General features: G+C 70.4%; 155 protein-coding genes, 1 tRNA gene and 1 pseudogene (2 of these 157 only partly in view). 109 read left to right on the forward strand and 48 right to left on the reverse strand.

Annotation, left to right across the window (positions count from 1 at the left end; all coding sequences use genetic code 11):
• Positions 1–552, reverse strand: partial view of an ATP-dependent DNA ligase gene (locus RLT57_RS28615; RefSeq protein WP_311300138.1) — the 5' portion only. 513 nt of this gene lie to the left of the window's left edge; 552 of the gene's 1,065 nt are visible here — the first part of the coding sequence; it begins with the start codon at positions 550–552; its stop codon lies beyond the left edge, outside the window.
• 104 nt (positions 553–656) lie between these two features.
• Between RLT57_RS28615 and ligD the strand changes: the two genes are divergently transcribed.
• Positions 657–1,667 (forward strand): non-homologous end-joining DNA ligase, encoded by a 1,011-nt coding sequence (gene ligD, locus RLT57_RS28620; protein ID WP_311300139.1) that lies wholly within the window; start codon positions 657–659, stop codon positions 1,665–1,667.
• 268 nt (positions 1,668–1,935) lie between these two features.
• Here the strand turns inward: ligD and RLT57_RS28625 are convergent, their stop codons facing one another.
• Positions 1,936–2,439: an Lrp/AsnC family transcriptional regulator gene (locus tag RLT57_RS28625; RefSeq protein WP_311300140.1), complete on the reverse strand. Its 504-nt coding sequence runs from the start codon at positions 2,437–2,439 to the stop codon at positions 1,936–1,938.
• A 909-nt stretch (positions 2,440–3,348) separates the two neighbouring features.
• Here RLT57_RS28625 and RLT57_RS28630 point away from each other — a divergent pair.
• A complete protein-coding gene (locus RLT57_RS28630) occupies positions 3,349–4,389 on the forward strand; it encodes a lactonase family protein (RefSeq protein ID WP_311300141.1) in 1,041 nt (346 codons plus the stop codon).
• 111 nt (positions 4,390–4,500) lie between these two features.
• Here RLT57_RS28630 and RLT57_RS28635 read toward each other — a convergent pair whose 3' ends face one another.
• From RLT57_RS28635 to RLT57_RS28675, 9 genes are all read right to left on the reverse strand, one after another.
• Entirely contained in the window at positions 4,501–5,385 is an 885-nt protein-coding gene (locus tag RLT57_RS28635; protein WP_311300142.1) for a sirohydrochlorin chelatase, read from the reverse strand.
• A 56-nt stretch (positions 5,386–5,441) separates the two neighbouring features.
• Positions 5,442–6,482, reverse strand: coding sequence for an N-acetylglucosamine kinase (locus tag RLT57_RS28640; RefSeq protein WP_311300143.1), 1,041 nt, complete (start codon positions 6,480–6,482; stop codon positions 5,442–5,444).
• A gap of 3 nt (positions 6,483–6,485) precedes the next feature.
• Positions 6,486–7,334: a phospholipid scramblase-related protein gene (locus RLT57_RS28645; RefSeq protein ID WP_311300144.1), complete on the reverse strand. Its 849-nt coding sequence runs from the start codon at positions 7,332–7,334 to the stop codon at positions 6,486–6,488.
• A gap of 26 nt (positions 7,335–7,360) precedes the next feature.
• Entirely contained in the window at positions 7,361–8,038 is a 678-nt protein-coding gene (locus tag RLT57_RS28650) for a uracil-DNA glycosylase (protein ID WP_311300145.1), read from the reverse strand.
• Positions 8,039–8,161: 123 nt separating this feature from the next.
• A complete protein-coding gene (locus RLT57_RS28655) occupies positions 8,162–9,262 on the reverse strand; it encodes an NADH:flavin oxidoreductase/NADH oxidase (RefSeq protein WP_311300146.1) in 1,101 nt (366 codons plus the stop codon).
• A 25-nt stretch (positions 9,263–9,287) separates the two neighbouring features.
• Positions 9,288–10,001 carry a TetR/AcrR family transcriptional regulator gene (locus RLT57_RS28660; protein WP_311300147.1) on the reverse strand — a complete coding sequence of 238 codons (714 nt, stop codon included), beginning with the start codon at positions 9,999–10,001 and terminating at the stop codon, positions 9,288–9,290.
• A gap of 288 nt (positions 10,002–10,289) precedes the next feature.
• The gene (locus RLT57_RS28665) at positions 10,290–11,552 is read right to left on the reverse strand and encodes a tyrosine-type recombinase/integrase (RefSeq protein WP_311300148.1); all 1,263 of its coding nucleotides are present in this window, start codon (positions 11,550–11,552) and stop codon (positions 10,290–10,292) included.
• 77 nt (positions 11,553–11,629) lie between these two features.
• Positions 11,630–11,803, reverse strand: coding sequence for a hypothetical protein (locus RLT57_RS28670; protein ID WP_311300149.1), 174 nt, complete (start codon positions 11,801–11,803; stop codon positions 11,630–11,632).
• Positions 11,804–11,948: 145 nt separating this feature from the next.
• Positions 11,949–12,482: a helix-turn-helix domain-containing protein gene (locus RLT57_RS28675; RefSeq protein ID WP_311300150.1), complete on the reverse strand. Its 534-nt coding sequence runs from the start codon at positions 12,480–12,482 to the stop codon at positions 11,949–11,951.
• A gap of 211 nt (positions 12,483–12,693) precedes the next feature.
• Between RLT57_RS28675 and RLT57_RS33600 the strand changes: the two genes are divergently transcribed.
• The 26 genes from RLT57_RS33600 (at position 12,694) to RLT57_RS28800 (ending at position 25,657) form a co-directional block, all read left to right on the forward strand.
• Positions 12,694–12,930: a helix-turn-helix domain-containing protein gene (locus RLT57_RS33600; RefSeq protein ID WP_399129601.1), complete on the forward strand. Its 237-nt coding sequence runs from the start codon at positions 12,694–12,696 to the stop codon at positions 12,928–12,930.
• The gene (locus tag RLT57_RS28680) at positions 12,896–13,234 is read left to right on the forward strand and encodes a hypothetical protein (protein ID WP_311300151.1); all 339 of its coding nucleotides are present in this window, start codon (positions 12,896–12,898) and stop codon (positions 13,232–13,234) included. The genes RLT57_RS33600 and RLT57_RS28680 overlap by 35 nt, the downstream gene beginning before the upstream one ends.
• Positions 13,235–13,335: 101 nt before the next feature.
• Positions 13,336–13,809 (forward strand): hypothetical protein, encoded by a 474-nt coding sequence (locus RLT57_RS28685; RefSeq protein ID WP_311300152.1) that lies wholly within the window; start codon positions 13,336–13,338, stop codon positions 13,807–13,809.
• Positions 13,806–14,105: a hypothetical protein gene (locus RLT57_RS28690; protein WP_311300153.1), complete on the forward strand. Its 300-nt coding sequence runs from the start codon at positions 13,806–13,808 to the stop codon at positions 14,103–14,105. Before RLT57_RS28685 ends, RLT57_RS28690 begins: the two co-directional genes overlap by 4 nt.
• A complete protein-coding gene (locus tag RLT57_RS28695) occupies positions 14,102–14,773 on the forward strand; it encodes a hypothetical protein (protein ID WP_311300154.1) in 672 nt (223 codons plus the stop codon). Before RLT57_RS28690 ends, RLT57_RS28695 begins: the two co-directional genes overlap by 4 nt.
• Before the next feature lie 103 nt (positions 14,774–14,876).
• A complete protein-coding gene (locus RLT57_RS28700; protein WP_311300155.1) occupies positions 14,877–15,137 on the forward strand; it encodes a hypothetical protein in 261 nt (86 codons plus the stop codon).
• Complete coding sequence (locus RLT57_RS28705; RefSeq protein WP_311300156.1) at positions 15,134–15,478, forward strand: hypothetical protein; 345 nt, start codon at positions 15,134–15,136, stop codon at positions 15,476–15,478. The genes RLT57_RS28700 and RLT57_RS28705 overlap by 4 nt, the downstream gene beginning before the upstream one ends.
• On the forward strand, positions 15,475–15,669 hold the full coding sequence (locus tag RLT57_RS28710) for a hypothetical protein (protein ID WP_311300157.1): 195 nt from the start codon (positions 15,475–15,477) through the stop codon (positions 15,667–15,669). Before RLT57_RS28705 ends, RLT57_RS28710 begins: the two co-directional genes overlap by 4 nt.
• Positions 15,669–16,457, forward strand: a complete 789-nt coding sequence (locus tag RLT57_RS28715; protein WP_311300158.1) for a hypothetical protein — start codon at positions 15,669–15,671, stop codon at positions 16,455–16,457. The genes RLT57_RS28710 and RLT57_RS28715 overlap by 1 nt, the downstream gene beginning before the upstream one ends.
• On the forward strand, positions 16,454–16,903 hold the full coding sequence (locus RLT57_RS28720) for a hypothetical protein (protein WP_311300159.1): 450 nt from the start codon (positions 16,454–16,456) through the stop codon (positions 16,901–16,903). Before RLT57_RS28715 ends, RLT57_RS28720 begins: the two co-directional genes overlap by 4 nt.
• Positions 16,904–17,233: 330 nt before the next feature.
• A complete protein-coding gene (locus RLT57_RS28725; RefSeq protein WP_311300160.1) occupies positions 17,234–17,719 on the forward strand; it encodes a hypothetical protein in 486 nt (161 codons plus the stop codon).
• A complete protein-coding gene (locus RLT57_RS28730) occupies positions 17,716–17,943 on the forward strand; it encodes a hypothetical protein (RefSeq protein WP_311300161.1) in 228 nt (75 codons plus the stop codon). Before RLT57_RS28725 ends, RLT57_RS28730 begins: the two co-directional genes overlap by 4 nt.
• A 115-nt stretch (positions 17,944–18,058) precedes the next feature.
• A complete protein-coding gene (locus RLT57_RS28735; protein WP_311300162.1) occupies positions 18,059–19,186 on the forward strand; it encodes a recombinase RecT in 1,128 nt (375 codons plus the stop codon).
• Positions 19,187–19,249: 63 nt separating this feature from the next.
• Positions 19,250–19,774 (forward strand): hypothetical protein, encoded by a 525-nt coding sequence (locus RLT57_RS28740; protein ID WP_311300163.1) that lies wholly within the window; start codon positions 19,250–19,252, stop codon positions 19,772–19,774.
• On the forward strand, positions 19,771–20,490 hold the full coding sequence (locus RLT57_RS28745; RefSeq protein WP_311300164.1) for an exonuclease domain-containing protein: 720 nt from the start codon (positions 19,771–19,773) through the stop codon (positions 20,488–20,490). The genes RLT57_RS28740 and RLT57_RS28745 overlap by 4 nt, the downstream gene beginning before the upstream one ends.
• The gene (locus RLT57_RS28750) at positions 20,490–20,735 is read left to right on the forward strand and encodes a hypothetical protein (protein ID WP_311300165.1); all 246 of its coding nucleotides are present in this window, start codon (positions 20,490–20,492) and stop codon (positions 20,733–20,735) included. Before RLT57_RS28745 ends, RLT57_RS28750 begins: the two co-directional genes overlap by 1 nt.
• Positions 20,732–21,085 carry a hypothetical protein gene (locus RLT57_RS28755; protein ID WP_311300166.1) on the forward strand — a complete coding sequence of 118 codons (354 nt, stop codon included), beginning with the start codon at positions 20,732–20,734 and terminating at the stop codon, positions 21,083–21,085. The genes RLT57_RS28750 and RLT57_RS28755 overlap by 4 nt, the downstream gene beginning before the upstream one ends.
• Positions 21,082–21,636, forward strand: a complete 555-nt coding sequence (locus RLT57_RS28760) for a hypothetical protein (protein ID WP_311300167.1) — start codon at positions 21,082–21,084, stop codon at positions 21,634–21,636. The genes RLT57_RS28755 and RLT57_RS28760 overlap by 4 nt, the downstream gene beginning before the upstream one ends.
• Positions 21,633–21,848 carry a hypothetical protein gene (locus RLT57_RS28765; protein ID WP_311300168.1) on the forward strand — a complete coding sequence of 72 codons (216 nt, stop codon included), beginning with the start codon at positions 21,633–21,635 and terminating at the stop codon, positions 21,846–21,848. Before RLT57_RS28760 ends, RLT57_RS28765 begins: the two co-directional genes overlap by 4 nt.
• The gene (locus tag RLT57_RS28770; protein ID WP_311300169.1) at positions 21,845–22,120 is read left to right on the forward strand and encodes a hypothetical protein; all 276 of its coding nucleotides are present in this window, start codon (positions 21,845–21,847) and stop codon (positions 22,118–22,120) included. Before RLT57_RS28765 ends, RLT57_RS28770 begins: the two co-directional genes overlap by 4 nt.
• Positions 22,117–22,920 (forward strand): hypothetical protein, encoded by an 804-nt coding sequence (locus tag RLT57_RS28775; protein WP_311300170.1) that lies wholly within the window; start codon positions 22,117–22,119, stop codon positions 22,918–22,920. The genes RLT57_RS28770 and RLT57_RS28775 overlap by 4 nt, the downstream gene beginning before the upstream one ends.
• Positions 22,917–23,546, forward strand: a complete 630-nt coding sequence (locus RLT57_RS28780; RefSeq protein WP_311300171.1) for a helix-turn-helix domain-containing protein — start codon at positions 22,917–22,919, stop codon at positions 23,544–23,546. Before RLT57_RS28775 ends, RLT57_RS28780 begins: the two co-directional genes overlap by 4 nt.
• A 259-nt stretch (positions 23,547–23,805) precedes the next feature.
• Complete coding sequence (locus RLT57_RS28785; protein ID WP_311300172.1) at positions 23,806–24,315, forward strand: hypothetical protein; 510 nt, start codon at positions 23,806–23,808, stop codon at positions 24,313–24,315.
• 72 nt (positions 24,316–24,387) lie between these two features.
• Positions 24,388–24,765 (forward strand): hypothetical protein, encoded by a 378-nt coding sequence (locus RLT57_RS28790; RefSeq protein ID WP_311300173.1) that lies wholly within the window; start codon positions 24,388–24,390, stop codon positions 24,763–24,765.
• Positions 24,766–24,921: 156 nt separating this feature from the next.
• The gene (locus tag RLT57_RS28795; RefSeq protein WP_311300174.1) at positions 24,922–25,566 is read left to right on the forward strand and encodes a hypothetical protein; all 645 of its coding nucleotides are present in this window, start codon (positions 24,922–24,924) and stop codon (positions 25,564–25,566) included.
• 8 nt (positions 25,567–25,574) lie between these two features.
• Positions 25,575–25,657, forward strand: a tRNA-Leu gene (locus tag RLT57_RS28800).
• Positions 25,658–25,907: 250 nt separating this feature from the next.
• On the opposite strand, the gene RLT57_RS28805 is transcribed toward RLT57_RS28800, so the two are convergent.
• Positions 25,908–26,120, reverse strand: a complete 213-nt coding sequence (locus RLT57_RS28805) for a hypothetical protein (RefSeq protein WP_311300175.1) — start codon at positions 26,118–26,120, stop codon at positions 25,908–25,910.
• A 770-nt stretch (positions 26,121–26,890) separates the two neighbouring features.
• Here RLT57_RS28805 and RLT57_RS28810 point away from each other — a divergent pair.
• The 12 genes from RLT57_RS28810 (at position 26,891) to RLT57_RS28865 (ending at position 33,394) form a co-directional block, all read left to right on the forward strand.
• Entirely contained in the window at positions 26,891–27,214 is a 324-nt protein-coding gene (locus tag RLT57_RS28810; protein ID WP_311300176.1) for a hypothetical protein, read from the forward strand.
• Positions 27,215–27,217: 3 nt separating this feature from the next.
• Entirely contained in the window at positions 27,218–28,969 is a 1,752-nt protein-coding gene (locus RLT57_RS28815) for an LAGLIDADG family homing endonuclease (RefSeq protein WP_311300177.1), read from the forward strand.
• Positions 28,966–29,661 carry a hypothetical protein gene (locus RLT57_RS28820; protein ID WP_311300178.1) on the forward strand — a complete coding sequence of 232 codons (696 nt, stop codon included), beginning with the start codon at positions 28,966–28,968 and terminating at the stop codon, positions 29,659–29,661. The genes RLT57_RS28815 and RLT57_RS28820 overlap by 4 nt, the downstream gene beginning before the upstream one ends.
• Before the next feature lie 74 nt (positions 29,662–29,735).
• Positions 29,736–29,891: a hypothetical protein gene (locus RLT57_RS28825; protein ID WP_311300179.1), complete on the forward strand. Its 156-nt coding sequence runs from the start codon at positions 29,736–29,738 to the stop codon at positions 29,889–29,891.
• A complete protein-coding gene (locus tag RLT57_RS28830) occupies positions 29,888–30,199 on the forward strand; it encodes a zinc finger domain-containing protein (RefSeq protein WP_311300180.1) in 312 nt (103 codons plus the stop codon). Before RLT57_RS28825 ends, RLT57_RS28830 begins: the two co-directional genes overlap by 4 nt.
• A complete protein-coding gene (locus RLT57_RS28835) occupies positions 30,196–30,477 on the forward strand; it encodes a hypothetical protein (RefSeq protein WP_311300181.1) in 282 nt (93 codons plus the stop codon). Before RLT57_RS28830 ends, RLT57_RS28835 begins: the two co-directional genes overlap by 4 nt.
• A complete protein-coding gene (locus RLT57_RS28840; protein WP_311300182.1) occupies positions 30,474–30,680 on the forward strand; it encodes a hypothetical protein in 207 nt (68 codons plus the stop codon). Before RLT57_RS28835 ends, RLT57_RS28840 begins: the two co-directional genes overlap by 4 nt.
• Before the next feature lie 16 nt (positions 30,681–30,696).
• Complete coding sequence (locus tag RLT57_RS28845) at positions 30,697–31,455, forward strand: hypothetical protein (RefSeq protein ID WP_311300183.1); 759 nt, start codon at positions 30,697–30,699, stop codon at positions 31,453–31,455.
• 14 nt (positions 31,456–31,469) lie between these two features.
• Positions 31,470–31,874: a DUF4326 domain-containing protein gene (locus tag RLT57_RS28850; protein ID WP_311300184.1), complete on the forward strand. Its 405-nt coding sequence runs from the start codon at positions 31,470–31,472 to the stop codon at positions 31,872–31,874.
• A 45-nt stretch (positions 31,875–31,919) separates the two neighbouring features.
• Positions 31,920–32,189, forward strand: coding sequence for a hypothetical protein (locus RLT57_RS28855; RefSeq protein ID WP_311300185.1), 270 nt, complete (start codon positions 31,920–31,922; stop codon positions 32,187–32,189).
• A gap of 544 nt (positions 32,190–32,733) precedes the next feature.
• Positions 32,734–33,096, forward strand: a complete 363-nt coding sequence (locus RLT57_RS28860) for a hypothetical protein (protein ID WP_311300186.1) — start codon at positions 32,734–32,736, stop codon at positions 33,094–33,096.
• Complete coding sequence (locus RLT57_RS28865) at positions 33,089–33,394, forward strand: DUF6011 domain-containing protein (RefSeq protein WP_311300187.1); 306 nt, start codon at positions 33,089–33,091, stop codon at positions 33,392–33,394. Before RLT57_RS28860 ends, RLT57_RS28865 begins: the two co-directional genes overlap by 8 nt.
• Before the next feature lie 6 nt (positions 33,395–33,400).
• Here the strand turns inward: RLT57_RS28865 and RLT57_RS28870 are convergent, their stop codons facing one another.
• The 3 genes and pseudogenes from RLT57_RS28870 to RLT57_RS28875 all read right to left on the reverse strand — a co-directional run bounded on the left by RLT57_RS28870 (position 33,401) and on the right by RLT57_RS28875 (position 34,549).
• On the reverse strand, positions 33,401–33,889 hold the full coding sequence (locus tag RLT57_RS28870) for a hypothetical protein (protein ID WP_311300188.1): 489 nt from the start codon (positions 33,887–33,889) through the stop codon (positions 33,401–33,403).
• Positions 33,890–33,995: 106 nt separating this feature from the next.
• Positions 33,996–34,310, reverse strand: a pseudogene (locus tag RLT57_RS33605) (DUF6221 family protein); the annotation flags it as partial.
• Entirely contained in the window at positions 34,307–34,549 is a 243-nt protein-coding gene (locus tag RLT57_RS28875) for a hypothetical protein (protein ID WP_311300189.1), read from the reverse strand. The gene RLT57_RS28875 and the pseudogene RLT57_RS33605, both read right to left, overlap by 4 nt.
• Before the next feature lie 223 nt (positions 34,550–34,772).
• On the opposite strand from RLT57_RS28875, the gene RLT57_RS28880 reads away from it, so the two are divergent.
• From RLT57_RS28880 to RLT57_RS29030, 31 genes are all read left to right on the forward strand, one after another.
• The gene (locus RLT57_RS28880) at positions 34,773–35,132 is read left to right on the forward strand and encodes a hypothetical protein (RefSeq protein ID WP_311300190.1); all 360 of its coding nucleotides are present in this window, start codon (positions 34,773–34,775) and stop codon (positions 35,130–35,132) included.
• A complete protein-coding gene (locus RLT57_RS28885) occupies positions 35,129–35,590 on the forward strand; it encodes a hypothetical protein (RefSeq protein ID WP_311300191.1) in 462 nt (153 codons plus the stop codon). Before RLT57_RS28880 ends, RLT57_RS28885 begins: the two co-directional genes overlap by 4 nt.
• A gap of 290 nt (positions 35,591–35,880) precedes the next feature.
• Entirely contained in the window at positions 35,881–36,576 is a 696-nt protein-coding gene (locus RLT57_RS28890) for a hypothetical protein (RefSeq protein ID WP_311300192.1), read from the forward strand.
• A gap of 271 nt (positions 36,577–36,847) precedes the next feature.
• Positions 36,848–37,390 carry a hypothetical protein gene (locus RLT57_RS28895; RefSeq protein ID WP_311300193.1) on the forward strand — a complete coding sequence of 181 codons (543 nt, stop codon included), beginning with the start codon at positions 36,848–36,850 and terminating at the stop codon, positions 37,388–37,390.
• Positions 37,387–37,602 (forward strand): hypothetical protein, encoded by a 216-nt coding sequence (locus RLT57_RS28900; protein WP_311300194.1) that lies wholly within the window; start codon positions 37,387–37,389, stop codon positions 37,600–37,602. The genes RLT57_RS28895 and RLT57_RS28900 overlap by 4 nt, the downstream gene beginning before the upstream one ends.
• Positions 37,599–39,011 carry a phage terminase large subunit gene (locus tag RLT57_RS28905; protein ID WP_311300195.1) on the forward strand — a complete coding sequence of 471 codons (1,413 nt, stop codon included), beginning with the start codon at positions 37,599–37,601 and terminating at the stop codon, positions 39,009–39,011. Before RLT57_RS28900 ends, RLT57_RS28905 begins: the two co-directional genes overlap by 4 nt.
• Before the next feature lie 221 nt (positions 39,012–39,232).
• Complete coding sequence (locus RLT57_RS28910) at positions 39,233–40,687, forward strand: phage portal protein (RefSeq protein WP_311300196.1); 1,455 nt, start codon at positions 39,233–39,235, stop codon at positions 40,685–40,687.
• Positions 40,687–41,859, forward strand: a complete 1,173-nt coding sequence (locus tag RLT57_RS28915) for a head maturation protease, ClpP-related (RefSeq protein ID WP_311300197.1) — start codon at positions 40,687–40,689, stop codon at positions 41,857–41,859. The genes RLT57_RS28910 and RLT57_RS28915 overlap by 1 nt, the downstream gene beginning before the upstream one ends.
• 10 nt (positions 41,860–41,869) lie before the next feature.
• Positions 41,870–43,228: a phage major capsid protein gene (locus RLT57_RS28920; protein WP_311300198.1), complete on the forward strand. Its 1,359-nt coding sequence runs from the start codon at positions 41,870–41,872 to the stop codon at positions 43,226–43,228.
• 83 nt (positions 43,229–43,311) lie between these two features.
• Entirely contained in the window at positions 43,312–43,731 is a 420-nt protein-coding gene (locus RLT57_RS28925; protein WP_311300199.1) for a hypothetical protein, read from the forward strand.
• A gap of 2 nt (positions 43,732–43,733) precedes the next feature.
• Complete coding sequence (locus RLT57_RS28930; RefSeq protein WP_311300200.1) at positions 43,734–44,216, forward strand: hypothetical protein; 483 nt, start codon at positions 43,734–43,736, stop codon at positions 44,214–44,216.
• A 115-nt stretch (positions 44,217–44,331) separates the two neighbouring features.
• Positions 44,332–44,631, forward strand: coding sequence for a hypothetical protein (locus RLT57_RS28935; protein WP_311300201.1), 300 nt, complete (start codon positions 44,332–44,334; stop codon positions 44,629–44,631).
• Positions 44,632–44,642: 11 nt separating this feature from the next.
• Positions 44,643–45,701: a hypothetical protein gene (locus RLT57_RS28940; RefSeq protein WP_311300202.1), complete on the forward strand. Its 1,059-nt coding sequence runs from the start codon at positions 44,643–44,645 to the stop codon at positions 45,699–45,701.
• 2 nt (positions 45,702–45,703) lie between these two features.
• Positions 45,704–46,102, forward strand: a complete 399-nt coding sequence (locus RLT57_RS28945; RefSeq protein ID WP_311300203.1) for a hypothetical protein — start codon at positions 45,704–45,706, stop codon at positions 46,100–46,102.
• Positions 46,102–46,563, forward strand: a complete 462-nt coding sequence (locus RLT57_RS28950) for a hypothetical protein (protein ID WP_311300204.1) — start codon at positions 46,102–46,104, stop codon at positions 46,561–46,563. Before RLT57_RS28945 ends, RLT57_RS28950 begins: the two co-directional genes overlap by 1 nt.
• On the forward strand, positions 46,564–47,316 hold the full coding sequence (locus RLT57_RS28955) for a hypothetical protein (protein WP_311300205.1): 753 nt from the start codon (positions 46,564–46,566) through the stop codon (positions 47,314–47,316).
• Complete coding sequence (locus tag RLT57_RS28960) at positions 47,316–47,750, forward strand: hypothetical protein (RefSeq protein ID WP_311300206.1); 435 nt, start codon at positions 47,316–47,318, stop codon at positions 47,748–47,750. Before RLT57_RS28955 ends, RLT57_RS28960 begins: the two co-directional genes overlap by 1 nt.
• 72 nt (positions 47,751–47,822) lie before the next feature.
• Positions 47,823–48,443: an endonuclease VII domain-containing protein gene (locus RLT57_RS28965; protein ID WP_311300207.1), complete on the forward strand. Its 621-nt coding sequence runs from the start codon at positions 47,823–47,825 to the stop codon at positions 48,441–48,443.
• Between the two features lie 5 nt (positions 48,444–48,448).
• Entirely contained in the window at positions 48,449–48,850 is a 402-nt protein-coding gene (locus RLT57_RS28970) for a hypothetical protein (RefSeq protein ID WP_311300208.1), read from the forward strand.
• A 2-nt stretch (positions 48,851–48,852) separates the two neighbouring features.
• Positions 48,853–49,260 (forward strand): hypothetical protein, encoded by a 408-nt coding sequence (locus tag RLT57_RS28975; protein WP_311300209.1) that lies wholly within the window; start codon positions 48,853–48,855, stop codon positions 49,258–49,260.
• Between the two features lie 120 nt (positions 49,261–49,380).
• A complete protein-coding gene (locus tag RLT57_RS28980) occupies positions 49,381–53,124 on the forward strand; it encodes a phage tail tape measure protein (RefSeq protein ID WP_311300210.1) in 3,744 nt (1,247 codons plus the stop codon).
• Complete coding sequence (locus RLT57_RS28985) at positions 53,124–55,889, forward strand: hypothetical protein (protein ID WP_311300211.1); 2,766 nt, start codon at positions 53,124–53,126, stop codon at positions 55,887–55,889. The genes RLT57_RS28980 and RLT57_RS28985 overlap by 1 nt, the downstream gene beginning before the upstream one ends.
• Before the next feature lie 15 nt (positions 55,890–55,904).
• Positions 55,905–56,372 carry a hypothetical protein gene (locus tag RLT57_RS28990; protein WP_311300212.1) on the forward strand — a complete coding sequence of 156 codons (468 nt, stop codon included), beginning with the start codon at positions 55,905–55,907 and terminating at the stop codon, positions 56,370–56,372.
• A gap of 26 nt (positions 56,373–56,398) precedes the next feature.
• Positions 56,399–57,238 carry a C1 family peptidase gene (locus RLT57_RS28995; RefSeq protein ID WP_311300213.1) on the forward strand — a complete coding sequence of 280 codons (840 nt, stop codon included), beginning with the start codon at positions 56,399–56,401 and terminating at the stop codon, positions 57,236–57,238.
• 2 nt (positions 57,239–57,240) lie between these two features.
• Positions 57,241–57,456, forward strand: a complete 216-nt coding sequence (locus RLT57_RS29000) for a hypothetical protein (RefSeq protein ID WP_311300214.1) — start codon at positions 57,241–57,243, stop codon at positions 57,454–57,456.
• Complete coding sequence (locus RLT57_RS29005; protein WP_311300215.1) at positions 57,453–58,379, forward strand: GH25 family lysozyme; 927 nt, start codon at positions 57,453–57,455, stop codon at positions 58,377–58,379. Before RLT57_RS29000 ends, RLT57_RS29005 begins: the two co-directional genes overlap by 4 nt.
• Before the next feature lie 21 nt (positions 58,380–58,400).
• On the forward strand, positions 58,401–58,769 hold the full coding sequence (locus RLT57_RS29010) for a hypothetical protein (RefSeq protein ID WP_311300216.1): 369 nt from the start codon (positions 58,401–58,403) through the stop codon (positions 58,767–58,769).
• A 1-nt stretch (position 58,770) separates the two neighbouring features.
• Positions 58,771–59,214, forward strand: coding sequence for a hypothetical protein (locus RLT57_RS29015; RefSeq protein WP_311300217.1), 444 nt, complete (start codon positions 58,771–58,773; stop codon positions 59,212–59,214).
• Positions 59,211–59,540, forward strand: a complete 330-nt coding sequence (locus tag RLT57_RS29020) for a hypothetical protein (protein ID WP_311300218.1) — start codon at positions 59,211–59,213, stop codon at positions 59,538–59,540. The genes RLT57_RS29015 and RLT57_RS29020 overlap by 4 nt, the downstream gene beginning before the upstream one ends.
• A 2-nt stretch (positions 59,541–59,542) precedes the next feature.
• Positions 59,543–61,015 carry a hypothetical protein gene (locus tag RLT57_RS29025; protein WP_311300219.1) on the forward strand — a complete coding sequence of 491 codons (1,473 nt, stop codon included), beginning with the start codon at positions 59,543–59,545 and terminating at the stop codon, positions 61,013–61,015.
• A 103-nt stretch (positions 61,016–61,118) separates the two neighbouring features.
• Positions 61,119–61,847 carry a hypothetical protein gene (locus RLT57_RS29030; RefSeq protein ID WP_311300220.1) on the forward strand — a complete coding sequence of 243 codons (729 nt, stop codon included), beginning with the start codon at positions 61,119–61,121 and terminating at the stop codon, positions 61,845–61,847.
• Positions 61,848–61,909: 62 nt separating this feature from the next.
• Here the strand turns inward: RLT57_RS29030 and RLT57_RS29035 are convergent, their stop codons facing one another.
• Entirely contained in the window at positions 61,910–62,518 is a 609-nt protein-coding gene (locus RLT57_RS29035; RefSeq protein WP_311300221.1) for a hypothetical protein, read from the reverse strand.
• 93 nt (positions 62,519–62,611) lie between these two features.
• Here RLT57_RS29035 and RLT57_RS29040 point away from each other — a divergent pair, with 93 nt between their 5' ends.
• Positions 62,612–63,265, forward strand: a complete 654-nt coding sequence (locus RLT57_RS29040) for an HNH endonuclease family protein (protein WP_311300222.1) — start codon at positions 62,612–62,614, stop codon at positions 63,263–63,265.
• Between the two features lie 83 nt (positions 63,266–63,348).
• Here RLT57_RS29040 and RLT57_RS29045 read toward each other — a convergent pair whose 3' ends face one another.
• The 9 genes from RLT57_RS29045 to RLT57_RS29085 form a co-directional block, all read right to left on the reverse strand.
• Entirely contained in the window at positions 63,349–63,582 is a 234-nt protein-coding gene (locus RLT57_RS29045; protein ID WP_311300223.1) for a hypothetical protein, read from the reverse strand.
• A gap of 85 nt (positions 63,583–63,667) precedes the next feature.
• Positions 63,668–64,483, reverse strand: coding sequence for a hypothetical protein (locus tag RLT57_RS29050; RefSeq protein WP_311300224.1), 816 nt, complete (start codon positions 64,481–64,483; stop codon positions 63,668–63,670).
• Positions 64,483–64,971 (reverse strand): hypothetical protein, encoded by a 489-nt coding sequence (locus RLT57_RS29055; RefSeq protein WP_311300225.1) that lies wholly within the window; start codon positions 64,969–64,971, stop codon positions 64,483–64,485. Before RLT57_RS29055 ends, RLT57_RS29050 begins: the two co-directional genes overlap by 1 nt.
• Positions 64,968–65,645 carry a hypothetical protein gene (locus tag RLT57_RS29060; RefSeq protein ID WP_311300226.1) on the reverse strand — a complete coding sequence of 226 codons (678 nt, stop codon included), beginning with the start codon at positions 65,643–65,645 and terminating at the stop codon, positions 64,968–64,970. Before RLT57_RS29060 ends, RLT57_RS29055 begins: the two co-directional genes overlap by 4 nt.
• A 168-nt stretch (positions 65,646–65,813) precedes the next feature.
• Positions 65,814–67,043, reverse strand: a complete 1,230-nt coding sequence (locus RLT57_RS29065; protein WP_311300227.1) for a hypothetical protein — start codon at positions 67,041–67,043, stop codon at positions 65,814–65,816.
• An 11-nt stretch (positions 67,044–67,054) separates the two neighbouring features.
• Complete coding sequence (locus tag RLT57_RS29070) at positions 67,055–67,237, reverse strand: hypothetical protein (protein ID WP_311300228.1); 183 nt, start codon at positions 67,235–67,237, stop codon at positions 67,055–67,057.
• A gap of 8 nt (positions 67,238–67,245) precedes the next feature.
• The gene (locus RLT57_RS29075) at positions 67,246–67,401 is read right to left on the reverse strand and encodes a hypothetical protein (protein WP_311300229.1); all 156 of its coding nucleotides are present in this window, start codon (positions 67,399–67,401) and stop codon (positions 67,246–67,248) included.
• A complete protein-coding gene (locus RLT57_RS29080; RefSeq protein ID WP_311300230.1) occupies positions 67,401–67,592 on the reverse strand; it encodes a hypothetical protein in 192 nt (63 codons plus the stop codon). The genes RLT57_RS29075 and RLT57_RS29080 overlap by 1 nt, the downstream gene beginning before the upstream one ends.
• Positions 67,589–67,801, reverse strand: coding sequence for a hypothetical protein (locus RLT57_RS29085; protein ID WP_311300231.1), 213 nt, complete (start codon positions 67,799–67,801; stop codon positions 67,589–67,591). The genes RLT57_RS29080 and RLT57_RS29085 overlap by 4 nt, the downstream gene beginning before the upstream one ends.
• 144 nt (positions 67,802–67,945) lie before the next feature.
• On the opposite strand from RLT57_RS29085, the gene RLT57_RS29090 reads away from it, so the two are divergent.
• The 3 genes from RLT57_RS29090 to RLT57_RS29100 all read left to right on the forward strand — a co-directional run bounded on the left by RLT57_RS29090 (position 67,946) and on the right by RLT57_RS29100 (position 70,030).
• The gene (locus RLT57_RS29090) at positions 67,946–68,281 is read left to right on the forward strand and encodes a hypothetical protein (protein WP_311300232.1); all 336 of its coding nucleotides are present in this window, start codon (positions 67,946–67,948) and stop codon (positions 68,279–68,281) included.
• Positions 68,238–68,804 carry a hypothetical protein gene (locus RLT57_RS29095; RefSeq protein ID WP_311300233.1) on the forward strand — a complete coding sequence of 189 codons (567 nt, stop codon included), beginning with the start codon at positions 68,238–68,240 and terminating at the stop codon, positions 68,802–68,804. The genes RLT57_RS29090 and RLT57_RS29095 overlap by 44 nt, the downstream gene beginning before the upstream one ends.
• Before the next feature lie 173 nt (positions 68,805–68,977).
• Positions 68,978–70,030: a helix-turn-helix domain-containing protein gene (locus RLT57_RS29100; RefSeq protein WP_311300234.1), complete on the forward strand. Its 1,053-nt coding sequence runs from the start codon at positions 68,978–68,980 to the stop codon at positions 70,028–70,030.
• 6 nt (positions 70,031–70,036) lie between these two features.
• On the opposite strand, the gene RLT57_RS29105 is transcribed toward RLT57_RS29100, so the two are convergent.
• Positions 70,037–70,240 carry a hypothetical protein gene (locus RLT57_RS29105; RefSeq protein ID WP_311300235.1) on the reverse strand — a complete coding sequence of 68 codons (204 nt, stop codon included), beginning with the start codon at positions 70,238–70,240 and terminating at the stop codon, positions 70,037–70,039.
• 115 nt (positions 70,241–70,355) lie between these two features.
• Here RLT57_RS29105 and RLT57_RS29110 point away from each other — a divergent pair, with 115 nt between their 5' ends.
• From RLT57_RS29110 to RLT57_RS29190, 17 genes are all read left to right on the forward strand, one after another.
• On the forward strand, positions 70,356–70,736 hold the full coding sequence (locus RLT57_RS29110; protein WP_311300236.1) for a hypothetical protein: 381 nt from the start codon (positions 70,356–70,358) through the stop codon (positions 70,734–70,736).
• A 58-nt stretch (positions 70,737–70,794) separates the two neighbouring features.
• Positions 70,795–71,292, forward strand: a complete 498-nt coding sequence (locus RLT57_RS29115) for a hypothetical protein (RefSeq protein WP_311300237.1) — start codon at positions 70,795–70,797, stop codon at positions 71,290–71,292.
• Between the two features lie 111 nt (positions 71,293–71,403).
• A complete protein-coding gene (locus RLT57_RS29120) occupies positions 71,404–71,877 on the forward strand; it encodes a hypothetical protein (protein ID WP_311300238.1) in 474 nt (157 codons plus the stop codon).
• 244 nt (positions 71,878–72,121) lie between these two features.
• Positions 72,122–72,442, forward strand: a complete 321-nt coding sequence (locus RLT57_RS29125) for a hypothetical protein (RefSeq protein WP_311300239.1) — start codon at positions 72,122–72,124, stop codon at positions 72,440–72,442.
• Positions 72,439–72,624 carry a hypothetical protein gene (locus RLT57_RS29130; protein ID WP_311300240.1) on the forward strand — a complete coding sequence of 62 codons (186 nt, stop codon included), beginning with the start codon at positions 72,439–72,441 and terminating at the stop codon, positions 72,622–72,624. The genes RLT57_RS29125 and RLT57_RS29130 overlap by 4 nt, the downstream gene beginning before the upstream one ends.
• Positions 72,621–72,761 carry a hypothetical protein gene (locus tag RLT57_RS29135; protein WP_311300241.1) on the forward strand — a complete coding sequence of 47 codons (141 nt, stop codon included), beginning with the start codon at positions 72,621–72,623 and terminating at the stop codon, positions 72,759–72,761. Before RLT57_RS29130 ends, RLT57_RS29135 begins: the two co-directional genes overlap by 4 nt.
• 7 nt (positions 72,762–72,768) lie before the next feature.
• Positions 72,769–73,185: a hypothetical protein gene (locus RLT57_RS29140; RefSeq protein ID WP_311300242.1), complete on the forward strand. Its 417-nt coding sequence runs from the start codon at positions 72,769–72,771 to the stop codon at positions 73,183–73,185.
• Entirely contained in the window at positions 73,182–73,382 is a 201-nt protein-coding gene (locus RLT57_RS29145) for a hypothetical protein (protein ID WP_311300243.1), read from the forward strand. Before RLT57_RS29140 ends, RLT57_RS29145 begins: the two co-directional genes overlap by 4 nt.
• Positions 73,379–73,708: a hypothetical protein gene (locus RLT57_RS29150; protein ID WP_311300244.1), complete on the forward strand. Its 330-nt coding sequence runs from the start codon at positions 73,379–73,381 to the stop codon at positions 73,706–73,708. Before RLT57_RS29145 ends, RLT57_RS29150 begins: the two co-directional genes overlap by 4 nt.
• A complete protein-coding gene (locus RLT57_RS29155; RefSeq protein ID WP_311300245.1) occupies positions 73,705–74,187 on the forward strand; it encodes a hypothetical protein in 483 nt (160 codons plus the stop codon). The genes RLT57_RS29150 and RLT57_RS29155 overlap by 4 nt, the downstream gene beginning before the upstream one ends.
• Entirely contained in the window at positions 74,184–74,579 is a 396-nt protein-coding gene (locus RLT57_RS29160) for a hypothetical protein (RefSeq protein WP_311300246.1), read from the forward strand. The genes RLT57_RS29155 and RLT57_RS29160 overlap by 4 nt, the downstream gene beginning before the upstream one ends.
• A complete protein-coding gene (locus RLT57_RS29165) occupies positions 74,576–74,884 on the forward strand; it encodes a hypothetical protein (protein WP_311300247.1) in 309 nt (102 codons plus the stop codon). The genes RLT57_RS29160 and RLT57_RS29165 overlap by 4 nt, the downstream gene beginning before the upstream one ends.
• Positions 74,881–75,435, forward strand: coding sequence for a hypothetical protein (locus RLT57_RS29170; protein WP_311300248.1), 555 nt, complete (start codon positions 74,881–74,883; stop codon positions 75,433–75,435). The genes RLT57_RS29165 and RLT57_RS29170 overlap by 4 nt, the downstream gene beginning before the upstream one ends.
• On the forward strand, positions 75,432–75,677 hold the full coding sequence (locus tag RLT57_RS29175) for a hypothetical protein (RefSeq protein WP_311300249.1): 246 nt from the start codon (positions 75,432–75,434) through the stop codon (positions 75,675–75,677). The genes RLT57_RS29170 and RLT57_RS29175 overlap by 4 nt, the downstream gene beginning before the upstream one ends.
• On the forward strand, positions 75,677–75,961 hold the full coding sequence (locus tag RLT57_RS29180; protein ID WP_311300250.1) for a hypothetical protein: 285 nt from the start codon (positions 75,677–75,679) through the stop codon (positions 75,959–75,961). The genes RLT57_RS29175 and RLT57_RS29180 overlap by 1 nt, the downstream gene beginning before the upstream one ends.
• A gap of 348 nt (positions 75,962–76,309) precedes the next feature.
• Positions 76,310–77,269 (forward strand): DNA-processing protein DprA, encoded by a 960-nt coding sequence (locus tag RLT57_RS29185; protein ID WP_311300251.1) that lies wholly within the window; start codon positions 76,310–76,312, stop codon positions 77,267–77,269.
• Between the two features lie 359 nt (positions 77,270–77,628).
• On the forward strand, positions 77,629–78,015 hold the full coding sequence (locus RLT57_RS29190; protein ID WP_311300252.1) for a ComF family protein: 387 nt from the start codon (positions 77,629–77,631) through the stop codon (positions 78,013–78,015).
• A gap of 7 nt (positions 78,016–78,022) precedes the next feature.
• On the opposite strand, the gene RLT57_RS29195 is transcribed toward RLT57_RS29190, so the two are convergent.
• From RLT57_RS29195 to RLT57_RS29240, 10 genes are all read right to left on the reverse strand, one after another.
• Positions 78,023–78,904 carry a Ku protein gene (locus tag RLT57_RS29195; protein ID WP_311300253.1) on the reverse strand — a complete coding sequence of 294 codons (882 nt, stop codon included), beginning with the start codon at positions 78,902–78,904 and terminating at the stop codon, positions 78,023–78,025.
• Positions 78,905–78,980: 76 nt separating this feature from the next.
• The gene (locus RLT57_RS29200; RefSeq protein ID WP_311300254.1) at positions 78,981–79,895 is read right to left on the reverse strand and encodes an AAA family ATPase; all 915 of its coding nucleotides are present in this window, start codon (positions 79,893–79,895) and stop codon (positions 78,981–78,983) included.
• A 3-nt stretch (positions 79,896–79,898) separates the two neighbouring features.
• On the reverse strand, positions 79,899–81,023 hold the full coding sequence (locus tag RLT57_RS29205) for an RNA ligase (RefSeq protein ID WP_311300255.1): 1,125 nt from the start codon (positions 81,021–81,023) through the stop codon (positions 79,899–79,901).
• Between the two features lie 20 nt (positions 81,024–81,043).
• On the reverse strand, positions 81,044–81,727 hold the full coding sequence (locus RLT57_RS29210; RefSeq protein ID WP_311300256.1) for an HNH endonuclease: 684 nt from the start codon (positions 81,725–81,727) through the stop codon (positions 81,044–81,046).
• A 363-nt stretch (positions 81,728–82,090) separates the two neighbouring features.
• On the reverse strand, positions 82,091–82,636 hold the full coding sequence (locus RLT57_RS29215) for a hypothetical protein (protein ID WP_311300257.1): 546 nt from the start codon (positions 82,634–82,636) through the stop codon (positions 82,091–82,093).
• On the reverse strand, positions 82,633–82,836 hold the full coding sequence (locus RLT57_RS29220; RefSeq protein WP_311300258.1) for a hypothetical protein: 204 nt from the start codon (positions 82,834–82,836) through the stop codon (positions 82,633–82,635). Before RLT57_RS29220 ends, RLT57_RS29215 begins: the two co-directional genes overlap by 4 nt.
• A gap of 337 nt (positions 82,837–83,173) precedes the next feature.
• On the reverse strand, positions 83,174–83,683 hold the full coding sequence (locus tag RLT57_RS29225; RefSeq protein WP_311300259.1) for a hypothetical protein: 510 nt from the start codon (positions 83,681–83,683) through the stop codon (positions 83,174–83,176).
• 19 nt (positions 83,684–83,702) lie between these two features.
• Positions 83,703–83,912: a hypothetical protein gene (locus RLT57_RS29230; RefSeq protein ID WP_311300260.1), complete on the reverse strand. Its 210-nt coding sequence runs from the start codon at positions 83,910–83,912 to the stop codon at positions 83,703–83,705.
• A gap of 24 nt (positions 83,913–83,936) precedes the next feature.
• Positions 83,937–84,245, reverse strand: a complete 309-nt coding sequence (locus RLT57_RS29235) for a WYL domain-containing protein (RefSeq protein WP_311300261.1) — start codon at positions 84,243–84,245, stop codon at positions 83,937–83,939.
• A 68-nt stretch (positions 84,246–84,313) separates the two neighbouring features.
• Complete coding sequence (locus tag RLT57_RS29240; RefSeq protein WP_311300262.1) at positions 84,314–84,706, reverse strand: hypothetical protein; 393 nt, start codon at positions 84,704–84,706, stop codon at positions 84,314–84,316.
• Positions 84,707–84,749: 43 nt separating this feature from the next.
• On the opposite strand from RLT57_RS29240, the gene RLT57_RS29245 reads away from it, so the two are divergent.
• The 4 genes from RLT57_RS29245 to RLT57_RS29255 are packed head-to-tail and all read left to right on the forward strand — an operon-like array spanning position 84,750 to position 85,912.
• Positions 84,750–84,971 carry a prevent-host-death family protein gene (locus tag RLT57_RS29245; RefSeq protein WP_311300263.1) on the forward strand — a complete coding sequence of 74 codons (222 nt, stop codon included), beginning with the start codon at positions 84,750–84,752 and terminating at the stop codon, positions 84,969–84,971.
• Entirely contained in the window at positions 84,968–85,513 is a 546-nt protein-coding gene (locus tag RLT57_RS33610) for a GIY-YIG nuclease family protein (protein WP_399129634.1), read from the forward strand. Before RLT57_RS29245 ends, RLT57_RS33610 begins: the two co-directional genes overlap by 4 nt.
• Before the next feature lie 3 nt (positions 85,514–85,516).
• Complete coding sequence (locus RLT57_RS29250; protein ID WP_311300264.1) at positions 85,517–85,654, forward strand: hypothetical protein; 138 nt, start codon at positions 85,517–85,519, stop codon at positions 85,652–85,654.
• Between the two features lie 3 nt (positions 85,655–85,657).
• Positions 85,658–85,912 carry a DUF6221 family protein gene (locus tag RLT57_RS29255; RefSeq protein ID WP_311300265.1) on the forward strand — a complete coding sequence of 85 codons (255 nt, stop codon included), beginning with the start codon at positions 85,658–85,660 and terminating at the stop codon, positions 85,910–85,912.
• A 378-nt stretch (positions 85,913–86,290) separates the two neighbouring features.
• Here the strand turns inward: RLT57_RS29255 and RLT57_RS29260 are convergent, their stop codons facing one another.
• From RLT57_RS29260 to RLT57_RS29270, 3 genes are all read right to left on the reverse strand, one after another.
• Complete coding sequence (locus tag RLT57_RS29260; protein WP_311300266.1) at positions 86,291–87,109, reverse strand: hypothetical protein; 819 nt, start codon at positions 87,107–87,109, stop codon at positions 86,291–86,293.
• A 37-nt stretch (positions 87,110–87,146) separates the two neighbouring features.
• The gene (locus RLT57_RS29265; RefSeq protein ID WP_311300267.1) at positions 87,147–87,713 is read right to left on the reverse strand and encodes a helix-turn-helix domain-containing protein; all 567 of its coding nucleotides are present in this window, start codon (positions 87,711–87,713) and stop codon (positions 87,147–87,149) included.
• Between the two features lie 322 nt (positions 87,714–88,035).
• The gene (locus tag RLT57_RS29270; protein WP_311300268.1) at positions 88,036–88,344 is read right to left on the reverse strand and encodes a hypothetical protein; all 309 of its coding nucleotides are present in this window, start codon (positions 88,342–88,344) and stop codon (positions 88,036–88,038) included.
• A gap of 160 nt (positions 88,345–88,504) precedes the next feature.
• Between RLT57_RS29270 and RLT57_RS29275 the strand changes: the two genes are divergently transcribed.
• From RLT57_RS29275 to RLT57_RS29290, 4 genes are all read left to right on the forward strand, one after another.
• Positions 88,505–88,813, forward strand: a complete 309-nt coding sequence (locus tag RLT57_RS29275; RefSeq protein ID WP_311300269.1) for a hypothetical protein — start codon at positions 88,505–88,507, stop codon at positions 88,811–88,813.
• Between the two features lie 76 nt (positions 88,814–88,889).
• The gene (locus RLT57_RS29280; protein WP_311300270.1) at positions 88,890–89,165 is read left to right on the forward strand and encodes a hypothetical protein; all 276 of its coding nucleotides are present in this window, start codon (positions 88,890–88,892) and stop codon (positions 89,163–89,165) included.
• A 275-nt stretch (positions 89,166–89,440) separates the two neighbouring features.
• Positions 89,441–89,650 carry a hypothetical protein gene (locus RLT57_RS29285; protein WP_311300271.1) on the forward strand — a complete coding sequence of 70 codons (210 nt, stop codon included), beginning with the start codon at positions 89,441–89,443 and terminating at the stop codon, positions 89,648–89,650.
• A complete protein-coding gene (locus RLT57_RS29290; protein ID WP_311300272.1) occupies positions 89,640–90,299 on the forward strand; it encodes a hypothetical protein in 660 nt (219 codons plus the stop codon). The genes RLT57_RS29285 and RLT57_RS29290 overlap by 11 nt, the downstream gene beginning before the upstream one ends.
• Before the next feature lie 138 nt (positions 90,300–90,437).
• On the opposite strand, the gene RLT57_RS29295 is transcribed toward RLT57_RS29290, so the two are convergent.
• Positions 90,438–90,560 (reverse strand): hypothetical protein, encoded by a 123-nt coding sequence (locus tag RLT57_RS29295; protein ID WP_311300273.1) that lies wholly within the window; start codon positions 90,558–90,560, stop codon positions 90,438–90,440.
• A 165-nt stretch (positions 90,561–90,725) separates the two neighbouring features.
• On the opposite strand from RLT57_RS29295, the gene RLT57_RS29300 reads away from it, so the two are divergent.
• Both RLT57_RS29300 and RLT57_RS29305 read left to right on the forward strand, forming a co-directional pair.
• Positions 90,726–91,994, forward strand: a complete 1,269-nt coding sequence (locus RLT57_RS29300) for a helix-turn-helix transcriptional regulator (protein WP_311300274.1) — start codon at positions 90,726–90,728, stop codon at positions 91,992–91,994.
• A 79-nt stretch (positions 91,995–92,073) separates the two neighbouring features.
• The gene (locus tag RLT57_RS29305; protein ID WP_311300275.1) at positions 92,074–92,238 is read left to right on the forward strand and encodes a hypothetical protein; all 165 of its coding nucleotides are present in this window, start codon (positions 92,074–92,076) and stop codon (positions 92,236–92,238) included.
• A gap of 174 nt (positions 92,239–92,412) precedes the next feature.
• Here RLT57_RS29305 and RLT57_RS29310 read toward each other — a convergent pair whose 3' ends face one another.
• Positions 92,413–92,682 (reverse strand): winged helix-turn-helix domain-containing protein, encoded by a 270-nt coding sequence (locus RLT57_RS29310; RefSeq protein ID WP_311300276.1) that lies wholly within the window; start codon positions 92,680–92,682, stop codon positions 92,413–92,415.
• Positions 92,683–92,826: 144 nt separating this feature from the next.
• Here RLT57_RS29310 and RLT57_RS29315 point away from each other — a divergent pair, with 144 nt between their 5' ends.
• On the forward strand, positions 92,827–93,039 hold the full coding sequence (locus tag RLT57_RS29315) for a hypothetical protein (RefSeq protein WP_311300277.1): 213 nt from the start codon (positions 92,827–92,829) through the stop codon (positions 93,037–93,039).
• Positions 93,036–93,464, forward strand: a complete 429-nt coding sequence (locus RLT57_RS29320; protein ID WP_311300278.1) for a hypothetical protein — start codon at positions 93,036–93,038, stop codon at positions 93,462–93,464. The genes RLT57_RS29315 and RLT57_RS29320 overlap by 4 nt, the downstream gene beginning before the upstream one ends.
• Positions 93,465–94,142: 678 nt before the next feature.
• Here RLT57_RS29320 and RLT57_RS29325 read toward each other — a convergent pair.
• From RLT57_RS29325 to RLT57_RS29335, 3 genes are all read right to left on the reverse strand, one after another.
• Positions 94,143–95,081, reverse strand: a complete 939-nt coding sequence (locus RLT57_RS29325) for a M56 family metallopeptidase (RefSeq protein ID WP_311300279.1) — start codon at positions 95,079–95,081, stop codon at positions 94,143–94,145.
• A gap of 138 nt (positions 95,082–95,219) precedes the next feature.
• A complete protein-coding gene (locus RLT57_RS29330) occupies positions 95,220–95,747 on the reverse strand; it encodes a DUF5134 domain-containing protein (RefSeq protein ID WP_311300280.1) in 528 nt (175 codons plus the stop codon).
• Positions 95,748–95,849: 102 nt separating this feature from the next.
• On the reverse strand, positions 95,850–96,833 hold the full coding sequence (locus tag RLT57_RS29335; protein ID WP_311300281.1) for a DMT family transporter: 984 nt from the start codon (positions 96,831–96,833) through the stop codon (positions 95,850–95,852).
• On the opposite strand from RLT57_RS29335, the gene RLT57_RS29340 reads away from it, so the two are divergent.
• On the forward strand, positions 96,832–98,265 hold the full coding sequence (locus RLT57_RS29340) for a PLP-dependent aminotransferase family protein (RefSeq protein WP_311300282.1): 1,434 nt from the start codon (positions 96,832–96,834) through the stop codon (positions 98,263–98,265). The two genes, RLT57_RS29335 and RLT57_RS29340, sit on opposite strands and share 2 nt — an antisense overlap.
• A 195-nt stretch (positions 98,266–98,460) precedes the next feature.
• Complete coding sequence (locus tag RLT57_RS29345) at positions 98,461–98,994, forward strand: GNAT family N-acetyltransferase (protein WP_311300283.1); 534 nt, start codon at positions 98,461–98,463, stop codon at positions 98,992–98,994.
• A gap of 100 nt (positions 98,995–99,094) precedes the next feature.
• Here the strand turns inward: RLT57_RS29345 and RLT57_RS29350 are convergent, their stop codons facing one another.
• The 4 genes from RLT57_RS29350 to RLT57_RS29365 all read right to left on the reverse strand — a co-directional run bounded on the left by RLT57_RS29350 (position 99,095) and on the right by RLT57_RS29365 (position 102,520).
• Positions 99,095–99,916, reverse strand: a complete 822-nt coding sequence (locus tag RLT57_RS29350; protein ID WP_311300284.1) for an amino acid ABC transporter ATP-binding protein — start codon at positions 99,914–99,916, stop codon at positions 99,095–99,097.
• Positions 99,913–100,797 carry an amino acid ABC transporter permease gene (locus RLT57_RS29355; RefSeq protein ID WP_311300285.1) on the reverse strand — a complete coding sequence of 295 codons (885 nt, stop codon included), beginning with the start codon at positions 100,795–100,797 and terminating at the stop codon, positions 99,913–99,915. The genes RLT57_RS29350 and RLT57_RS29355 overlap by 4 nt, the downstream gene beginning before the upstream one ends.
• Complete coding sequence (locus RLT57_RS29360; RefSeq protein ID WP_311300286.1) at positions 100,794–101,714, reverse strand: ABC transporter substrate-binding protein; 921 nt, start codon at positions 101,712–101,714, stop codon at positions 100,794–100,796. Before RLT57_RS29360 ends, RLT57_RS29355 begins: the two co-directional genes overlap by 4 nt.
• 137 nt (positions 101,715–101,851) lie before the next feature.
• Positions 101,852–102,520, reverse strand: a complete 669-nt coding sequence (locus RLT57_RS29365; RefSeq protein WP_311300287.1) for a glycerophosphodiester phosphodiesterase — start codon at positions 102,518–102,520, stop codon at positions 101,852–101,854.
• Between the two features lie 274 nt (positions 102,521–102,794).
• Between RLT57_RS29365 and RLT57_RS29370 the strand changes: the two genes are divergently transcribed.
• The 3 genes in view from RLT57_RS29370 to RLT57_RS29380 are tightly spaced (at most 23 nt apart) and all read left to right on the forward strand, a layout consistent with a single transcriptional unit that may run on beyond the window.
• A complete protein-coding gene (locus RLT57_RS29370) occupies positions 102,795–104,192 on the forward strand; it encodes a DUF6421 family protein (protein WP_399129644.1) in 1,398 nt (465 codons plus the stop codon).
• A gap of 23 nt (positions 104,193–104,215) precedes the next feature.
• The gene (locus tag RLT57_RS29375) at positions 104,216–104,974 is read left to right on the forward strand and encodes an SDR family NAD(P)-dependent oxidoreductase (RefSeq protein ID WP_311300288.1); all 759 of its coding nucleotides are present in this window, start codon (positions 104,216–104,218) and stop codon (positions 104,972–104,974) included.
• Positions 104,953–105,201, forward strand: the beginning of a protein-coding gene (locus tag RLT57_RS29380) for a threonine aldolase family protein (protein ID WP_311300289.1). It continues 885 nt past the right edge of the window; 249 of the gene's 1,134 nt are visible here — the first part of the coding sequence; it begins with the start codon at positions 104,953–104,955; its stop codon lies beyond the right edge, outside the window. The genes RLT57_RS29375 and RLT57_RS29380 overlap by 22 nt, the downstream gene beginning before the upstream one ends.

Here is a 105,201-nt window from a genome sequence, read left to right on the forward strand (position 1 = left end):
CAGCGCCGGCGGTTTGGCGACCACGCCGTCCAGCCCCGCGCCCTCGAAGCGCTCGAACCAGTCGCGGGCCACCTCCAGGTCGTCGGTGGCGGGAGCGGTGAAGACCGGCGCCGAGGCGTCCCGCAGCACCCCGGTCAGCTCCTCGCGCCGCTCCCGCTGGGGCACGTCCATCAGTGACACGTCACCGAGCGCCAGCAGGTCGAAGGCGACGAAGCCGGCGGGTGTGGCGCCGGCCAGGAGGCGTACCCGGGAGTCCGCCGGATGGATCCGCTCCAGCAGGGCGTCGAAGTCCAGCCGCCCGTCACGGGCGATCACGATCTCCCCGTCCAGCACGCAGCGCGCCGGGACCCGGTCCCGCAGCGCGGCCACCACCTCGGGAAAGTACCGGGTCAGCGGCTTGCCGGAGCGGCTGCCCAGCTCGATCTCGTCGCCGTCGCGGAAGACGACCGCCCGGAAGCCGTCCCACTTGGCCTCGTACAGCATGCCCGCCGGGATGGCCTTGGCGGCCTTCGCCAGCATCGGCCGGACCGGGGGCATCACGGGAAGGTCCATGAGGACGATTGTGCTGGCGCGCGGGGGCCCGCGCCCGTCGGCGCGGGCCGGCGGACGCGCCCGCCGACGCGCGCCGCCCCGGCCGGCGGTCTAGCGTGTGGGGCATGCCGGAGTCGCTGGAACTCACCGTCGGCGGGCGGACCGTCCGGGTGTCCCATCCGGACAAGGTGTACTTCCCGCAGCGCGGGCTCACCAAGGGCGACATCGCCCGCTACTACGCGAGCGTCGGCGAGGGCGTGCTGCGCGCGCTGCGGGACCGGCCGACCACGCTGCAGCGCTTCCCCGACGGTGTGGAGGGCGAGTACTTCTTCCAGAAGCGCGCCCCCAAGAACCTCCCGGAATGGATCCCGACCGGCCGGATCGCCTTCCCCAGCGGCCGGTTCGCCGACGAGATGTGCCCCACCGAGCCCGCAGCGGTGCTCTGGGCGGCCAACCTCGGCTGCCTGACCTTCCACCCCTGGCCGGTGCGGCGCGCCGACACCGAGCACCCCGACGAGCTGCGCATCGACCTCGACCCGCAGCCCGGCACGGGCTACGCCGACGCCGTACGCGCCGCTCTGGAGCTGCGGGACGTGCTCGAAGGGCTCGGCCTGACCGGCTGGCCCAAGACCTCCGGCGGGCGCGGCCTGCACGTCTTCGTGCCCATTGCCGCCGAATGGACCTTCACCCAGGTGCGCCGGTCGGCGATCGCGGTGGCCAGGGAACTGGAGCGGCGCGCCCCGGAGCGGATCACCACCGCCTGGTGGAAGGAGGAGCGCGGCAGCAGGATCTTCGTGGACTACAACCAGACCGCCCGTGACCGTACGATCGCCGGCGCCTACTCGGTACGGCCCTTCCCGCACGCCCCGGTGTCCGCGCCGCTGCGCTGGGAGGAAGTGCCGGAGGCGGTGCCGGAGGACTTCGACCTGGTGACGATGCCGGGCCGGTTCGCCGAGCTCGGGGACGTGCACGCCGCCATGGACGAGCAGGCGTCCCGGCTGGACGCGGCACTCGAACTGGCCGCCCGCGACGAGGCCGAACACGGTCTCGCCGATCTCCCGTACCCGCCGGAGCACCCCAAGATGGACGGCGAGCCCAAGCGGGTGCAGCCCAGCCGGGCCAGGAAGCGGCCGTGACCGGGGCCCGCGGGCGCCGGCAGGGGCAGCCGGCGGGAGTCCGGCCCGCCGCCGCGGCGACGGCGGCGGGCCGACCGGTACGATCCCGCCCGCGCGGTCGTGGAGCACCGCCACCCGTGGCGCCGGGTTCGGCGCGGTGCCGATCGCGGCGTCCCGGCCCGGCGTGAACAGCGCGTTCACCGGCCGGGCGCCGTGCGGGTCCCGGCGGCGGGCGCCGCCGGCAGGCCCGGTACGGAGCCCGGCCGGTGAACGCCCGGCCGATCCGCGCTCAGGACGGCCCGGGTCCGCGCCCAACCTGCCGCGCGGCGGTCCGGCCCACCGCCTCCACCAGCGGCAGCACCCGGTGCGGCACCCGCTCGCGCAGCGCTATCTCCGTGCCGGTGCGGACCACCCCCGGCAGCTGGATCAGCCGCTGGATGATGTCCTCCAGATGCGCGTTGTCCCTGGCGACCACCCGGGTCAGCAGGTCGCCGCCGCCGGTGATGGAGAACGCCTCGATGATCTCCGGGACGGCTGCCAGCGCCGCCCCGACCTCGTCCAGCCGCCCCTGGGTGACCTCGATCCGTACGAACGCCAGCACCGGATGGCCGAGCGCCGCCGGTGATATCCGCGGTCCGGCGACCGCGATCACCCCGTCGCGCTCCAGCCGGTCGAGCCGGGCCTGGAGCGTGCCGCGGGCCACCCCGAGAATGCGGGCGTACTCGCGGACGCTGGTGCGCGGCTGCTCCAGCAGCAGGCGCAGGATGCGCGCGTCCAAGGCATCGACTGACATCGGCCAACGGTCCCCTCGTGGTCAGGTCTGAAGCGTGTTCACCATACCAATGGCCTAATGTGGAGCGATCGGTTTGAGCCATCGCGTGATCAGGTGCGGTCGTGGTGGTCACCATGGCGTGTCGGGTCTCCCGCGGCGCCTTCGCGGTGCCCGCCCGGGGGCCCGCCGGAGCGCTGACGGAGCAGGCGGACAGGAGCGGGACCACCCGTGTGATGACCGTGTTCAGCGCACCGCACCCCGGGTGCGCGCGGCCGCGCGCCGCCACTCGCGCCCCTGCCCGGCGTCAGCGCCCGCGTCGCCCTCACGACGCTCGCCGGACCGCCGCGGCCCGCTGCTCGCGGCCTGCTGCTGCGGCCTCGCCACCCCGCCGGCCCTGTCCACCGCCGCCGACCCCTCGTTCCCCCGCGCCCCCCCGGCGGGCCGCCACCGCCGCGCTGACGCCCGTCGCGGGCCTGCCCGTGCCCACCGCCGCGGCCCGGCTGCCCCCCATCCCCCCGCCCGGGACGCCGCCCGAGTCGCGGTCGTGCTCGCCACCGCCCTCCTCCGCGGCGCCACCGCACGCACCGGACCCCGCCTCTCCGTCCACGGGGATCCACACGACAGGCCCTGGCCGGTCTTCGCGTCCTCGGGCCGGGCGAGCCGCTGGGGGACGGGGTCCGCGCGCCCGCGTCCGCGCCCCCGCGCGCGGTGGCTGAAACCGGCTCCCGCCCGCGGGTCGAGCGCGGCTCCGCCCACCTGCGCGGACCGGAGGCCGCCCGCGCCGACCTGGCCGTTCCGCCGCGCACCGGGCGGCGGGCGCCGATCACGGCCCGAGCCCCGGGGCCGCGCGGCGGGACCCGGGGGCGACGGAACGGCCGCCAGGTACTACTCTCAGCCGCCGTACAGACATCAGGCGGAAGAGGTACGGCAGTGGCCGGGCACGTTTACATCGGGTCGTTCACGTCGGCGGGAGGCCGCGGCCTCACCGCGGCCACCGTGGACCCGGACACGGGGGCGCTCACCGCGCTCGGGCACACGGCCGACGTGCCGAACCCCTCTTTCCTCGCCCTGTCCGCCGACGGGCGGACCCTCTACACGGTCAGCGAGACCGAACCCGAGGGCGCCGCAGCCGCGTTCTCCCTCGCCGACCCGGCCGCGCCCCGGCTGCTGGCCGGCCCGGTACCGGTCCGCGGCGGCTCACCGACCCACCTGGCCGTGCACCGGGGGCACCTGCTCACCGCCAACTACGCCGCGCCCGGCAGCGTCAGCGTGCTCCCCGTCGGCGACGACGGCGCCCTCGGCCCGGTCCTGTCGGTGCTGGAGCACGAGGGCGACGGTCCCCACCGGGAACGCCAGGAGGCCCCGCACGCCCACGCGGTGCTGACCGACCCCACCGGCCGCTGGGCGCTCAGCGTGGACCTCGGCACCGACTCGGTACGGGTCTGCGAACTCGACCCGGGCAGCGGCGAGCTGGAGATCGAGCGCGAACTGGGCCTACGCTCCGGCGTCGGCCCCCGCCACCTGGCCTTCCACCCCGGCGGCGGCCACGCCTACGTCATCAACGAACTCGACTCGGTGATCACCGTGTGCCGGTGGGACGCCGACAAGGGCAGCCTGCGCCCGCTCACCGAGACCCGGGTGCTGCCCGAGGACGCCGAAGGCGAGAACTTCCCCTCGGAGCTGGTGGTCTCGCCCGACGGGCGGTTCGTCTGGGCCGCCAACCGCGGCCACAACAGCATCGCGGTACTGGCGGTGGACGACGCCGCCGAGGGCCTGACCCTCCTGGACACGGTGGACTGCGGCGGCGACTGGCCCCGCCACCTGACCCTGGACCCTTCCGGCACCCGGCTCTACGCGGCCAACGAGCGCTCCGGGAACGTCACCTGGTTCGACGTCGACCCGGCCACCGGCATCCCCCGGCAGGCCGGCTCACTGGCGCTGCCCGCGGTCTCCTGCGTGTTGTTCGCCTGACCCGCCCCGCTCCTTCCGGACCCGACCGCCTCCGGCCTCGGGGAGCGCGGACACGAAAGCGGGCGCCCCCGTCCCGGGGGCGCCCGCCGTGCCGCCGGTCGTCTCAGCGGCTCACCGCGCCTGCGCGCCCTGCGGCGACTGCCGTGCGATACCCAGCGCGGCCGCGTACTGCGTCACCACCAGCTTGCCGACCGCCGGGTACGGGCCGAGCGCGTCGGCGCCCGCGCAGCCCGCCTCCGCAGCGGCGGTGTGCAGCAGTTGGGGGGCGATTTCCGGGCCGATCAGGCACGGCGCCAGCGCCAGCGTGCCGGAGCCCGAGGACCGCAGCTGCTCGGCGGCCCGCGCGATGGCCCCGTCCTCGTCCAGCGCGGCGGCCAGCACCGGCACCGCGAGCCGCGCCGCCAGCAGCAGCCCGGTCACCCCGGCCGCCTGCGCCGCCTCCTCGCCGCCGACGGTGGCCAGGATGATCCCGTCCGCCGCCGTCGCCACGGTGAACAGCCGGGCCCGGTCGGCCCGCGCCAGCCCCGCCTCGGCCAGCCGAACGTGCACCGCCTCGGCCAGCAGCGGGTGCGGGCCGAGCACATCGGTCAGCTCGACCTGCGCCTTGCTGTCGGCGACGGCCTGCCGGATCCGGCGCAGCACCGACGCCTCCGGCCCGGCCAGCAGCGGCACCACGACCGCCGAGGTGTCCTCACCCGGCCGTTCCACGGCCACCTGGTCCAGTACGCTGCGCAGCCCCGGGAACTCGTCGTCCCCGTTGTCGTCGCCGTCCACGAACGCCACCCGCGGGTCGAGCCCGGACAGCTCGGAGCGGGCGATGCTCACGACCTCCTCGGCCAGGCTGAGCGCCGCGGCGGTGGGGGTGCCGGGGACGGCGAGGACCAGCACCGGCGCGCCGTCGGGGGCGGTCAGCGCCTCCGGGCGGCGGTGGCGTCCTGGCTGTTGACGCGGCGTTCGAACGGGGAGGCCGGCGGCGGGCCCTGGTGCAGTGCTCATGGCGACGCATGCTAACGCCTTACAGCGCCTATTCGTTCGGCCGGGTACGAGGCGGGTCAGACCTGTCCAGAACTGTCCGTTTCACCGGACACGCTCGGTCGCCGGACGAGTCTGAGCAGTGCCGGATCGGTGGGCAGCGTCAGCTCGTCACGGTACATCGCGCCCGCGATCAGCAGCGCGCCGTCCAGCGGGTCGCCGGCCGCCTCCAGCAAGGTGGCCTCCGGCAGCAGCCACTGCGCCTGGTCGCGCAGCGGCCCCATCAGCGGCTCGCCCAACCGGAACAGACCGCCGGTCAACGCCACGTCCACCGCTTCGGGCCAGGGTCGCACGGCGGCGGCCGACTCCAGCATGTGCGCCGCCGCCCGCCGCAGGATCTCCGACGCCACCGGGTCCATGCACGCGCAGCCGGCCACCTCGGGGGCGAACGAGGCCAGCAGGGCCGGTCGGTCCGCCCGCGGGTACAGCAGCGCCGGCAGCGTCTCCACCGGGCCGAACATCGCCCGCGCCCGGGCCAGCAGCAACTCCGAACCCCGGGCCCGCCCGTCGTGGGCGCGCAGCGACGCCTCCAGACCGGCCCGGCCGATCCAGGCGCCGCCGCCGACGTCGCCCAGCAGATGGCCCCAGCCGTCCGCACGCCGCCAGCCGCTGCCGTCCGCCGTGGTGCCCAGCGCGATCACGCCGGTGCCGGCCGCGATCACCACGCCGGGCCGCAGGCCCAGCGTGCCCGCGTACGCCGTCACCGCGTCGCCGGCCAGCGCCAGGTGCTCCACACCGAACGCCTCGGACAGCCCGTCGGGCAGCCGGGCGCGCAGATCGTCGCCCAAGGACGCCATGCCGGCCGCGCCGACGCAGGCCGCGGCGATCCGCCGGACCCCCGCCGCCGCCATCAGGCGCCCGACGAGTGGCACCACCAGACCGAGCAGGCTCCCCGCGTCGATGCCGCGGGCGCCCACCACCGCGGGCCGGTCCGAGACCGCGGACCCGGTCGTCGTCGAGCCGTCGGCGCGGGCCAGCGCGACCCGCACACCGGAACCGCCGGAGTCGACACCCAGTACCCAGCCGGCCGCCGGCCGGTCCGAACCCCAGAAGTCCGGCACCGCTCAGCCGAGCCCGCGGGAATCCTGCTTGAGGGCGGTGTCCACGGTCAGCGCGGAGGCCACCACCATGCTCAGCAGCGGGTCGGCGAGCTGCCGGTGGATCTGCAGCACGTAGTTGTCCGCAGTTGTGAACATGGTCTTGGCCAGACCTTCCCAGGTCTTGGTGATCCGGGCGATCTCGGTCTCGGTGTGGTCCACGATCGCGAAGTTCCAGGCCCGCCAGTTCTCGGCCTTGATGGCCCCGATCTGCCGCCCGTTGTACAGGAACGCGAACGTGATCTTGCCGAAGGCGTTCTGCTGCACTATCTCGCCGAGCGGCTCGCCGCTGGGCCGCTCCACCAGCACCCTGGACTTCACCAGCTTCGCCGGCCGGGTCAGCACCAGCTGCGGCTGCCCATGGGCGTCCCTGACCTCCAGCTTGTGGGTGAGGAACTGGTCGACGCTGGAGACGAAGCGCAGCACCTTCTTGGCGGTGCTCTGGCCGACCTCGACCACCGAGCCGAGGGTGCGGCCGTGCTGGTCGAACACGCTGTACTCGTTGACCAGCTCGATCAGCTTGGCCTTTTGGTTGACCACCAGCACCGGCTCGGTGAACAGGGTGCCGCCGCCCTGGCCGGCCGGTGCCACCCCGGCCTGCTGCTGCACCTGGTGCTGCACCCTCGCCGGGTCGGGCGCCCCGCCGACGCCCACTTCCCAGGCGCTGCCGCCCTGTTGCTTGCGGGCGTCCTGCCGGGGGACCTGGCCGGGGTTGGTGTGCTCTGTCCACCGGGCGCCGTCCCAGTACCGGAGCAGGTTGGGCGTGCCTTGCGGGTCGGCGTACCAGCCCGCCGGGGTATCGGAGTGCGTCGTCACCGGGGCAGACTATCGCGGGGCACCGCTCAGGGAAGCCGCCAGTCGACCGGCTGGACGCCTTGCCCGACCAGCAGGTCGTTGGTGCGGCTGAACGGCCTGGAGCCGAAGAATCCGCGGTCGGCGGACATCGGCGAGGGGTGCGCGGACTCGATCGCCGGCAGCGGGCCGAGCAGCGGGCGCACATTGCGCGCGTCCCGCCCCCACAGGATCGACACCAGCGGCCGGCCCCGGGCGGCCAGCGCCCTGATCGCCTGCTCGGTGACGGCCTCCCAGCCCTTGCCGCGATGCGCCGCGGGCCGCTTGGGCGCGGTGGTCAGCGCCCTGTTGAGCAGCAGCACCCCCTGCCGGGTCCACGGTGTGAGGTCGCCGTCGGACGGCCGCGGCACCCCGAGGTCGGCGCACAGCTCCCGGTAGATGTTCTCCAGGCTGCCCGGCAGCGGGCGCACGTCGGGTGCGACGGAGAAGCTGAGGCCGACCGCGTGTCCCGGGGTGGGATACGGGTCCTGGCCGACGATGAGGACCCGTACCTCGTCGAACGGCTGCTGGAAGGCGCGCAGGACGTTCGCCCCCGACGGCAGGTACGTACGGCCCGCGGCGATCTCGGCGCGGAGGAAGTCCCCCATCGCGGCGATCTGGCCCGCCACGGGCTCCAGCGCCTTCGCCCAGCCCGCTTCGACGATCTCGTGCAATGGTCGTGCAGTCACGGTCCGTCACTCTACTGGGTCAACGGCGGTGCTCCGTACGGCGATCCGCGTCCGGAACGCGAAACGCCGGATGCGGGCGCCGGAGCGCGGACCGAGCGCGGGGTCAGCGAACGGGACGCCGGGTCAGCGGACCGGGCGCGGGTAGGCCCTGGCGTACTGCACCGGCACGGTCGCCGCAGCCGGGGCGCCGAGTTCGTAGGCCGCCCGCAGCGGCCAGGACGGCTGGCGCAGCAGCGCGCGGGCCAGCAGGACGGCGTCGGCCTGGCCGCTGGCAAGGATCGTCTCGGCCTGGTGCGGCTCGGTGATCTCGCCGACCGCGGCGACCGGCAGTTCGGTCTCGGCCTTGACCCGTGCGGCGAACGGCACCTGGTAGCCGGGCCCGGTCGGGACGCGCACCCCGGGCGCGTCGCCGCCGCTCGACACGTCCATCAGGTCCACCCCGCGCACCAGCAACTCCTTGGCGAGCCGGACGGTGTCGTCGGGCGTCCAGCCGCCGCGCTCCAGCCAGTCGGTGGCCGAGATGCGGAAGAACAGCGGGAGTTCGGCCGGCCAGACCTCGCGGACCGCGTCGACCACCTCCAGCGCGAAGCGGATCCGGTTCTCGAAGGCGCCGCCGTAGCCGTCGGTGCGGCGGTTGCTGTGCGGGGACAGGAACTGGCCGATCAGGTACCCGTGGGCGCCGTGCACCTCGGCCACCTGGAAGCCGGCCGCCAGCGCCCGCTCGGCGGCGGCGGCGAACTGGGCCACCACCGCGGCGATCGCGTCCCGCGTCAGTTCCCGCGGCACCGGGTGGCCTTCGTCGAAGGGCACCGGGCTGGGCGCGACGGGCTGCCAGCCGTGCGCGTCGCCGCCCACCGGGCCGCCGCCCTGCCAGGGCGCGGCGGTGGACGCCTTGCGGCCGGCGTGCGCGAGCTGGATGCCCGCCGCGACGCCGTGCTCCTTGAAGAAGCCGGTGATCCGGCGGAACCGGTCCACCTGGTGGTCGTTCCAGATGCCGAGGTCGTACGGGCTGATCCGGCCCTCCGGGCCGACCGCGGTGGCCTCGGTCAGGATCAGTCCGGCGCCGCCGGTCGCGCGTGCCCCGTAGTGGGCGAGGTGCCAGTCGTTCGGCGCGCCCTGGTCGGGGCCGTCGGGGAGCGCCGAGTACTGGCACATCGGCGCCATCCAGGCGCGGTTGCGCACTGTCAGGGACCGCAGGGTGATGGGTTCGAACAGTGCGCTCACGGGCTGCTCCTCGTCGTCGGCCCCGTCAGCCGATTCTGGCACTTCCCGGACGTGCGGCAGCGGCCGGGGCGGGCGCGGGGACGGACTCCTCGGCGCGGCAGGGCCGCCGCGGCCGCGGGCCCGGCTCACCGCCGCGCAGCTCCCCGCCGGACGGCGGCAGGCCCGCCGACCAGTCCAGTTCGTACCGCTGGAACAGCTCGGCCCGCAGCTTGGCCAGCGGCATGGGGGCGCCGGGCAGCAGCAGCGCAACCGTCGCGCCCATCAGCAGGGCGCGCAGCAGCCGGTACTCCTCATCGGGGTCGGCCGCGCCCCAGCACGCCACCGCCTGCCGGAGCAGCAGGGCGAGCCGCTGCTGCTCGGGACACTGGATGAACCCCTCCTCCTGGAGGATCGACGCCATGTGGGTGCGCATCAGCGTGGTGTGCGTCTGTGTCAGCCCGAGGATCGCGTCGATGGCCCGGGCGAGCAGCTCCTCGCCGTCCTCGGTGCGCGGCTCGCGCTCCATCGCCGCCGCCAGCTCCTGGTTCATCAGACGGTGCACCGCGGACTGGAGCAGCGCGCGCTTGCCGGAGTAGTAGTACGAGACCAGGCCGCGGGCGGACCCGGCGCGTTTGGTGATGTCGGCGAGGGTGGTGGCCTCGTAGCCGCGCTCCTCGACCAGCTCCACGGTCGCCTGCAGCAACCGCTCCCGCGAGCGCTGGCGCATTGCTTCATTGACCGATGGGCTTCGAGGGGACATGATTTACTCCTGCGTTGACTGGCTGCGAGCCAATATACTCAGCGCGTCCCGCCGGGCCACGGCCCGAACGGGAACGGGGAAAGGGCGCCGGACCCGGCGACGCGGGGGATCGTCGGGTCCGGCGTCCGTCTGCGCCGACGCTCACCCGGGACCATGTCAAGCGCCCTTGTCTGGCGGGGAAAAGCTGCAGGCCAATGCCGCTGCAACCACGGATGCTGCCGACCGGCGGGGTGTTCCGAGCCCGCGAAGAGGCGCCAGTGGTCAGGGCCTTGGGAGATTTTCGGGAGATCATTTACCGCCTGCCCGCCGCGGCGCCCGCGGCGCCTCCCACTCGCGAACATCGACCACAACCCGCTGCGAGGCGACCCACAGATCCTGCAACCCGGCGGCAATGTCCGCCTGCATCTGGGGCGTGCAGTGAGAATACGTCCCCTCGATCCCCGGCACCACATGCCGCATCCGGTGCTCCACCGCGATCCGCGGATGACGCTGCTCGTCCAACCACACCTTCATGCTGTGCCTCAGGCCGTGCGGGACGATCTCCTCGACCCCCACCACCGCGCGCATCGGCGGACAGCTCGACGGCAGGCGGCGGCGCCCCGCCGGAGCCTCCCAGCCGTCCACGAACCGGCGCCACGAGTCGCTGTAGAACTCACTGCCCATCAGCATTTTCCCGCCCTTCGGCGCGGGGAACACCCACTGCGACGTATGGGACTTCAGCAGCTCGCGCAGCAGGTCCGCCAGAAACGGCGGCAGGATCAGGTCGCCCTTCGACCCGTACTTGCAGTCCACCTGCGCCGGCCTTCCGTCAACGTATTGGTGCTGGGCGCGCAGCAGAATCCAGGCCGGCGAGCCGTCGTCCGGGAGCACCACATCCTCGCGCCGCAGACCGGCCGCCTCGGCGATCCGCAAGCCGACGTAGGCGATCGTCAGCACCAAGGCGTAGCCGCTGAGCCCGCGGTGCTCACGCGCGTTGCAGGCCATCAGGTACGCCTGCCGGGGCGTGGCGAGGACGGTCGTGTCCTCGCGAACCTTCCCCTTGAACTTGCCGCGCCGCGCGGCCTTCTGCGTTGGCACCGGGTTCGAGCCGACGACGAGCGACGCTACTGCGTCGTCCATCATCGTGCGGAACACCGACCGCACCGACTTGACGTAGGCCGCCGAGTAGCGGGTGCGCAGTCCCTTCTCCCACGTCGTGTAGGCGATGGTCGAGACGTCCCGCATGCTCGCCGCGCCCCACTTGGGAAGGATGACGGTCCGCAGCCGCTGCCGGTATGTCTTGTCGCTCCGGTTGCCCACCTCAATGGACGCCAGCCACAGCTCCGCCCACTCGGCTACTGTGATCTTCCCGTCGCGCGGATTGATGAACGTCTTCCGCTCGACATCGGTCTCCATCGCGTGCCCGTATCGTTCCGCGGCACGCTCGGTCGTGAACCTGTTCCCGAAGTCGTCGGTGCTGGCCGAGGTGTAACTGCCGTCTGGAAGCTTGTACTTGACGCGCCAGTACCAGCGCTTGTCCTTCTTCGACCAGCGTTTCTCGGCATGGGCCATGGGTGTCCTCCGAGGGGGGAACTCAGCGCCGTCCCGGAGCGGCGGGGTCAGGGGCCCCGCCGGCGGGGCGGCGCTACTCACGATGCGAACAGGGACAGCTCGCAGTGGCGCTTGAGGTCGACCCCCGTCAGGCATTCGCCGATGAGCGTGGCCGCCTGCTCATCGGTCTGGTCGTCTCGCACCCAGATCACGATGTCCTCGTTGGGCGGCCCGTCGATGTAGACCTTCACTCCGAAGGGAATGAAGGGCACGCGTTCTATCCGGACCGCTACGTTTTGGACCCACATCGAGGTCCCCCTTACCCGCCGAGCGGTGACCCCCCTCGCAGGTACCGGGTATCGAATCACAGCCTGCGTGCAGACGGCAGGTGAATGACACAGGCGGTGCGAAAAAAGGTCAAAAGTCTGATGGACTGTCAGATTCCCCATGGGCTGTGATATTGCGCAACTTGCGCTGGAGAGCGCTCCACTTGCGCAAGCCCCGCTTGATCTGATCCTGCGTGGGGGAGTCCGCCCCGGGGGAGTGAGTGATCACCAGGACCATGCGCATGCCGCTGTCGGACAGATCGATGATGTCGTGATCATCGATCTCGGAGTACTGAAGTTCGTGCCGGACTCGGAGCGGCACATGGCTCAGGTCCGTCGGCTCTTCGTTCGGCGCTGCAGTCGGATCGGCCAGCTTGGGGGTGGGCTCACCTCCGGACAGGATCGCGCTCACCGAACCGGGTTCCCAGAGGGCCGCTTCGACCTGCCGGATCTTGTCGGGGCCCCGAAGGTCGTAGGTCTTCTCCACGTTCTCCAGGTTCTGGATCGTAGAGACGCTGACGCCAGCTAGCGTCGCGAGGCTCTTCTGGGTCATCCCTTTCCTCGCGCGTTCTGCCCTGATGGCTCGCGCGACGCCTGCCCACTCGGTTCCCATGCGGCTCATCATGCCCTAGCGAAGGCAACGGGGACATAGCGAGCCCCCCGCTTGGCCTGCATTGATCGGCGCACGCGGGCGCAAAGTGTTGCCTTTCGTCCCTTCTGTGCACCCTGTCACAACCCAGTCACTCCAAGTTAAAGACCAACGAAGACCCAGTGAAGGCGAGTGAAGACCTGTCGAACACCTTGTTTGGCGCTCTCAACGCCGCTATGTTGTGTCTGTGACACCGAACGGAAGCGCAATCAGGGACTTCCGTCAATTGCGCGGGATCTCTCTGCGCCGGTTCGCGCGGCTCATCGGCAAAGACCCCGGCTTCTGGTCGCGGGTCGAAACCGACAAACAGGGCGCCAGCGACGACACCCTCCACGCAGCCGCCGCTGTCTTGGACGTCTCCATCCGATCAATCACAAGGGAGATAACCCGTGACCAGGAAGAGCCTGGCCGACACCCCCACTGAGGCCGATGCACTGCCTGACCTCGCCGTTCTCGCCAGGCTTGCGGATGCACTCGAAGCCCTCGCCGACGGCCCCGCCGGGCGGAACTCCTTCGGGATCGACCCGGAACTCATCTGCCTCACGCCGAAGCAGGCCGCCGGAATCCTCGGCATGACGGAGAACTGGGTCGTAGAGCGGGTCACCGACAGGCGCATCCCGTGCACCTTCATCGGACGCTTCCCCAGGTTCCAGGCGAAGCACATTCGAGCCATCACTGAGGCCGGCGAGATCGACCCGGCCAAGCAGGGGCGCGCTGCCGCCGCCTGACCCCCACCCCCGCGTGTGGCGGGGGCCGACCGGTGGCACCCGGTGCGACCCCCTCGGCCGCGCGCCCCATCACCCAAGCAAGAAGGAATGAGGCGAGTGCCTTGAGCACATCATCGCAGAACCCCGGGTCGAGCACCCGGGCCGAGTTGATCGAGATCGTCACACGTGCTGCTGGCCGGCGGTGCGGCATGACGACGCCGGTGAGTGTTCCCCCGCAGGTTCTGGCGGAGATCCGCGCGGAGGTGTTCCGCGGTGGTGTGGAGGCGGAGCCGTCGCCGGAGGCGGTGTTCTGGGTCCGCCGGTGTGAGCGGGTGGCGGTGGTGGCGGCCGAGTTGGAGTCGCGGCTGGGCTGGCCGGGTGTCGCGGTGATCACGGAGTACGACCGGATCACGGTCGAGGCGGCCCCGGGGATGGCGGGTGCGCCGGACGACCTGTGGCAGCACGTGCTGGACACGCTGGGTGTGACCGAGACCCGGGTGCGCGGCTGGTTCCTGCTGGGCGACGGCGAGTTCGAGGGTGAGCCGGTACGGCTCGTCGGCCACGGCATGGTCTCGACGCTGGCGGTGTCGGCATGAGCGCCGTTGTCTCTGAGGGCCCGTCGTTCCTGCGGGTCGTGGTCGGGAGTTGCGCTGCCGGCGTGTGTGCCGGGGCGTTCGTGAACGCGGCCTGGCTTGCGGCGACGGGCGATGTTCCGTCGCTGTGGACTTCGCTGGCACTGACCCAGGGCGTCACGACCCTCTGGTCAGTTGGGCAGGCGATCCGGTTCCGCAGGAAGTGGTTGGCGGTCGTGGCCTCGTTCAGCTTGCCCGCACTGGGCGAGGGGATCGAGACCCCGAACCGTCCGCCCTCCGACGAGGAGGGCGACCGATGACCGCCCTGACCGCTGAGCCGGACCTGCCCGTGTGCCATCTGTGCGGTAACCCGGTCGGCCCGTGGGTGCCGGATCCGTCGGGTGCCCGGTGGCCGTCGGGTGCGCAGAAGCTGGTGTGCAAGGACGGGTGCAAGCCGACCACCGCCCCGCTGAGCGAGCAGCGGCTCGCTGAGATCGCGGCCCGCGAGGCGGAGACCCGCGCCGCCGCCCGCACGGATGTGCCCGCGTTGCTGGCCGAGGTCGAGCGGCTGACCCGGCTCGTCGCCGCGATGCACCGTGCAGCCAGGGGCGATGACGCCCCCGTGCTGCTCGGTCTGGTGGACGACGTAGCGCTGACGCGGGATGCGTTCCTCGCGCAGCAGTCGAAGGCGGCGACGTTCGAGCGGCTGCTGACGATCGAGAAGGCTGAGAAGAAGCGGATGCTGACGCTGCTGCACGACGTGCAGAAGATCGCCCGCGGCCGTGGGGCTGAGGCCAAGGGGCGCCGGATCCACGGTGAGGCGCTGGCCGCCCGCGTCGCCGAGCTGGAGGCGGAGCGGGATCAGGTCCGTGGGCGGGCATTCGCCCAAGCGGCTGACGCGATGGCGGCTCAGGGCTACGAGGACGGCGAGAGCCTGCTCCGTCTCATGGCTGCCGCGCAGGATCCCGAGTCGGGTGATCCGTCGTGACGCTCTCGAACTGGCTGCCCGAGGCCACGCTGCCCGAGGTGATCTGCCCGGACTGCCGCGGGCCGCTGACCACCAACCACCGCTGCCCGGCGGGGGGCGGGTCGTGAGCCTGCTCCGGATCGCCGCGCTGATGGTGCTGGCCGTGGTTCTGCTGCTGGGTGTGGTTGCGGCGGCGGTGGCGCTGCGGGCGCCCCGGATCCGGCCGCGCACACCCGTCAAGCCCGTCGACCCTGCCCGCGACACCTGCTCGTACTGCGGTGTCGAGCTGACCGAGAAGCAGCGCCGCGTCTACTGCGACGACCGCTGCCGCTGGGCCGACGACGACCACGGACCCGACACCGAGCCCGAGGGAGACGACCAGTGAAGGTCACCATCGACCTGCCCGAGCGCGACTACAGCGGCCACCCCGGCTACGAGCCGGACGGGGCCCTGGCCAGCAACGCCCCGTGTGCGGGCTGCGGCGAGGAACTGTACGGCCTGGCCGTCCGGATGCTGCCGTTCGGCTGGCTCCACGCCGAGCGCGAGGAGGACGCCGAAGGCAAGACGTGCCAGGAAGCGGCCGTCGAGAAGATCCTCGCCGACCCGCGCACCGGATGGCTGGCCGTCGCGGCGCACGTCGCCAAGGCCCCGTCCGCGCACTCCGCAGCCACGATCCGCGCCGTCATCACCAACCTGACCGCGATGGCGAACGGAGCCACCCGATGACCCCCCGCCCCCCGTCCTGTGACGGGACCGAATGCAAGCCCCTGCCGACCGGCTGGTGGCACGCCCCGGACTGCCTCGCCTGGCAGGCCACCGACGACATCGGGCCCGAGGACATGGCCGCCAGTAGCGCCATGGAGGACGGGTACTACTGCCGGCCGACCGTGGCCGCACAGCAGAGGAGGGCCGCGTGATGGCCACCGACTACCGGACCCCGGCCGAGAAGGACGCAGCCGAGCGGTTCCCCCGCGACACCGCCGGGTTCCAGGTGACGGTCCTCCATGAGCAGGGCCTGTACCGGCACCTGAGGTTCGCCCGTCGGGGCGGCTCGTACTGCGAGTACTGGTTCGACGTCATCACCACCCCGCACACGCTGATCTTCCGGGGCGACGGCGAGTCCTACGTCTTCTCCGTGCACCCCACGGAGGACATGTTCGACCTGTTCCGGCGCACCGCCCGACCTGGCGAGATCAACGCCGGTTACTGGTCGGAGAAGTTGACCAGCAAGCGGGAAGCGGCCACCGACTACTCGATGGACCTGTTCGAGCAGCTGGTCGCCGAGGAACTTGCCGAGGCGGAGAAGGTCTGGCCCGGGGTCACCGAAGCGTGGACCGAGCACGTCGAATCGGAGTTCAACACCGAGTACGAGCCGGAAGCCCGCCGGGCCCTGGAGGACTTCGAGTTCGGGAAGACCTTCACCGCCAAGTGCAGCTGCGGCGAGGAGAGCGCCCCGTCCACCAGCTACGGCGCCCCGTTGAAGTGGGAACGCGAGCACTCCCCGACGCGGAGCGACGACCACAAGATGTCGGTCGAGCAGGACAGTTTCCAGTTCTACGACACCTACGAGTGGGACGTCCGGGACTACGACTGGTGGTTCCTGTTCGCCTGCCACGGCATCCGCACGGTCATTGCCCGGCGCGACCGGCTGGCCAGCTACGGCCTCACGTCGCTCGCCACCCCGAAGGCGGTGAAGGCCGCGTGAGCGCCCGCACCTTCACCCCGGATGTCCGGTCGGTCAATGCCGAGGGCCGGGCCGTGACTACCGTCCACATGAAGCGCGGCTGCAACGGCTGCGGCACCCTGCTCGGCGACATCGACGACCGCGACGTGGACGACCGGGGCAACCTCACCGACGTCCGCGCCGAGTGCCCCAACTGCGCCCCGGTGGTCGAGCTGGAGAAGGCGGGCTGCCGGACGTGGCGGGTCACCGAGCGCTCGGTGAGCAACGTCGACCGGGAACTGGACCGGCTGAACGTCTTCGCCAAGGGCTACTGGCAGGAAGTCGGCGGCAAGCTCACCGTCGTCGGCCTCCGCGTCGGCATCGGCCAGACGCGCGTCGTCGCCTACTGGGGCGACTGGCTGGTCCGCCACCCTGACGGGCACTTCACCGTCCTCGCCGGACCGCAGCAGGCCGGTGATCCCCGGTGAGCGCCAGCCTGAAGTGGGTCCGCCGCAGCTACAACGTGCCCGCGTTCGTCGGAACTCCGATCGGTTACCAGGGTGCCCCGGGTGGTGACCGGTGATGGCCGCTGAGTCTTCGCGTCTGGCTCTGCTGCGCCGGCTCATTTCCCGTCAGGGCGGGGAGTGGACCCCGGGCCGGGTGGCCCGTGCCTACGTCGCCGCCGGGGTGGATGCCCCGAAGCGGGCCACGCGCCGGGCCGACCTCAAGACCCTGTGGCGGCGGGGGGTTCTCAGTCTCCGCCAGCAGCCCGGCAGGCGCTTCTACGTACCCACAACCACAGCCCCGAGGGGGCAGCAGTGACTCACCAGACCATGACCCACGGGCGGCGCCTGCGCCTCCCCGCCATCACCCGCAGACAACTCCACCGCCGCACCCACGACCTGCACGCGCTCCTGGAGCACACCCGGCAGCAGGCCGACCAGCGGGCTGCCGCCGATGCCCGGCGACTGGCCGGTGCGGACCGGCTGATCCGCGATCAGCAGGCGCGCATCGATGAGCTGACGGCCGACCGCGTCGACGCAGGCGTGCTCCGCCAGCAGCTCGACGCGGCCGAGGCTGCGAACCGCACGCTCCGCGCGGACAAGACGGCGCTGCGGGCCCTGGTCGAGAACTTCACCGCCATCGACGTGCCGCCCATGGTGCGCGACACCAGCGACGGCCTTGACCAGGTCACCGAACCCATCTATGCCGGGGCGCTCCGCGAATGGGCCGACCGGCAGGAACACCAGCAGGCCACACCGCAGGTCACCACCCTCACCGACGCGCTGGGTGGTGCGGCGTGACGCCGCCGGATGTGCTGTACCGGCACCGGGACGGCCTGTATGACGCGACTGCCACCGCCTGGGACGCGCACCAACTCCAGCCCCTGGCGCCCGAGCCGGACCCGAAGGCGCGCCCGCTGGTGCACCGGGCGGGCTGCCGGATGGCGCCGTGGCCCGACCTCGCCGCCGTGTGCCCCTGCACCGCCGACCAGCGGTACACCCGGCGCCGGCTCGACATCACCTGACCCACCCTGAGCGCCGTGCTTGAGCCACCCCCCGGCCCGCACGGCGGACCGGCCCCCGCACCTCCCCCTGCGGGGGCCGGCCATCCAAACCACACACCATAAGAGAGCGAGAGCTATGAGTACCGAAGTCATGCGCGCACCGGTGGCCACATCCACCGCCGCCGCTCACCGGGGAGGCGGCGCGCTATCCCTGGGGCAGATGACTCCGCAGGAAGCGTGGCGGTTCGCCGAGGCGCTCGCGGATACGCCGCTACTGCCGGACCAGTACCGGCGCCAGCCCGCATCGGTGTTGTGGGCGATGGAATACGGACGCGCCCTCGGGCTCGACGTGGTCACCACGATCACCACCATCCACGTCATCAAGGGCAAGCCGTCGCAGTCGGCGGACCTGATGCTGTCCCGTGCCCGCACGGCTGGCCACCGCGTGCGTATCCAGTCCGAGCGCACCCGGTGCGTCGTGACGATTGTCCGCGCCGACGACCCCGACGACGAGAACAGCATCGAGTGGACGCTCGACGACGCGGTAACTGCCGGTCTGTGCGAGATCCGCAACGGCCGCCCGTACTCCCGCAGTAGCAAGGGCGAGCCGCAGAGCTGGGAGAAGTACCCGCGGGCGATGCTGCGGGCGCGTGCCCTGTCCGAGTGCGTCCGCATGGCGTGCCCCGAGGTGCTGCACGGCGCGATCTACACCCCGGAGGAACTGGGCGCCCGGGTGGACGAGTCGGGACTGCCGATGGAGGCGGAAATCCAGCAGCTCCGCTCGGTGCCCGCTGGTGAGCCCGACCAGTGGCAGCAGCCAGCTCACTCGCAGCAGACGCCGCCGGCTGTGGTGGCCGCCGGAGTCGCTGACGTGCCGCCGGAGTCGCTGACACCGGCCGGCCGCGACTACCTGCACGAGGCCCACGCCGCGCCTGACATGGCCACGGTGAAGCAGATCTACGCCGACGCCAAGGCCGAAGGCGGTGTCCCGGAGTACCTGGCGCAGATCGCCCAGGTGGGCGTCGCCAAGAAGAAGGCCGCCGCCGAGCAGCAGGCAGCGCCGGGCCGAGTCGTGGCCGGCGAGGTCATGTCCGCACAGGAGCAGGCCGAGGCCGCCGAGCAGGAACTGCGCACCTGGGCTGGGCGGGTCGGCCTGCCCGAGATCGCCGCCGACTTCGAGGGCGCCAAGGGCGTGCCGCTGTCGGAAGCCACAGCTGAGCAGATCCGCGGCTTCCTCACCGAACTCCGCGGCAGTGCCGCGTAACCCCCGCAGACGGGGGCCGCTCCCGCGCGAATCGGGAGCGGCCCCACCCCTCAAGGAGACCACATGTCCGACCTCCAGGAACTCGCCCTCGAAGAGGCCGCACTGAAGACCCTCGCCGACGCCGTGCTCGACCGCCTGAAGGAAGTGAAGGCCACCATGCAGGAAGCGCTCCTCGCAGACGGAATCTCCAAGGTCGAGGCGAAGCTGCCCGACGGCACGAAGGTCGCCACGATCTCCCGCTCGGACGCCAAGCCGGCCGCCGTCGTCACCGACGACGACGCGTTTCTGAGCTGGGTGCGCGAGAACTCCGCCCACAACATCACCTCGAAGGTCGTCACCGAAGTCCGTCCCGCGTACCGGGCAGCGCTGCTCGCCGAGATGACCGCCGCGGGCGTCGCCGAGTGGGTCGACCAGGAAACCGGCGTCATCCATGACATCCCCGGCGTCGAAGTCCGCGCCACCCGGTCGCTCACCCACTCCGTGCGGCCCGTCGCGGGCGGCCGGGAGGCCATCGCCGAGGCGTGGCGCACCGGCCAGCTCAATCACCTGAACCTGCCGCCGCACCAGATCACCGGGGGAACCCAGTGACCCGGCCCTGGTACGCGGGGCCTCTGGCCTCCTACGACTGTGAGACAACGGGCATCGAACCGGAGACCGACCGCATCGTCACCGCGGCTCTCATCCGGCCGAACGGCGACACGCTGCGCTGGCTCAGCAACGCGGACGGGGTGGACGTTCCCGTCCAGGCCAGCGACATCCACGGCTACACCACCGACATCGTGCGTTCCCACGGCAAGCCCGCTAAGGAAGTGATCGAGGAGATCGCCGACGCGGTCGCGGGCGAACTGTCGGCCGGCCACGCCGCGCTGGTCGTCATGAACGCCCCATTCGACCTGACCATGCTCGACGCCGAGTGCACCCGTCACGGCGTACCCACGGTCGCCGAACGGATCGGCCGACCGGTCGGGCCGATCGTTGACCCGCTGGTGCTTGACCGTGCCGCTGACCGCTATCGCAAGGGCAGGCGAAACCTCGAAGCGCTCTGCGCTCACTACGGCGTCACGCTGACCAACGCCCACAGCGCTGACGCAGATGCGAAGGCCGCGCTCGACGTGGCCCTGGCGATCGGCCGCCAGTATCCAGAACTGGAAGCGCCGGCAGAAGCCCTGCACGCCTGGCAAGTCACGTGGCATGCCCGCTGGGCTGCCGGGTATGCCGCGCACCTGTCGGCTCGCGGCAACAAGCCAGTGAGCATTCCCGCCGAGTGGCCCGTCCGCCCGCTCCCTGAGGCGGTGACTTCGTGATGGCCATCGCCTGCCTCATCGCTCTCGCCGTGGTCGCTGCTCTTGCCGCCGCGGCGCTCTTCTCCGGGCACATCCCGCTGGTCCGCGAATGGACCGGGGCCGCACCCCTCCAGACCGAAGACGCCACGACCGACCGGAACTTCGCCAAGTCCCGGGCCGCCGGCTACGTCGAATCCGCCGACGACTGGGCCGCCCGCGTCGAAGCCCGTTCGGGAGCCGCACAGACCAAGGAGGCAGGCAAATGACCACCCCGCTGCCCCTGCCGGGCATGCCCGAACCCCCGACCCCGCCTGCGGTGCAGCGCGCGGAGGACTACGAGGAATGGGTGACGGCGGTGTGGCCCGCGTTCGTGGCCGCCGCCGACTCCGGGCAGCCGTTCACCACCAGCGAGGTGCAGCAGCGCAACGACCTGCCCGACCCGCCCAGCCCGCAGTCGCAGTGGGGCTCGCTGCCCGGCCGCCTGAAGGCCGCAGGGCTCATCGAGGAGTGGACCGGTCACGGCAGCGCCAAGAGCAGCCGGCGCACCACCCACCAGTCCCGGGTCGCCACCTGGATAGGCGTACCCGCCCACCGCCGAGCGGAGGCCGCCGCGTGAACACCCATCTGCCCGATGGCTGGCAGTCCTTCGCCTGGCCGGTCGGCTGGCAACCGTCCGACCCGAAGTCCCTCCGCCTGGTTCGCACGGGCGTCCGCCCACTTCCCGAGCGGTTCTGCCTCGCGGTCCGCACCCCGGACATGACCACTCCTGGGGGTGGCGTCGTCTTCACCTACAGGGTCCGCGATCGGGCTGTTGTCCTCGACCACATCGGTGGGATTGGACAGGACATCACCGGACACCTCGCCCAAGTCCTGGCCGCCAACTCTCCAGAGGAATGGCAGCAGATCGCCATGGAGGAGGTCGCCGCGTTCTGCCCCGCCGACAACACGGGCGGCACTGTCAAGCCGGTCAACAAGCGCTACAAGCTGACCGCCGATCACGTCCGCCGAGTCGCCGAGGTCTACAGCGAAGCGCTCGCTGAGGGCCAGCCGCCTACCCGCGCCGTCCAGCAGCGCTTCGACACGGCCCACTCCACCGCGGCGAAGTGGGTTGGCCACGCCCGCAAGGCCGGGCTGCTGCCGAAGACCGACAAGGGGGCCGCCGCGTGAACGGCTACCTTGCCGGAGTCCTGGTCACCGGCTCGCGCACCTGGGATGACGCGCAGGCTATCCGCCAGGCCCTGACGGACACCTGGGGTGAGGGCATCGTGACGCCCGAGTCCCGCCTGGCCTTGGTCGCCGCAGCTCTGGGTGTGGCCGGTGTCCTGCTGGTGATCGCCGGCGTGGTGCTGGGCGGCCGGGCGCACCGGGAGGAGTCGTGACGGGCCTGGACCCGGGGGCGCTGTGTGCCGCCGCGGTGTGCACGGCCGGGCTGGTGCTGCTGGTCCTGGCCGCCATCGGCGCCGCCGTCTTGACCCGCGCCGTCCTCGCCTGGATGGACGCGCAGGCCGCTGACCGAGCGTGGCGGCGCCGCACCACCCACGCCGCGCCCCCCGCCGTCTACGAGCCGAACGCCGACCGGGCCGAGCCCGCCTCCGAGCTCGCGTGGCTCCGACAGCAATTCCCCGACGCACCCCCCTGGGAGGACCAGTGACCACCGCTGTCCGCACCCCGCCATCCCAGTCGGTTGACCCGGCCGCGTACCAGAGATGGGTTCGCCGCCAGAAAGCCTACGGCCGCTGGGAACCCCTCGCCGACGCCGAACCCGTGCGGGCGCACGTCCGCGGCGTCATGCGCGCCGCGGACATCGGGGCACGCCGCTACGCCGACCTCGCCGGCATCTCCCGCGGCACCCTCAACTCTCTTCTCTACGGGCTCGGCAGTGGCCAAGCCGTCGCCCGCGTCACCTCCAGCACTGCCCGGAAACTGCTCGCCGTCCGAGCCGACGCCGCGCATGGCCTTACCCTCCCCGCCGTCGGCACCATCCGCCGCATCCACGTACTCATCGGCGAGGGCTGGCCGCAGATCCACCTGGGGCCGCGCTTCGACACACACCCTCAGTACGTCTCCCAGATCCTCCAGCGCGACCGCGTCACAACCGCCACCGCGGAAGCCGTTGCCCGCGCCTACGCGGCCCTCGAAGGCATCGACCCGATCGCCGACGGCATCCCCCCTCACGGGGTGGCGCTCGCCAAGAACGCGGCCATCCGCAACGGCTGGCGGGACCGCGCCTACTGGGACGACGTCGGCCGCATCGACGATCCCACCTACGACCCGGCCAGCACCGACGGGTCACCCAGGTATATGAGCCTCGGTGAGGACGCGATCTGGCTGAGCGAGCAGGGCCTCACCCGTCGGCAGGTCGCCGACCGGCTCGGCGAGAGTGTCGACTACATCGACCAGTCCATCAGGCGCTACCACGCCGCACTCGCCCAAAAGCGGGCGGTGGCATGAGTGCCACGGTGGTCCCTGCGACGATCGAAGAGAAGTGGCGGGCCCGCACCGTCCCCGTGGACGGCGGCCACCTGATGTGGACCGGCGCACCCGACATGCGCTGGCAGGGCGGCCGGCACAAGGCCAGCCATGTCGCGTTCACCATCCGCACTGGCCGGCAGCCCGTCGGGTACGTCAGGCCCGACTGCGGCATGCGCGGATGCGTACTCCCGGAGCACGTTGACGACCAGCCCGGCAGGCAGCGGACCCGGGCACAGCTGCGGACGCTGCGCGGCCTCGGCGACCGTCCGGCCCTGTGTGCGCAGGGGCATCACCAGGATGTGCACGGGCGTCTCGACCAGTACGGCAAGGCGTACTGCAACGTCTGCTCCGCCATCGCGCATGCCAACTCCGTGGGCACCGGGCACGGCCGTATCGGCACCCGGCACCACGGCGCGGACCGCTGGCGTGTCGCCCTGGACGTCCAGGCCCGGTACTACGCCGGCGGCTCGATCCGCGGCATCGCCCTGGATATCGGCCGCACCTACCGCTACGTCTACGACCTGCTCGTCCTCACCGATACCCGGCTCCGCCCCCGCGGCTACCACCGCGAATTCCACGCCACGACTCCACGGCGGCAGGCGTGACCGGGGTGCTGGTGTGCGACGTGCCCGTCGCCGGCCACGACCCGGGCCCGGTGCGGCCCTACGTGTGCGGGCCCCGCTGCCCCGCGCACACCCCCGCCCGCCTCGCCGGACGGCCCGAAGCGCCTGAACCCGCGCGGCGGGGTGTCGGCACGGCGGTTGAGGCCAGCGGCTCGCCACCTCCCGGGTGACGGCTCACCCGAACCCCAACACTCGCAATTGGCTCGCACATAAGCTCACTAAAGATCAAGGAAGGAAGTCCGTGACCGCCGTCTTCGACCACATCCACCGCACCCCCCGCATAGCAGGCACCCCCACGAAGGCTCTGACGATCCGCCAGCCCTACGCCGACGCCATCGTGCAGCCATCCGACTGCCCGAAGCGGATCGAAAACCGCAGCTGGCCGCTGCCCGCCCGGTACGTCGGCGTACCCGTGCTGCTGCACTCAGCTGCGGCACCCGAGCGGAAGCCCGTCCTGCCCGACGCGTGGGACATCGGCCGCCCCTTCGGCCACCTGTACGGCGTGCGCCCGCTCGGCCAGCTCGGCGTGATCCTCGCCCAGGCCACCTTCGCCAGCTACCACTTCCCCGGCGACGGCTGCGACGAGCAGTGCGTGGCCTGGGGGATGCGGCAGGTCTTCCACTGGCGCATCAGCAACCTCGTACCGCTGGCCGAACCCATCCCGGCCAAGGGCCAGCAGCAGTTCTGGACCCCGCCGGACGACGTCCTCGCCGCCGTACAGGCGCAGCTCCCACAGCACGCCACCACCTGACCCGACGGGGCCGCTCCCGCGCGAATCGGGGGCGGCCCCGCCACCCCATCACAGCACACCAAGGAGAACCCGATGGCCTACTTCCACGGCGGCATTCCCGGCCTGCGCCGCGGTGACCGCATCCTGCCCCCCGACGCCACGGGAACCGAGCACCGGCTGTCGGCACACGCGGAGGAGTTGGGCGCCTTCGGCCACGCGACCCGGACCGACGTCGTCTACCTCGCCACCGAGCGGCAGGTAGCCCGCGCCTACGCCGCTGGCTACCCGGACGGAGCCCTCTACCAGGTGCAGCCGGACGGGGAGGTCGAGCCCGACCCTGACTGCCTCGCCCCGGGCGTCGCCTGGCAGTGCACCGGGGCCACGGTCGTCGCCGTAATCGACCCGGTCGTACTCCTGCGGACCTACACCTTCGCGCGGTTCCTCCGGATGCTCGACGGCTCCGCTGCCTGACCCACCCCCGCCCGGGGCTTCACCGCCCCGGGCCCGCACAGCACCCCGAACCCGGAAGGAACCCGCCGTGACCACCGCAATCGCCCTGCGCGTCGAAGAGATCACCGCCCTCACCTACACCAACCGCGAGACTGCCGACAAGATCGTGAGCCGGCCGTGATCACCAAAGTCCAGCTCTGGGCCGCACCCCGAAGCACCCAGCCCATCCCCAGCCGACCACTGCTCTTCCACGTCACCGGACACACCAACCCCGCCTGGTCGCTATGCGGCACCGCCCGGCACCTCGCAGACCACAAACGCGTCGACGCCACCACCGTCCCGCCCAAGGCCCGCTGCCGCGCCCTAGGCTGCATCGACGCCTGGCCGCCCCTGCCCAAGCCCGTCCGGCACCCGGCGGCGATTTGCCAGACCGACCACTGCACCGCGCTCGCCACCCACGCCACCAGTCGGCTCGGCATTACCGAGACGCTCATGCTGTGCGAGTGGTGCGCCGCGCACTACCGACACCGCCACTACCCGGCCGCGTCCGTCACACGGCTGGAGGCTTACGGAGTCGCGCTCGCCGCCGCCACCCCAGCCGGATTCCTGTACCGCATCACCACCGGCATCCTCGGCGAGCTCCGCCCGTGCGGAATCGGCAACGCCGCCGAAGCCCGCCTGCGCCTGGACCAGGCCCGCCGCGACGGATGGGCCGTTCAAGTCCAACCCGCTGGCGGGTGGCGAGCAGCCCACATCACCACCGGCTTCGCAGGCGAACTCACCCAGGTCATCAGTCTCGACCCATATCCGGCCGGCTCCTGATGTCCCCCGCCCGGTTGGTGGAACGGCAGACACCGCCGGCTTAAAACCGGCCGCCCACCAGGGCATACGGGTTCGACTCCCGTACCGGGCTCGGCACGCACCGCACAGCACAAAGCCCCGCCACCGGGGCCGGAGGAGGGGACGACATGGACGCGAGGCCCACGGACGGCACCTGCACCCACTGGGTGGGCGCCGAACTGCGCTGGTGCCGCGCGCCCGGAGCCGTCAGGTACCAGCAGGGCTGGCGCTGCTCCCACCCCCGCCACGACATCCGGGCCGCACTCGGCCTCGCGCCGCTGGCCGACAGCCCCGGGGTGCCCGCGTACAGGGGGGGAGTGAGGTCAGTCGGCGGGCGGCTTGTCGGTGGACATGCGGCCGATGAGGTCAGCGTTTCGCTGCTTCTTCGCCTTGTTCCACGCGGCGACGCGGGCGTGGGCGTGCCGGCGCAGGTCGTCGGCACGGGAGGTGCCTTCCGCCTTGCACAGCTCGCCGTATGCCGCCCAGGTGGCGTCGTCGATGCGCACGACCCTTCCGGGCGTTCCCTTCGTCGTCATGAGCACAGGGTAACCGACTGCCTTGTGACCGTACACCCCTCCCAATTTGAGTGCCCTCCTATTGACCTACCGGTGACCGGTCACCTCTTGCTAAGGTGGGGACGTGCCAAGGCGGCGCAGTTGGAATCAAAGAGGCCGCCCTGAAGGTCTGGTTCCGCGCGCTCCAAAACACCCTGACCAGCACAGACGAGATGAGAACCATGGGCTACGAACTCCGCCGTCAACTGCGCGAAGCGCTCGGACCGGACATCACCGGTTTGCAGCGCGCCGTTGCGCTGGAGATCGCCGACGACGCCAACGAGAGGACGCGTATGAGCATGGCGCCAATCGATGACCTCGTTCGGTGGACGGGGGCGAAGGACAGCAACGTCCTCCGCAATGCCCTGAAGCGCCTCGCTGCGGCCGGCTGGGAGTTCCGGGTTCCCATCGGCAAGGGCAAGGACGGTCGTGCGCTCTATGCGGTGCCGGGCCTCCGGATGACGTTCCGCGTGCCCACGTTCGAACCCGAAGGGGTAGCCACGGCTACCCCTTCGGGGGCAGAAGGGGTAGCTACTGCTCGCTCTGAAGGTGCCCCCGCTACCCCTTCAGACCCCCAAGGGGTAGCCCCGGCTCGTTCAGAAGGAGCCCCGGCTCGTTCAGAAGGAGCCGGGGCTACCCCCTACTCCTCATACTCCTCAGCTCCTCAAGTAGTTATTACTCCTTCTCCGCAAGGGGTAGCCGGGGCTACCCCTTCGCGAGCGTCGGCCGCGCCGCCTCCGCCCGACTACCACATGGACAAGTTCACCGAGGCATGGCTTGCCTACCCCCGCAGCCTTCAGCCCGAGAAGTGCAAGCAGGCGTGGCGCCTCGCCATGGAACGCGGCGCGGACCCCCAGCACATCGTCGAGGCCGCAGTCGCCTACGCGTTCAGCCGGCAAGGCGAGGACGAGACCTACACGCCGTACTTCGCCACATGGCTGGGAGCGGGTTCCTACGACGACCCCATCAAGCCCAAGCCCTCCGGCAAGCCGAACCTCCGCGCCGTCAAAGGCTCCAGCCACCGGCCGTTCGAGCCCCCGCCCGCCCACGTCTACCAGCAGCAGAAGGGCTTCTGACCCATGCCCGAACCCCAGCGACTCGGCGGTGAGAACGTCATGCGCCGCATCCAGGCCCTCCTCGAAGCCCGCGGCCTCGCCAACGTCGAGCGGGGACCCGTCGACAACACCCCGAGCCCCGACGAACCCGGCCACCCGGACTACCACCACCGGCAGCGCGTCGACATCGCCGTCAACCGCTGGCGCACCGCTGCCCCCTTCCGGTACCAGAACGCCACCGCCACCCACCCCGAGATCGAAGCCTGGGCCGACCATGCCGCGAAGGACCGGCGCTCCGCGGGCTTCCTCGTCCTCACCGGAACCTTCGGCACTGGCAAGGCCCTGCGCGACAGCGAGGAGCTGGCCACCCCGGACGGTCCCCGCGCCATCGGGTCCATACATGTCGGGGACAGCGTGTTCGGAGGCGACGGCGCCCCCTGTCGCGTGGTCGGCGTCTACCCGCAGGGCACCCGGTCGCTCTGGCGTATGCATCTGCGCGACGGCCGCTCCGTCGTGTGCGACGCCGAACACCTGTGGCCCGTCCACAGGATCTCCGACCGGAGCGTCGGCACCCCAGCGAAAGTCATGTCCCTCGCGGAGATGATGAACATCGGCCTCACGTACCCCAGCGGAGTCGCCCGCTGGTACATACCGGCACCGGGTCCGGTCCAATACCCGGCACGCGACCTGCCGATCGACCCGTACACCCTCGGCGTACTCATCGGCGACGGAGGCTTGACCAGCACCACCCCGAACGTCACCACGCCCGATCCTGAGATTCTCGACCTGATCAAGCTTCCGGTCGGCGTGACTCCGCGCGTCCGACCCCGCCAGCGCGACTCCAAAGCCTTGACGTACCTCCTGAGCGGCCGGCGTCCGCGTCCGAATCCGCTCACCGTGGCGCTAAGGGATCTCGGCCTGATGGGACTCCGTTCCAGTCAGCGCTTCCTGCCGGACACCTATCTCTCCGCCAGCCTCGAAGACCGCTTCGCTCTGCTCGCCGGACTCGTCGACACCGACGGGTACATCAAGGGCGCCAGCATTTCGATCTCCACCTCGTCCGAGCGCCTTGCCTCCGACATCCGGAACCTCGTGTGGTCCCTCGGCGGGAACGCAACTGCCCGCCGCAAGGAGACGACGCACCTTCCCTCCTGGACGGTGCATCTCGCGCTCCCAGCCCACATGTCCTGCCCGGCCCGGCTGGCTCGCAGGCTGAACGCCTGGGCCCCGAGGCGCGACGGGAGAGGCAGCGTCGTCGCTGTGACCGGCGTTGAGCGGGTCCCCGATGGCAACGCCACCTGCATCGCGGTCGACAGTCAGGACCACACCTACCTCACCGCCGACTACGTGCGCACCCACAACACCCACCAGGCATACGGGGCGCTCCGCCGCATCGCCGAATCCGGGCCGGACCGCTTCGAGATGATCGCCATGACGGCGCCCGACATGTACGGGCTGCTCCGCCCCGGCGGCTCCGACCGCGGCGCCGAGGCCGAACTGAAGCGGCTCTGCAAGATCCCGCTGCTGCTCCTGGACGACCTCGGCACCGAGAAGATCAGCGAGTGGACCGAAGAGGCCACATACCGGCTCCTCAACGACCGGTACAACGAATGCCGCCCGCTGATCGTCACCAGCAACTTCCCCACCCGAAGTGACGTTGGCGAAGACCTCAGCGACCGGCTCGGCGGACGCATCGCCTCCCGCCTCTCCGAACTGACGACCGTCGTCGTCCTCGAAGGCCCCGACCTCCGCCGCCAGCACAGGAGCATCGCGTGACCCAGCCCAACGGGCCCATCGACGCCGTCCCCACCGCCTATGGCGACATCACCTTCCGCTCCCGTCTCGAAGCCGACTGGGCCCAGACCCTCGACGCCAACCGGATCAAGTGGCAGTACGAACCGCAGACGATCACCCTGCCGTCTGGCGTGAACTACCTCCCGGATTTCTGGCTCCCCGAGCTCGGCACCTGGATCGAAGTCAAGGGCCCCGGCATACCCCGCACTGAAAAGGCCGTCGAGCTCGGCAAGACCCGCGCCTGCCACTGCGAGGGCGACTGCACCTGCCAGTGGCCCGGCGGTGAACTTGTCATCATCGGCCGCCAGTCCCTCACTCCCGGATGGAACGGCCGCGGACATCGACCCGCCGCCGGCTACGCGAACTGGGAAACCGCCTTCGGCCCCAGCGCCTACCACGTGACCTGCCCCCGGTGCGCACGCGACCAGTGGATCACCCTGCGGCGCCCGTGGACCTGCCGAGCGTGCGGTGGCGGGCTCGAAAAGCAGACCGTTCACCAAGCCCACGACCGCACGCTCCGGTTCGTCGAAGGCTCCGGCGGTATCGGGGCGGCCTTCTCCAATCCGGCGCTCTACAAGCCGCTGACGGACGAAGAGATCGCGGCCATCGACCCGTACCAGGACCCCTACAGCCACGACGACCCCTACGGGAGTGGCTACGGCGGCGAGTACTGACCCGCCGCCGGCTCCCCGCCCTGCCGGCCCCGTTGCGAATGCCACTCCTGCCAACTCCTCGAAGGAGGAACCCGATGACCAAGACCACCGCGAGGCGCGGCGCCTGCCCGGCGTGCGGCCGGACCTACGCCCTCACCGGCGACGGAAGGATCCGCAACCACCACCCGAACCGCGGCCCCGGCGACTACTGCCCGGGCTCCCGCGACCTGCCCGCCGGAGAGACCTCATGACCGCCCGCTGGGGCGCCCCGGCCCCGGACGGTGTGCGGCATCTGCTGCGCGCCGACCACCACCCGGCCCGCGCCGTGGCGTGCCCGCACTGCGGGGCGCACGCCCACGCCCCCTGCACGACCATCTCCGGCCGCCGCAGGCTCCCGGACCCGCCCCACCCCTCCCGCATCACCGCCTGGGCCCGCGCCACAGCCGTCTGCCCCACCTGCCAGGTCGCCCCCGGCACCGAATGCCACAACGGCGGCTGGGCGCTCCCCGGCGGGGCCGTACACCCCGCGCGGCAGACCGAAGCCGAGGTGACCGCATGAGCGGCATCAACCGGCCCGCCGCCGGCCGCTACCCGCTCCACCCCGGCCGACCGCTCGTCTTCCGCTGCCGCCGCCGCGGCGTCTGGGGCTTCACCTGCGACTGCCTCGACCAGGCCAGCACCCCGCGGTTCGGCACCGAGTACCCCAACCGCGTGAGCTGGGCCGACGCGATGCGCAAAGCCGAAAGCCACGTCCGGTTCGGGCACAAGAGTCCGGCGCAACTGGAGACCGAACGCCTGGAGCTGCTGTTCGCCCAGCCCGCGCGGAGCCGGTCATGACGCCCCTGGAGCGGCTGCTCGCCGAGGAACTGCCCACGGGCCAGGTCCCCGACTACGCGCTGCCCACCGGCCAGACCCGGCAACCCAAACGCCCCTGGACGCCCGCCGAGCAAGCCGCGCACCGGGACGCACTCCTTGCCGCCCTCGCCGAAAAACCCCCGCCGGCCCGGCGCCACCTGCACGCCCTGCCTCCAGCCGCCTGAGACGAAAGCCGCCCCGATGACCACCTCGTCCAAGTGCCCGACGCCCGGCAAGGCCCGGTATGCCACCCGGGTCGGTGCTGACGTCGCCGCACGCCGCGTGCAGATCGCCGTCGGCCGGATCCTCAACCCGTACCAGTGCAACCCCTCCTGCGGCTGGTGGCACCTGTCGAAGAAGCCGTCGACCGTGATCCCCGCCGACGCCGTCGCCGACCCGGAGACCCTGGCGCGGCTGACCGCCATGGCCGGTCCCGATTTCCACCTGCTCGTCGCGGAAGAGGCCCGCGAACGTTGCGCCCTCGGCGAGCGGATAGCCATCCGCGACCCGGCGCTCCTCCAGCGGTGGCGCGGCGCGCTCGGCGCGCTCATCCACGACGTCAACGAACAGCTCGCCCGCGGGCTCAACCCGGATGTCGAGTGGCGCCGCAAGACGACCGCGTTCAAGGACTGCCTGGAATCCCGCCGCGCGGAATGCGCGGAGCGCCGCCGGGCCTCCGGTGAAGCCGAAGCCGCCGAGCGGCACGAGGAAGCCGAAGCCCGCAAGGCAGAACGCGCCGCCGAGCGGCGGCCCCCGCAAGGCGAAGCTAACCGGCTCCGCGCCGAAGCGGGCCAAGCGGCCATCGGCCGGCTCATCCAGGCCCACCACCCCGAGTTCACCCGCTACCTCGCAGAGGAGTGCCAGCGCGTCGGCGGCGAACTGCCCGCCCGGGTCCGGCGCTACCTCGACCAGCAGGACAGCCCCCCACACACGACCAGCCCCGCCCCGTCCGCCGCCTGAAAGGCAAAGCCGCCGTGACCGAAACGTCCACACCTGCCCGTATCCGGCGCAAGCACACCGCCGGGTGGCGCGCCCCGCTCGACGCCCAAGCCCGACCGGCCCGCTACGTCGGCCGCGGTACCCGCTACGGCAACCCGTGGGTGATCGCCGAGACCGACACCCTGTCCGGCTGGACCGTGAACTGGGCCGGGATCGGCCGGCCGCCGACCGGCCTGCGCCCCGAAATCCCCGCACACAACCAGCGCGACGCCCACACCTTGGCCGTCGAGCTTTTCGAGGTGTGGGTCCACAGCCAGCCCGACCTGCTCGACCGCGCCCTGCGCGAGCTCGCCGGCCGCGACCTCATGTGCTGGTGCCCGGCGTCGCTGCCCTGCCACGCCGACGTGCTCCTGGCCCTGGCCAACCCCACCCCAGCCTGACCCGCCCCGCCCTGCCGCCTGCCCGAACCGAACGAAACGGACGCCATGATCACCGACATCCCGCCCCGGCTCGAAGCCGCCGCCGCCCTGGCCGCGACTCACTGGGACCCGCACACCTGCTCCATCGGCGATCTGCTCGACCGCGTGGCCCTCCCCGTGGGCCGCCCTGACGCCGTGGACCTGTGGGACGCCGTCGTGACCCACCTGGGCGACGAGCTGACCGTGCCGTGGGAGCTCCGCCCCGGCCGCACCCGCGCCGAGGTCGCCGCGATGCTCCACGCCGCCGCGGCCAGGGCCGCCGGGATGCCGCGGTGACGGCGCGGGAGCACGCCCCGGCGCCGGGCGTCACGTGGGAGACCCGGCTGGCCCGGGTGGAGACCGTCGCGCCCGACGACGGCAGCGACCCCGGGGCGGAGCCGGCGCGGCCCAACCGGGCTACGCGGCGCGCACAGGCCCGCGCCGCACGGCGGAGGAAGCCGTGACGGCCCCGTCGCGGGCCACGGCGGGGACGTGGAGCGCCGAACTCCCGCCCGGGGCACCCCGGGAGGGGTCGGGGGGTCGTGCGGGCCACAGCGGGCCACAGGCGAACGGGGGCGATGGACGCTCCGGGATCGGCGGGCAGACCGGATCGGCCCCGTCGCGGGCCCTGAGCGCCCCTCTCGCGGCCTCTCAGTCCTCCGGCGGGCTCCGGGTCCAACTCGGCCCAGCGCGGCAGGCAGGCGCACAGCACCGCCGAACAAGCAGTTGGGCCGCGTCTTCTCGCCGCGCTGCCCCGGCGCCGGACTGAAACCCACCACCCCCTGACCCCGCCCGCCTGTGGCCCGGCTGACCGGCCGGGCCACCCCGCGAAGGAGCACACGTGAGCCTCGACCTGACCGCGCCCGGCCGCTACGACCCCGAACCGCACTGGCGCCGCTACCTCGCCGACAACGGCCGCATCATCGTCGTCTGCGTCCAGGACTTCGACTACGGCGACTACGACGCCGGAAGCTTCATCGACCAGGACACCTTCGCCACCAGAGAGGAAGCCGAGGCCGCGCCGATCCAAGTCGGTCCGCTGCTCACCCTGATCGAGACAAGCCGGGACTTCGTCGTGAGGGCACAAGCCCTCCGGCTTGTCCTCGCGGCCGTCGGCGGCAACGGTGTCGCCGTGAGCCTTCCCCGCTCGGTCACGAGCATCTACCCCACCGCCCCCGCCGGCGAGGAGGCACCCCATGCCTGAGACCGTCCACGCCTGCCCGCCCGACGTCACCGGCCTCACCCCGTGCTGCCGCCGACCGCCGTCCGAACTCCCGCCCACCGACCGCATGACCCCGGACCCCGCCCCGCTGCCCGGCCTCCACGCGGAACCGGGCGCGGGGCCGGCGGTCGTCAGGTGCCGCCTCTGCGGACACCCCCTCACCAACCGCGCCGCGCAACTCCTCCGGCTCGGCGACGAATGCGCACGCAAGCTCGGGCACAGGGATGTTCGCGGGCCCGGGAGGTTCCAGGTGGAACAGGACGGGCTGCCGGGGGTGTGAGGGTGCTCAGTTGTCGGCGAGTTCCCCAACGCGGGCTGCCGCCAGCGTCAACTCCGTTCCACCCGCATCGAGTTCCTGTCCGGACCGCGCGATCAAGTCGCTGTCGTATGCGGATGTGCCCGTGATGCAGTCGGCTGCGGCGTTAGAGAAGTCGTCGAGCGCCGTAGCCCAGTGCCCCTGTGTTGCGTCATCCGGAATGGGGGCAGCGGCCTGCGCGTCAGCAACGTCACTCTGGAGGCTGATGCAGTTGCTCAGCATGCCGGAGAAGTCGACGTCACCTGCGGAGCCGGAGATGGTGGTCAGATCAGCACTGATCGCCGTGATCTGGCTGTCGCCGTTCTGGGAGTACCAGTCCCTGACTGCTGCGGCAGTGTCGGAGAGGCCGACATCCGCCACGCTGCTGGAGGTGGGGATGTCGGCGGCGTCTTGGCCGTCCGTGCCTTTGGATCCCCCTCCGCAGGATGATGCGATTCCGCCGATGATGGCGACGACCACGATGAGTCCAAAGCAGCCGAGGCCATGCCACTTCTTCCTTCGCGGTCGGCGCCCACTTCGGGTCGTAGTCGGGATGGGCGGCGTAGGCGGCTGCGAACAGTTGGAGGGAGTGCTCCATGGCGGCGGCGAAGCCGCTGACGAAGAAGGAAGTGCCGCTGGGTCCTATGGCGAAGTCCGGTTCCGGGAGGCTGGCGTTGTGCCGCGCTTGAACAGCGAGACAAATGATCTTTCGCCTCGCTTTGAGTTCGGCCAGCAGCCGCGCCTTGGCGATGCGGACGTAGGGATAGCTGTTCCACTCACCCGTCTCTTCCCACTGGATTGCCCACGGGTCGAGCGGGTAGTCGTTGCCGTCAGACTGCCTCTCCGCCTGGAGTTCCTCCTCGTCCAATCGGGCCTGGAGGAACTCGATCAGACCGGTCATGCGACTTCCTCCACGGTCCACGAGATGACGATCTGCCGGTCGCCGGGCTGGAACCGGAGTATCCCCGGCGGCATCTCCGACCCCTCGGGCAGGCCGGTCTTCTCCCGGTACTCCGTCCACGCCGCTGCCGCTGCGGCCGACACCGCCTCGTACTCCGCGCCCTCATCCGCCGGCGCCGGAACGCGGAAGATGCGGGTCGTCTCCGTCTTGACGTGCGTTTCTGCGGTGAAGCCGGGCATCCGGGCACTCCTCGCTCGCTATTTCGCGCCAACCGCCGCCCAGTTGCGACGATATGGCAGACAATCTAGCGCCATATGCTAGTGCTAATGTGCTAGCACTATGGACGACATTCGGCCCCCCGACCTCCGGCGGCTAGCCCAACACGCCCGGACGCGACGACACGACCTCGGACTCCCCATCACCAGCATCGCCGCCCAAGCCGGACTGTCCAAAGACACCTACGTGCGGATCGAACGCGGCCAGCCCGTCAGCGCCAGCAGCTACACCAAAGCCGAGACCGCGCTCGGATGGGCCGTCGGCACAGTCCGCAGCGTCATCGACGGAGGCGAACCAACCCTGGCCGCGTCCGCACTGCAAGCAGACCCCGCCGGCCTCGGGCAGGCATTGGCCGGCGCCGTCGCCGCGGTTGCCGAATACCTGATCGGTGCGCAGGTCCGGGATCCGCGCGCCATCGTCCAATCCGTCAACCGGGCGGAGTTGCACAACGCGATCCGCGAACTGGCCCACACCGACCCCGCCTGGTGGACCGGCGAACTGAACCGCGTGGCCGGGACCGCCGGAAAAAAGGAAGTCCGCGGATGACCACCTACGACGAACTCACCCCGGATGCGCTACGCGACCGGATTCTGACCGCGATACGTGACGCCGACAGTCATTCCTGCATGTACCAGGAGGGGATCGACGCTGGCGAACTGGCGGACGCGGTGATGGAGGTGCTGGACGGGGAGGCATCCGGCACCTGCGACGCCAGCACCATCATGAACCTCGGGTTCTTCGGCCGCCCCTCCACCTTCGGCCCGTGCATCCTCCGCCACGAACACGACGGTCCGGCCCACAAGGACGCCAATGGGGCGGAATGGCGGCCGACCGAGGGCGGTGTGATCGAAGCGCCAGAGTCCATGACCGAAGAGCAGATCGACGCCTTCCGAGCCGCGTGGGTCCAGCACTACGCCGACCACGTCACAAGTGGGTCGATCTGCATCCACTCACCGAGCCAGGTCGCCGAGTCTCTCGACCAGCAGCAGAAGGGACGGCCATGATCTGCACCCGATGCGCGACCGCCGCCGACGCCCAACTCCCAGCCGACCGGCATTGCGGCGACCTGGGCTGCACGTGCGGGCATCGGGCCGACAGAGGTCGGGCTGGCGCGCATGTCGATCCCGACACCCAATGCCGCGCCGAGTACCACAAGGCCAACGAGTCGTCTGCACGGTGCCAACTGCCGTCTGGCCACGACGACGACCACCGGCAGCGGACTGCCCCGGACGCGCCCTTCAACTGGCCCGAGCCGATCGCCATTTACCCCGTCGACACCCCGGAGGATTGATCGATGACCGAGCTAGCCACGAGCACGCCCGAGTCCGACGTACAGGCCGCCCCCGCACCCGTGCCCGACGCTGCGCCCCCTTGCTCCAACTGTGGACATCCGCACGCCGATCATTCCCGGACGGCGGAGCAGCGGGCACGCTACAACCTGCCGAACCGCCCCTGGTGCCACGACTGCGATGGGACGTGCGACTACCAGCCCGCCGCCTCCGTCGAGGCGAAGAGGCACGGTGCCACGCCCGAGCAGGCCGTCACCTATGAGGACATCGTGTTCACCCGCCGTGTCGGCCACCCGCTCAGCGTCGACACCGCACCACGCCACTCCAAGATGAGTCTCGCCCTGCTCTTCGACGCCCGCGCCTACATCCACGCCCACGACCCCGGCCACCTCGTCTTCGCCGATCAGGTCGAGTATGCCGTCACCGGATACGACCCGGCCGACTGCACGCTGACCCTGGAGCTGGCCAAAGACCACCGGCCAGACCAGAACGAGTCCGAACCAACGGCCGACCTCGACATCACCCCGTACCTCGTCATCCACCGCTACCGCACCGACCGAGGCGACTGGTCCTGGTCGTGGCGCTGCTGGGGCGACGGAGACTGCGACGGCTGGCTCGCCCTCGACCTCTCCGACCGGACCTACGCCGAGCGGAAAGCGCGCGAGCACCTCGCCGACGAGCACGCGAGCCCCACCCCATGAGGGGCATCTGCCTGTTCGCCGCCACGTTCCTCGGCGCCTGCATCGTCTGCGCCCAGCTCACCCACCAAGCAGCCCCGCCTGCACCTGACACCGCCACCACCATCGTCACACCCAGCGGCCATGCGACGATCGATCAGCAGGAAGGAGCAGCGCCATGAGCGACGACACGGGACGGCCGACCGACCCATCGCCATCCGGAAACGAGCCCGACCCATCGCCTCGGGCTCGCTGCACGGCGAAGACGAAGCGCGGCCCGTGCAAGGCGTGGCCCGTGCAAGGTGCGACCGTCTGCGTCACCCATGGCGGCGCAGCACCGCAGGTCAAACGGGCAGCAGGGAAGCGCCTCGCGGTCGCCGAGTGGGCGAAGTCCTTCGGCGCCCCGGCGGAGGACGCTGACCCGTCGCAGACAGTCCTGGACGAGATCCGGTGGTCCGCCGGCCATGTGGCGTGGCTGCGCGAGCGCGTCCAGGAGACCGAGCCGGAGGCGCTGGTGTGGGGCGTTGACTCGGAGGTGGACAAGGGCTCCGGCGAGTTCAAGGGTGTGGACGTCACCAAAGCGGCCAAGGCCAGCATGTGGGTGCAGCTCTACGGCCAAGAACGCGACCGGCTCACCCGCATGTGCGAGGTCGCGCACCGGATGGGCATTGCAGCCCGTCAGGTGGAGTTGGCGGAGCGCGTTGGGTCGCTGATGGCCGACCTGCTCCGCGGAGTGCTCGGGGATCTGGCCCTAACGGAGGAGCAGCAGGTGGCCGCTTCGGAGGCGGTGCCGCGGCATCTGCGGCTGATCGGCGGAGCGCTGGCGGGTGCGGCGTGAGTGACTGGATCGACCGACTGATCGCGGACGGACTGGCTCGCGCCGGGAACCTGTTCGAGCAGGAGCAGGATCTGGGCCGACAGATGTGGAGCGTGAACGGCTGGCGGGGCTACCTGCGGCGGACGGATACGGGGAGCACGCTGACGATCCGGCGGCCGGGTAGAGCGCTGGGGTACGAGATCGTTGGCGTTGACCTGGACGTTCTCACGTGACCACCGCCGTGGCCCCGGACACGCTCCATCACTATGAGCCGTGGGGCTCGGCGCTGGAGCTGATGGAGTGCCGCTTGCCGCAGGTGCTGCTGTCGGGGCCGGCGGGTACGGGCAAGTCCCGGGCGTGCCTGGAGAAGTTGCACCTGATGGCCCTGGCGAACCCGGGGATGCGCGGGCTGATTGTCCGCAAGACGCGGGAGTCGCTGGGGTCGACTGCGTTGGTGACGTGGCGGGAGCACGTGGCGAAGGAGGCGCTCGCCACGGGGATTATGTCGTTCTACGGGGGGTCGGCGGAGGAGCCGCCTCAGTACCGGTATGCGAACGGCTCGAAAGTCATGATCGGAGGGATGGACAAGCCGACAAAGATCATGTCGTCGGAGTACGACGTCGCCTATGTACAGGAAGCCATTGAGCTCACCACCACCGACTGGGAGAACATCACCACCCGACTCCGGAACGGCAAGGTCTCGTTCCAGCAGCTCATAGCGGACGCCAACCCGGACATGCCCAGTCACTGGCTCAAGCAGCACTGCGACCGCGGCACGGCCCGCATGGTCCACTGTCGCCATGAGGACAACCCCGTCCTGTTCAACGCCGACGGCACCATGACCGTCAAGGGCGAGGCGTACATGAAGCTCCTCGACGCGCTCACGGGCGTCCGCAAACAGCGGTTGCGACACGGCCTGTGGGTGTCCGCCGAGGGCGTGATCTACGAGAACTTCGATCCTGCCATCCACCTGGTCGACAAGTTCCCCATCCCCGATACCTGGACCCGCTGGTGGTCCGTCGACTTCGGGTACACCAACCCGTTCGTGCTCCAGTGCTGGGCCGAAGACCCGGACGGCCGGCTGTACCTCTACCGCGAGATCTACAAGACGAAGACCCTCGTGGAGGACCACGCCAAGCGGATCCTGCGGGAAGTGACCGCCTGCACCGTTTGCTGCAATTCCACTGCGGGCAGCCACGACTGCTACGAGTGCGACCAGTGCGCGAAGACGTGGACGGAGCCCCGGCCGAGGGCGATCATCTGCGACCACGACGCGGAGGACCGGGCGACGCTGGAGCGGCACTTGGGGATGTCCACGGCGCCTGCGCACAAGTCGGTGTCGGACGGGATTCAGGCGGTCAACGCCCGGTACAAGGCGGCCGGCGACGGGCGGGCGCGCCTGTTCATCTTTCGGGGTGCCGTTGTTGAGCGTGACGAAGCGCTTGATGCGGCGAAGAAGCCGTGTTCGACCGAGGAGGAGATCCCGGGCTATGTCTGGGATCGGGGTACGACGTCGCAGCAGCTTGCGGACAAGCCTCCGAAGGAAGTCCCCGTGAAGATCAACGACCACGGGTGCGATGCGAAGCGGTACATGGTTGCTGAGGTGGACATCGGTGGCCGTCCCCGTATTCGTGTGATGTAACGGCGCGTAGCGCCACTGTTCCCGAACTGAGGAGTCACCATGGGGAAGCTCTCGGCCCGCGCGCAGAAGAATCTTCTGTCGTTTGGCATCTTGACAGGAGGATTTACACTCATCGCAGTAGGATGCGGGATAATCTTCGGCGTGGGCGTGGGGCTCATCGTTGCCGGGGTGTCCGTGGTGGTGATGCACACGGTGGCTAACAGTTAGATCGGAGGGGGCCAATGGGCAGCAGCCTGATGGACCCCATCCGCGCGCTCCGCAACCGCTCACCCGTCCCCTACGCCACCACCGGGTCCCGAGGTGGCGGCTTCGCCGGACTCATGGCGCGCCCCTCCGGCCAGGAAGCCCAGATGCGGGCGCAGGGCACCAACGGCACCCTCTTCGCGATCGTCGACCGGATCATCACCAGCTACAGCCAGGTCGAATGGCACCTGTACCGCAAGGCGCCGTCGGGCCTGAAGGAAGATCGCAAGGAGGTCACCTCCCACGCGATCCTCGACCTCTGGAACAAGCCGAACGGCTTCATGGTCGGCCCGGTGTTCCGTGAGGCCGCGCAGCAGCACGAGGAACTGACGGGCGAGCAGTGGTGGGTGATCGCCCGCGTTGAGGGGTCGACGCTTCCGCTGGAACTGTGGCCGGTCCGCCCGGACCGGATGCGGCCCGTTGCCGACCCGGAAGAGTTCATCGTCGGCTATGAGTACATAGGCCCGTCTGGCGAGGTCATCCCGCTGGCGCGTGAAGACGTCATCTTCCTGCGCCGCCCGAACCCGCTGGATGTGTACCGCGGCCTCGGCCCGGTGCAGACGATCCTCACCGACCTCGACGCCAGCAGGTACAGCCGCGAGTGGAACCGGAACTTCTTTCTCAACAGCGCCGAGCCCGGCGGGATCTTGCAGGTCGCCAAGCGCCTGGGCGATGAGGAGTTCAACGAGCACCGCGAACGCTGGGCGGAGCAGCACAAGGGCGTAGGCGCAGCCCACAGGGTGGCCCTGCTGGAGAACGGCATCACCTGGGTCGACCGCAAGTACACCAACCGCGACATGCAGTTCGCCGAACTCGCGAACGTCTCCGACGAGAAGATCCGCACCGCCTTCGGATTCCCGAAGCCCATGCTGGGCGCCGTCGATGACGTCAACAGGGCCAACGCCGACGCGGCCGAGGTAGTCCTGGCCCGCTGGCTGACCGTTCCCCGGCTGCGCCGCGTCAAGGCCGTCCTAAACTACCAGATCCTGCCCATGTACGGGCGGGGCGTCACCAACCTGGAGATGGACTTCGACAACCCCGTCCCCGAGGACGTTGAAGCCGAAGCCGCCCTGCTCACCGCCCGCTCTGCCGCAGCTGCCGCATTGGTCAATGCCGGCTTCCAGGCGAAAGGCACGCTCTTCGCGGTCGGCCTGCCCGACATCCCCTTCGAGGGCCCGCGCAAGCCGCCTGTGGTCGCCGAACCGGAGCCGACGTTCGCCGACGTCACGCGCGGCCTGTTCGCCAACGCAGCAGCCACCACGTGGACGGTCCGCGCGCACGTCGACCTGGACATCTGCCAGCCGTGCAAGGACAACGACGGCCACAAGTACGACAGCCAGGCCGCGGCCTACGCGGACTACCCCGGCGGCAAGGGCTACGTGAAATGCCTCGGCAAGAGCAACTGCCGCTGCACAGTTGTGGAGGAAAACTGATGGCCTGGATCGACGTACCGCAGGCACCAGGTGCGGCCCGCGCTCGGGCCCGCGCCCGCGACGCGGCCCGTCCGGGCTACGAGATCCGCAATGCCGCCTCGCCAGATGAGGCGGAGCTGCTGATCTACGACGAGATCGACTCATGGTGGGGCGTGTCCGCCGGTGACGTGATCAGCGCGCTCGCCGGCATCACCGCCCCCAACCTGCGAGTGCGGGTCAACAGCCCTGGCGGCAGCGTCTTTGAGGGCCTGGCCATCGCCAACGCCCTCCGCGCGCACCCGTCGGACGTGACCGTCCAGGTCGACGGCCTGGCAGCGTCCATCGCCTCCGTGATCGCCCTCGCAGGCAACCGGCTGGTGATGATGCCGAACTCCATGCTGATGATCCACGAGGCGTCCGGGCTGTGCATCGGCGACGCCACGGACATGCAGCAGATGGCCGGAGTCCTCGGCAAGATCTCCGACAACATCGCCGGGGCCTACGCGGCGAAGGCAGGCGGCACCCCGGAGCAGTGGCGCGAGACGATGCGCGCCGAAACCTGGTACCTGCCCGAAGACGCGGTCGCCGCCGGCCTGGCCGACGAGGCGATCGACGCGCAGCCCGCGACCGATCCGGCCGAGCCGGACATGCACGCCCGGTGGGACCTCACCGTCTACGGCTACCAGGGCCCCAAGGCCCCGGAGAAGCCGAAGCCCGGCCCGCCTCCAGTGCAGGCCGCGGCCGTGGAGCCCGAGCCGGCCCCGCCAACGCTGACGATCAGCCTTGGGGACGCGCTCGACGAGAAGCTCGTGGCCGCGCTCCGTGCTGCCGTCCGCGACCACGGAGCGGAAGTGGCGGCTGCCGAAGCCGGCGGAACCGTGACCCCCATCGTCCCGGCCGAGCCCGTGGGGACGGGGCAGGGCGGGACCGCCGCCGGCCAGGAGCCTCCCCCCGCGCCTGAGCCGGCGGCACCCGCCACGGAACTGCACGGCGAGCACGGCCCCGAGATCGAACTCCCCGAGGCGGCCGAGCCCGAGACGGCACCCGATCCAGAACCCGAGGTTGTCGCCAGCGCCGAGCCGACATGGGCGTCCGTCATGGCCCAACTGACCCAGCCGCGCCCCGATCCGTGGGCTGCCGCCATCAACCGTCTGCTCACCCAAGTCTCGTCGTCCAGCGCGACGGAATCCTGAGGAGGAACCAGTGGCACCCACCCTGACCGTCCCGCGCAACGCCGACGAGCTCGCGGAGATGATCGGCGACATGGGAAAGCTCGCGGAGATCACCGCGAGCCCCGAGAAGCTGACCGAGTTCATCGACGCCTACGGCCAGAAGCAGCGCTCCAACGACCCGGGCATCGAGCAGCAGATCCGGGACGAGACCCAGCGGCAGTTCGCTGACGTCCTCCGCAACGGGCAGATCGACGCGATCAACCGCCTCAACCTGACTTCCGGCGGCGGCGGCGCGAAGGCCCGCTCCAAGCACTACAACCCGAAGGCTCCGGGCGCGAAGCTCGACCAGCAGTACCAGAACTGGTCCGACTACTTCGGCACCACCTGGGCGGGCAACACCTCCGCGGAGGCCCTGACCGGCCGGTCCGAGATCACCCGCATCCAGAACAGCTTCGGCTCGACGGTGCCGTCCGACGGCGGGTTCCTGATCCCCGAGGTGCTGCGCGCGGAGTTGCTGCGCGTGGCCCTGGAGCAGACCGTCGTCCGCGCCCGCGCCCGGGTCGTGCCGATGGAGTCGCTGACGGTCCCGTACCCGATGCTCGACTCCACCAGCAACGCCTCCTCGGTGTACGGCGGCGTCGTCGGCTACTGGACGGAGGAGGGCGGCGCCCTCACCGACTCCAGCCCGACGTTCGGCCGGATCGTCCTGTCCGCGAAGAAGCTGACCCTCTACTCGGAGATCCCGAACGAGCTGTTCACCGACAGCCTGATCAGCCTCCAGCAGTTCATGGAGGAGTCCTACCCCGAGGCGCTGGCGTGGTTCGAGGACACCGCGTTCACCGACGGCACCGGCGTCGGCATGCCGCTGGGCTACCTCAACGCCCCGGCCGCGGTGTCGGTGGCGAAGGAGTCGGGCCAGACCGCGGGCACCATCGTCTGGGAGAACATCGTCAAGGCGTACTCCCGCATGCTGCCCAGCTCCATCGGCCGCGCGGTGTGGGTCGCCCACATCGACACGTTCCCCGAACTGGCCACCATGGCCCTGTCCGTGGGCACCGGCGGCAGCGCCGTGTGGATGGGCACCCCGGCCGCGGACGGCGCCGGCGCCCCGCCGATGACGATCCTCGGCCGTCCGGTGGTTTTCACCGAGAAGGTCTCCAGCGTGGGCACCGCGGGCGACATCAACTTCGTCGACTTCGGCTACTACCTCATCGGCGACCGCCAGGCCATGCAGACCGCCACCAGCACGGAGTTCAAGTTCGGCGCCGACAAGACCTCGGTGCGCGTCATCGAGCGGGTCGACGGCACCCCGTGGATCAAGTCTGCGATCACCCCGCGCAAGGGCTCCAACACCCTCTCCCCGTTCGTGAAGGTCGCCACCCGCGCCTGACCCCGCCAGCCCGGCCAGGCATTAACACCCCTGGCCGGGCCATCCCGAACCGGCATTAACCCCCCGCAAGGAAGGCAAACACCATGGCAGGAATCGAAGGGCTCGGACGGGCCTTCAACATCGTCCCCATCGCGGCAGGCGCGGCCATCTCCATGCGCGACTGCGGCGGCATCACCTTCGTGTGCACCGGCGCCGACACCTTCACCCTCACCGTCTCCGACGCCTTCGGCGGCTCCTACGCGACGCCGGGCAACACCATCACCCACAAGATCACCAACTCGGCGACCAACGGCACCGCCGCCTGGGTCACCACCTCCCAGTCCGCATCCAACGCCGTCACCATCGCGTCCGGCGCTGTCGCGTTCTTCGTGTCCGGTGACTCCCTGCCCGACGGCAAGTCCTACGTCAAGGTCACCGCCAGCGGCTCCGGCCTGGTCACCGCCGTCCTTCACGACCTCAACACCCAGCGCAAGGCCGACAACCTCGCCATCGTGGGGGCCTGACCATGTCCGTCATCATCCAGGGCTCCCAGATCCGGCAGATCCTCCTCGGCACAAAGGTCGACCGGGCCACCGCAACCCTCCCGCAGACCGCGACCGGCACCCTGTTCACCGTCACTGGCGGCCGGGTGCTCCTCACATCCATCGTCGGCGAAGTCACCGTCGCTCTCGGCGCCACCGCCACCAGCGCGAACCTCGTTCACACCCCGACAGTCGGCACCGTCGGCGACCTGTGCGCAGCGACCGTCGTCACCTCCGACGAGGTCGGCACCCTCTACGGCATTTCCGGCGACGCCACGTCGCTGCTGTCCGCAGACGGGGCCGGCAGCAACGCTCCCACCTCCGCCAGGACGGGGCTGCCCGCGCATCCGGTCGTGCTGCCCGTCGGCAACCTCGGGCTGAAGACCACTGCCAGCGACACCGGCTCCGTGAAGTGGTCCCTGACCTACATCCCACTGGACGACGGAGCATCTGTGGCGGCGGCCTGACATGGCCCTGTGGATCTGCGGGAACTGCACCGCCGCCTACTCGGTGGGCGCTCCCCGCTGCCCGCAGTGCGGCAGAACCCACCACCGCGAAGACCATGCCGAGGAGGCACAGACCATGCCGAAGATCACCGTCGCCGGCGGCCCCAGCATCGCCGGAGTCACCGGCGCCTGGGGCGAAGACGACACCGACGAAGCGCCCGAGCAGGACGCCGAAGGGGGCGACGAGTCATCGCCTGGGAGCAGCTCAACGACATCCTCCGAGAAGCCGCCGACTACGCCCGAGACGAGCGAGACCGACCGCCCGAAGCCTGCCCGAACGACGGCGAACCGCTCCAAGAAGGCCCCGACGGGCAACTCTTCTGCCCCTGGGACGGATGGCGCCCAGGCGGCACCTACCTCTGACGACGAGAGCTGAGCAGATACACCATGGGCACCGGCTGGTTCGCGACCAGGGAGGACGTAAGGTCCGCCCTGGGTTCGGCGTCTTCGGCGAGGGACGACGCGCAGATTGACCGCGCGATCGAATCCGCTTCCCGGGACGCGGAGTCGCTGTGCCAGCGGGACTTCCAGCCGGTCCTCGACACCCGCTACTTCGACTGGCCGTCGGAGCAGACCCCGAGGTCGTGGCGGCTGTGGCTGGACCGCAACGAACTGATCAGCGCGATCCTCATCCAGTCCGCAGGGGTGGAAATCCCGGACACGGACTACTACCTCGAACCCACCAACTCCGGGCCCCCGTACAACCGTGTCGAGACCCGCCTCGACCGGCCGTCCGCCTGGGACTCCGGGGACACCCACCAGCACGCGGCGAGCATCCTCGGGTGGTACGGGCACTCCGACGTCCAGACGCCGGCCGGGACTCTGGCAGTCGGGGTCGACGCCACGGCCACCGAGGTGACGGTCGCCGACCCCACCGCGGTCGGCGTCGGCGACCTCCTGTCCGCAGGTGCCGAGCGGATGACGGTCACCGGCCGGGCGCTGGCCTCCACCGGACAGACACTCCAGGCCCCGTTGGGCGCACAGAAGAACGACGTCCTCGTACAGGTGGCCGATGTCACCGCGTTCCATCCCGGGGAGGTTCTGACCCTCGGCGCCGAACGGATGCGAGTCCGCGACATCACCGACGCCCTGCTGGTCGAGCGCGCCTACGACGGAACACAGCTCGACAGCCACACCAGCGAAACCATCTGGGCGCCCCGCCGACTCACCGTCACCCGCGGCGCGGCCGGCACGACGGCGACCAGCCACTCCGACGCCGCAGCCCTGTCCCGCTGGGTCGCGCCCGGCCTGCTCCGCACGCTGACCATCGCCGATGCCATATGCACACTCCTGTCGGAGCAGGCCGGGTACGCCCGCACCGTCCGGGCGCAAGCCGGCACAAGCGGTACCCGCTCTGTGGCTGCGGTCACCGTTGAGCGGGACTCGCTCCGGCAGCAGGTCGCCGACTCGGACCTGTGCCGCAAAATCCGGATCAGGGCGGTGTGACCATGCCCGGTATCGATTTCGACGCGCGAATGATCCGCCGCGGCCCCGCGTTCAACGGCAAGACCGCCGCCGCACTGGGTACCTACTCCGACCAGGTCGGCTACAGGGTCGCCACCTTCGCTGAGGACCAGATCCTGCAGCGCCTGCCGCAGGTCCTCCAGCACCCGACGGGCTACTACCAGTCGAAGATCACCGTCGAACGCACTGGCACCGGCTACCGGGTCACCGACCAGGGCGTCGTCTACGGGCCCTGGCTGGAAGGCACCGGCAGCCGCAACGCCCCCGTCACCCGGTTCGCCGGGTACTCGACGTTCCGCCGCACGAAGGCGCTCGTCGACCGCAAGGCCCCGGGAATCGCCGCCGAGCTACTGGCCCGCTACAAGGCGATGGGGCTGATCTGATGGCCCTCAACGTCCGCACCCTCAGTGACGCACTCCAATCCCACGCCCTCGCGTCCGGGTGGTTCGACGCCGTCAACGGGCAGGAACCCAAGTCGCCGCCATCACAAGGTCTGTCGTGCGCAGTGTGGCCGCAGCGGCTCCGGCCGGCCACCGGCGGCTCCGGTCTGGCCAGCACCTCAGTCCGGCTCGCCTTCACGGTGCGCCTCTACATGGGCATCACCCATGAACCCGGCGACGAGATCGACCCCTACATGCTCGACGCCTGCGACGACCTCATGGGCGCCTACAGCGGCGACTTCACCCTCGACGGCGCCGTCATGGAGATCGACCTGCTCGGCACCTACGGCGATCCGCTCGGGCTTGAGGCCGGTTACCAGCGGATCGAGTCCGGCACCGAGTACCGCGTCATCGACATCACGGTGCCGCTCATCGTCAGCGATCTGTGGGACCAGGAGGCATAAGTGGCCAAGCAAGGCGGTCTCGGCGACGCGCTGTACTACGCCGGGTACGACATGTCCGGTGACGTGCAGTCCCTCGGCAACGTCGGCGGCGGCCCGGCACTGCTGGACTTCACCGACATTACCCAGAGCGCCATGGCCCGTCAGGGTGGCCTCCGGGACGGCCGCATCGAGTGGACGAGTTTCTTCAACCCGGGCCTCGCAGCGAACGCAGCCCACACGCTGCTGTCGGCCCTCCCTCGCGGGGACGTGCTCCTCACCTACTGCCGCGGCACCACGACCGGATCGCCCGCTGCATGCCTCAACGGCAAGCAGGTCAACTATGACGGCACCCGGGGCAACGACGGAAACTTCACCTTCGCCGTCTCCGGGCAGGCCAGTTCCTACGGCCTGGAGTGGGGTCACCTGCTCACCGCCGGGCTCCGTACCGACACTACGGCCACGAATGGCACGTCCTATGACACCGGGGCGTCGGCTGCGTTCGGCGCGCAGGCGTACCTGCACGTATCGGCGTTCACCGGCACCGACGTGACCGTGAAGATCCAGGACTCGGCGGACAACTCCAGCTTCGCTGATGTCACCGGCCTCGCGTTCACCGCGGTAACCGCCGCGCCCGGTACGCAGCGCATCGCCATCGCCAACACGGCGACCGTGCGCCGCTACGTCCGTGCCTCCACAGTCACGACCGGCGGTTTCACCTCGGTGTCCTTCGCCGTCGTAATCAACAAGAACGAATGCGCGGGGGTGTCCTTCTGATGGCCAGCATCGAACCGCTCATGGGACCGGAATCCTACAAGAGCTACGTCATCTCGCAGCCCCTTGCCACGCACTGGCGGCGCGCCACCTGCGAGGAGGTCGGCTGCGACAAGTTCGCGAACGGCTGGCGGGTCCGCGTCGAAGGTCTGCCGGCCGAGCAGTTGAACGCCGTGCGGAACTCCGGCCGCAGCTACCAGGAGCTGCGCGTCGCCGACGGCGAGACCTACCTGGACTTCGCAGCTGGCCAGCCCTGCTTCAGCACCACTCAGCACCGGGCCCCGCTCGGCAAGGCCCCGCTGTACCTGGTCCGCGACGGCGACACCCGCGGCAATCCCCGCGGGACCCGCGCTCGCCTGCATCAGCGCCCGGATTTCTGGGTCGAAGACTTCGCCGAACACCAGCAGACCCTCGCTGACGCACAGCGGCAGGGCTGACGAAAGTATCCGAACCCCGGGAATTGGAGAGGAGGACAGGGGAGTGGCTAAGAGAAACAATACAATTGGACCATGCTTGCCGAGTCTAGGGCCTGCACAAGGTGCGGCCTTGAGAAGCCCCTGTCCGAATTCTCGAAACATCCCCGAGGGAAGTACGGGCGAAAGCCGTCCTGCAAGGCATGCGATGCCGCGCGTCATGCCGCTGGATACGTGCCGAAGCCGCGCGGGCCAAGACGCGCCCCGCTCGGAGAGGATGCCGTCAAGGCGTGTGCGAAATGTGGCGAATCGAAGCGTGTCGCCGATTTCAGTCTCTCGCGCAGGGCGACGGACACCAGCAACGCCGTCTACAAGAGCGTGTGTAAGGCGTGCGCCTCTGCGGCGGCGCGACGCTGGTTCGCCGACAACCCCGAGCGGACTGCCGCCAACAAGCGTCGATACAACTTGGAGCAGTACGGCATCACTGTCGAGGATTACGAACGGCTGCTCCAGGAGCAGGGTGGCGTTTGCGCCATCTGCAAAAAGCCGGAGACAAGTGCCCGTCAGGGGAAGGTCATACAGCTTCCCGTGGACCATTGCCACGCAACTGGGCGTGTCCGTGGGCTGCTGTGTCACCGCTGCAATCGAGCAATCGGGCTACTCGGAGATGACATCGATCTGCTGAAGGCAGCGATCGGTTACCTAGAAAGGGAGTGAGTCTCTTGGCGAAAAGCTCAGGGTTGGGCTGGACGACCTTCAGTATCGACAATGCGGCGGGCACGCCCGTCGACATCCGCAATGACACCACCGACCTGCAATTCGCCACGCCGAGGGCCGTGTGGGACGTCACCGGCATCGACAAGTCCGCGAACGAGCGGCTGCTGCTGCTTGCGGACGCGACGGTCACCGCCAACACGGTTTTCAACCCGACCGGCGCGCACACGGTCTTCTCCACGATCCCGTCCACGAGCGTGCTGCGGACCGTGTCGATCGGTGTCGGCGGCAAATCTCTGGCGATGGAGATGCTGGGCACCGACTACCCGCTCCAGCGATCCAACTCGGGCGAACTCACCGCATCCGTCCCGTTCAGCCTTGCTGACGGCACCGTTCCCACCTGGAGCTGAGCATGGGTGCCCGACGCAGCCCGACTCTGTACAAGCTGACGTTCGACGAGACCACGGACGAGCCGGGCCTGGAGATCACCCTGCGGTCGATGTCGATCAAGCGCCTCAAGGAGATGCGCGCCCATGACGTTTCCCAGGACACCGAGGGCGAGGCCGTCGAATTTCTGGCCGGCCTCATCGCGCAGCAGATCGTGTCCTGGAACCGCGAAGACGAGAACGGGCAGCCGATGCCTCCGACGCTGGAGTCACTGGAGGAAGAAGAACCGAAGCTGATCTACGCCATTTCTGCGAAGTGGCAGGAGGCCATGGCGGGTGTTTCGGCCCCTTTGGGCGAAGGCTCGAACTCTGGAGAAATCTCGGAGGTGGAATCGATTCTGACGGAAATCCCGTCCGAAAGCCTCGCGAGCTGATTTACGCGGAGGAAATCCTTGCGCTCGCCAAAGCGTGGGGCGTCCCTCCGTGGGTGGTCGAAGAGGGCCCGGCCGAGTCGCTGCGCCTGGTTGAGATTGTGCGATTGGGGGTGAATTTCGATGGCGAACCTGGTGGAGATCCTAGTTACGGCTAAGAACCTGACCGGGCCGACAATGGCAGCAGTGAACGCCGAGGTCGACAAGGCCGGGAAGGGCATGGCCGCGTTCCACAAGACCGCACTGCTGGCCGGTGCGGGCTTTGCTGCTGTTGGCTTCGAAGCCGTGAAGATGGCATCGAGGTTCGACTCCGAGATGGCGCTCCTCAACACGCAGGCCGGAGTCAGCAAGGACAAGGTCGCCGGCCTGTCGAAGGGCGTACTGGACCTGGCCGGCCAGGTCGCTCAGAACCCTGATTCCCTGGCCGAGTCCCTCTTCCACGTGGAGTCGAACTTCGAGTCGATGGGGATAAGCTCGAAGAAGGCCCTGGAGCTGGTCAAGACTTCCGCCGAGGGTGCCACGGTTGGGCACGCGGACCTGGTGGATGTCACGAATGCCCTGACTGCCGCGGTCGCATCGGGCATTCCCGGGGTGCAGAACCTGGGGCAGGCCATGGGCACGCTGAACGCCATCGTCGGCGTCGGTGACATGAAAATGTCCGACCTGGCCAAGGCGTTCGGTAGCGGCATGGTGGCCACAGTCAAGGGTTTCGGCCTCTCCATTACGGATGTGGGCGCTGGCCTGGCGGTGTTCGGCGACAACAACATCCGCGGCGCCCAAGCAGCCACGCAGCTGCGTATGTCGGTGATGGCCCTGGCGAAGCCTGTTGTCGGTGGAGCCTCCGCGCTCAAAAGTATCGGGCTCCAGACCGACACCTTGGCGAAGGATATGCAGAAGGGCGGCCTAAAGGTCGCACTGGAGGACCTGGTCGCGCACATGAATGCGGCCGGAGTCAGCTCGAAGGCGCAGGGCCAGATAATCACGGACGCCTTCGGCCGCAAAGCCGGTGCGGGCCTCAATATTCTCGTCGGACAGATGGACCGCCTGGAGTCGAAGTATCCAGCCCTTGAGAAGGGCGCAATGGGCTTCCAGGACGCGTGGGAGGCGACAACCCATACATTCGCCTACCAGGCGAAAGCGCTCCAGAGCAGCTTCGATGCACTGATGATCAGCATGGGGCAGAAGTTGATTCCGCCGCTCCAGAGCTTCATCAATCTGCTGACGACTCACAAGCGCGCGACGATGGACGCGACGATGGCGCTGGCAGGGCTGCTCGGTGCGGTGGTGCTGGTGTCGGCGGCCATGAAAGCTGCGGCCGGGGTGACGCTGCTGTGGTCGGCCGCCATCAAGGGTGCAGGGGCGGCGGCCGGCATGTTCGAGACGGCGTCACTGAAGGCCATGTACATGAGGGACGCGTTTGTCGCGGCCGGTGGTGGCGCCCGCGGTCTCGGTGCTGCCCTGGGGACGCTGAGCACGGGAACGAAGGTCGCCGGGGCGATTGCAATTGTTGCGGGGATCGCGTTGGTTGCGAAGCATTTCAGTGATGAGGCGAAGCAAGCGAAGGTGTCCGGAGATGAGATGGCCACGTCGCTGAAGGCTCTGGCTGCTGGGAATTCGGCGACGGGAACGATCTCGCAGTTGGCGAAGGACGCCGACAACCTGCATCAGTCGATGGGCCAGAAGCTGGAGTCGAATGATTCGATCTGGGACATCATCACCAACTCGGGGGCCAAGACCAGCAGCGCCGAGAAGGATTACAAGAATCTCGGACAGTCTCTTGCGGACATGGTGAAGGCGGGTGACTCGGACCGGGCGGCTGCCGCGTTGAAGAAGATCAACGATGCCGGGGTGAAGGTACCGACGAAGTACCTGGACGCGTACAGGCACGCACTGGCCGACACGGAGTACGAGTCCGAGCTGACCGCGCAGTCGCAGGGGAAGTTCGGGAAGCAGGCCCTGGACGTGCAGGCCGCCCTGGACGTGCAGGCGCAGGCCGCCGATGGGCTGGCGAAGAGCCTGCAGGCCCTGGATGAGATCAATCAGGGGGCTTACGGGTCGCAGACGAAAATGGAAGCGGCTATCGATGCCGCGACGCAGGCGCTGAAGGACAACGGGCGCACCCTCGATATCCACACGGAGAAGGGGCGCAACAACCGCGACGCGCTTCTGGAGATCGCGAGCGACACGGACGCGTACACGGAGGCGCTGGCGAAGCAGGGTGCGTCGTGGGATGCCGTGGACAGTGCTTACCAGCGGGGCTACAACTCGCTGGTGAGGTCGGCGATTGCCATGGGTGATAACCGGGCGCAGGCCGAGAAACTGGCGAGCAGTCTGCTGCACGTGCCGAAGGAGGTGTCGGTCGGCGGCAACATTTCTGACCTTGAGGCGGAGCTGAAGAAAGCGAAAGCCGATCTGAAGTCGGTGCCTGCCAGCAAGCGGTCGGCGCTTCAGGCGAACATCACGGACCTGGAGCGGAAGGTTGCTCAGGCGAAGTGGCAACTGGCGCAACTGGGTGACAAGAACGTCACGATCACCACGTTCCTGAAGTCGGTGTACTCGGGTCCGCAGCTCGGTGGCGCACGGCGCGCTGCGGGCGGTCGCATTACCGGTCCGGGGACGGGCACCTCGGACGATGTGCCGATCTGGGCGTCGAATGGCGAATTCGTGGTGAATGCGGCGCAGACGAAGAAGCACCAGGCCCTGCTGGAAGCCATCAACTCTGGGGCACTCGGGTACGCCAAGGGCGGGAAGGTCTCGAAGGCGCAGCAGGCGGCGATCGACCGGGCGAATGCGGAGCATGAGGCCGCGGCGGGGGCGATGGGGTCGCTGAACATCAGCTATTTCGGGCGGCTGGCCGGCGGGACGCAGTCGAGCTTCGCGTCTTCGGTGGGTACGGGTGCGGGCGGTGTGGGTTCGCTGGCGCAGACCCTGTCGGAGTGGCAGGGGAAGATCAAGGCTGCGACGCACGGTGCGGAGGAGAGCCGCCTGGTCAAGTCGTTCGACAGGTTTGGTGCTGCTGCGCTGAAGAACGAGAAGGCGCTGATCGCAGTCAACAGCAGGCTGGATGCGGCGAAGGACAAGCTGTCGTCGCTGAAGGACAGCTTTTCGCAGCTCAAGGATTCCGTGTCGTCGTCGGTGGTCGCCTACGGGTCGATCGCGAAGGGCAGCACGGGGCAGCCGGGCGGGGCGCAGTCGGTCATCAGTCAGCTGGCCACGGACACGGCGACAGCGAAACGTTTCGCCGCCGACCTGGAGGCGCTGCGGAAGAAGGGCCTCAACTCGCAGTCGCTCAGCGAGCTGGCGCAGGCGGGCATCGAGGGCGGCGGCCTGGAGAACGCGGAGCGGCTGCTGGGTGCAAACAAGGGCGACATTTCCCAGATCAATGCGCTGGAGAAGCAGCTGCAGGCTGCGGGGAGTGCTGCTGGTACGTCGACGGCGACCAGCATGTACGGGGCGGGCATCAAGCAGGCGCAGGGCCTCGTGGACGGGCTGGCGAAGCAGCAGGCCAACCTCAACAAGATCATGGCGAATGCTGCGGCTGCCATGGCGAATCAGCTGAAGAAGTCGCTGGGAGCGAAGGCCACGGGCGGCACGGTTGGTGCGGCGGCCAGTGGCGGGAACCGGTGGGGGCGGACGCTGGTCGGCGAGTACGGGCCTGAGATCGCCGACCTGCCGGTGGGCACTCGCGTGCATTCGGCGCCGGACACTGCGCGGATGCTCGCCGGCGGGAACGGCCAGCCGATCATCATCCACACCACGATCACCCTGGACGGGCGCGTAGTCGCCGAGCAGCTCCTGGAGCCGACGCGGCAGTTGGTGCAGCGCAAGGGCGGCAGCGTGCAGAAGGTGTACGGGGGGCGTATCTGATGCCTTTCCCGCAGACCAAGCTGCCCATCACCGTTGAGCTGCAGATCAACGGCGCGTGGACGGATATCTCGGGTGACGTCCGGACGCAGGGCGGCACTGATGCGATTCTGATCAAGCGGGGCGTCTCTGCGTCGGGCGGTACCGTCGCAGAAGAGGGCTCCTGTTCGATGACCCTGGACAATAATGCCGGGGCCTATTCGAACCGCAACCCGATGTCGCCGTACTACGGGTTCCTGGGGCGCAACACGCCCCTACGGGTCGGTGTCGCCTACGGCACGCCATGGCTGGACGTGCCCTATGGCTCCACGAACCGGGCCACCACCCCCGACGCCAGCGTTCTCGACATCACTGGCGACTTGGATGTGCGCGTGGATGCCGAGCTTGCGACCTGGGGCGACGCGGCAGGTAACGACACGACCGGCACCGTTGAACTCGTCGGCAAGTACAACACCGCCGGTCAGCGGTCATGGCGCCTGCTCTTCACCGAGACGGGCTCCCTGCGCCTGAACTGGAGCACGGACGGATCGGTCGTCTTCTTCGCTGACTCCGACGTGATCGACGTCCCACCGGGGGTGCGTCTGTCGGTCCGGGCGACGCTCGACGTCAACAACGGCAGCGGCGGCTACACCGCCACCTTCTACACGTCCACGACGCCCGGGACGGCCGGCCCGTGGGTGCAGTCCGGGCGGGCGTTCTCGGTATCGCCGACGACGAACATCTTCAATTCCACGGCCGCGCTGGAGATCGGAGATTTGTCGAGCCTGGGATTTGGCAATCTCGCCCGGAAGATCTACTCGGTGGAGGTCCGCAACGGCATCGGCGGCACCATTGTTGCGAACCCCAATTTCGAGTCGCAGACCGTGGGCGCCACCTCCTTTGCTGATACGGCCCCGTCGCCCCGCACCTGGACCGTGACCGTGGGGGCCATCAGTAATCGGTTCCTGCGGTTTGTCGGCGAGGTGTCCGAGTGGCCGCCGCAGTGGGACACCGGCGGGATGGATGTGACGACGCCGATCGTCGCGTCCGGGATACTCCAGCGCTACGGGCAGTCGAAAACGGTACTTCAGAGCACGCTGCGGCGCCGCATTGCGGCGCTGGCGACGCTCAATGCGTACTGGCCGATGGAGGAGGGCGCCGACGCGACGCAGGCATCCAGCCCGATCGCGGGTGTCCAGCCGATGCAGGTCACCGGCTTCACCTGGGCCGCTGACAGCAGCCTCGCCGGGTCCGCACCATTGCCGCAGCTCGCCCCGCCGTCCACGATGACGGCCCGCACGCCAGGCTCGCTGCCTGGTGACTGGCATGTGGAGTGCGTGTACAAGCTCGACACCCTGCCGGCCTCTCCAACCTTGATGCTTCAGGCGAATCTGTCGGCCGGCACCGCGGCGACGATCCAGTTTTTGATCGGCGTGGCGGCGGCGCGGATCACCGTGCTCGACTCCACTGGCGCCACGATCGCCAGCGCCGACTTCGCGCCCAACAACTTCACCGACGGCTGGGGGCGGCTCCAGCTCTGGACATCCACATCCAGCGGCACGGTCACCGTGTTCGGCCGGTGGCTCGTCATCGGCGCCCCGCAGGCGTGGTTCGTGACAACCGCGTTCGCGGGCAGCCCGGGGCGGGTCGCCACCGTGCTGGGCACGTGGGGCAGCGCTTTCGCGGATCTTCGGCTCGGCCACCTGGCGGTCTTCCCCGAAACGGGTGTGTCCCCCTACGACAACGCGGACATCGCATTTGACGGAGAGACGGCTGCCGCACGCTTGGCGCGCGTGGCGACCGAACAGGGGGCCCGCATGTCGGTCGCCGCATACGCGGCTGATACCGAACTGGTCGGCGCGCAGGCGATGGACACCTTCCTCAGCGTGGTCACGTCGGCAGCTCAGGCCGACGAGGGAATGCTGTGTGAGGCGCGCGAGTTCCTGGGGCTCCGGTACCGGGGCCGCGCATCCTTGTACGACCAGCCGTCAGCCTTGGACCTGCCCTATGTGGCCACCCCGCAGGCCCTGATGGTGCCGCTCAGGCCGGTGGACGACCTGCAGGGCGTCCGCAATGACAGCACGGTGACCCGGCTGGACGGCTCCTCCGGGCGCAGCGTCATCGCCACCGGCCCCCTGTCCACACAGGACCCGCCAGCCGGCATCGGTACCGGTTATGACGAGGACGTCACCCTCAACCTGCACACGGACGGGCAGGCAGCCCTGCATGCCGGCTGGCGCACGCACCTTGGGACCTGGGACGAGGCGCGGTTCCCCGAGGTCAACATCAGCCTGGAGAAGAATCCGGCGCTGATCCCGGCCGCCGTCAGGATCGACACCGGCAGCCGGATACGGATCACCCCGCCACTGCTGAAGCAGTTGCCCCCCGACCCGATCGACCAGCTGGTACTGGGCTACGAGGAGAACATCAGCCAGTTCTCCTGGCGCCTCGCGTTCGCCTGCCAGCCCTACGGCCCGTACAGGGTCGCGGTCGCTGACGACGCAGTGCTGGGCCGCGCAGACACGGACGGCAGCCAGCTCGGCGCCAGCATCACCTCCACAGCGACCAGCATGCAGATCGCCACCACTTCCGGGCCGCTGTGGGACACCGACCCGGCCCAGTACCCGGTGGATATCCGCATGGGCGGCGAAACCATCACCGTCACCGGTGTCACCGGGTCGTCCTCCCCGCAGACCGCCACCGTCACCCGCTCGGTCAACTCGGTCGTCAAAGCCCAGACCGCGGGCACCGCAATCACCGTCGCTACCGCTGCCATCGCGGCGCTCTAAGAAAGGAGGTGGTCTGTGGCGTTCACCGCATGGCTCGCAGGCGACAAGATCACCGCTGCCCGGCTCAACACGATGGTCAGCACCGTCACCTCCTACACGCCCATCGTCACCAACGGCGGCAGCGCCACATTCACCGTGAAGACCGGCATCTACGTGCCGGTCGGCCCCCTGACCTGGATCAACATCGACATCACGATCGGGACCGCGGGGTCCGGGTCCGGGCTCGTCACGATCTCCATGCCCACCACCCCCGACCGCACGCAACGGCAGGCGCTGACCATGCACACCGAGTCGATCGGCGCCAACGGCAACGCGATCAGCCACATCGGCGGCGGCGAGGCCGTGTTCCTCGCCGGCGGCTCCGGCGCGACGACCGACCGTCTGCGTACCGACGAGGGATCCACCACCGCCCGCGAGAACAACATCCTCGGCGCCGACCTCCTGACCGGCGGCCACATCACCATCCAGGGGTTCTACCTGTGACCCCCGACAGCGCCCCGGGAGGGCACATGACCACCCGCACCATCCCCGAGTACCAGTCCGAGACCGGCGGCGGCCGGCTGGGCCGGCACATCCACCACGACCCCCGATCGCGCGCCTACGTGATCTCCGAGGACCTGCTGCCGGGCGCCTACACCAGCGCGGTGCACACCGTGCGCATCCCGGTGCTGGACCAGGGCGATCTGGGCAGCTGCACGGGCAATGCGGCGGAGGCTTTCGCGGGCACGGACCCGCTGTACGCGGTGATCCCGGCAAGCGTGGCGGCTCGGCCGACCGGGGACGCTGCGGCGGACGAGAAGCAGGCCGTGGCCCTGTACTCGGCGGCGACCAGGCTGGACGATGCGCGGGGCACCTATCCGCCAACCGACACGGGCTCGTCCGGTGTGGCCGTGGCGCAGGCGGCGCAGAAAGCGGGGCTGATCAGCGGGTACCAGCACGCGTTCTCGCTGGACACCGCGCTCAAGGCGCTCGCCGCCAGCCCGCTGATCGTGGGCGTGAACTGGTACGACGGCTTCGACAACCCGGACGGCGGCGGCCTGGTGAAGATCGCCGGTTCCGTCCGTGGTGGCCATGAGTTCCTGCTGTACGGCATCGACGCCGAGGGTCAGCGGGTGCTGGCCCGCAACTCCTGGGGAGAGTCGTGGGGCTCGGACGGGTGCTTCTCGTTCAGCTTCGACGACTTCGGCCGGCTGCTGGACGAGGACGGCGACGCGACGCTGTTCGTGCCGCTGAATAAGCCCGCACCCACGCCCAACCCGCCGCAGCCGGCACCCACGCCGACCCCGGACGACGTGGACGCCGCACTGGCCGCATCCATGCACTCCTGGCTCACCGCGAAGGGGCTCTGACCATGGCCGAGCAGACTCCGAGCGTGGGCCGCATCGTCCACTACGTCAGCACCGCCACCGGCGAGGCCGTCTGCCGCGCCGCGATTGTCACCGAGGTCGGCGCCGAGCGCATCGGCGTACACGTATTCCTGCCCGACGTGACGTTCTCCGACCGCGCCGCGCACAGCGAGACGTCATACGACGGCGGCACCTGGCACTGGCCGGAGCGCGTCGGGTGACCGGCTGCCAGGGCCAGGACTGGGCTTCGTACCAGGCGACGAATCTGCCCACGGCCGGGCTCGGCTTCGTGTTCGTGAAGGCCACCGAGGGCACCGGGTACACCAACCCGAAGTACGCCGCGCAGATCGCCCACGCTCGCGCGGCAGGACTGGTCGTCGGCAGCTACCACTACCCGCACATGGCAGCAGACCCGGCGGCCGAGGTCACCTACTTCCTCGCCAACGCCAAGCCCCAGCCCGGCGACGTACTCGCCCTCGACTGGGAGGGCTACGACGACGCCAACAAGTCCGTCCCGATGGCCCGGCAGATCGCCTACAGGAACGCATTCCTCGCGCGCCTGGCTGCCGCGGCGCCGCACAACCAGGTCGGCACGTACTGCAACGCCGACTACCTAAACCGCGACCCGAACGGCACCTACGGCGACTTCCTGTGGATCGCCACCGCCAAACTCGCCGCCGGACTACCCGGGATCAACCACAGCTGGCTGTTCCACCAGTACGGCACCGCGGGCGGCATCGACCACGACTACTGCCCCCTCACCCCGGCCCAGCTCAAGACGTGGGCGCACGCCAAGGAGGACGACATCATGGCCCTCAGCGCCGACGACAAGACCTGGCTCCAGAACGCTGTCAACGCCGCCGTGAAGGCGCAGATCCCCGCCATCGCCAAGGAAGCCGCCCACCAGGTCGCCATCTACCAGTGGGCCAGCCCCGTCAGCGGAAAGCCCACCATGCTCGGGTCCTTCCTGGCCGCCGGAGACCAGCACACCCAGGACATCCTCGCCGCCGTCAAGACTGCGGCCCCCGCACTCACCGACGACCAGGTACAGGCCCTCGCCGCTGCGCTCGCCTCGAACCCCGGCCTCGCCACGGCCATCGCAACCGCAAGCATCGGCGAACTCGCCGCCCGCCTTCAGTCCTAACCCACCCCGAGAGGAACCGTCATGAAGATCTTCGGCAGAGAGCCCGCCCTGTGGCTCGGCTTCATCGCCGCCGCGGTGCAGTCCCTGACCGCGTTCGGCTTCAACGTCAGCGCCGGCGTACAGACCGCGGTCAACGCAATCGCCGCCGCGGTCGTTGCGATCATCCTCGCCGTCGTCCTGAAGAACGGCGCGCTCGGCGCCGCACTGATGCAGCTGGCCACCGCCGGGATGGCGCTCGTCGTCGGCCTCGGCCTGAACTGGAGCACCGACAAGCAGAGCTGGGTCATGGCTCTGGTGGCCGCGGGGATCGCGCTGTTCACCCGGACGCAGGTCACGGCCCCGGTGCCCACAGTGCCGCTGGAGCAGCGCTCCCCGGTCAAGGCGGCCTGAGGTGCAGGCCGCGGCGCAGCGCATGGTGCGCCGGTGGGGGCGCCGCGGCCCGTTCCTGCTGTTCCTCGGCGCAGGGAAGGTTTTCTTCGGCGTCGGCATGATCGTGACCCCGCCGGCGCAGACGGGGCTGGCCTTACTGACGAACCTGGCGCCCCTGCATTACTGGGCGCTCACATGGATCATCGCCGGGGCTGTCACGTTCGGGTCAGCGTTCGTCCGGTTCGGCCGCGACAGGTGGGGATTCATTGCCGCCCAACTTCCCCCCACCCTGTGGGCGTTCGCCTACGGGTGGGCGGCGGTGACGGGCATCTACCCGCGCGGCGTGTGGATCTTTCTGTGGTACATCACGGCGCATTGTGGCGTGATCTGGTGCGCATCGCGCGTCCCTCCTGAGCCGAGGGCCGGTCGCCCCGTCCTGGAGGCGGTTGAAGGGAGACCCCGGTGAACGGGTGGCTGGGTGTTTTGGGCGGGGCCGTGACCGTGGTCGGGGTAGTCGTCACGGGCTGGTTCACCTACCGGGGGACACGGACGGCAGCAGCCATCGCTGCCGGGCCGCAGGCAAAACAGACGGAGTTCACGGTGCTGCAGGCGACCGTGACCCGGGTGGACGAAGAGAACAAAGACCTGCGGACCCGGCAGTCCCGCCTGGAGGCGTTGCTGCGGGCCTTCGCGTGGACGACCGACCGGTGGGCGAGCCAGATGCGCCGGGCCGGAGTCGAGCCGGAGCCGCCGCATCCCCTGGTGGACGAGTACAACCGAACTGGAGTCTGACCATGGGTTTCCCCGAGGGTGCACAGACGACACTGCTGACGATGAAGCTCGGCCGGACGGACGGCTCAGCGGACCGCGAAACGGTCACGATCACCCCGTCGCCGTCGCAGATCGTCTCGACCGACCTGAACGATATCCGTGAGGGATCACCCATCACCATCACCCCGGACCGGTCGTCGGGGACAGCGGCAGTCCGGCTCCTTAATACCGACGCGAGTGGGTACAACCCCTCGGGCTGGACGTACTCGGTGCAGCGCGGTAGCCGCGCCCCGTACAGCATCAGCTTGCCCGCCTCCCTCGGACCGACCGCGGACCTGGCGGACCTGACGGAGGTGTCCGAGTCGCCTGGGGTGTACGACGTGCTGCTCCCCGCCAGCGAACTGGGGTCGGCGGCCTTCCTTGACGTGGGCCAGACCGAGGGCACTGTCGCCGCTGGTGACGATGACCGGTTCTCCGGTGGAGGAGGGGGCGGGCCGTCCCCGTCCGGCACGGTGGCGGCGGGCATGTCGTTCGGTGCGTCCTCCACAGCGGGTACCGCCTCCACGTACTCCCGGGGCGACCATGCCCACGGGACCCCGGCCGCGCCGACTCTTGCCGGCTTGGGCGGACTTGCCAAGACCGGCAACCTGTCCGATGTCGCCTCCGCGGCGACGGCCCGGACAAACCTGGGGCTCGGCACCGCGGCGGTCCAGCCGGCCAGCGCTTTCGACACTGCGGGCGCGGCTGCGGGCGTCGCCGGGAACCTGGCAGCACACGCTGAGGCCACCACTACGGTCCACGGGATCGCGAACACTGCCGCACTAGTCCTCACCGGCGACTCCCGGCTCGCGGACAACCGCGCCCCCACCGGTACGGCCGGAGGTGACCTCAGCGGCATGTACCCCAATCCGTCGGTCGCCGCAGTCGCCGGGGTCGCCGTCTCGGGTACAGCAGCCAGCGGGAAAATCCTCACGGCCACGGGGCCGAGTGCGGCTACCTGGCAGATACCCGCGGGTGGTGGCGGGGCGACGGGCTTCGGTCCGACCGTGCCGGTCCGGATTACCGACCACAACCTCTCCACCAACCCTTCGCTTCCGGATGCCCCGTCGTGGACAGTGGTGGAGACCTCGGCCGGGACCCAGTTCCTCGGCACGATTCCAGCGGCGGTCGGCGACCGGGTGCGGATCTACCCGGACTTCATGCGGAAGGGCAGCCACTTCCTCGACTGGGTGGTCGTGGTCGACGGGGAGATCGTCTACTACCGCACCACGAAGTCCAGCACCCCGCCCGGCGAAGGCCGGCCTAGCCTCTACCCGTCGCTCAGTTTCTCTTTCACGACCAGCGCGGTGATGTTCACGATCACGGAAGACATGCGGGACGCAGACGGCCGCGTGACGCTCGCCCTGGCCCATCAGGGCACCGGGGACTTCATGGTCTACGCGCACGCGGCGTATCCATTCGAGATGGACCTGGAAAACGGCGGCCCCAACCCGTAACGTCCTCCATCCTGGCCACTGCGTGAGGTGATTCAAGCGAACCACCCACGCACGCCGCCTTCGGCCCCATACCGTGAAGGCTTCCGACGGCCAGGGGGGTCACATGGAGATCAGGCGCGCGTGGTGTGCGGCGGCGTTGATAGCGGCGACGGGGATCGCAGGGTGCGGGGAGAGTGGCGGCGCGTCCGCAACGCACTCACCGATCCCAAACTCACAGATCACACTGATCGGTCAATTGCCGATCGCGTCGCCGGACACGACGTCACCGGCTTCGGTCACGCCGTCTCTGCCTGCAACACCAGAAGAAAAAATCAACACGATCGCCGAAGAACGTGGCTGGGCCCTAGGCAGTACCAACGATGACGACAGCATCCTCGGACTCGACGACAGCTCTCTCTACGACAGTCCAGCAGCATTCGTACAAGACATCTGCGACTCCCTGCCCGACCAGGCCGACAGCGGCCCCGCCCAGTGGCTGGCGGAAAATCAGGCATCAACCCCTGACGAGATGCAGATCCTCACCGTCGGCATCCCACTGCTCTGTCCAGAATGGACGAAGACCGTGAGGCAGGCAGTATCAGGCCACTATCCCGTCTACATCGGGTCTGGCACGTACAAAGTCACCAGCCACCGAGCCGACGACACCGTCCCGCCCGGCACCTACAGGACTACCGGCGACCTGGAAGGTTGCTACTGGGAACGGACAAAGGCCGACGGAACGATCATCGACAATAACTTCGCGACCGCAGCTACTCGGATCACGGTCACCATCTTGCCCTCAGATGACCTCTTCACGTCACAGGACTGCGGGACCTGGGGGCCCGTCGACTGACTTGCGCGCAGTTGCTTAACCGGGGCAAAGGCCGCTCCCGCCTTCGGGTGGGGGCGGCTTTGTCATTCTTCGCTCAGCGGCGGGTTGTCGATACGGCGTGCGACGACCCACTCTTCGTCGCCGCGGCGGCAGGTGAGGATCAGTCGGATGGGCTGGCCGGCGTACTGCTGCTGCCAGTGCCCGTCGGTCATGCCGGTCATCCAGTGGCCATGGCGTGTGCGTTCCATGGTGAAGGGGCGCCCGCGGCCGACGCCCAGGGGGATGGGCGCGACCTGGCGCCCGTCTTGTCCGGCGCCATCTGAGCCAGGTGTGAACCGCCACGGGCCCCAGATGTGCGCGTCGATCTGTTCCTGGGTGGGGGCGCCGACGAAGATTTGCGTGAGGGTGTGGTCGTTGTCGTCGTCGCCTACCCGGATGGTCACCTCGTCGAGTCGACGGAGGGCGTCGGGCCCGTCGAGGTGCACGATCAGGCGCGCGTGCCCGCGGCCTTGCTCGATGAGGGCGATGTCGAACTTTGGGGTGAGGTCGGCGTGCCAGCGGGCTTGCTCGATGCGGGCGAGGGTTTCGGCGGTGCGGTTGGATCTCTTGGCTGCGAGCCATGACCCGCCTGCTGCCAGGGTGCCTGCGATGGCGGTGACGGCAGTGGTGCCGTCAGCCCAGTGTATTGACATGGCGAGGAGCGTAGCCGTGGCCGTGTCCCTCTATCGGCTGACTGGTCGCTGCGCCTGCCGCCGTTGTCGTCGGCTACCCGGTACGCAGGTGTCATGAGACGAACGATGCTCGCCCTGCTGACCGCCGTAACCGTTCTGGTCACCATTCCGGCCGCGGCCGGTGCGCAGGAGCCGGCGGCCGGCCCGGTGTCGGTGCGTGCGCTGATTGAGCGGCTTCCGGTGGCGGCGGAGGACCGTACCGGGTACGAGCGGGCGAAGTTCAGGCATTGGGTGGATGCGGACCGCGACGGGTGCAGCACGAGGGCTGAGGTGCTGCTTGATGAGGCGGTCGCCGCCCCGGCCCGCGGTCCGGGCTGCAAGCTGACCGGCGGGACGTGGTTCTCGTACTACGACGACACGACCGTGGACGGCCCGTCCGGGCTCGACATCGACCACATGGTGCCCCTCGCGGAAGCCTGGGACTCCGGCGCCTCCCGGTGGGACGCAGCCCGCCGGCAGGCATACGCCAACGACCTCGACTCCCCTCGCAGCCTGGTCGCCGTCACCGCCAAGTCCAACCGGTCCAAGGCGGACCAGGACGTCGCCACGTGGCTGCCGCCGGCGGCTGATGCCCGCTGCCACTACCTGGACGACTGGGTCAGTGTGAAGGTCCGCTGGAACTTGGCGGTAGACCCTGCTGAGCGGGATGCGCTGGAGCGGCTGGCCGGCGGGTGCCCGGACGTGGAGCTGGACGTGCCGCTGGCGTAGGCGAGCTCGGCACCAAGCCGATACCGCCGCGCCCCCTGCCTTCGGGCAGGGGGCGCGTTCGTGCCTCTGGTGGCCGGGCGACGTCAGTGCCGCAGGATCAGGAGGATCAGTAGCGTCCCGGCGATGAGGATGATCCACACGGTCGCGCGGGTGTCGGTGGGCCGGCCGGGCTGGTGCTGTCGGAGGAGTTGTTCGCCGTCAGGGATGTGGCCGGCGTGCATGCGCTGCCGGTGCTGGTCCCGCTCGGTGAGGACTTCAGACCAGGTCCGCACAGGCAGGGACGTGGTCTCGCAGAGGCCGCAGCGGTACCGGTACACGGGGGCTCTTTCTGGGGGCGGGCGGGTAGGTAGGGGCGGGGTAGGCGGGTGGTAGGGGGTGTGCTGACCTGCGGTTCCTACCGGTCTACCCGCCTCCGTGGACGGTGACCGGTGGCCGGTCGGGGAGGGGCCGGGCGGGGTGTTCGGGCGCGGGTTCGGCGGGGGTGGTGGCGGGGGCCGGCGGGGCCTTTTCCGGGCCCTCGGGGAGGGCGCTGAGGCGCACTCCCTGGCGGTTGCGCTGACCGCCCCCGGGGAGCCTCAGTTTGAGTTGGTCGGCGACGGGGATTCCGGCTGCGGCGAGGACCGCGAGCAGCTCCGTCCGGGACCGTCCGGGGAGGTGTGCGAGGAGGTCGTCGAGGTGGGCGCCCTGCCACCGGTTGGCGGTGGCGATCTGGCGTACCAGGGCGGTCACGGTGGCGGCGTCGAGCGGGGGTTGGGCGGGCTGCTCCCCCGGCGTGTCATCTTTCATGATCGTTGCGGGGTGTTCGGGGGCCTGCCGGGGCGGGGCTACGGCCAGAGCGGCGACCGTCCATCCGGCTGCCGCGCTCCACCAGATCCACAGCGCATACGGCGCGGCCAGATGCAGCAGCGCGCGCCCGGCCAGGATCGTCGGGACCGCGGTGACCACCATGGCGAGCAGGGCTATTCCAGCGGATTCTGCCCGGTCGGCGCGGTTCTCCCCGGACATCGCCTCCGCCCAGGTCAGCCTCCACGCCCGGAGTACGCCCCGGCCAATGCACCGGCACAGCACGCCGGATCCCGCCATCAGGGCGGTGGCGGCGCGCCGGTCTGGCAGGTAAGGGCGCAGCTGGGGCCGGGTGATGGCGCGGCCGGGTGCCCGCTGCGTCTCCGCGTCCTCCATGGCTTTGTCGAGCAGGGCGCGCGCCTGCCCGGTGAGCATCACGCGCCCCCGGTGAAGTGGCCGACGATCAGCCGGACGGCGTTGACGCAGACACCCCAGATGCCCCCGGCGGTGCCGTAGGTGGCGGCTGCGCAGAGGCCCAGGAGCGCAGGCCAGATGGTGCGCTTCCACTTCGGGGCGAACGTGGCGAGGGTCAGGACGATGGCGATGGCGCCCTGGCCTGGGTTGCCGAGGCCGCTGCCGGGTCCGAGGACCGAGGTGGGGATGCTGCCGATGCTGGCGGCCGTGCTGGCCCATGCGCTGCCTGCGGCGATCCACACGGTGCCGGTGAAGATCCCGAACGCGCCGATGCCGTCGCGGGTGTGGATGACCTTGAGCCGGTCGGCTTTGCGGGCGGCCAGGATCAGGGCGAACGCGCAGACCAGGGACAGGCCGGACAGGGTCATGGCGCCCAGGATGTGGCCGCCGTGAATGCCCGGAACCGTCTCCGGGGTGGCGAGGAACGTGGCGGGGATGTGGCTGTTCACGGGGTCACTCCCGGGGCGTAGAGGCAGAGGGCAAGAAGAGCGGTGGCCAGCGGGATGCGGCAGCACCAGGCCAGGGGTGCCCACCAGCCGCGGGTGCGGTACGCGGCGAAGGACGCGGCGGCGACCATGCCCAGGCCGAGGATCAGCCCGGGGGCGTTGCCCTGATCGCGGGCACAGGCGGTGATCCAGCCGGACATGGCCTGGAGCAGGCCGAGGAACCATCCGCAGCCGGCACCTGCCCCGGTGCTGAGGAGCCAGCGGGTGCGTCCTTCGAGTCCGGCCCAGGCGGCGATGGCCTGCTGCCGTTTCTTGCCGCGCCTGACGGCGGCGGGGGTGGATTCGTCGGCGGGTGCCGCGTCCTCCCACTCCTCGTCCGGATCGTCTCCGGCGTCGCCCTCGGGCTCGTCCGGACCGGATCCGCCATGGTCAGCGGTCTCGTGCTTCCGCCAGTCGGGGAGGCGTCCGGAGGGTTTCCGGAATCGTCCGGATGCCTCCGGGGGCTCATCCGGATCGTCGGCGGCGGGGTCCGGATCGTCCGGATCGGGGTCGTCGTCGGGGTCGGTGCCGTGGAGGGCGGTCCACCAGTCGTCGTCGGGGGCGGGGTTGTGGTCGACCTGGAGGTCGCGCAGGTAGTGGCGGATCCTCAGCTCGTCCGCGCCGGGGGTTGTGGTCATGGGGGTGCTCCAGTCGCGTGCGGTGGTCGCGCGCGGGTCTGCGCGCCGGGTCTGCACGGGCCGTTGGGCGGGTGCTCGCCGGGGCTCGTCGGTCTGCGGGCTGTCGGGCAGCCTCGGCCGTCGCCACACCGCGCGGGGGGTGTGGCGGCGACCGGGACGGCCCGCGGGTCAGGGTGCGGGTACCCCGATGGTCGGCGCGTCGCCGTCGTCCTCGGCCAGGAGCAGGGCGCCCCAGCTGCGGCGGACGCGCTCCTCGCTGCCGACGAATCCGTGCTCGCGGAAGGCGGTCTTGGCCTGCCGGTAGGACAGCGGCGGGTCGTCGTGGTGGCGCAGCCACCGCAGGACGACGGCCAGCTGCCCGTCGTCGAGGGGCTCGCCCGGGACGGGCACGGGCACGCCCGCGACGAGGGCGAGCTCGGCGAGTGTCACGCCCGGGACGGGCGGGACGTGGTCCGGAGCGGTGGGTGTCCCGGGCGTCCCGGTGGGCGTCCCGGCGGGCGTCCCGGCCTCGTCCGGCTGGGCCGGGCCGGGGGTGCTGGCCTGCGTGACGGCATCCGGGACACCCGCCCCGCCGACCGTCCCGCCGACCGTCCCGCCGACCGTCCCGGCCTCCGGTTCGGGTGCGGCCTCCAGGGCGGGCGCGGCCGGTCCTTCCAGGCTGTCCGGGACGCCCGGGACGGGTACCGGAGCGGTGGGCGTCCCGGGTGTGACGGTGGGCGGGACGGTGAGCCCGTACATGGCGCCGAGCGCGGTGTCGGCGGACTGGATCGTGCGGGCGCGCTGCACGGTGACGAGGCCGTCCCCCAGCTCCATGTCGTCCGCTCCCACCCGCCGGGCGAGCTTCCACGCCCGCCGCTCGGCCGACCGGCGCTCCTTCAGGTCGGGGTGGTGGGCGGCGACCGCCCACTCGTAGGCCAGGCGCCGGGTGGTCTCGGCGGTGCGCCGGCGGGCCTCGACATCGACGCCGCTGGTGCGGATGACGATCCGGCGGGCGATGAGCCCGCAGCCCTCGGCGGCCACGCACATCGCGACCGAGGAGATCGCGTAGACGGCGGTCTGGGCGGCGCCCTGGGCGACGGTGGCCCCGATGACGGCGGCGGCCGTCGGGAGCAGCCACAGCGCCACGCGGACGGTGCGGGGGGCGGTCTGGCCGAGCATGGTCAGGGCGACGTAGGCGCCGGACAGGATCAGGGTGGCGCCTTCGCCGCCGGCGACCGCGCCGAGGGCGGTGCCGGAGCGGTGGAACGCGGCGGTGAGGTTGGTGTAGGTGCCGGCGGCGCCGGCGGCGCCGATGGCGAGGATCCCGGCGGCGGTGACGCCGAGGATGATCGCCTGGGCGAGCGTCAGCGGGCGTCCCCCTGCGGGCAGCGGGCCGGGTACGGGCGGGCTGGTGGTCATCGAGGTGGTCCTCACAGGAAGTCGCCGCCGCTGTCGGGCAGGGTGTCGTCGGTCTCGGTGACGGTGAGAGCCGGGTGGTATTTGCGGATGCGCCCGATGCGTTCCTCCGCGAAGCCGGGGGCGTTGGTGGAGAACTCGTCCAAAAATTCGCCGCCGGGGCCGGTGACGCGGTACTTGGTCATCTGGAGTGCCATGGGTTCTCCTATCCGCCGTAGAGGCGCCGGTCGCGTTTGTCGTGGTCTTGCCAGCCGGCCCGGTCGGTTTTGGTGGCGTGGCGTTTGTGGGTGCGGGCGCGTTTGATGGATTTGGCGTCTTCGCGGGGGTTGGGGTGTCCGCCGAGCCAGGAGAAGCGGCCCATCAGCGGTCGGCGTAGAAGCGGCGGGCGTGTGTGTCGAACGCGCGCCGTGCGGCGTGGCCCTGCTGGTAATCGCGGGCGCATGCTTCGGGTGTGGCGGGCTGCTGGATCACGGTGCTGGGCTGCGGGGGTGCGGGCGGCCGGTGCGGAGTCTGTTCGGCGCCGGTCCCGATGCGGGTGGGCTGGTCGCTCATCGGGCTCGCCGGGTGGTGACGTGGTGCACGACCGTGTGGTGGTGCACCACGGTGGTGTGCGTGGTGTGCCCGTGGCTGCTGGACGGGGTGCACGCGGCGAGCGTGAGGAGCGCGATCGTCGCGGTCCCGGCGATCAGGGCGCGGTATGTCGCAGCCGCCTTCGACTTGCCGGGGCTGGGCGGGGCGTAGTGGCTATCGGTAATCTGCACGTGGATCTCCCAGGTACTTAGAGGTGCTGGGCGGTCTGGCCCTGGCCATATGGAGCTGCGAACTCCGGCCAGGGCCGTTCTGTTGGTGCCCTACGAGCGTAGCGACTTCCTTGTAAACTTACAAGGAAGCTGAGAGGATGGAGCATGCCCAGCCCCGATGGGGAGGAACAGCGTGCAGAAGGAGGCCCGGACTTGATCTCGTTTGGTCAGATGCCGGATCGCTTGGAAGCCGCCGGGCTAAAAAAGCTGAGCTATCAGCGCTGCCGTCAGCTCGCCGAGGAAGACCCGGACTGGCCGATCCCCATGGATCAGGCAATCAAGGTCGGCCGAATGCGGCTCTTCGACTGGTACGCACTGGAGCCGTACTTTCGCAACCGGAAGTCACGGCAGGGCCAGCGGGCAGTCAGGGAACAGCCGCCGCAGGAAGGCCCTTCGAGTGATACCAACCAGCACGACGAGTCCGAGCAAGGAGACGAGTAGGCGCGCCGCCGTCTACCGCCTGTACAACGAGGCGGGCGCTCTGTTGTACATCGGCTCTGCCTACGACCCCGACCATCGCTGCAAGAGCCACCACGTGAAGCCGTGGTGGCCGCAGGTCGCCCAGCGTGTAGACGAATGGCATCCCAGTCGCGAGGCCGCATACGTCGCCGAGACCGAAGCCATTGCGACCGAGCGGCCGGGGCGAAACCGGATCAGCGGCCCCGGTCCCGTCCGCTTGCCGGTACCCGGCGCAGCCAACCCCATATTCGCGCTGACCGAGATCGACGCCTACCTGGACGCGCTGCATGGAGAGCCGCCCGAGGCGCGAGCGAAGCGTCTGACCGAGTTGTTGAAGTCGGTCGGCGAAAAAGTCCGAAGGGAGCGCCGCGCCGCCGTGTTGGAGATGCAAGCCGGCGGCATGACCTACCGGCAGATCGCGGACGCCTCTGGGATCAGCTTTGGGCGCGTCCGGCAGATCATCGCCGACGACCCGGCGGACTCGCCGGACCCAGCGGAGGAATGAAAGAAGGCCGAACGGTTGCCACCGTCCGGCCAGAGATCAAAGCGGGCTGCAACCCGCCGATCGAGTGGACCAACCCAGCAAGGAAGGGCCGCCATGAGCGTAGCTCAGGCTGAGCACTGTGCGAAAGGGCGGGGCATCGCACAGTGAGCACACCCCGTATCAGGCGCGGCCCCATGGCCGCCGAAGTGCTCGGTCGCGACTACACGCAGGTCAGCAACCAGCTCTTCCGCGACGCCCGGATCCACGCCAAGTCCAAGGGCATCTTCGGCTTCCTGGCCACCCACCGGGACGGCTTCGGCGTGTCTCCGGAGTCGATCGCGGCGGCGATGGCGGACGGTCTCTCGGCCGTGAAGTCGGCTCTGCGCGAGCTGGAGCAGTACGGCTACCTGACCCGGTCGCAGGTTCGAGGATCGGACGGACTGATGGGCGACACCACCTACCGGATCACGGATATGCCCAGCTCAGAACCGGCGGATGAAAACCTGCCACCGGTTCCCACCAGCAACGATGCACAAACCCGCAGGTCGGAACCGGTGGATGGAAATCCGCCAGCGGTTGATCCGCCAGCGGTTAATCGACCCCATAAGAAGACCATTCCTATGAAGAAGATCAGTAGTGAAGAGAAGACCACCTCCTCCTCCGTGGCCGAGGTCTCCGAAGCCCCAACCGCAACTGCCCCCGAGGCCACCGACGGAGGCGGCGGTGGGTCTTCTTCTTCAAGGGCAATCGCCGAGGAGATCGCTGCCGTCCTGGACTACCGGGGCAAGCTCCCGGACAAGCGGCAACGGCAGTTGATCGCCGACCGGTTGGCGGCTGCTCTGGACGGCGGGTGGTCGGTGGACGGGCTGGCCCTGTACCTCGACCTCGGGGACGCACCCGTCAACTCCGCTGCCGCCGTATACGCCCACCGGCTCCGGCCCGATGTGCTTCCCGAAGCCGAGCCCGCCCCCTCCCCGGTGCAGCTCTTGGACGTGACCGCCGACGACCTGTTCGGCCCGGCCCGGCCGGAACTCCCGGCCACCATGTGGGGGCGGGCCGTGCAACTCGCGCAGTCCCGCCTCGTCGGGTCCGGCCACCGCCCGTTCGAGTGCCCGCCCGCGTCCGCGTACACCAACCGCGGGTTCGGCAGCGGCGGCGGCACGGACGACCGGGTGGCCGGCTGGGGTCAACTCGCCCGACAGTTCGCCGCGAAGGAGCACAAGCCGTACACCAACGCCGGGTGGTAGGCGCGGCTATCCCGGCTCGTCGGCCTCGCGGGTCGCGTTCGGTCGCGCGGGCGGCTCGGCGCCGGGGCGGCCGACGTACCACTCCATGTAGTTGCGGAGTTCGGCTGAGCGGTCCGTGCCGGCTTGGGCAGTTGCTGCCTCGAACTCGACCCATAGCTCTTGGGGGACGCCGCGGAGTCCGCGTACTGGGTGCTTGTGGACGTTGGCCATGGGGGGATCTTCGCAGGGTGGTTGACCACCCGTCAAGGCTGTGTCATATTGGTCATGTCGGGGTGGTCAACCACCTTTGACCAGTGGAAACCAGCGGCAACCAGGGGAGACGGACATGGGCAGCACCATGAAGCCGAAGATGGACGCTAGCGAGCGGGCCGCCCGCGATCTTCTCAACCGCAAGGTCCGCGAGAACCTCATGGACCGCCGCAACGCCAACGAACTCCTCAAGATGGGCCTGCCGTTCGTCCGCGCGATGATCGCCCAGTGGCGCCGCGAAGGGACCTCCCCGCAGTGGCTGACCGACAAGTTCCAGGCCAAGCGCACCGAGGCCGAGCGTCAGCTCGCCGTCGCCGCGAACCCGTTCGCCGAGCGCCGCGCCCGCACGGGGATTATCGCCGCCGAGATGTACCTGGCCATCTGGGCTGGCATGCAGGAAGACCTCGGTCAGCTCGTTGCCGAGCGGCGCGCTGAGCGCCCGGCCATCGATTCCTGACTCACCCCGCCCGCCCCTTCCCGGGGCGGGCCACCGCTCCCGCCCGAGGAGGGCCGCAATGCTCACGTCCGCCCAGCGCGCCACTGCGATGATCCGCCACTATGCCGACAGCGCCGACCCGGATCGGCGGACGTCCACGGCCGACTCGCGGATCGCCCTGAACATCGCCCGGGGCGTCGACATGAACGACATCGACCCCGCGTCCGGCTGCAACTACTCCCGCGCCCACTACGACAGCTGCCGCCGGGACTGGATCTTCATGGTCAAGATGCACGGATTCTCCGACTTCTACGGCGGTGGTGCCCTCCTCGCCGACGTCCTCGCGTACTGGGCGCCCCGCCCCGAGTTCACCGCCGGCGACGACTGGCTCGCCGACGCCGAGAAGGCCCACCGCGCCTACTGGGAACAGGACGGACGGTCCTGTTCCAACCCGCACTGCGACTTCCACCCCGACGCCGACCACGCCGAACTGTTGCGCATCATCGCCGAGATGGAAGCGGAAGCTGCCGAGTCCGCCGACCGCGGTCCGGGGGTGCAGGGCTCGCTGTTCGACTGACCCCAACCCCCGCCCCCACCTGCGGTTTTCATGCTGCGCGAGTACGCAACGGGCTGGCGATCAAGGCGGGTTGGCGGGACAATGAACCTACACAAACCGGGAGATATGATCATGATCCGCACCACGTACAAGGGTCGCGACATCAAGATCCTCAAGTCCACGACCTCGAACTGCGTCAAGACGTTCGTCGGCGGCCACGTCATCAGCCACGCCTGGCAGGGCGACGAGATCCAGGCCCTCGACTGGTTCCGCCGCGAGATCGACCGCATCGACGCCAAGGGCCCCGGCAGCAACCCGCAGGAGACGCTGCCGCACTGGTACGCGCCTGGCACGTTCGACCTCAACGGGCGGGGCCACGTCATCGCCCCCGGCGGCGCGTGCACCTGCAACACGTGCCTTGCGTCCCCGGAGAAGAACGTGCCGTGCACCGACACCACCGCGTGCCAGCACTGCCCTATTCCGCAGGCCACCCACGCCCGGCAGTTCACCGAGTTGGTTGGCTGGCACCCGTGGGTTGCGCCCACGCCGGAGCAGATCAAGGGCCGCATGCAAGCGCGCCGGGCGGCACGACAGGAGACGTCGTGACCGATCCGCCCGCCGCCTGTCGCAACTGCCGTCGCCCGCTCCACTGGTCCGAGGCGACCGGCTGGCTACACGGCGAACTCCCGCAGTACGCGGGCGAGGAGCTGACGTGCGAGCGCCCCGAACCCGTCTGCTCGCCCCGCCCGTTCACCACGGCCGCGCCCGGCTGCGGGGCGCGGCTCATGGCCGCAGGACCCCACTCGGACTGTTCGTGCGGGTGCCACCTGCCAGCCGATAGGAGTCACCGATGACCAGCCCATATGACCTCGACCCCGAAGCCCTCGCCTGGGCCCGCGCCAAGGTGCAGCACTACATCGACCGGCTCGCGAAGTTCGAGCGGCAGGCCACCGAGAGCAACAGCAGCAACAAGGCGCGCGGTCTCCGGGTCGCCCGGCGCAGTGCTGAGCAGACCCTCATCGGCGGCGAGGGCTGCGTGATCGCCGCGTTCGACGAGCGGCTGCCCGATTTCGCCCGCGCCATCGACGGGGCGATCCCGCCGGCTGTGGACCGGGCCGTGCGCCGGGACCACTCGCTGTGCGGCGTAGACCCGTGTTCGGACTGCCGATGAGCACCTCCACCCGGGGCACGTCAACGACCCCCGCCGCGTGCCGTCACTGCCCCGTCCCGGAGCGCGAGCACATGCAGCGCTGGACGCAGGCCGCCGGCTGGCACACGTGGACGCCGCCCACCGACGCCCAGCGCCTCGCCCGGATGCGGGCCCGGCAGGCACAACGACAGGAGACAGCGTGAACTGCGAGGACTGCAACGGTTCGTACTGCTACGACTGCGGCGGCCATTACTGCTGCGAGCCGTGCCCGTGCGGCCGGTCGCACAACTGCTCGTGCGAGTGCGGCAGCTACGACCGGAGGCTCACCAATGCCGAGTAGCCCCGTCGTGACGACTGCCACCCCGGCCCCGGTCGAGTTCCTGTACGGGATCGACAGCAGCGTGGACGACGACTCGACCCGCTACCGGTCGCCCCACGTCGTGCAGTTCAGGATCACGAAGAAGACCCCGAAGCGGATCTACTACGTGGCCAGCAGAGACTGGGACAGGCACCCCCGCATCCGGTTCGTGGACCGGCACCGCATTGAGGCCGACGGGGAGATCTACCGGCGCTCCGCCGGCTGGTGGGAAACCGACAACCACCTGTACCTGAACCCGCCCGAACTCCGCCAGCCGGCCAAGCCCGACCTGCCCGCCCTCAAGGCGGCCATGGCCGCCGCGCACCCCGACCGGGGCGGCTCCGACGCCGAGTTCATCAACGCCCGCCAGCAGTACGAGACCGCACGGAACCGGGAGGCATCGTGACCACCACTGACCCGCCGACGACACGCCTGGTCTGCGCCAACTGCGGCCTTGAGGTTGAGGACCGGGGGCAACCCGTGGCCCGCGAGGGTGAGGGCTTCGGCTGGTACTCGAACTGGGTCCACGCGAACGGCGGGTACGCGACGTGCTTCCCGCAGCGGGGCGCCAGCAGCCCCAAGGCCAAGCCGGTGACGCCGTGACCGCCGCCCAGATCGCCCTGGGCGACCGCGAAGCGCCCGCCTACACCGCGACGGACAGCGTGCCCGAAGGCTGCTACTGGTGGACCGACCCCGACGGAGACCTATCCCTCACGCCCGGCTGCATGGCCCGGATACAGGACCCGGACGCCGAGTGCACGTGCGAGAAGCTCGTGGCGCGCCTGGCCCGGGTTGAGCGGCGCCTGCGGGAGGCGCAAGAGCGGGAGCGGTACGCGGCCACCTGGTGGACCGCGCTCCGGGAAGCCGTCGAGGCGCACCCCGACCGGGCCAGCATCCTGGCCGACGCACACAGAAGGGCTGGCCGATGACCCCCGAGGCGGACCGCATGCTGAACCCGGAACGGCCCACGGAGCGGCTGGAGGAGAAGGCGGCACGACTGGAAGCAGATCAGAGGGAGGCGGGCGCCGAAACCCCGTCGGCCCTGCTGCTGCGCGCCGCGACCAGGCTGGACGAGGTGGCCGGGGCGGCGACCCCGGGGCCGTGGCGCGCCCACGACACCCACCTCGGGCAGTACGGGCACGCCGCAACGATCCTCTCCGGCGAGGGCAACGACACCGACCTCCGGGCGTGGCTGCCATCCATGAGCCAGGGGTACTGGGACGAGACCCGCAACGTGTGGGCCGACGCCGCCTACATGGCCGCCGTGGATCCGCTGGTGGGCGCCGACTTCGCCGGCATGCTGCGGGCCGCTGCCGCGATGGCGCAGGGCCTGCCCGAAGCCGAAGGCATTGAGGTCGTAGCCGCCGCCATGGTCGCCGCCCGGCGGATCCTGGGGGTGGAGGCGTGACCGACACCGACTTCGACGGCTGCAACTCCGCGTGCCGCCGCGCGGGTGCCCACACGCTCCGCTGGGGCGGCTGCGAGCACGCGCCCGAGCTGGAGCCCGCCGTCACACTGATGCGAGTGCAGTTGATGGACGACGGGGAGAACGCCATCGTGGGCGTGCGCCTGACTCTCGCCGAACTCGCCGAACTCGCCGAACTCGCCGAACTCGCCGAACTCGCCGAGCTGATCGAGCTGATCGAGCCGGCGCTTCGTACCGTCGCCGTCCGGCTCGGCCCGAACGCGCTGGCGATGCTTCAGTGTGGCGAGACGGTCGGCTTGTCCGGCGGTGAGTACGCCGACCTTGCCCGCGCTGCTGCGGACGCCATCGTCAGCCCCGCCGAGGAGACCCTGTGACCGCCGCGATATCCGCCACCCTCGCTGCTGTCGCCGCGTACTGGGCTGGTCGGGTGAGACTCGGCCGGCGTCTGCTGGAGTGGGCGGAGGACCGCAACGAGGGCTCGCACGGGCCAGGCTGGTGGGCAGCCCAGGGAGTCGGGCTCGCCGCGGTGGCGTGGATGATAACCGTCCACCCACGCCGCTCGGCCGCCAACCGCCGCTCATGGCAGGAAGCCTGCAACGCCCGGCGTAGCCCCGCCCCGCAGTTCGACTCCGGCTGGGCCGCCAAGCGCGACACCACGACACGAGACGAGCCCCGATGAACGCCGCCCTGATCCGCGCCCGCGACGCCATGACCGCCCAGGGGTTCACTGAGCACGAGGCGGTCGCCCTGCTGCTGCCGATCATCGGCGCGGCGTACCGGGAGGTCGCCGACGAGGCCAACGAGTCCGCCAAGTCGCCGAGCGTCTGGGGCGACACCCCGGAGGTGGCGTTCAGCGAGTTCGCCGCCGCGTTCCGCAAGCAGGCCTACGAACTCGACCCGCCAGTGGAACCGGACCTGCGCGGCGGGTTCTGGCCGGGCATGACCGGCGGCATGTGCGCCCGCTGCCACCTCGCGGTGAACCGTGGTGACGACGCCGACCCCGAGCACGAGGTGTGCGTGGTCATCGCCGACGGGATGCGGATTACCAGCAGCCGCCCCGACGAGGTGCTGCTGCACCTGCCGTACTGGACGTACTGGGACACGCAGGCGTACAGCACCGAACTCGGCATCCCCGCCGGCCACCTGCCCGCACTCAAAGCCGTCATTGACGCGTGGCTCGCACAGCAGGCTGTTGACGCGGCCAAGGACAACAAGGAGCCCACCCCGTGACGACCCTGCCCCCGCCCCGCCAGTCGAGCCGTGACGTGTCCTGGTCGGTGATGTTCCGCCTCGGCGGCACCGGCGTGTGGGCGGAGTGGTCGAACGGGCACCGCTCCCCGGGTGAGGCCGTGGACTGGGCGGAGCCTCTGAAAGCCAACCCGGCGGTCGCCGACATCCGCTTCGACCGGATCACCCGCACCCGCGACATGTTCGACCTGCACGGGATCGCCCAGGCCGGAGAGGGGTCCTGATGCTGGTTCTCCGCGTGGAGATCTGGCCGGGTGGTGACCGGGACCGGGCCAAGGAGATCGCCCGCGTCGGCATCGCCAACACCACCGGGCTGCGGGCCGTCTCCGACTACTCCGTGGTTCACCTGGACGAGGCCGGGGCCCGTACCAACGCCCGCGTCCGGGGCCATCGGCGGGGGCTCGGGTGGGTGCCGCTGGCAGCCCGTGCGCTCGCCGGCCTGTGCGAACCCGCGGCGGCCGTACCCGACGGCGACGACATGGCGCGGGTGCTGAAGGAGGGCATGTGACCCCCGCCCCGTCCTGCCCCGCCGCCCGCACCGTCCTGGGCCAGCGGGTCGCGTGTGCGGCGTAGGGGGTTCTTGAGGCCGTGGGGCGTCCGGTGAGGTGGACGGAGGGAAGTGTGACGTACACCTGACATCGACTGGGATAGGCCACCTGATTACTCGACATTGGTATATGCCAAATGACTATGCATATACTCTGCGTAGGTCCTCCACTCTCCTGGGTGACAATTTTGCCGAATGGGGGGGTCCTGCTGCGCCGCCCTCGGTGGATGCGCAATCATGAAGGCGGTCCAAGAAACAACGAACAGCCCTTCGAACATCGGGGACCGCTAGTAGAAGGACACATCACTCATGCCTAACATCTCGCCCCAGCAGGCAGACCTGCTCACCCTGTGCGCGCTGCGCATAGAGAAAACGTCGATCGACTGGCACCTCATTGCACGCATCTGCCAATCACCCGACGGCCTGGCCGCGATGCTCACAGGCGAGATCCCAGAAGAGTCCGCCGCCGCCCGAAAGAACCTGCCCATCCTCAAAGCGGCCCTACGGCACATCGATGAGGCCAGGGACCGGGCTCAGAGCGAAGTGGACGCAGCCGCCACGGCTGGCGCGCGGCTCGTAACCGTGCTCGACCGGGACTACCCGGCGAACCTACGGCTCGTACCCAACCTGCCGCCGTTCCTGTTCTACTGCGGCGACCTTCTCGAACGGGACGCGCGATCGGCGGCAGTCGTCGGTACCCGGAACGCCAGCGAAGACGGCATGAGGCGCGCAGCCCGCATGACACGCGGGCTCGTAGAGCAGAACGTTGCCATCTTCAGCGGCCTGGCCAAAGGAATCGACACGGCTGCCCATACGGCCACTCTCGACGTGGGTGGCCGGACAGTGGCAGTGATGGGTACGGGCATCGCAGCGAAGATCTACCCGGCCGAGAACAGGCCCCTTGCCCGCCGGATCCTCAACGAGGGGGGCGCGCTCCTCTCGCAGTTCTGGCCAACAAGCCCGCCCGCGACCTGGACATTCCCGCGGCGCAACGTCGTGACCTCCGGTGCCACGCTGGGCAGCATCGTGATCGAGGCGTCATCCACCTCTGGGGCGAAGATGCAGGCACGTATCGCGGCGGAACACGGCAAGCATGTGTTCCTGCTGAAATCTCTTGCTACCAGAGAAGAGTGGGCGGCCAAGATGATCGCCGACGGCCGTGCGGTAGAAGTAGTCGAACTTGAGGATGTCCTGTCCAGGCTCGGAACGGCCAAGAGGATCCAACGCGCGGCCGACCAGAGACTCCAGCTAGCCCTGGCCGACCTGTGACGGGCCTGTCGGATCTTCCCGCGCCCGCCGGCTTCCCGCTGTGTGCCCGCTGCGCGTATAGGACTACGGGGACCGCTGAATGGTGTGCGGCATGCGCCAGTCGGACTCTGCGCCCGTTAGCCGATGTCCACTGCCCGACGTGCAGCCAGACACTTGAGTCGGCCGAAGCGGAATGCCGGAACGTGATATGCCGGTGGGATGTGGATAGGAGATATTTTACCCGGGTCGCTGCGGTCGCTTTATACACCGGACCGCTTGAAAGCACGATCAAACGCTTCAAATACGACAAGCGTTACTCCCAGTGGGCCTCCATCTTCGGCCGCCTGCTCATCGGCTGGCTCGAAGCCCACCCTCATGAGATGCAGGACATCGACCTGATCGTCGGCAATCCAACAGCCGCCGACCGCGACCCGTTCCAGCACATCGAAGCGATCATGCAAGCGGCTTCGACCGAGGACACACGGGCCAGTTGGCCGTTGGACGACCCCCTGAACCCGGTTCTCATCAAGCAGTACGAGACCCCCAAGTCCGCAACGCGGAGCTGGCAGGAGAAGATCGCAGCAGCAAAGGAGCACGCGGAGGCGCTTGCTCTCAAGGGCGATGTCACGGGTAAGCGAATCTTGCTGGTGGACGACGTGTTCACGACCGGCGCGCAGTTTTTCACGGTTGCCAAGTTTCTTAGGCAGAGCGGGCTTGCGGCAGAGGTGCGGGGACTCGTTCTCGCGCGGGTCCCCTGGGGCGCTTAGACGCCGACTACCCCGCCCTCTTCCTCGCCGTCTTCTTGGCAGCCGTCTTCTTCGCCGCGGCCTTCTTGCCCGCCCGCTTCTTCGGCATGGCGTGCACCGCGGCATCCTCCCCGCGGTCGGCCCGTGCCTGTTCCGCGGCCCGCTGGAGCGCAGTCATGAGGTCGGTGACGCCGGTGTCGGCCGCCTTGGGCCGCACGGGTGACGGGGGTGCCTCGCCGTGGGCTTTGGCTTCGACGACGGTCCGCATGGCTTCGGCGTACTCGTCGTGGTAGGCGGTGAGGTCGGTGTCGCCGATGGCGTCGATGAGGGCCAGGGCCCCGCGGATCTCCTCGGCGGTGAGGTACACGTCCGGGGGTGCGGCGTCGCCCGCCGGACGCAGTTCGTCCGCCCACCGCATCCGGTGCGCGACGAGGATGTCGCCGGCGGCGTAGACGAGGCCGAGCGCCTCCCCGCTGCCCCTGAGTGCCCACTTGCCGACGGCGGCCTTGCCTGCTCTGGCCAGGGCTTCGCGCATGAGGACGTAAGGCTTGTTCGCCCCGGGGACGGCGGGCGCCAGGAAGTACGGGGTGGCGAACTGCTCACCGCGCACCGACGCCAGGTCGAGGAACCCGCTGACCTCGATGGTCTTCGCGGTCGGCAGCGGCATCTGGTCGAGGTCATCATCGGTGACGGAGACGAGCTGGCCGCCGGGGGTCTCGTAGGCGCGGCCGATGTCCTCCGGCATCAGCACATGCTCGTCCAGCTCGCAGACTTTGCGGTAGCGGACCCGGCCCTGGTCCTCGCGGTGGACCTGCCGGAACGCGATCCGGTGGGAGCGGGTCGCGGACTCCATCCGAACAGGGATCGCGACCAGGCCGAACGTGAGCGTCCCGGACCAGATCGGGGGCACGGCCACCACCTCCACACGACGACGCCCCCTGCCGCCACGGTAAGCGGAAGGGGGCGAACGTGCTGGGCGGGGCGGGTCAGAACGCCCCGTAGTTGACCTGCCAGGTCGGCAGGCCCATGCGGCGCCACAGGGCCACGACCCGGTCCCGGTCGTCCAGACTGACCCGAACGTTGAACCGGTCGCGGACGTGCTCGTTGAACAGCTCGGCCTTGACAATGTCGTCGCGGCGGGAGTCGCCGGCCGCGCGCATCCACAGCTCGTTGAACGGCACCTCGTGCTTGGCCAGCCACGCCTCGGTCTCCTTGCGGAAGTCGTCGCCGCGGCCGGACAGCAGGATGATCCAGTCGTCGTTGGCCAGGCGGAACGAGACGAGGGCGCGGCGCACGGACTCGTTCAGGAGGTCTTCGCCGCAGCGGGCGAAGTCGAACGGGCCGCGGTCACCGGTGAGCGCCAGGGTCCCGTCGATGTCGCACATGATCGCCGACGGCAGCGCCGGGTTGGGCACGTAGGGCTCGACGCTCGGGGTGTCGTTCATCCACTCGTCGGTGAGCCGCCAGCCGTTGCGGGTGGCCTTGAGGTGGTTGGCGTGAAGGCGCTGGATGACGTCCTCACCCACCGAGTTCTCGCGGGCGGCGTCACGCCGCAGGCACTCCTCGAACGGCACGCCGGTGAAGTCGTGCACCTGAAAGACGGCCTGTCCGAGAGCGGCGGCCTTGAGGCGCTTGGGGATGTGCGGCGTCAGGTGGGTGTTGTCCACGGCGACATCGAAGCCGCCCGCTATGGCCTCGCGCACCGCCGCATCCTGGATGCCCAGCGCGGTCTGCTCGTGGGCGTGCGACCAGACCCGCTCGCCGCCGGAGTCGTCGAGCATGGCCCGCAGGTCGTCCAGGTTGATCCGGCGGATGCGTCCCTTGGACTCGGCGAGCAGCGCCCGCGCAGCAGTCGTCTTGCCGCTCGCGGGGAGCCCGGTCATGACGTGGATCGTGGGCATCGGTCAGCCTTCTTCGTCGTTCTTGAACGGCTTGTCGCCGCGGGGCTTGATCTGCTTCCACGCCCAGTCGCTGACGGCCTTGTCGCGGCCGTCGTGGACGAGGAACAGCGCGGAGCGGTACTCGGACTGTGTCGCGGCGAGCGCGAACGTCTTCCGGTCCGGGTCGGCGGGGAGGGTGTCGAGGACTGCTCGGTGCGCGGTGAACGCTTCGCCGACGAGCCGGTCGTGCTGTTCGCGCAGGCCGGCTGCAATGTTGCGGGCCCAGTCGGCGAACTCGTCCGGCACCTGGTCGAACAGCACCGACGGCTCCTGCCCGGAGGCGAGGACTTCCCAGATCGTCTTCTCGTTCGTGCCGGTGAACAGCTTGTGGAGCGTCAGGTACGACGACAGCTTGATCTTCGCGCGTGCCCCGGAGGCGTACCGGATGACGTAGCCCTCCTCCTCGGTGCCGCCGACCGTCGCCCCGTCCAGGGTGGTGCTCGCCGCCGCCAACTGCTCCACGTCGGCGAGGCCGTCGCGCAGGCCCCAGGAGCGGACGACGGGGCCGATCGGCTTCCAGTGCGGGCCGACCTCGGCGAGCGTCGCCTCGGTGCCGTCCGCCGGCCGGAAGGCGGCGAGCAGCATCAGCTCCTCGCGCTGCCCGTAGTCCACGACGATGCGGTTCGCCGGGTAGATCGCCTCCGCAAGGTAGGTCAGTCCGGGGTCGAGACCGGTCAGGTCGGCGCCGTCGAGGACTGCCTGCGCCCACTGTGCCTGCTCGCTGATGAACGATCCCTTGGAGGCGGCACGCCACCGGCCGTCGTAGTGGAACGCGATGATCAGGGACCCGTCGGCCTTCTCGAAGATCTCGAATGGTTCGGCGGGCAGCGGAGGTGCGAAGTCGTACACGCCGTGCATCCCCGTAACGAAGATCTTCGGGAAGGGGAGCGCCACGACCCCGCCGGTCCTGTCGTCGGCGATCAGGCCGCGGCACCGCATGGTGACGAGATTCCACGCGTGGGAGTACTGGACATCTCGCGTGTAAGTCAGAATGGAAAGGGGCAGCTCCGGGTGGGCCTTGCGCGTCACCTGACCAGCCACGATTGCGGCCTCCAGGTCATCCAAGTTGAACAGCTCGGAGAGCTTCATGCTTGCCTCCATCGGTATTTCTAGGTGAGTCCGCGCTCAACGTCGTCTGCGTACTTTTCGAGAATCTCGTTGGCCCACACGACAAGATCGGCCGCCCGCTGGCCCGACGGCTGAGAGGTCACCCGAAGCTCAAGATTCTCGGACCGGTTGTCGAGCCGATTTCCGTTCTTGTGGTGCGCGTTCTCTCCGGGCTGGAGCGGACGTCCGAGCCGGTCGGCCAATACCTTTCGGTGCTCCAGAATTCGGCCATGACGATTGACATTAGGGTGCCCGGGTGCTGAGATGCGCCGGTAGCCCTCCTTGGTTATCTGGCCGGTTCCCGCAGGTGCCATGCTGCGCGGCTTAACCCCGGCAGCGCGCATGTAGCTGTATCGATGGTTTACGCAGAAGCCGCGACTGGCTACCGGCTTCACACAATCATCATCTTGACAGATCTCATACACCAAGCCAGACTCAAGCACCACGCGGATTTCCGACATGCGATTTTCGATGCACGGTCGGCAGGTGATGCGAGTGCGGCTCAGGGTGGTCGTCAGGTTGCTTTTAGTCTGCGCCCAAGAAGTGATGGCGACTTCGGCCCACCAGCGCTTCTTGAATACCAGGGCAAGATCTTCACTACCCTTGCACATATCGCATATTTTGTCGGTCAAGTGAGTAGCGAGTTGTCCCGCGCACCAACGGGCGTGCTTTTCGGATGATGCCATGTCCTGAGTTTACCGTTAACCGAGGATAGGATTCCCGGTTATTTGTAAATAGGCAGCATCAATCGCAGCGTCGGGTGGGTCTTGCGGGTGACGTGGCCTGCGGCGATCGCGGCGGCGAGGTCGTCCGGCGGGAACAGCGTGTTGAGCTGGGTCACAGCGGGCCTTTCGGTGGGCTGATCTGATGGTGAACGGTCAGGGGGGCGGCGAACGAGTTAGCCGGCGCTCGGCTCGCGTCCCGCGCAGGACCTGGTGCCACAGCTCCGCCTGGGGTGACCGGGTGGAGTCTCGCTCACGGCATGTCCTCCTTGGTCACGGTCTCGAACCACCGCCAGAGCCCGTCGTCCCAGTACTCGACGCGGGCGGTCATCGGAGCCCCCGCAGCCACCAGTAGGCGCGCTCTGCCGGACGGCGGACAAACCGCTGCCGGCTGACCCACCAGCGGGTGCGCCAGCCGTACCGGCCCTCCGGGTACCAGCGCAGCAGGGGGCGCCGGGCGAACCGCTGCCCGCAGTGGGGGCAGGTGTACGCACGCCAGACGCGCACCGTCCGGCCGGTCGCCTCGGACGCCCCGGAGGTCCAGCACGCTGGGCAGCGGTGCGGCTTGTCCAGATCGGCGCGCACCAAGTACGGGACGGCGGTCAGAGGGGGGGCCGTCGTCGTGTCGATGCGGTCGGCTCCGTCGCGGATGCCCTTGACGTAGCTGGCGGCGCACAGGCTGGTGAGCAGTCCGTCCTCCTGGTCGGCGAAGTCCCGCACCGTCTCGGCGTCGTGGGCGCGGACGGCGGCTTCGAGACGGCTGACAGCGTCTCGGGCCTGGTCGGCGTTCGGGGCGGCGAGCAGCACGAAGTACTCGTGCACGTCCCGCCGCGCCTCGGCCACGGCCCGCTCGGCATCGGACACGGCGGTCACGGGGTGGCCTCCAGTGCGCTCTTCCCCTGCGTCTCCAGCTCGGCGAGCCGGATCAGGTCGCCGGCTGCCCGGTTGGTCGGCCCGTACTTCGCCCGCAGGTACGCGGCGGCCAGACGCAGGGTCTCCTCCCGGGCCTCGGCCACCACCTCGCAGGCGATGGGTTCGCCCATGTCGCGGATCACTCTGTCCAGCGCGGTCATGTGTCTCTCTCCTTGCTGCGGTGCTGGGCGCGGGCGGGGGTCAGGCGGGGTCGTCGTCGTGTTGGGTGGCGCAGTCGGGTTGGTGCCAGAACCCCACGCCTGCATGGACCTCGGCGTCGCACGTGCACTGGGGCGCGTCGGCACAGGGCCAAGGCTGTCCGCAGGCGCACAGCTTCCCGCCATGCGGATACGACTCGATGTCGTCCCGCCGGTAGTGCCTGACGCGCCGGGCGCTGTACGGAGGCCGGGGCTTCTCGCGAGCCATGCTGGCAAGTCCTTCCTGGTCGTGGTCGGTGCCGCCCGGCCGCGTGGGGGACGGCCGGGGCGGGGGCGAGGGTTACGCGTCGAGCTGAGCGCGGTGGGCGGTGATCTCGACCGTGAGGTCAATCCCGGCGTCCGCGAGGTAGGCGATCAGGTCGAGGTCGTTCACGGCCTGGCCCTCCTCGCGGTTGCCGAGGTACCGGGCGACCGCTTGCCGGATCGCGGCGATGTCGGACAGGAGGTCGTCGCGGGTCCACTCGGCCGCCTCCATGGTTCCGGCGGCGCGGTCTCGGGCCGACGCGTAGGCGGTACGGAGGCGGTCGGTGTCGGCGGGGCGGTGCTGCTGCACGATGTCCCGGAGCCAGCCCGGCCAGCCCTCGGGCTTGCCCAGGTCACCGGGCTGCACGAAGTACGGATTCGCTTCGCTGTCGAAGGCGACCGCCGACGGGGCGCCGTCGACGTAGGTGATGCGCAGGCTGGTGACCTGGGTGGGCGTGCCGTACTCGTCGGTGATCACGGGCCCGTCGGTGAAGGCGAGTTCGACACTGGTCCGGGTGCGGGTGATGCTGGTGGCGAAGGTGGTCATGGCGGGTGGGCCTTTCTGGTCAGGCGGCCTTGTTGCGGCGGAGGGCTTGCCGCTGGGTGCAGCGGTGCTCGGGCAGGCTGGTCAAGGTCTGGGCGCGCATTACGTAGCCGCAGTCCGCACAGCGGGCGAACCCGGTGCAGCGCAGGAGTTCGTCGGCGGTTGCGTCCGGGGTCGACTTCTCAGCGGCCAGGAACGCGTGGCGGTTCGGGTTGTTGAGGTGGCCGGTCACGTCGGCGGTTGCGGCGAACTCGGTCTAGCCGACCTCCAGCGTCGTCATCCGGTCGGCCCGGAACGTGGTGTCCTCGCCGTCGCGGTGGTCGAACGCGCGGCAGGTGATGTTTCCGGCGGCGGTGGTGTCGAGCCGGTGGGGGGTGATGTCGCGGACGGAGGCGACGCCCTTGGAGTCGGTGTAGGCGATCCGCACGGTGGCGCCCTGGTCGATCGCGGTGAACAGGCGGACCAGGAGCGTGAACCTCGCGCCGCGGACGGCGGTGACGAGTGCCCGGCCGGCGCTCATGGCGGCGCGGATCGTGCGGCGGATGGTACGGAGCGTGCGGGCCATCGGGTCCCCCTCGGGTGGTGCGGTGTGGTGGGTGGCGGCCCGCCCCAGGGAGGGGCGGGCGGAGTGGGTCAGGAGAGGGATCCGGCGCGAGGAGCGCGGTTGGCGAGGGTGCGGGCGATCGTCCAGCCGCTGGCTTCGGCCGTCTCTCGATCCATGTGAGTGCAGTTGTCGCAGGCGTCGAGCGTGTTGGAGCCCTGCCGGGTGAACACATGAGTGGCGGGCTGGGGGCAGTTCCAGCAGCGAGTAGTGGGCATGACGGGCTCCGGGGTGGGGTTGGCGCTGGCCTTACGGGCGAGGCGGCTGAGGGCTCGGCGGGCGGCTTCGCGCTCGGTGTTTCCGGTGCGCGGGTGATTGATGAGTGCGGTGAGGTGCCGCACCTTCTGCTGCGTCTTCGTGGCCGTCATCGCCTTCATGTCCGTCTCCCTGCTCGCCGCTTCCCTGCTGATGTCTCTACTGTACATCAAGTCTTTATGTACATCAAGCCCCAATGGTAGAGTTGGCTCTATGGACACCGAGAAGGCCGATCACTCCATCGCCGAGGCACGCGCGAACCTCTCCGAACTGCTCGTCTCCACGCGCCTCTTGCGGCGGACTTACTTCTTCACCAGCAGAGGCAAGCGGCAAGCGGCGGTCGTACCCGTCGAACTGGGCGAAGCCGTCGAGAAAGCCGGCGGGGCAGACAAGGCAACGGCCATCATCAACAGCCACCTAGAGGGTGACCAATGAGGGAACGCACCGCCCTCTACCGGGTGTACGACACCAGTGACGCCTTGCTCTACGTCGGCATCTCTACCGACCCAGAGCGGCGCTGGAGCGAGCACGCAGGAGAGAAGTCGTGGTGGGAAAGAGAGGCCGTCCGGCAGACTGTCGAGTGGTACAGCACGCGCGCCGAAGCCGGTCGAGCCGAGTCCGTAGCGGTCCGCACGGAAGCACCACGCCGAAACCGAGTCGTACCGGCTGCGGACGGATCCTCCAGCTTTCGTCTCATTACTCCGCGCCCCTGTCGCACCAAGGCACCGAGGCGAGCGCCACGCCGCAAGGCAAAACTACCCAGCGGGGCGCGGGGATTCGCTGCCACCGATGACCTGTGGCAACGCTTCGGCGACGCCGTAGAAGGAAGCGCCGACGCGGAAGCCGACATGTCCAAAGTCCTGCGCGCGTTCGTCCGTTGGTACGTCCACGAGGCAGGCGCCAAGCTCCCAGACAGGCCAGTCGCCGGCCCTTGGTCGAAACCCGCCCCCGCCCCTTCCGCGACCGAGGAGAGTTGACCCATGACACTGCTGAGCCGCATCCCTGGTGACATCCGGGCGGGCCTCCGGGCGTGCCTGGACCTGCTGCTGTGGGGGCACGTCTACCCCAGCCGCTACCCGACGGGCGCGTCCGCCCCGGACATCGCAGAGGAGAGTTGAGGCATGGATCTGCTGACCTTCGTCCGCCAGAGTCTCGCCGAGGACTCCGCACTGGGTGCCGCCGAGCTGCACGCGAAGATGCGGATCATCCGAGCGTGGCCCGACCCCTTCGGCAACTGGACGGCCGAACAGGCCGAGGCGGCACGAGCCATGAAGGAGGCCGTGCTCCGCGCAATGGCGTCGGTGTACGAGGAGCACCCGGACTACCGGCCCGACCTGCCGTGGACCGCCGCATCTCAGACCGAGAAGGACCGGTGACCCCGTGATGACCTACCGCCCGTACCCGTCCCCGGTCCGCGCCCGCCACCAGGTGGAGCGGCACGTGCACGTGGTGTCCGAGCCGCGCATCATGCTGTCGCCGCCGGCCCGGCATCCCGGATCGGTGCCAGTGTTGCCCCTAGCCAGCCCCGCGCGGGTTACCTCCCCACTCCGCCGCCCTGCCGATTCCCCCGTCGGTGGGGCGGCGGCGGGTCAGGCGGCGTCGCGGGCGGCGCGGCAGGTCTCCCGGGCGATGCGGTTGCGGGGGCGATCGGGCCTGTACACGTGCTCCCCGCGGTCGCGGGGCCGAGTCCGCGCCTGCTGGTTATGGGGCGGGGACTCCCGCCTTCTTCTGGCTACCGCCGCACGGTGCGCGGGTCAGGCATGGGGGGTGTCCCGGCTGCCGCGGTGGTTCCCCCGGCCTGGGCGGGTCGCGCGTGCGGCCTCGACCAAGTCCGCCGGGTAGAGGTTCTCCCCGGTGCGGCCGGGCTGCCGTCCCTCTGCCGGGATGCCCCACCGGCGCAGCTGGCCGCCGGTGGCATCCGCACTGGACAGGCCCAGGAGCCCGGTGATGTGCGACACCGGCCACAGAGTGCGTTTGCGCTGTGCGAACGCCCGCACGGACTCCGGGCGCCATTGCGGGCGGCCTGCGGCGTACCGGTCCGGGCGCATCAGATCCGTGCGCTGCAGCGTCTGCCATCCGGTGAGGGACAGGCCGGCGCCGTACTTCCGGAGCAGGTCCATCGCCTGGTCCCGGGTCACGTACCGGTCGGCGGCGCCGGCCTGCCAGGACGGCACCCGCGGGAGACCGAGGACGCCGATCGGGTACCAGTGGGGCTCCTGCACCCGGGCCTGGTCCTCCAGCCAGCCCGTCAGCGGCACCACGGACACTGACGGGAGGATCTCCCATCGGACGGTCCGGATCGCCCGCCTGTCCGCGTTGCGGACGGGGCGGTAGGCGTCGGGCAGGCAGTGCAGGTCGGCTAGCTCGGCATTGGTGAGGTCGCACTCGAACTGGACGAGCATGGTCCCGCCGGGCACGGCGTGGGATGTGGCGTCGTGGAGGGCCTCGGTGAATGCTCGGGCGCGGGGGGTCAGTGCGTCCAGGTCTACCTCTTCGTGGTAGGCGGGGACGAGGCGGCCGTTTTCGTGTTCGTGGGCGTCGCGGCGGAACTTCACGCGGAGGATCGTGGGCACGGCGGCTCCTTCGGGTCGTGGGCGGAGGGTTCTTGGGCTACTCGTAGTAGTCGTTGAGGTAGGCGTCGTCCGCCGCGTCGGCACGGGCGTCAGCGGCTGCCGACCGGGCGAGGGCGTCGTCGATGATGCGCCGCAGGAGCGGCGCGCCCTCCAGGCGGGTGTCGTCGACGAGGTAGCAGGCGCCTTGTACGTCGGGGTGTGTCGGGTAGGTGCCCATCTCGTAGTCCAGGCCCCTGGGGCCGCCGAGGTGGCGCCCGGCCCAGTCGCGGGGGGTGTGGCCGAGGTGTACGCGCTGGCCTGTGTATTTTCCGCCGAGGGTGATCGGGGTGTCGGACTCGAAAGCGGCCCGCAGCGCGTCGGCGGGGCCGATGACGCCGAGGAGGGGGCCGGGGGTGCGGATTTCGTTGGTGAGGACGAAGGGGAGCTCGCTCACGGTGGCCTTCCGGGTTTTGAGGGCGCCGATGGTGATGCGGTGGGCGAGGGAGGCTGCGTCGATGACCCACCGGCCGGCGGTCTTGGTGGCGGCGATGACGCCACGGCGGCACCAGGTGCGGATCGTGGCGGTGGTCACGCCGGCCTGGAGCGCGGCTGCGGTCGTGTTCATCGGGTCCCTCCCTCTCGACAGCAACCATAATGCTCGACAATCGAGCAAAATGCAAGGGGCGCGGGGAACCAGCCAGGCGCTCCAGGCTGCTAGAGTGGGCACCGCAGTGAACTACTGCTCCCCGCACGGCGGGGCTGATCCCCGCGTTCAGTTCAGTCACGGTGGGTCGTTTGCAGTGCTCCCCATCCCGTGGGGCTGATCCAATGCCGGTGGCCGCGAACACCCTGCTCCCCGCACGCCGGGGGCTCCCCACCCGGTATCCCGATTCACCCCAGTGGGGTTGAGCCCCCGCCGGTATCGCACCGGCGGGGGCTTGCTGCGCCTACGCCTCCCGCGCCGCCGCGTGCAGCCCCTGCACGGTGGCGTAGTCCTCGGTGAGGCCAGCTTCTGCGATCCCCGCGTGGAGCGCTTCGGCCGCCGCGGTGACGATGCCCATGAGCCGGGTGTGCTCCTCGTCCTCCCCGGGCGTCCACACGGGGAGGGGCTGGACCTGCCACTTGGCGAGCTCCCGCACGGGGACGGCCTGCGCCCGGCGCCGGGCGTCCACCTGCTGCCGGTGCGTCTCGACCGCAGCCCACGCCGCATCGACGCGCCGCTGGAGGGCCACCAGGGACTCCGGGAGATCAGCCATACCGCCGATGCTACGGGCCGGGTGTGACAAGCCGGCCAGCGGGCGCGCACCTACCAGTGGTGGTCACTCTGCGGGCGCCCGCAAAGTGACCAAGAGGGTCCAGGCCGCTTGCGCGGAAGCCCTGAACCTCCGTGCCCTGGTGCCCTGCCACACTGGCGGCATGGGGATTCTGAGCCGCCCGTGCACCGGCCACGGGGACTGCCCGCGCTGTGACGTGACCGACCCGTGCCCCTGCTGCGGCCTGCGCTACAAGGACGGCGAGTGGGTGACCACGTCATCCCGTTTCTTCTGGTGGACCGCCTCCGGCCTGCCCTACCGGTGGCGGCCCCTCTACCTCGGGGGGTTCTGGCACGGCGACGAAAACTGCAACCGCACCATCGGCCTGAGGCTCCCCGGCGGGATGCTCTTCATCTGCCTCAACCTGCCACTACGGCAGGAACCGCACGACGACTGCCGGATACCCGCGTAGCTACGCCCCGCCGTCCCGCGCAGCTTCCTGCACCTTCCGCGCCCCGGCCGGCGCCGTTTACGGCATGATCGCGCCCATGACTTCTCTCAAATGGCGCGTCGTGCGTGAGATCGAACTCTTCGAGGCGGTCGTCCCCAATCCGGACAGTACGGCGCAGCTCCTGCCGAAGTTCCAGAACATCCGCGTCGCCTTCGACGGCGCCCTCGTCCACATCGACCCGCGCAAGGTGGGCGCACCGGACCATGACGCGAACGACCCGGAGTTCCACGTCTACGCCGTGCCCGCCAGTTCCGTGCGGGTGATCCACTACGTGGAAAAGAAGTCGGCCGGCAATGTGGCGGCTGTTGTCTGACGTCGCTGTCCGACCCGCCCGCCACCCTGCGCGTAGGCGGTGCGCGCCGCCCGAGCGGGCCAGCGGCCGGCCAAGGGTCTCCGACTCCGCGCCAGCCCCGGCCGGACGCGGCCGGGGCGTTCTGCTCTACCCGCAGTCAATCCGGCGACCGTCACCCACACGGGTAACAAAGACGTAGAAGCTGTCATGCAGGTCGCCCCACGGGCGCCCGTCCGGCACAGTGTCAGACCTATGACACACACTGATGTCACCAGCAGCCGTCTAGGAGGCAGGCGATGACCGTGACCATCAACGAGCCCCGTACAGGCGACGACGACACCGTCGTGGAACTCACCACCGAAGAATTCGAGACAGCCAAGGGCAACGCTCTCAGACGCCTCGGGTTCAGCTACGAACAGCTCGCCGAGCAGGCGCGACGGCACGACTTCGACTCGTCCCAGGCGCTCGCCGTCTGGTCGGTGATCGGCGGCCCACTTGATCAGTGACGTCTTATTCAGCAAGGCGCACGGCTTTGCGGCCGAGATCCAGACCTTGCTGACGCAGACCGTCTGCGGCCACGCACAGGTACGCGCAGCGGTCATGCCGCCGACACCAGCAGGCCGGGCGTTCGTCGTCGGCCACCAGGTGTCCAAGGCCAACGTCATCCCGTACAGGCTGCCCCTGCGCACCGGCACGAAGGCGCCACGCCTGTGGCTGGACGTGAGCTTCCGTCTCCAGATGGACGCGGAGGAGCAGTACCTGACTGTCCGCTCCTCGTTCTTCGGTGTCTTCCCCACAGAAGACGGCAAGGACGCCCTGTTCCACTACGACTACGAGCGGGACAAGCGGGACAACTACCCGGATGCCCACTTGCAGGTCGCAGGCCAGGACACCGCGATGCAGGCGCTCCTGCCGGGCAAGCCCGCCATCAAACTGCACTTCCCCGTGGGCGGCAAGCGGTTCCGGCCCTGCCTGGAAGACGTCATCGAGTTCTTGATCCGGGAGGGCCTGGCCGAGGGCAAGCCCGGCCACGAGGCGGTGCTCGAAGCCGGCCGCGAGGGCTTCCGCATCAAGCAGCTCCGGGCGGCGATGCGCCGCAGCCCTGAAGTCGTGCAGGAGTTCATAGGGGATCACCCCGGCCTCATCAAGGGCTGACCGGACCCGGAGACGCCGGGCCCCCGCCGGAGAACTCGGCGGGGGCGTTCTGCTGCCCGCCCGCTGGCCTGCAACTTCGAGGCGAACCTTAACTTCGGCCGTGATAATTTCACCGCCAGAGTTAAGGGTGCGCCCCGCCTACGCCGCCCGCTCCTCAGCTTTGACGGCCCGCGCGTACTCCGCCCACAGCCCGGCCAGCCGCTCCCGCTCCCCGGCATCCAGCGCCAGCCGGGCGGCCAGGAGGCGGATGTCCGCATTCACCACCGCCACCGCACGCGGACGCGCGTCAGCACAGGTACACGGCGGTGGGGGCATGAGGTGATCATACCGGGGCTCGGGACAACAACCCTCGCCGCCCGCACCTGCACACGAAGACGGCCCCGCCCCTACTCTGGCAGTGACGAAGCTGCAGAGAGGGGCGAAGCCATGTCCTCCGATGATACCGGTGCACCCGCGACACCCACAGAACCTGAACCGATCAGGTTCGGACAGAGACTCCAAATCCTCCGAGAGCGCCGAGGTATGACCCGCGAAGTGCTGGCCGGCCTCGTCGGCAAAAGTACCGAGACCATCCGCGCCATCGAGAAGGGGCGGCACAAGGCGCCCGGCCTGGACATGGTCCTCGCGCTGGCCGAAGCACTCAGGGTCCGAGACCTGACCGATCTGGTCGGGACCCATACCGGCCGGCCGGCTGTTGGCCTGTTCGCCGGCCCCGGCCATGCCCGGCTTCCCGAAGTCCGTGACGCGATCAACTCCCTGTCGCTGACGACCCGCCACGAAGCGCCGCCTGCCGCGCACCTTCAAGCCCGGCTTGGCCGCGCATGGTCGGCCAGGCATTCCTCCCCTGATCATCGCGAGGTCATCGGGCGCCTCCTCCCCGACCTGATCCGAGACGCGCAACTCGCAGTCCGCCAAGCCGAGGCCGCCGTCGACCGGCGCGCGGCGCAGGCCGTGCTTTCGGAGGTGTACTCACTGTCGCAGTTCTTCATCGCCTATCAGGCCGATGCTGCTGAGCTGCTGTGGCGGGTTGCTGAGCGGGGAATGGTTGCCGCCCAGGAGGCGGAGGACCCGCACGCCATTGGCGTGGCCGCATGGCTGGCTGCACAGGCCCACCGCGACTCCGGACCGGGCCACTACGACGCGGCCGACGCTGTCACCCTGGAGGTGTTGCAGTATCTCGAACCGCTGCTGCCGGATGCGACCACCCCGGTCCTCGCCATTGCCGGCGCCTTGCGGTTCGAGGCCGGGTACACCGCGGCGCGGCGCGGCGACACCGGCACCGCGTGGGCGTACTGGGACCAGGCGAGGACGGTCGCTGATCGGCTGCCTGCCGACTACTACCACCCCGCCACTTCCTTTTCGCGCGCCATCATGGGCGCCCATGCGACGACAGTGGCAGTCGAGTTGCACGCGGGCGGTGAGGCGGCGAGGCAGGCTGTCCGTGCAGAGGCCGCCGTCATCCCGTCCCGGCCCCGGCGGGCTAGGCACAGGATCGAGCAGGCCCGGGCGTGGCAGTTGGACGGGCAACCTGACGTGGCACTGGCGACCCTCGCCCAGGCGCATGAAGCGGCTCCCGAGACGATCCGCTACAACGGCTACGCGAGGAAGATCCTCCTGGAGGAAACTGAGTCGACTGTCGCGGCGCGGCGAGAGCGGGCCGCCCGGCTCGCGGTCAAGATCGGACTGCTGTCCTGACGGGGTGGTAGAAAACCTACCAGCGGTGCCGTGATGGGGCTCTTACTGTCGTTGAGCAGGCCAACGACCAGGGAGAGACATGACGGACACTGCTCAGCCCTTACCGGTCGGCACCAACCGCGCTGCCGTCGTGGCGCCTGGCGGCGCCACGATGGCCGGTATCGGACGCGCGACCGACGAGGTCCCGCCCCCGTTCACCCCTCGCTGCCCGGACGACTGCTGGTGCCACGGGCGGTCGGCGTGACGCGCTGGTGCGGCGTCCACCGGGGAGGCGTCGCGGACGGTGAGGCGCAGGTCGTCGGGATCGCCGAGACCGGCTCGGGTCCCGGACTGCCGCGGTACGCGTGCTGGGAGTGCATCCGCCGTGAGGGTCTCATCCCCCTGACGACCCGGACTGCCGGGCGGCACGGCGCGGGGACTACCCCTGCGGCGGCGCGGGGTGGTCCGCGGTGAACGTCCCCCGCTGGGGGACCACGACGACGGTGCCGTCGTCGCGCAGTACCGCGATGGCCCGGCGGACCGTGGTCCGGGCCAGCCCGTACTCCTGTACCAGGTCCGTCTCGGACGCGATGCGCCGTCCGGGTGCCCAGTCGCCGCGGGCGATGCGCGCCCGGAGGATGTCGGCGAGCTGCCGGTAGGGCGTCACCGGACCATCGTGATCAATCTGGGCATCGGGATCAATCGCCATGATCACGACGCTACGCAGCGCACCACGAACCGCATCCTGGGACTACGTAGCTGTACGTAGCGATACGAGTGGATACATTGACCAAGCAGAAACCCCCGCGGCCTGGCAGGGCCCGGGGGATTGGACGACCGAGAAGGGGTCATCGTGGGCGACAGTACAACAGATGCAGCCACCGGCCAGGCGGCGCCGCACCCGGGCCTGACGCTGCGCGTCTACACCGTGGACGCGGCCACCGGCGCGCGCACCAGCGGGCGCCCGAAGACGGCCGTCACCCCAGGCCCCACCGACCCGCCCTTGGCGATCTCCATCTGGCCGCCCTGCCGGTGCGACCGCTGCCGGCCGGAGGACCACCGGTGACCGGCGGCCACTACCTGGACACAGGCGCCGGACCGCGCAGCCTGGACCCGGTCACCCCCGAGCCGCCCACGGTCACCGATTTACGGGACGCCTACCTGGGCCACCTGCGGGAGTGCCCCACCTGCCTCGCCGGGTACCAGTGCGTGGACGCGGCCAGGTTGCGGCGGGCCTATCAGGAGACCGGGCAGGCCCCGTGGACAGGCCACCGGGACCGGCCGCCGGAATCCCCGCACCGGCCGGTCCCCGCGCCGGACGACCGCCCCGCCGGGCCGCCCAGCACCGCCACGACCGGCCGGCCCTGCGCCCGCTGCCAGCAGCCACTGCTGCGCGGCCAGGCACAGGAGGTGCACGTCGACCAGGCCACCGGCGCCAGCCTCCTCTACGTACACCGGGGCGGCTGCGCCGACACGAATCGGCGGCACTGACGCGTCGCGCCGCAAATCCCGTCCACAGGGTGGACGTTTCCGGCGGCAATGGGCAGTGTGGGAGCGTGGCCACGGCGGCCGGGCTCCGCGAGATGAGCAGGCCACCCCCAACAACCGCTCGACCCGCGCAACCGGCCCCGCGGCAGCCCGACGCCGCGAGGCTAGGATGCGTGTGCCAGATTCGAACGCATGTTCACTCGAATGAGTGAATGCCCACGTCAAAAGCAACTCGTTGGACTGGGTAAGAGTCAAACCACATGAACGTGCCGGGCGTCCCAGATGGCAGTGACCCCCCTCGGGGTTCCCGGCACCGAGCGCGCCCCGCCCAAACAGATTGGGCGGGGCGCGTGCTTACCTGGGGCTTGTCAGCCGGGAGTTGGGAGATTTCTGGGCGACGATCTTGCCGCCCGAACCCGGCTCAACCCAGTTCAACACCCGGCGAACACGCCTGCTGTCGGGGGCAAATCCCCAGCTCAGCCCAGTCCCGACCCGCCGAACACCCCCACCTCACACGGACCCGGCGACGCGGGGGATCGTCGGGTCCGGCGTCCGTCTGCCGTGCCGCGCGGGCACGGCCTCGGCGCGGAGCGTCCCACGGCATCCGGCATCCGGCATCCGGCACCGCACGACCGCGCCGGTCCGATCGTCCGCGCCTCGATACCCATTGCGGTCGCCGGATCAGGTCAGCGCGTGCAGGCCGGGGCCGAAGGCGATCAGCAGCGGTACCGCGGGCGCCAGCAGCGCCAGCGCCGTGACCCGCAGCCTGCGCCCCACCGTCAGCCGGGGCGCCGGGTCCAGCAGCCGGTTGACCCGACCCGGCAGTGCGCCCGGCGACGCCGGGCCGGGCCCGAACACCCCGCGCCCCTCGTTGAGTTCCACCAGCGCCAGCGCCGTGGTCAGCCGGCCGAAGCGGCGCGAGGCGGTGTCGTCCGCCGCCAGCTCCACCAGGTGGTGCACCTGGTCGCGGAAGGCGGCGAAGACCGGCACCTGCGGGAAGCCGCCGGCCAGTGCGCCCGCGCAGTGCAGCAGCACGTCGTGGCGGGCGCGGGCGTGGCCCTGCTCGTGGGCCAGCACCGCGTCCAGGCTGCGGCCCTTCAGACGGCGCAGCGCGGCCGTGGTGATCACCAGCTGTGGTTCGGCGCCGGACAGCCACCACGCGTCGGAGCGCGCGTCCTCCAGGACGACCAGCCGCTCGCCGGGCGGCACCTGCTCGTCGGGCAGCCGGGGCGCGCGGGTCCGCAGCTCGCCCCGCCGCCGTCGGCGGCGGGCGCGGGCGCGCCGCACCTCCCGGGTGAGCATCGTCGCCGTCCACACACCGCCGAGCGCGAGCGTGATGGCCAGCGTCCCGGACCAGCCGCCGTACGCGGACAGGCCGTAGGCGCTCTCCACACCGCGCGGCGCGAAGGCGAAGACGTGTCCGCGGACCGCGGCCCAGGCGGCCGAGGCGGTCAGTGCCATGGCCAGCACGCAGCACAGCAGTACCGCGGCGACCACGCACTGCCAGACCCACAGGGCCAGCACCGGTTCGCGCTCCGGCCAGTCGGCACGGGAGAGCAGACGCGGCGCCGTAGCCGCCGCAAGTGCGCCGAGGACCAGCAGCACGAACGGGACCGTCATGCGGATCACCCTAGGAGCCGCCGGGGACGCCGTGGTACGACACCGGACCCGATGTGACGTACGACTCACATCACGTGTCGGCGCGGCTGTCGGCGCGGTCCGGCCCCGGCGTCCGGCGGGCCGCCGGAAGGGCACGTGTCACAGGGCCAGCAGCATGGCGAGCATCCCCAGCGCCATCGACACCCGGCAGGCCAGAGCCACCTCGGGCGCGTACCGCAGCCGCACGGCGGCCGATGGCCCGGACGGCGCCGTCGGGCCGGCCGGGCCGGGTACCAGGGCCATACCGGTCCGCAGGACGTACCAGGCGAAGTACACCAGCAGCGCGCCCGTGAGCAGTGGGACCCCCGCGCCCAGGTGGGCGGCGTGGCCGGTGTGCCCCGCCGCCATCGCCACCGCCATGTAGACCATCGCCGCCGAGCACACCGCGTGGTGCAGCCGGTGGGCGGCCCGGGTGACCAGCGAGTGCAGCCCGGCGAGCGCGAAGACCGGGGCCAGCACCGCGGCGCCCCAGGGGCCGGGGTCGAAGACGGTCAGCGGCACCGCCATCACGGCCATGCCGGCACTGGTCGCCGCCTCCGCCCCGGCCTCCCGGCGCAGCAGGCACGATCCGGTGACCGCGAGGCCGAGCCCGACGAGCAGCCACGCGACCAGCGGTGTCCCGTGCATCGGTGCCCCTCCCCTCGCCCACCGCTCCCGGCGCGGTCGCCCGCGACGTGCGATCCGGGAGAGGCTGCCCGGCGGGGTGGACGCGCACCCAGGCGTGCGGAGTCACTCGGGGGAGTGCACCGGCCGTCCGCGCGACCCGGCGGTCGCCTCCACCGGGGTGTGCCCCGCCGCGGCCCGCCCGGCCCGGCGGGCTCCCGCCCCCGAGCGCTGGGTGACCGCCACGCACACCAGCACCGCCACCGCGGCCGGCCAGGTGGCCGCCCCCAGGCTCTCACCGAGCAGCGCCGCGGACCACACCAGCGTCAGTACCGGCTGCGCCAGTTGGAGCTGGCTCGCCCTGGCCACCCCGACCGCGGCCATGCCCCGGTACCAGACCAGCAGCCCCAGGAACTGCGACACCAGCGCCACCCACACCAGGCCGCCCACCGACTCGCCGGTCAGCCGCACCGGCTCCACCGCCACCGCGACCACCGCCGCGGGCAGCGTCAGCGGCAGCGCGCCGATCAGCGCCCAGCCCACCACCTGCCACCCCGGCAGCAGCGCCGCCAGCCGCCCGCCCTCCACATAGCCGGCCGCGCACACCAGCAGCGCGACGAACAGGTACCCGTCCCCGGCGGTCGGGGTCCCGCCGCTCTCGCCGACCGAGAAGCCGACCACCACGGCGGCGCCGGCCACCGCCGCGGCCCAGAACGTACGGGAGGGGCGCGCGCCGGTCCGCAGCGCGCCCAGCGCCGCGGTGCACAGCGGCAGCGCCCCGACCACGACCGCCGCGTGCGAGGTGTCGGTGGTCCGCAGCGCGAGCGTGGTGAGCAGCGGGTACCCGAGCACCACTCCGCAGGCGACCACCGCCAGACCCGGCCAGTGCGCCCGGTCCGGCACCGGCGCCCGGCCGGCGAGGAGGAAGGCGCCGGCGACCGCCGCGGCCAGCACCGCCCGCAGCGTCACCGAGGACCAGGGGCCGAAGCCGCTCAGCGCCCAGTGGGTGGCGGGGAAGGTCAGCGAGAAGGCGGCGACACCCAGGCAGGCCAGGACGGTACCGCCCACCGCTATCCGCTCTCCGGGAGTAGCGCTATCTTTGTTCTTCATGAACGACGATAGCAGTGCGGCCGTCGTTGCCGATTCGCTGCGCAAGGAGCTGAACCGCTTCCCTGCGGGGGCGCGGCTGCCGTCGAGCCGCACCCTCGTCGAGCGCTTCGGGGTCAGCCCGGTGACGGTCTCCCGGGCGCTGGCCGCACTCGCCGCCGAGGGACTGGTCGTCACCCGGCCGGGCGCCGGCACCTACCGGGCGGCCGAGGACGCGGGCCGGCCGCGTACCGTCGACACCTCCTGGCAGCAGGTCGCGCTCACCGCCGAGGACCCCGACGCGGCCCCCCGGGTGGTGGACGCCGCCGGGGTGCTGGCGACGCTGGCCCCGCCGCCGCCCGGCGTCATCGCCTTCACCGGCGGCTACCTGCACCCCACCCTCCAACCCGAGCGGGCGCTCGGCGCGGCCCTGGCGCGGGCCGCCCGCCGGCCCGGGGCGTGGGAGCGGCCCCCTGTCGAGGGCCTGACCGCGCTGCGCGCCTGGTTCGGCCGGGAGGCCGGCGTCGGGCCCGCCCAGGTGCTGATCACCGCGGGCGGCCAGGCGGCGCTCACCACCGCGCTGCGGGCGCTGGCCCCTCCCGGCGGGGCCGTCCTGGTCGAGTCGCCCACCTACCCGGGGGCGCTCGCGGTCGCCCGCGCCGCCGGACTGCGGCCGGTGCCCGTGCCGGTCGACGCCGAAGGGGTACGCCCCGACCTGCTCGCCGACGCCTTCGCCGCCAGCGGCGCCCGGGTCTTCTTCTGCCAGCCGCTGTTCCAGAACCCGACCGGCGCGGTGCTCGCCGCGGGGCGCCGCCGCCAGGTGCTCGACATCGCCCGCGCGGCCGGCGCCTTCGTGGTCGAGGACGACTTCGCCCGCCGGCTCGGCCACGGCGGGCCGCTGCCGTCGCCGCTGATCGCCGACGACCCGTACGGCACGGTGGTGCACGTCGCCTCCCTCACCAAGCCCACCTCGCCGAGCCTGCGGGTCGGCGCCCTGATCGCCCGCGGGCCGGTGGTCGAGCGGCTGCGCGCCATCCAGGTGGTGGACAGCTTCTTCGTGCCGAGGCCGCTCCAGGAGGCGACCCTCGAACTCGTCGGCGCGCCCGCCTGGCCGCGGCATCTGCGCGCGGTCGCCGCGGCCCTGCGGGAGCGCCGGGAGGCCATGCTGGCCGCGCTGCGCCACCGGTCGCCCGCGCTCGTCCCCGCCGCGGCCCCGGCCGGCGGCCACCACCTGTGGCTGCGGCTGCCCGACGGCGCCGACGAGACCGCTCTGGCGGCGGGCGCGCTGCGGGCCGGGGTGGCGCTGGCCCCGGGACGCCCGTACTTCCCCGCCGAGTCGCCGGCCCCCTTCGTCCGCGTCACCTTCGCCGACACCTCGGGGCCCGAGGAGATCACCGAGGGGGTCCGCCGGCTCGCGCTCGCCCTGGCTGGCGAGAGTGTCGGACGGCTCGGTTAAGGGCTTCGGACGGCTTGGCCAAGGTCTGCCGTGCGGATCCGTCGGCGTCCCGGGCCCCGGCCCGCACGCCTGCCGCGCTCCCGCCGGTCGGCGGCACACCATGCCGCCTCCCTCCTCCGCCGAGCAGCCGCAACGCACCGGGCCCCGTCCCGCCACCCACGCGGATCCGCAACGACAGGCCCTAGTCTTTCCCCCATGGACACCGCCCAGCTCACCTTCCGCGCCGCCGCTCCCGAGGACGCCCCGGCTCTCGTCGCGCTGATCGAGTCCGCCTACCGCGGGGACTCCAGCCGGGCCGGCTGGACCACGGAGGCAAGCCTCCTGGGCGGCCGCAGGACCGACGAGGAGGGCGTGCTCGCCGTCATCGCCAAGCCCGGCGGCCGGCTGATCGCGGTGGAGAGCGGCGGCGAACTGGTCGCCTGCTGCCAGCTCGAACACCGCGGGGAGCACGCCTACTTCGGCATGTTCGCGGTGCGGCCCGCCCTGCAGGGCGCGGGCCTGGGCAAGGCCGTCATCGCCGAGGCCGAGCAGATGGCCCGCGACGAGTGGAAGGTCGCCGAGATGCACATGACGGTGATTTCGGTCCGCGAGGAACTGATCGCCTGGTACGTCCGCCGCGGCTACGCCCGCACCGGGCGGATGAGTGCCTTCCCGTACGGGGACGAGCGGTTCGGGCTGCCGGTCCGCGACGACCTGGAGTTCGAGCTGCTCACCAAGAAGCTCACCTGACGCCGGCGGTGGCGGCGCCGGCACCGGGTTTCCCCCCGGCCCGCCACGGCCGCGCCCGCCGGCCGGCCCCCGCGTCCGCGGTGCCGGCCGGCGGGCGCCGTCAGAGCCGCCCCGACTCGGTGATCCGCCGCAGGAACTCCCTGGTGCGCTCCCGCGCGGGCGCCCCGAAGACCTCGGCGGGGGTGCCGCGCTCCAGGATCACCCCGCCGTCCAGGAAGCACACCTGGTCGGCGACCTCGCGGGCGAACGCCATTTCATGGGTGGCGATCACCATCGTCATGCCCTGCTCCTTGAGGTCCCGCACCACCGCCAGCACCTCGCCGACCAGCTCGGGGTCGAGCGCCGCGGTGATCTCGTCCAGCAGCAGCAGACGCGGCCGGGTGGCCACCGCCCGCAGCAGCGCCACCCGTTGCTGCTGACCGCCGCTGAGCCGGTCCGGGTACTCCTCGGCCCGGTCGGCGAGTCCCAGCCGGGACAGCAGCTCGCGGGCCTCCCGCTCGGCCGCCGCCCGCGGAGTGCGGTGCACCCGGCGCGGCGCGAGCGTGATGTTGTCCAGCACCGTCATGTGCGGGAAGAGGTTGTACGCCTGGAAGACCACGCCGATCCGGCGCCGTACCGCGTCCTGGTCGGCGCGCGGGTCGGTGATCTCCTCGCCGTCGAGGAAGACCGCCCCGTCGTCGACGTCCTCCAGCAGGTTCACACAGCGCAGCAGCGTCGACTTGCCGGAGCCGGATGCGCCGATGAGCGCGGTGACGCTGTGCGCGGGCACCTCCAGGTCGACGTCCGCCAGCACCACCGTGGAGCCGTACGCCTTGCGGACCGCGTCGAGCCGCAGCACCGGCTTGCCGCCGGGCCCCGGGGACGCCTCCCGCGCCGGCCGGTTTGCCGCCCGCGGGTCCGCGGCCCGCTCGTCCGCACTCATACCGCGCCCGCCTGGGACTGCCGCCGGTTCATGCGCGCCGACACCCAGTCGGTGAACCGCGTCATAGGGATGGTGATCGCGACGAAGATCAGCCCCGCCAGCATGTACGGCGTGTAGTTGAACTTCTGGCTGGCGATGATCTGCGCCGCGTAGACCGCGTCCACGGCGCCGCCGATCGACACCAGCCCGGTGTCCTTCTGCAGCGACACCAGGTCGTTGAGCAGCGGCGGAACCACCCGGCGTACCGCCTGCGGCAGCACCACGTAGCGCATCGCCTGCGCGTTGCTCAGGCCCAGCGAACGGGCCGCGGCGCGCTGGCTCGGGTGCACGCTCTCGATGCCCGCCCTGAACACCTCGGCCACATAGGCGGTGTAGGTCAGGCACAGCGCGAAGCCGCCGAGCAGGACGGGGTCGTTGGTGACCCCGCTCAGCCGCAGCGCGGGGATGCCGAAGACGGAGATCAGGATGCAGATGATCAGCGGCAGCCCGCGGAAGAAGTCCACGTACGCGGTGGCCAGCGCGCGCAGCGGGAAGAACACCGGCCCGCGCAGCGTCCGCAGCAGCGCTGTCAGCAGCCCGGCGACCAGCACGACGGCCCCGCACACCGCCAGCAGCCGCACGTTCAGCCACAGGCCCTGCATGACGTCGGGGAAGGCGGCCCGGAAGTAGTGCGGGTCGAAGAAGGTCTCCCGGGTGCGCTGCCAGCCGGGCGAGTTCACGATCACGGCGTAGAGCACGCCCGCGGTCACCGACGTGCTGACCGCGGCCACGCCGAACGCGCGGCGGGTCCGGGCGCGGCGGTGCCGCTCGCGCTCGATCCGCCGCGCCGACGGCCGGTAGCCGTCGGCCGCGGGCGCCTCGGGCTCGTCCCTGACGGTCACTTCAGTACCGGCGCGCCGACCGCGTCGGACAGCCACTGCTTCTCCAGCGCGGCGAGCGTCCCGTCCGCGCGCAGCGAGGTGACCGCCTGGGACACGCAGGAGGTGAGCTTGCTGCCCTTGTCGAGCACCAGCCCGAACTGCTCGGGCGTGCCGCCGGTGTCCGCGAACTGGCCGACCACCTTGGCGTCGGTGACCTCGGCGCCGGTGATGTAGAACGCGGTCGGCAGGTCCACCACGATGCCGTCGACCTGGCCGTTCTTCAGCGCGGCCACCGCGAGGTCGTTGCGCTGGAAGACCGCGGGCTGCTTGCCCGGCCTGACCACGTTCTTGATCACGTCGAGGCTGGTGGTGCCCACCTGGGCGCCCAGCTTGGCGTCCTTGAGGTCGGCCAGCGAGTGCGCCCCGAAGATCTTCGAGCCTTTGGCGGCGATGACGGCCTGCCGCACGTCGTAGTAGCCGGGCGAGAAGTCCACGGCCTTGGCACGGTCGGCGCTGATGGAGACCTGGTTGACGTCGAAGTCGAAGTCCTTGGCGCCCGGCGCGAAAGCGCTGTTGAACGGCACCTTCCGCCACACCACCTGGTCCTGGGCGAAGCCGAGCTGCTTGGCCACCGCGTAGGCGACCGCCGACTCGTACCCCTTGCCGTTGGACGGCGTGTTGTCGGAGAACCACGGGTCGTAGGCCGGGTTGTCGGTGCCGACGGTGAGCTTGCCGGGGGAGCGGGTGGGCAGTGAGCCCGGCGCGCAGGCCGCGGCGGTGGCGGCCGTGGACGCGGCGCCCGTCGCGGGCGGGGCGGAGGACGGCGCCGACGAGGCGTCGTCGTCCTGCGGCGAGCAGCCGGCCAGGGCCAGCGTGATCAGGGCGGCGGCGCCGAGGACGGCCGCGCGGGGCGGGGACAACCGGAAGGCAGGACGCATGGCGGGACCTTGACACCGCCAGGGCTCCGCTGTCCACGGGATCCGAGCGGTTGTCCGCATGCCGGACCTTTGTGTCCGCGATGTTGCCGCCGCGGTTACCTGTCGGCGGTTGCCGGTCGCGGTACGTACGGGCCCGGTCACACGGTGGGTTCCGCCGGCAGGTCGGTGGCGGCTCCGTCCAGGCCGAGCGCGCGGACCAGCGCCCAGTCCTGGGCGGTGTTGACGGTCCAGGCCATCACCTTGATCCCGGCCTCGTGGCAGCGCCGTACCGTGTCCAGGTCCAGCCGGCGCAGGTCCAGGCTCACCAGCCGGGCGCCCACCGCCTGGGCGCGGGGCACGATGTCGGGTCCGGGCTTTTCGGCGACCAGCACGGTGCGCACCTCGGGCAGCAGCCGGTGGATCTCGGCGAGCGCCTCGTCGTGGAAGGACAGCACGCTGACCCGCCCGGTCGCGCCGCGCTCGCTCAGCACCCCGGCGAGCACCCGGGCGGCGGCCACGTCCTTGATCTCGGCCTGGATGGGCCGGCTCACCGCCTCCAGCACCTCCTCGAAGACCGGCACCCGCTCGCCGAGCCCGGCGTCCAGGCCGCGGATCTCGTCGAGGGTGAGCTCGCGGACCAGCCCGGTGCCGTCGGTGGTGCGGTCCACGTCCGGGTCGTGCATGACGATCAGCGCGCCGTCCTTGCTCAGGTGCAGGTCGAGTTCGACCTGGTCGTGGCCGGCCCGCTCGGCGCGGCGGAAGGACCGCAGGGTGTTCTCCGGCTCGACACCCGCGACTCCGCGGTGACCGACGGTGAGGAAGCTCATGGCCGCACCCTAGCGAGTCCAGGCGACCGGGGGCCGAACGCGCCGTGACGGGTCGGCGTCCGGGTCTGCTCGGCGGACAGCGCCGGCGCCGCCGGGCGGTGCGTCCCCCAGCCGGTCGAAAACGCAACTTTTCCTGCTCCGTTCGGGAGGAAGGCAGGATAAACAGCCGTCTTGGACGGCTGTGACAGGAGGATCTCCATCGGCTCCTCTTGTTGCGACGGCGACGGCATGGATACGGTGGCTTGACGGAAGGTTCTCTTGTGGAGGTGGGGTCATGACCGAAGTTCTTTCGCCCGGAACGCTGGACAGGAGCGGGATGTCCGGTACGGACGTGACCGGTCACCCTCAGTGGGCGGTGCTCAAGGAGGCCGTCGAGACCATCCGACCCTGGCAGCTCAAGGACGGCTCGATCGACTTCGACGCCGAGGACGCGCCCGGCCGGGACGAGGCGGCCCGGATTCTGGAACGGGTCGCGAGGGCGGTCGAGCGGCTCTCCCCGCTGCTCCCGCACGACGCCGGCTACCACCGGGCGCTGGCGGCCGACCTGCGCCGCTGGGCCGGCGGCGGCTTCGCCGTACCGGACTTCCTGGACTCCCTGCTGGCCTTCCAGCCCGCCGCCGACCGGCGTGACGGGCGCCAGCACCTCGTGGTGTTCCCGATGTACACCCAGAACGGCAACCCGGACCGCAACCTGGAAGCGGTGGTGCTGCGCGTGGTGTGGCCGGAGTGGCTCGCCGAACTGGAGCGCACCCGGTACGACAACCCGCTGTTCGTACCGATCACCTTCGAGGACTTCACCCCGGGCTACGACACCGACTCCGCGGTGCTCTTCCCGGAGACCGTCGCCGTCCGCCAGGCGCCCGACCGCTGGACCTGGGGCGCCATCTTCTGCGACCGCGAGGCGGCCCGCTTCCGCGCCGTCACCGACGCCGCCGTGGCCACGCTCGGCCTGGAGCTGCCCGAGGCGGCCGTCCGGCTGGTCGGCGACCAGGAGCTGACCCAGCAGACCTTCGTGCTCTGGGACATGATCCACGACCGCACCCACAGCCACGGCGACCTGCCGTTCGACCCGTTCATGATCAAGCAGCGGGCGCCCTTCTGGATGTACGGCCTGGAGGAGCTGCGCTGCGACCTGACCACCTTCAAAGAGGCCGTCAAACTCCAGGCCGAGGGCCACCCGATGGGCCTGGGCGTCCAGTACACGATCCTCTTCGACCGCCTCTTCCGCTTCCCCGTGACCGGCGCCCGCACCCGCAACTACGACGGACTCGGCGGCCAGCTGCTCTTCGCCTACCTCCACCAGCACGACGCCGTACGCTGGACGGACAACACCCTGCACATCGACTGGGAGCGCGCACCGCAGGTCACCAACCAGCTCTGCGCCGAGATCGAGACCCTCTACCGGGACGGCATCGACCGCCCCAAGCTGGTCCACTGGCTCGCCGCCTACGACCTGGTGGCGAAGTACCTCTCCCCCCACCCCGGCTCGGTCTGGGCCAAGGGCCCCGAGGCCCTGGACCTGTCGCTCCCGCCGCGCAGGCTGGTCGACGACGTGCTGCCGGACGAGTTTCCGCTCAGCATGTTCTACGAGGCACTTGCCAAGAAGCTCCGCGAGGTGATCGCCTCGACCAAGGGGATCACCGGCGACAGCGTGCTGCGGAGCGCCGCGTGACCGGAGCGGCCGAGGAGGCGGAGATGACGACCGACACGTACACGGGTGGTCTCGACGGAGCGGTGATCGCGGTGGCGGGCGCCGGCGGACCGGCGGGACGCGCCGTACTCCAGCGGCTGGCCCGCGCCGGCGGCCATGTGATCGCCGCCGACGCCGACCCGGAGCGGCTCGCCGAGGCGGTGGACGCGGCGCGCTACGACGCCGGAGGCGCGGACATCACCGGCGAGATCGTCGACCTGCTCGACCTGGAGGCCACCGAGGACTGGGCCGGCCGGATCGAGAAGGACCACGGCCGGGTCGACGGGCTGGTCCACCTGGTGGGCGGCTGGCGCGGGTCCGCGTCGTTCCCCGAGACCGACCTGGCCGACTGGGACGTGCTGCACAAGCTGCTGATCCGTACCGTCCAGCACACCTCGCTGGCCTTCCACGACGGCCTGATGCGCAGTGCCGGCGGCCGGTACGTACTGGTCAGCGCGTCCGGCGCCGGCGCACCCACCGCCGGCAACGCGGCCTACTCCGCAGCCAAGGCCGCCGCCGAGGCGTGGACGCTCGCCCTGGCCGACTCCTTCCGCAAGCTGAGCGGTGACGACGGCCCGACCGCGGCGGCCACCGTACTGGTGATCAAGGCCTTGGTGCACGATGAGCTGCGGGCCCAGCGCCCGAACGCCAAATTCGCCGGCTTCACCGACGTCACCGAGCTGGCCGAGGCCATCGCGGGCGTCTGGAACCGGAGCCCTACGGAAGTGAACGGGAACCGACTGTGGCTGACGCCCCAACCGTGACCGACCAGCCCGCCTCCGACGCCATACGGCGTCACGATCCGCACTCCCGCGGATTCGCCAGTGACAACTACGCGGGCGCGCACCCCGAAGTCCTCACCGCCCTCGCCCTCGCCAACGGCGGCCATCAGAGCTCCTACGGCGCGGACGCGTACACCGCCCACCTCCAGGAGGTCTTCCGCCGGCACTTCGGTCCCGCCGCCGAGGTCTTCCCGGTGTTCAACGGCACC

Origin of the sequence: Streptomyces sp. ITFR-21 (assembly GCF_031844685.1) — a bacterium.
GTDB lineage: Bacteria > Actinomycetota > Actinomycetes > Streptomycetales > Streptomycetaceae > Actinacidiphila.

Bases quoted from the DNA above. Each gene is read 5' to 3' on its own strand.
- RLT57_RS29310 (WP_311300276.1), bottom strand. From the start codon at position 92,682: ATGGCGATTGATCCCGATGCCCAGATTGATCACGATGGTCCGGTGACG.
- RLT57_RS29330 (WP_311300280.1), bottom strand. From the start codon at position 95,747: ATGCACGGGACACCGCTGGTCGCGTGGCTGCTCGTCGGGCTCGGCCTC.
- RLT57_RS29075 (WP_311300229.1), bottom strand. From the start codon at position 67,401: ATGGGCCGCTTCTCCTGGCTCGGCGGACACCCCAACCCCCGCGAAGAC.
- RLT57_RS29100 (WP_311300234.1), top strand. From the start codon at position 68,978: ATGGCCGCCGAAGTGCTCGGTCGCGACTACACGCAGGTCAGCAACCAG.
- RLT57_RS28925 (WP_311300199.1), top strand. From the start codon at position 43,312: ATGGCAGGAATCGAAGGGCTCGGACGGGCCTTCAACATCGTCCCCATC.
- RLT57_RS29070 (WP_311300228.1), bottom strand. From the start codon at position 67,237: ATGGCACTCCAGATGACCAAGTACCGCGTCACCGGCCCCGGCGGCGAA.
- RLT57_RS29060 (WP_311300226.1), bottom strand. From the start codon at position 65,645: ATGACCACAACCCCCGGCGCGGACGAGCTGAGGATCCGCCACTACCTG.
- RLT57_RS29275 (WP_311300269.1), top strand. From the start codon at position 88,505: ATGGGGATTCTGAGCCGCCCGTGCACCGGCCACGGGGACTGCCCGCGC.
- RLT57_RS28675 (WP_311300150.1), bottom strand. From the start codon at position 12,482: ATGATGAGCCGCATGGGAACCGAGTGGGCAGGCGTCGCGCGAGCCATC.
- RLT57_RS29365 (WP_311300287.1), bottom strand. From the start codon at position 102,520: ATGAGCTTCCTCACCGTCGGTCACCGCGGAGTCGCGGGTGTCGAGCCG.
- RLT57_RS29025 (WP_311300219.1), top strand. From the start codon at position 59,543: ATGGGTTTCCCCGAGGGTGCACAGACGACACTGCTGACGATGAAGCTC.
- RLT57_RS29300 (WP_311300274.1), top strand. From the start codon at position 90,726: ATGTCCTCCGATGATACCGGTGCACCCGCGACACCCACAGAACCTGAA.
- RLT57_RS29280 (WP_311300270.1), top strand. From the start codon at position 88,890: ATGACTTCTCTCAAATGGCGCGTCGTGCGTGAGATCGAACTCTTCGAG.
- RLT57_RS28830 (WP_311300180.1), top strand. From the start codon at position 29,888: ATGACCGCCCGCTGGGGCGCCCCGGCCCCGGACGGTGTGCGGCATCTG.
- RLT57_RS29180 (WP_311300250.1), top strand. From the start codon at position 75,677: ATGCTGGTTCTCCGCGTGGAGATCTGGCCGGGTGGTGACCGGGACCGG.
- RLT57_RS28945 (WP_311300203.1), top strand. From the start codon at position 45,704: ATGCCCGGTATCGATTTCGACGCGCGAATGATCCGCCGCGGCCCCGCG.
- RLT57_RS29270 (WP_311300268.1), bottom strand. From the start codon at position 88,344: ATGGCTGATCTCCCGGAGTCCCTGGTGGCCCTCCAGCGGCGCGTCGAT.
- RLT57_RS29335 (WP_311300281.1), bottom strand. From the start codon at position 96,833: ATGAAGAACAAAGATAGCGCTACTCCCGGAGAGCGGATAGCGGTGGGC.
- ligD (WP_311300139.1), top strand. From the start codon at position 657: ATGCCGGAGTCGCTGGAACTCACCGTCGGCGGGCGGACCGTCCGGGTG.
- RLT57_RS29340 (WP_311300282.1), top strand. From the start codon at position 96,832: ATGAACGACGATAGCAGTGCGGCCGTCGTTGCCGATTCGCTGCGCAAG.
- RLT57_RS28690 (WP_311300153.1), top strand. From the start codon at position 13,806: ATGAGCGCCGTTGTCTCTGAGGGCCCGTCGTTCCTGCGGGTCGTGGTC.
- RLT57_RS28635 (WP_311300142.1), bottom strand. From the start codon at position 5,385: ATGAGCACTGCACCAGGGCCCGCCGCCGGCCTCCCCGTTCGAACGCCG.
- RLT57_RS28660 (WP_311300147.1), bottom strand. From the start codon at position 10,001: ATGTCCCCTCGAAGCCCATCGGTCAATGAAGCAATGCGCCAGCGCTCG.
- RLT57_RS28885 (WP_311300191.1), top strand. From the start codon at position 35,129: ATGACCACCTACGACGAACTCACCCCGGATGCGCTACGCGACCGGATT.
- RLT57_RS29050 (WP_311300224.1), bottom strand. From the start codon at position 64,483: ATGCTCACCGGGCAGGCGCGCGCCCTGCTCGACAAAGCCATGGAGGAC.
- RLT57_RS29115 (WP_311300237.1), top strand. From the start codon at position 70,795: ATGCTCACGTCCGCCCAGCGCGCCACTGCGATGATCCGCCACTATGCC.
- RLT57_RS29185 (WP_311300251.1), top strand. From the start codon at position 76,310: ATGCCTAACATCTCGCCCCAGCAGGCAGACCTGCTCACCCTGTGCGCG.
- RLT57_RS29205 (WP_311300255.1), bottom strand. From the start codon at position 81,023: ATGAAGCTCTCCGAGCTGTTCAACTTGGATGACCTGGAGGCCGCAATC.
- RLT57_RS29375 (WP_311300288.1), top strand. From the start codon at position 104,216: ATGACGACCGACACGTACACGGGTGGTCTCGACGGAGCGGTGATCGCG.
- RLT57_RS28980 (WP_311300210.1), top strand. From the start codon at position 49,381: ATGGCGAACCTGGTGGAGATCCTAGTTACGGCTAAGAACCTGACCGGG.
- RLT57_RS29250 (WP_311300264.1), top strand. From the start codon at position 85,517: ATGACACTGCTGAGCCGCATCCCTGGTGACATCCGGGCGGGCCTCCGG.
- RLT57_RS29080 (WP_311300230.1), bottom strand. From the start codon at position 67,592: ATGAGCGACCAGCCCACCCGCATCGGGACCGGCGCCGAACAGACTCCG.
- RLT57_RS29210 (WP_311300256.1), bottom strand. From the start codon at position 81,727: ATGGCATCATCCGAAAAGCACGCCCGTTGGTGCGCGGGACAACTCGCT.
- RLT57_RS29265 (WP_311300267.1), bottom strand. From the start codon at position 87,713: ATGAACACGACCGCAGCCGCGCTCCAGGCCGGCGTGACCACCGCCACG.
- RLT57_RS29240 (WP_311300262.1), bottom strand. From the start codon at position 84,706: ATGTACAGTAGAGACATCAGCAGGGAAGCGGCGAGCAGGGAGACGGAC.
- RLT57_RS28865 (WP_311300187.1), top strand. From the start codon at position 33,089: ATGCCTGAGACCGTCCACGCCTGCCCGCCCGACGTCACCGGCCTCACC.
- RLT57_RS29125 (WP_311300239.1), top strand. From the start codon at position 72,122: ATGACCAGCCCATATGACCTCGACCCCGAAGCCCTCGCCTGGGCCCGC.
- RLT57_RS28935 (WP_311300201.1), top strand. From the start codon at position 44,332: ATGCCGAAGATCACCGTCGCCGGCGGCCCCAGCATCGCCGGAGTCACC.
- RLT57_RS29220 (WP_311300258.1), bottom strand. From the start codon at position 82,836: ATGACCGCGCTGGACAGAGTGATCCGCGACATGGGCGAACCCATCGCC.
- RLT57_RS28950 (WP_311300204.1), top strand. From the start codon at position 46,102: ATGGCCCTCAACGTCCGCACCCTCAGTGACGCACTCCAATCCCACGCC.
- RLT57_RS29170 (WP_311300248.1), top strand. From the start codon at position 74,881: ATGAACGCCGCCCTGATCCGCGCCCGCGACGCCATGACCGCCCAGGGG.
- RLT57_RS29200 (WP_311300254.1), bottom strand. From the start codon at position 79,895: ATGCCCACGATCCACGTCATGACCGGGCTCCCCGCGAGCGGCAAGACG.
- RLT57_RS28975 (WP_311300209.1), top strand. From the start codon at position 48,853: ATGGGTGCCCGACGCAGCCCGACTCTGTACAAGCTGACGTTCGACGAG.
- RLT57_RS28915 (WP_311300197.1), top strand. From the start codon at position 40,687: ATGGCCTGGATCGACGTACCGCAGGCACCAGGTGCGGCCCGCGCTCGG.
- RLT57_RS28845 (WP_311300183.1), top strand. From the start codon at position 30,697: ATGACCACCTCGTCCAAGTGCCCGACGCCCGGCAAGGCCCGGTATGCC.
- RLT57_RS28715 (WP_311300158.1), top strand. From the start codon at position 15,669: ATGGCCACCGACTACCGGACCCCGGCCGAGAAGGACGCAGCCGAGCGG.
- RLT57_RS28740 (WP_311300163.1), top strand. From the start codon at position 19,250: ATGTCCGACCTCCAGGAACTCGCCCTCGAAGAGGCCGCACTGAAGACC.
- RLT57_RS28875 (WP_311300189.1), bottom strand. From the start codon at position 34,549: ATGCCCGGCTTCACCGCAGAAACGCACGTCAAGACGGAGACGACCCGC.
- RLT57_RS28810 (WP_311300176.1), top strand. From the start codon at position 26,891: ATGGACAAGTTCACCGAGGCATGGCTTGCCTACCCCCGCAGCCTTCAG.
- RLT57_RS29350 (WP_311300284.1), bottom strand. From the start codon at position 99,916: ATGAGTGCGGACGAGCGGGCCGCGGACCCGCGGGCGGCAAACCGGCCG.
- RLT57_RS29130 (WP_311300240.1), top strand. From the start codon at position 72,439: ATGAGCACCTCCACCCGGGGCACGTCAACGACCCCCGCCGCGTGCCGT.
- RLT57_RS29155 (WP_311300245.1), top strand. From the start codon at position 73,705: ATGACCCCCGAGGCGGACCGCATGCTGAACCCGGAACGGCCCACGGAG.
- RLT57_RS28755 (WP_311300166.1), top strand. From the start codon at position 20,732: ATGACCACCCCGCTGCCCCTGCCGGGCATGCCCGAACCCCCGACCCCG.
- RLT57_RS28735 (WP_311300162.1), top strand. From the start codon at position 18,059: ATGAGTACCGAAGTCATGCGCGCACCGGTGGCCACATCCACCGCCGCC.
- RLT57_RS29285 (WP_311300271.1), top strand. From the start codon at position 89,441: ATGACCGTGACCATCAACGAGCCCCGTACAGGCGACGACGACACCGTC.
- RLT57_RS28825 (WP_311300179.1), top strand. From the start codon at position 29,736: ATGACCAAGACCACCGCGAGGCGCGGCGCCTGCCCGGCGTGCGGCCGG.
- RLT57_RS28840 (WP_311300182.1), top strand. From the start codon at position 30,474: ATGACGCCCCTGGAGCGGCTGCTCGCCGAGGAACTGCCCACGGGCCAG.
- RLT57_RS28995 (WP_311300213.1), top strand. From the start codon at position 56,399: ATGACCACCCGCACCATCCCCGAGTACCAGTCCGAGACCGGCGGCGGC.
- RLT57_RS28805 (WP_311300175.1), bottom strand. From the start codon at position 26,120: ATGACGACGAAGGGAACGCCCGGAAGGGTCGTGCGCATCGACGACGCC.
- RLT57_RS29345 (WP_311300283.1), top strand. From the start codon at position 98,461: ATGGACACCGCCCAGCTCACCTTCCGCGCCGCCGCTCCCGAGGACGCC.
- RLT57_RS28835 (WP_311300181.1), top strand. From the start codon at position 30,196: ATGAGCGGCATCAACCGGCCCGCCGCCGGCCGCTACCCGCTCCACCCC.
- RLT57_RS28695 (WP_311300154.1), top strand. From the start codon at position 14,102: ATGACCGCCCTGACCGCTGAGCCGGACCTGCCCGTGTGCCATCTGTGC.
- RLT57_RS29245 (WP_311300263.1), top strand. From the start codon at position 84,750: ATGGACACCGAGAAGGCCGATCACTCCATCGCCGAGGCACGCGCGAAC.
- RLT57_RS29035 (WP_311300221.1), bottom strand. From the start codon at position 62,518: ATGTCAATACACTGGGCTGACGGCACCACTGCCGTCACCGCCATCGCA.
- RLT57_RS29110 (WP_311300236.1), top strand. From the start codon at position 70,356: ATGGGCAGCACCATGAAGCCGAAGATGGACGCTAGCGAGCGGGCCGCC.
- RLT57_RS29255 (WP_311300265.1), top strand. From the start codon at position 85,658: ATGGATCTGCTGACCTTCGTCCGCCAGAGTCTCGCCGAGGACTCCGCA.
- RLT57_RS29065 (WP_311300227.1), bottom strand. From the start codon at position 67,043: ATGACCACCAGCCCGCCCGTACCCGGCCCGCTGCCCGCAGGGGGACGC.
- RLT57_RS28965 (WP_311300207.1), top strand. From the start codon at position 47,823: ATGCTTGCCGAGTCTAGGGCCTGCACAAGGTGCGGCCTTGAGAAGCCC.
- RLT57_RS28790 (WP_311300173.1), top strand. From the start codon at position 24,388: ATGGCCTACTTCCACGGCGGCATTCCCGGCCTGCGCCGCGGTGACCGC.
- RLT57_RS28710 (WP_311300157.1), top strand. From the start codon at position 15,475: ATGACCCCCCGCCCCCCGTCCTGTGACGGGACCGAATGCAAGCCCCTG.
- RLT57_RS28815 (WP_311300177.1), top strand. From the start codon at position 27,218: ATGCCCGAACCCCAGCGACTCGGCGGTGAGAACGTCATGCGCCGCATC.
- RLT57_RS28985 (WP_311300211.1), top strand. From the start codon at position 53,124: ATGCCTTTCCCGCAGACCAAGCTGCCCATCACCGTTGAGCTGCAGATC.
- RLT57_RS29030 (WP_311300220.1), top strand. From the start codon at position 61,119: ATGGAGATCAGGCGCGCGTGGTGTGCGGCGGCGTTGATAGCGGCGACG.
- RLT57_RS28855 (WP_311300185.1), top strand. From the start codon at position 31,920: ATGATCACCGACATCCCGCCCCGGCTCGAAGCCGCCGCCGCCCTGGCC.
- RLT57_RS28890 (WP_311300192.1), top strand. From the start codon at position 35,881: ATGACCGAGCTAGCCACGAGCACGCCCGAGTCCGACGTACAGGCCGCC.
- RLT57_RS29190 (WP_311300252.1), top strand. From the start codon at position 77,629: ATGCAGGACATCGACCTGATCGTCGGCAATCCAACAGCCGCCGACCGC.
- RLT57_RS28665 (WP_311300148.1), bottom strand. From the start codon at position 11,552: ATGGCCCATGCCGAGAAACGCTGGTCGAAGAAGGACAAGCGCTGGTAC.
- RLT57_RS29000 (WP_311300214.1), top strand. From the start codon at position 57,241: ATGGCCGAGCAGACTCCGAGCGTGGGCCGCATCGTCCACTACGTCAGC.
- RLT57_RS28910 (WP_311300196.1), top strand. From the start codon at position 39,233: ATGGGCAGCAGCCTGATGGACCCCATCCGCGCGCTCCGCAACCGCTCA.
- RLT57_RS29105 (WP_311300235.1), bottom strand. From the start codon at position 70,240: ATGGCCAACGTCCACAAGCACCCAGTACGCGGACTCCGCGGCGTCCCC.
- RLT57_RS29325 (WP_311300279.1), bottom strand. From the start codon at position 95,081: ATGACGGTCCCGTTCGTGCTGCTGGTCCTCGGCGCACTTGCGGCGGCT.
- RLT57_RS29360 (WP_311300286.1), bottom strand. From the start codon at position 101,714: ATGCGTCCTGCCTTCCGGTTGTCCCCGCCCCGCGCGGCCGTCCTCGGC.
- RLT57_RS28750 (WP_311300165.1), top strand. From the start codon at position 20,490: ATGGCCATCGCCTGCCTCATCGCTCTCGCCGTGGTCGCTGCTCTTGCC.
- RLT57_RS28960 (WP_311300206.1), top strand. From the start codon at position 47,316: ATGGCCAGCATCGAACCGCTCATGGGACCGGAATCCTACAAGAGCTAC.
- RLT57_RS29090 (WP_311300232.1), top strand. From the start codon at position 67,946: ATGCCCAGCCCCGATGGGGAGGAACAGCGTGCAGAAGGAGGCCCGGAC.
- RLT57_RS29010 (WP_311300216.1), top strand. From the start codon at position 58,401: ATGAAGATCTTCGGCAGAGAGCCCGCCCTGTGGCTCGGCTTCATCGCC.
- RLT57_RS29305 (WP_311300275.1), top strand. From the start codon at position 92,074: ATGACGGACACTGCTCAGCCCTTACCGGTCGGCACCAACCGCGCTGCC.
- RLT57_RS29370 (WP_399129644.1), top strand. From the start codon at position 102,795: ATGACCGAAGTTCTTTCGCCCGGAACGCTGGACAGGAGCGGGATGTCC.
- RLT57_RS28625 (WP_311300140.1), bottom strand. From the start codon at position 2,439: ATGTCAGTCGATGCCTTGGACGCGCGCATCCTGCGCCTGCTGCTGGAG.
- RLT57_RS28930 (WP_311300200.1), top strand. From the start codon at position 43,734: ATGTCCGTCATCATCCAGGGCTCCCAGATCCGGCAGATCCTCCTCGGC.
- RLT57_RS29120 (WP_311300238.1), top strand. From the start codon at position 71,404: ATGATCCGCACCACGTACAAGGGTCGCGACATCAAGATCCTCAAGTCC.
- RLT57_RS29225 (WP_311300259.1), bottom strand. From the start codon at position 83,683: ATGACCACCTTCGCCACCAGCATCACCCGCACCCGGACCAGTGTCGAA.
- RLT57_RS29235 (WP_311300261.1), bottom strand. From the start codon at position 84,245: ATGGCCCGCACGCTCCGTACCATCCGCCGCACGATCCGCGCCGCCATG.
- RLT57_RS33610 (WP_399129634.1), top strand. From the start codon at position 84,968: ATGAGGGAACGCACCGCCCTCTACCGGGTGTACGACACCAGTGACGCC.
- RLT57_RS29040 (WP_311300222.1), top strand. From the start codon at position 62,612: ATGAGACGAACGATGCTCGCCCTGCTGACCGCCGTAACCGTTCTGGTC.
- RLT57_RS28780 (WP_311300171.1), top strand. From the start codon at position 22,917: ATGAGTGCCACGGTGGTCCCTGCGACGATCGAAGAGAAGTGGCGGGCC.
- RLT57_RS28940 (WP_311300202.1), top strand. From the start codon at position 44,643: ATGGGCACCGGCTGGTTCGCGACCAGGGAGGACGTAAGGTCCGCCCTG.